This is a genomic window from Streptomyces sp. 1331.2 (assembly GCF_900199205.1).
In the GTDB taxonomy this organism is placed as follows: Bacteria; Actinomycetota; Actinomycetes; order Streptomycetales; family Streptomycetaceae; genus Kitasatospora.
The window spans coordinates 3547735-3663077 of sequence record NZ_OBMJ01000001.1 but is presented as its reverse complement, the minus strand read 5'-3'; the positions used below and the strand labels follow the sequence as shown (position 1 = coordinate 3663077).

At 72.4% G+C, this 115343-nt stretch carries 101 protein-coding genes and 4 tRNA genes (2 of these 105 only partly in view); 62 read left to right on the top strand and 43 right to left on the bottom strand.

The window, feature by feature from the left end; all coding sequences use genetic code 11:
- The 9 genes from CRP52_RS15485 to rpmH form a co-directional block, all read right to left on the bottom strand.
- Positions 1–514 carry the 5' portion of a GNAT family N-acetyltransferase gene (locus CRP52_RS15485; RefSeq protein WP_097236936.1) on the bottom strand. The gene continues 104 nt to the left of window position 1, outside the view, so the window shows 514 of its 618 coding nt (coding positions 1–514); it begins with the start codon at positions 512–514; the stop codon falls past the left edge of the window.
- Between the two features lie 116 nt (positions 515–630).
- Positions 631–1719 (bottom strand): ParB/RepB/Spo0J family partition protein, encoded by a 1089-nt coding sequence (locus CRP52_RS15480; RefSeq protein ID WP_097236935.1) that lies wholly within the window; start codon positions 1717–1719, stop codon positions 631–633.
- On the bottom strand, positions 1716–2687 hold the full coding sequence (locus tag CRP52_RS15475) for a ParA family protein (protein ID WP_257032507.1): 972 nt from the start codon (positions 2685–2687) through the stop codon (positions 1716–1718). Before CRP52_RS15475 ends, CRP52_RS15480 begins: the two co-directional genes overlap by 4 nt.
- 234 nt (positions 2688–2921) lie before the next feature.
- The gene (rsmG, locus tag CRP52_RS15470; RefSeq protein WP_097236934.1) at positions 2922–3761 is read right to left on the bottom strand and encodes a 16S rRNA (guanine(527)-N(7))-methyltransferase RsmG; all 840 of its coding nucleotides are present in this window, start codon (positions 3759–3761) and stop codon (positions 2922–2924) included.
- 178 nt (positions 3762–3939) lie between these two features.
- Positions 3940–4473, bottom strand: coding sequence for a Jag family protein (locus CRP52_RS15465; protein ID WP_097236933.1), 534 nt, complete (start codon positions 4471–4473; stop codon positions 3940–3942).
- Positions 4474–4555: 82 nt separating this feature from the next.
- A complete protein-coding gene (gene yidC / locus CRP52_RS15460) occupies positions 4556–5710 on the bottom strand; it encodes a membrane protein insertase YidC (protein WP_097236932.1) in 1155 nt (384 codons plus the stop codon).
- On the bottom strand, positions 5707–6078 hold the full coding sequence (yidD, locus tag CRP52_RS15455) for a membrane protein insertion efficiency factor YidD (RefSeq protein WP_257032506.1): 372 nt from the start codon (positions 6076–6078) through the stop codon (positions 5707–5709). Before yidD ends, yidC begins: the two co-directional genes overlap by 4 nt.
- Positions 6075–6503: a ribonuclease P protein component gene (gene rnpA / locus CRP52_RS15450; protein WP_097236931.1), complete on the bottom strand. Its 429-nt coding sequence runs from the start codon at positions 6501–6503 to the stop codon at positions 6075–6077. The genes yidD and rnpA overlap by 4 nt, the downstream gene beginning before the upstream one ends.
- 18 nt (positions 6504–6521) lie before the next feature.
- A complete protein-coding gene (gene rpmH / locus CRP52_RS15445; protein ID WP_030059672.1) occupies positions 6522–6659 on the bottom strand; it encodes a 50S ribosomal protein L34 in 138 nt (45 codons plus the stop codon).
- Positions 6660–7012: 353 nt separating this feature from the next.
- Between rpmH and dnaA the strand changes: the two genes are divergently transcribed.
- From dnaA to CRP52_RS15385, 13 genes are all read left to right on the top strand, one after another.
- Positions 7013–8866 carry a chromosomal replication initiator protein DnaA gene (dnaA, locus tag CRP52_RS15440; protein WP_097236930.1) on the top strand — a complete coding sequence of 618 codons (1854 nt, stop codon included), beginning with the start codon at positions 7013–7015 and terminating at the stop codon, positions 8864–8866.
- A gap of 973 nt (positions 8867–9839) precedes the next feature.
- On the top strand, positions 9840–10970 hold the full coding sequence (gene dnaN, locus CRP52_RS15435; RefSeq protein WP_097236929.1) for a DNA polymerase III subunit beta: 1131 nt from the start codon (positions 9840–9842) through the stop codon (positions 10968–10970).
- Positions 10971–11155: 185 nt separating this feature from the next.
- Positions 11156–12031 (top strand): phosphogluconate dehydrogenase (NAD(+)-dependent, decarboxylating), encoded by an 876-nt coding sequence (gene gnd / locus CRP52_RS15430; protein WP_097236928.1) that lies wholly within the window; start codon positions 11156–11158, stop codon positions 12029–12031.
- 39 nt (positions 12032–12070) lie between these two features.
- Positions 12071–13204 carry a DNA replication/repair protein RecF gene (gene recF / locus CRP52_RS15425; RefSeq protein WP_097236927.1) on the top strand — a complete coding sequence of 378 codons (1134 nt, stop codon included), beginning with the start codon at positions 12071–12073 and terminating at the stop codon, positions 13202–13204.
- Positions 13205–13322: 118 nt separating this feature from the next.
- Positions 13323–13862 carry a DUF721 domain-containing protein gene (locus CRP52_RS15420; RefSeq protein ID WP_097236926.1) on the top strand — a complete coding sequence of 180 codons (540 nt, stop codon included), beginning with the start codon at positions 13323–13325 and terminating at the stop codon, positions 13860–13862.
- A gap of 257 nt (positions 13863–14119) precedes the next feature.
- Entirely contained in the window at positions 14120–16135 is a 2016-nt protein-coding gene (gene gyrB / locus CRP52_RS15415) for a DNA topoisomerase (ATP-hydrolyzing) subunit B (protein WP_097236925.1), read from the top strand.
- Positions 16136–16266: 131 nt separating this feature from the next.
- Positions 16267–18804 (top strand): DNA gyrase subunit A, encoded by a 2538-nt coding sequence (gyrA, locus tag CRP52_RS15410; RefSeq protein WP_097240108.1) that lies wholly within the window; start codon positions 16267–16269, stop codon positions 18802–18804.
- A gap of 150 nt (positions 18805–18954) precedes the next feature.
- Positions 18955–19692: a DUF3566 domain-containing protein gene (locus CRP52_RS15405; RefSeq protein WP_257032503.1), complete on the top strand. Its 738-nt coding sequence runs from the start codon at positions 18955–18957 to the stop codon at positions 19690–19692.
- Between the two features lie 259 nt (positions 19693–19951).
- On the top strand, positions 19952–21346 hold the full coding sequence (locus tag CRP52_RS15400) for an SAM-dependent methyltransferase (protein WP_097236924.1): 1395 nt from the start codon (positions 19952–19954) through the stop codon (positions 21344–21346).
- 16 nt (positions 21347–21362) lie between these two features.
- A tRNA-Ile gene (locus CRP52_RS15395) sits at positions 21363–21439 on the top strand.
- Positions 21440–21524: 85 nt separating this feature from the next.
- Positions 21525–21598: transfer RNA gene (locus tag CRP52_RS15390), tRNA-Ile, on the top strand.
- Between the two features lie 339 nt (positions 21599–21937).
- Complete coding sequence (locus CRP52_RS38905) at positions 21938–22066, top strand: DLW-39 family protein (RefSeq protein WP_014137031.1); 129 nt, start codon at positions 21938–21940, stop codon at positions 22064–22066.
- 188 nt (positions 22067–22254) lie between these two features.
- Positions 22255–22327: transfer RNA gene (locus tag CRP52_RS15385), tRNA-Ala, on the top strand.
- A gap of 90 nt (positions 22328–22417) precedes the next feature.
- On the opposite strand, the gene CRP52_RS15380 is transcribed toward CRP52_RS15385, so the two are convergent.
- Positions 22418–23140 carry a DUF5324 family protein gene (locus tag CRP52_RS15380; RefSeq protein WP_097236923.1) on the bottom strand — a complete coding sequence of 241 codons (723 nt, stop codon included), beginning with the start codon at positions 23138–23140 and terminating at the stop codon, positions 22418–22420.
- Between the two features lie 228 nt (positions 23141–23368).
- Here CRP52_RS15380 and CRP52_RS15375 point away from each other — a divergent pair, with 228 nt between their 5' ends.
- On the top strand, positions 23369–24262 hold the full coding sequence (locus CRP52_RS15375; protein WP_097236922.1) for a rhomboid family intramembrane serine protease: 894 nt from the start codon (positions 23369–23371) through the stop codon (positions 24260–24262).
- A gap of 355 nt (positions 24263–24617) precedes the next feature.
- On the opposite strand, the gene crgA is transcribed toward CRP52_RS15375, so the two are convergent.
- Entirely contained in the window at positions 24618–24866 is a 249-nt protein-coding gene (crgA, locus tag CRP52_RS15370) for a cell division protein CrgA (RefSeq protein ID WP_097236921.1), read from the bottom strand.
- Positions 24867–25036: 170 nt separating this feature from the next.
- Here crgA and CRP52_RS15365 point away from each other — a divergent pair, with 170 nt between their 5' ends.
- The 5 genes from CRP52_RS15365 (at position 25037) to CRP52_RS15345 (ending at position 28771) form a co-directional block, all read left to right on the top strand.
- Positions 25037–25801, top strand: coding sequence for a DUF881 domain-containing protein (locus tag CRP52_RS15365; RefSeq protein WP_373560496.1), 765 nt, complete (start codon positions 25037–25039; stop codon positions 25799–25801).
- A gap of 69 nt (positions 25802–25870) precedes the next feature.
- The gene (locus CRP52_RS15360) at positions 25871–26050 is read left to right on the top strand and encodes a hypothetical protein (RefSeq protein ID WP_097236919.1); all 180 of its coding nucleotides are present in this window, start codon (positions 25871–25873) and stop codon (positions 26048–26050) included.
- Between the two features lie 57 nt (positions 26051–26107).
- A complete protein-coding gene (locus CRP52_RS15355) occupies positions 26108–26770 on the top strand; it encodes an aminodeoxychorismate/anthranilate synthase component II (protein WP_097236918.1) in 663 nt (220 codons plus the stop codon).
- A 5-nt stretch (positions 26771–26775) separates the two neighbouring features.
- Entirely contained in the window at positions 26776–27921 is a 1146-nt protein-coding gene (locus CRP52_RS37630) for a class E sortase (RefSeq protein WP_143685750.1), read from the top strand.
- Positions 27922–27958: 37 nt separating this feature from the next.
- Positions 27959–28771 carry a class E sortase gene (locus tag CRP52_RS15345; RefSeq protein WP_097236917.1) on the top strand — a complete coding sequence of 271 codons (813 nt, stop codon included), beginning with the start codon at positions 27959–27961 and terminating at the stop codon, positions 28769–28771.
- Between the two features lie 134 nt (positions 28772–28905).
- Here the strand turns inward: CRP52_RS15345 and pknB are convergent, their stop codons facing one another.
- From pknB to CRP52_RS15315, 6 genes are all read right to left on the bottom strand, one after another.
- A complete protein-coding gene (gene pknB, locus CRP52_RS15340; protein WP_097236916.1) occupies positions 28906–31014 on the bottom strand; it encodes a Stk1 family PASTA domain-containing Ser/Thr kinase in 2109 nt (702 codons plus the stop codon).
- A gap of 259 nt (positions 31015–31273) precedes the next feature.
- Entirely contained in the window at positions 31274–32731 is a 1458-nt protein-coding gene (locus CRP52_RS15335; protein WP_097236915.1) for a peptidoglycan D,D-transpeptidase FtsI family protein, read from the bottom strand.
- Positions 32728–34131, bottom strand: coding sequence for an FtsW/RodA/SpoVE family cell cycle protein (locus CRP52_RS15330; protein ID WP_097240105.1), 1404 nt, complete (start codon positions 34129–34131; stop codon positions 32728–32730). The genes CRP52_RS15335 and CRP52_RS15330 overlap by 4 nt, the downstream gene beginning before the upstream one ends.
- 133 nt (positions 34132–34264) lie before the next feature.
- On the bottom strand, positions 34265–35902 hold the full coding sequence (locus CRP52_RS39560) for a PP2C family protein-serine/threonine phosphatase (protein WP_097236914.1): 1638 nt from the start codon (positions 35900–35902) through the stop codon (positions 34265–34267).
- 52 nt (positions 35903–35954) lie between these two features.
- Positions 35955–36500 (bottom strand): FHA domain-containing protein FhaB/FipA, encoded by a 546-nt coding sequence (locus CRP52_RS15320; protein ID WP_097236913.1) that lies wholly within the window; start codon positions 36498–36500, stop codon positions 35955–35957.
- Between the two features lie 46 nt (positions 36501–36546).
- Entirely contained in the window at positions 36547–37425 is an 879-nt protein-coding gene (locus CRP52_RS15315) for an FhaA domain-containing protein (RefSeq protein WP_097236912.1), read from the bottom strand.
- Between the two features lie 418 nt (positions 37426–37843).
- Between CRP52_RS15315 and CRP52_RS15310 the strand changes: the two genes are divergently transcribed.
- A tRNA-Leu gene (locus CRP52_RS15310) sits at positions 37844–37927 on the top strand.
- 84 nt (positions 37928–38011) lie between these two features.
- Here CRP52_RS15310 and CRP52_RS15305 read toward each other — a convergent pair.
- Complete coding sequence (locus CRP52_RS15305) at positions 38012–39157, bottom strand: sensor histidine kinase (RefSeq protein ID WP_097236911.1); 1146 nt, start codon at positions 39155–39157, stop codon at positions 38012–38014.
- A complete protein-coding gene (locus tag CRP52_RS15300) occupies positions 39154–39804 on the bottom strand; it encodes a response regulator (protein ID WP_229928260.1) in 651 nt (216 codons plus the stop codon). Before CRP52_RS15300 ends, CRP52_RS15305 begins: the two co-directional genes overlap by 4 nt.
- A 401-nt stretch (positions 39805–40205) precedes the next feature.
- Here CRP52_RS15300 and CRP52_RS15295 point away from each other — a divergent pair, with 401 nt between their 5' ends.
- On the top strand, positions 40206–41975 hold the full coding sequence (locus tag CRP52_RS15295) for a phosphatidylglycerol lysyltransferase domain-containing protein (RefSeq protein WP_257033070.1): 1770 nt from the start codon (positions 40206–40208) through the stop codon (positions 41973–41975).
- Between the two features lie 315 nt (positions 41976–42290).
- Complete coding sequence (locus CRP52_RS38205; RefSeq protein WP_179852802.1) at positions 42291–42947, top strand: hypothetical protein; 657 nt, start codon at positions 42291–42293, stop codon at positions 42945–42947.
- Between the two features lie 67 nt (positions 42948–43014).
- Here CRP52_RS38205 and CRP52_RS15285 read toward each other — a convergent pair whose 3' ends face one another.
- A complete protein-coding gene (locus CRP52_RS15285; protein WP_257032502.1) occupies positions 43015–45954 on the bottom strand; it encodes an ATP-binding SpoIIE family protein phosphatase in 2940 nt (979 codons plus the stop codon).
- A 247-nt stretch (positions 45955–46201) separates the two neighbouring features.
- Here CRP52_RS15285 and CRP52_RS15280 point away from each other — a divergent pair, with 247 nt between their 5' ends.
- From CRP52_RS15280 to CRP52_RS15260, 5 genes are all read left to right on the top strand, one after another.
- Positions 46202–47491: a rhodanese-like domain-containing protein gene (locus CRP52_RS15280; RefSeq protein WP_097236907.1), complete on the top strand. Its 1290-nt coding sequence runs from the start codon at positions 46202–46204 to the stop codon at positions 47489–47491.
- Positions 47492–47568: 77 nt separating this feature from the next.
- Positions 47569–48231, top strand: a complete 663-nt coding sequence (locus CRP52_RS15275) for a DUF5819 family protein (protein ID WP_097236906.1) — start codon at positions 47569–47571, stop codon at positions 48229–48231.
- Positions 48228–49526, top strand: coding sequence for an HTTM domain-containing protein (locus CRP52_RS38200; RefSeq protein WP_097236905.1), 1299 nt, complete (start codon positions 48228–48230; stop codon positions 49524–49526). The genes CRP52_RS15275 and CRP52_RS38200 overlap by 4 nt, the downstream gene beginning before the upstream one ends.
- 9 nt (positions 49527–49535) lie before the next feature.
- Positions 49536–51734: an FUSC family protein gene (locus CRP52_RS15265; protein ID WP_097236904.1), complete on the top strand. Its 2199-nt coding sequence runs from the start codon at positions 49536–49538 to the stop codon at positions 51732–51734.
- Entirely contained in the window at positions 51727–52479 is a 753-nt protein-coding gene (locus tag CRP52_RS15260; RefSeq protein WP_097236903.1) for a TrmH family RNA methyltransferase, read from the top strand. The genes CRP52_RS15265 and CRP52_RS15260 overlap by 8 nt, the downstream gene beginning before the upstream one ends.
- A gap of 7 nt (positions 52480–52486) precedes the next feature.
- Here the strand turns inward: CRP52_RS15260 and CRP52_RS15255 are convergent, their stop codons facing one another.
- From CRP52_RS15255 to CRP52_RS15240, 4 genes are all read right to left on the bottom strand, one after another.
- On the bottom strand, positions 52487–53398 hold the full coding sequence (locus CRP52_RS15255) for a pyridoxamine 5'-phosphate oxidase family protein (protein ID WP_097236902.1): 912 nt from the start codon (positions 53396–53398) through the stop codon (positions 52487–52489).
- A gap of 38 nt (positions 53399–53436) precedes the next feature.
- Positions 53437–53907 carry a VOC family protein gene (locus tag CRP52_RS15250; RefSeq protein ID WP_097236901.1) on the bottom strand — a complete coding sequence of 157 codons (471 nt, stop codon included), beginning with the start codon at positions 53905–53907 and terminating at the stop codon, positions 53437–53439.
- A gap of 188 nt (positions 53908–54095) precedes the next feature.
- Positions 54096–55118: a hypothetical protein gene (locus CRP52_RS15245; protein WP_097236900.1), complete on the bottom strand. Its 1023-nt coding sequence runs from the start codon at positions 55116–55118 to the stop codon at positions 54096–54098.
- Positions 55119–55405: 287 nt separating this feature from the next.
- The gene (locus tag CRP52_RS15240) at positions 55406–57562 is read right to left on the bottom strand and encodes a protease pro-enzyme activation domain-containing protein (protein ID WP_218893090.1); all 2157 of its coding nucleotides are present in this window, start codon (positions 57560–57562) and stop codon (positions 55406–55408) included.
- A 257-nt stretch (positions 57563–57819) separates the two neighbouring features.
- On the opposite strand from CRP52_RS15240, the gene CRP52_RS15235 reads away from it, so the two are divergent.
- Complete coding sequence (locus tag CRP52_RS15235) at positions 57820–58386, top strand: CGNR zinc finger domain-containing protein (protein ID WP_097236898.1); 567 nt, start codon at positions 57820–57822, stop codon at positions 58384–58386.
- Between the two features lie 59 nt (positions 58387–58445).
- Here CRP52_RS15235 and CRP52_RS15230 read toward each other — a convergent pair whose 3' ends face one another.
- The 3 genes from CRP52_RS15230 to CRP52_RS15220 all read right to left on the bottom strand — a co-directional run bounded on the left by CRP52_RS15230 (position 58446) and on the right by CRP52_RS15220 (position 63197).
- Positions 58446–59933, bottom strand: coding sequence for an FAD-dependent monooxygenase (locus tag CRP52_RS15230; protein WP_097236897.1), 1488 nt, complete (start codon positions 59931–59933; stop codon positions 58446–58448).
- A 146-nt stretch (positions 59934–60079) separates the two neighbouring features.
- Complete coding sequence (gene paaN / locus CRP52_RS15225; RefSeq protein WP_097236896.1) at positions 60080–61780, bottom strand: phenylacetic acid degradation protein PaaN; 1701 nt, start codon at positions 61778–61780, stop codon at positions 60080–60082.
- Between the two features lie 151 nt (positions 61781–61931).
- Positions 61932–63197: a glycosyltransferase family 39 protein gene (locus CRP52_RS15220; RefSeq protein ID WP_097236895.1), complete on the bottom strand. Its 1266-nt coding sequence runs from the start codon at positions 63195–63197 to the stop codon at positions 61932–61934.
- Between the two features lie 129 nt (positions 63198–63326).
- Here CRP52_RS15220 and CRP52_RS15215 point away from each other — a divergent pair, with 129 nt between their 5' ends.
- Positions 63327–63911, top strand: a complete 585-nt coding sequence (locus tag CRP52_RS15215; protein ID WP_097236894.1) for a TetR/AcrR family transcriptional regulator — start codon at positions 63327–63329, stop codon at positions 63909–63911.
- A 168-nt stretch (positions 63912–64079) separates the two neighbouring features.
- On the opposite strand, the gene CRP52_RS15210 is transcribed toward CRP52_RS15215, so the two are convergent.
- Positions 64080–64553 (bottom strand): Lrp/AsnC family transcriptional regulator, encoded by a 474-nt coding sequence (locus tag CRP52_RS15210; RefSeq protein WP_257032501.1) that lies wholly within the window; start codon positions 64551–64553, stop codon positions 64080–64082.
- Positions 64554–64702: 149 nt separating this feature from the next.
- On the opposite strand from CRP52_RS15210, the gene pdhA reads away from it, so the two are divergent.
- The 4 genes from pdhA to CRP52_RS15190 all read left to right on the top strand — a co-directional run bounded on the left by pdhA (position 64703) and on the right by CRP52_RS15190 (position 70042).
- Complete coding sequence (gene pdhA / locus CRP52_RS15205) at positions 64703–65842, top strand: pyruvate dehydrogenase (acetyl-transferring) E1 component subunit alpha (RefSeq protein WP_097236892.1); 1140 nt, start codon at positions 64703–64705, stop codon at positions 65840–65842.
- Positions 65843–65925: 83 nt separating this feature from the next.
- Positions 65926–66888 carry an alpha-ketoacid dehydrogenase subunit beta gene (locus tag CRP52_RS15200; RefSeq protein ID WP_257033069.1) on the top strand — a complete coding sequence of 321 codons (963 nt, stop codon included), beginning with the start codon at positions 65926–65928 and terminating at the stop codon, positions 66886–66888.
- Positions 66889–66893: 5 nt separating this feature from the next.
- Positions 66894–68219, top strand: a complete 1326-nt coding sequence (locus tag CRP52_RS15195; RefSeq protein WP_097240104.1) for a dihydrolipoamide acetyltransferase family protein — start codon at positions 66894–66896, stop codon at positions 68217–68219.
- Between the two features lie 356 nt (positions 68220–68575).
- Positions 68576–70042 (top strand): globin domain-containing protein, encoded by a 1467-nt coding sequence (locus CRP52_RS15190; RefSeq protein ID WP_257032500.1) that lies wholly within the window; start codon positions 68576–68578, stop codon positions 70040–70042.
- Between the two features lie 96 nt (positions 70043–70138).
- On the opposite strand, the gene CRP52_RS15185 is transcribed toward CRP52_RS15190, so the two are convergent.
- Positions 70139–70681, bottom strand: a complete 543-nt coding sequence (locus CRP52_RS15185; RefSeq protein WP_097236890.1) for an NUDIX domain-containing protein — start codon at positions 70679–70681, stop codon at positions 70139–70141.
- 108 nt (positions 70682–70789) lie between these two features.
- On the opposite strand from CRP52_RS15185, the gene CRP52_RS15180 reads away from it, so the two are divergent.
- Positions 70790–71251, top strand: coding sequence for an SsgA family sporulation/cell division regulator (locus tag CRP52_RS15180; protein WP_373560495.1), 462 nt, complete (start codon positions 70790–70792; stop codon positions 71249–71251).
- 83 nt (positions 71252–71334) lie between these two features.
- Here CRP52_RS15180 and CRP52_RS15175 read toward each other — a convergent pair whose 3' ends face one another.
- The gene (locus tag CRP52_RS15175; RefSeq protein ID WP_097236889.1) at positions 71335–71715 is read right to left on the bottom strand and encodes a phage holin family protein; all 381 of its coding nucleotides are present in this window, start codon (positions 71713–71715) and stop codon (positions 71335–71337) included.
- A gap of 146 nt (positions 71716–71861) precedes the next feature.
- On the opposite strand from CRP52_RS15175, the gene tenA reads away from it, so the two are divergent.
- A complete protein-coding gene (gene tenA / locus CRP52_RS15170; protein ID WP_097236888.1) occupies positions 71862–72554 on the top strand; it encodes a thiaminase II in 693 nt (230 codons plus the stop codon).
- Positions 72555–72608: 54 nt separating this feature from the next.
- Here tenA and CRP52_RS39555 read toward each other — a convergent pair whose 3' ends face one another.
- Positions 72609–73922 (bottom strand): hypothetical protein, encoded by a 1314-nt coding sequence (locus tag CRP52_RS39555; RefSeq protein WP_143685749.1) that lies wholly within the window; start codon positions 73920–73922, stop codon positions 72609–72611.
- 268 nt (positions 73923–74190) lie between these two features.
- Here CRP52_RS39555 and CRP52_RS15160 point away from each other — a divergent pair, with 268 nt between their 5' ends.
- The 6 genes from CRP52_RS15160 to CRP52_RS15135 all read left to right on the top strand — a co-directional run bounded on the left by CRP52_RS15160 (position 74191) and on the right by CRP52_RS15135 (position 78433).
- Positions 74191–74391, top strand: a complete 201-nt coding sequence (locus CRP52_RS15160; RefSeq protein ID WP_030055535.1) for a DUF5326 family protein — start codon at positions 74191–74193, stop codon at positions 74389–74391.
- Positions 74392–74699: 308 nt separating this feature from the next.
- Positions 74700–76514 carry a phosphomethylpyrimidine synthase ThiC gene (thiC, locus tag CRP52_RS15155; protein ID WP_097236886.1) on the top strand — a complete coding sequence of 605 codons (1815 nt, stop codon included), beginning with the start codon at positions 74700–74702 and terminating at the stop codon, positions 76512–76514.
- Positions 76515–76662: 148 nt separating this feature from the next.
- The gene (locus tag CRP52_RS15150; RefSeq protein ID WP_097236885.1) at positions 76663–77418 is read left to right on the top strand and encodes a 2-phosphosulfolactate phosphatase; all 756 of its coding nucleotides are present in this window, start codon (positions 76663–76665) and stop codon (positions 77416–77418) included.
- A gap of 182 nt (positions 77419–77600) precedes the next feature.
- Positions 77601–77831, top strand: coding sequence for a FitA-like ribbon-helix-helix domain-containing protein (locus CRP52_RS15145; RefSeq protein ID WP_097236884.1), 231 nt, complete (start codon positions 77601–77603; stop codon positions 77829–77831).
- The gene (locus tag CRP52_RS15140) at positions 77828–78235 is read left to right on the top strand and encodes a type II toxin-antitoxin system VapC family toxin (RefSeq protein ID WP_097236883.1); all 408 of its coding nucleotides are present in this window, start codon (positions 77828–77830) and stop codon (positions 78233–78235) included. Before CRP52_RS15145 ends, CRP52_RS15140 begins: the two co-directional genes overlap by 4 nt.
- Positions 78236–78280: 45 nt before the next feature.
- A complete protein-coding gene (locus tag CRP52_RS15135; RefSeq protein ID WP_097240101.1) occupies positions 78281–78433 on the top strand; it encodes a thiamine biosynthesis protein ThiC in 153 nt (50 codons plus the stop codon).
- Between the two features lie 109 nt (positions 78434–78542).
- On the opposite strand, the gene CRP52_RS15130 is transcribed toward CRP52_RS15135, so the two are convergent.
- Positions 78543–78974 (bottom strand): hypothetical protein, encoded by a 432-nt coding sequence (locus tag CRP52_RS15130; protein ID WP_097236882.1) that lies wholly within the window; start codon positions 78972–78974, stop codon positions 78543–78545.
- Between the two features lie 367 nt (positions 78975–79341).
- Between CRP52_RS15130 and CRP52_RS41040 the strand changes: the two genes are divergently transcribed.
- Complete coding sequence (locus tag CRP52_RS41040; protein ID WP_441349057.1) at positions 79342–81297, top strand: ice-binding family protein; 1956 nt, start codon at positions 79342–79344, stop codon at positions 81295–81297.
- A gap of 296 nt (positions 81298–81593) precedes the next feature.
- On the opposite strand, the gene CRP52_RS15120 is transcribed toward CRP52_RS41040, so the two are convergent.
- A complete protein-coding gene (locus CRP52_RS15120) occupies positions 81594–81980 on the bottom strand; it encodes a VOC family protein (protein WP_097236881.1) in 387 nt (128 codons plus the stop codon).
- A gap of 128 nt (positions 81981–82108) precedes the next feature.
- On the opposite strand from CRP52_RS15120, the gene CRP52_RS15115 reads away from it, so the two are divergent.
- Positions 82109–83014 carry a LysR family transcriptional regulator gene (locus CRP52_RS15115; RefSeq protein WP_097236880.1) on the top strand — a complete coding sequence of 302 codons (906 nt, stop codon included), beginning with the start codon at positions 82109–82111 and terminating at the stop codon, positions 83012–83014.
- Between the two features lie 36 nt (positions 83015–83050).
- On the opposite strand, the gene CRP52_RS15110 is transcribed toward CRP52_RS15115, so the two are convergent.
- The 4 genes from CRP52_RS15110 to CRP52_RS15095 form a co-directional block, all read right to left on the bottom strand.
- A complete protein-coding gene (locus CRP52_RS15110; RefSeq protein WP_097236879.1) occupies positions 83051–83887 on the bottom strand; it encodes a helix-turn-helix domain-containing protein in 837 nt (278 codons plus the stop codon).
- Between the two features lie 164 nt (positions 83888–84051).
- Positions 84052–84927 carry a hypothetical protein gene (locus CRP52_RS15105; protein WP_097236878.1) on the bottom strand — a complete coding sequence of 292 codons (876 nt, stop codon included), beginning with the start codon at positions 84925–84927 and terminating at the stop codon, positions 84052–84054.
- A 243-nt stretch (positions 84928–85170) separates the two neighbouring features.
- Positions 85171–86604 carry a metallophosphoesterase gene (locus CRP52_RS40490; RefSeq protein ID WP_306458863.1) on the bottom strand — a complete coding sequence of 478 codons (1434 nt, stop codon included), beginning with the start codon at positions 86602–86604 and terminating at the stop codon, positions 85171–85173.
- A 196-nt stretch (positions 86605–86800) separates the two neighbouring features.
- On the bottom strand, positions 86801–87958 hold the full coding sequence (locus tag CRP52_RS15095) for a LacI family DNA-binding transcriptional regulator (RefSeq protein WP_097236877.1): 1158 nt from the start codon (positions 87956–87958) through the stop codon (positions 86801–86803).
- 347 nt (positions 87959–88305) lie between these two features.
- On the opposite strand from CRP52_RS15095, the gene hisC reads away from it, so the two are divergent.
- From hisC to CRP52_RS15070, 5 genes are all read left to right on the top strand, one after another.
- Positions 88306–89385, top strand: coding sequence for a histidinol-phosphate transaminase (gene hisC / locus CRP52_RS15090; protein WP_097236876.1), 1080 nt, complete (start codon positions 88306–88308; stop codon positions 89383–89385).
- A 303-nt stretch (positions 89386–89688) separates the two neighbouring features.
- Positions 89689–91152, top strand: a complete 1464-nt coding sequence (locus CRP52_RS15085) for an efflux RND transporter periplasmic adaptor subunit (RefSeq protein ID WP_179852801.1) — start codon at positions 89689–89691, stop codon at positions 91150–91152.
- 2 nt (positions 91153–91154) lie between these two features.
- Complete coding sequence (locus CRP52_RS15080; RefSeq protein ID WP_097236874.1) at positions 91155–91958, top strand: ABC transporter ATP-binding protein; 804 nt, start codon at positions 91155–91157, stop codon at positions 91956–91958.
- Positions 91955–93169, top strand: coding sequence for an ABC transporter permease (locus CRP52_RS15075; RefSeq protein WP_097236873.1), 1215 nt, complete (start codon positions 91955–91957; stop codon positions 93167–93169). The genes CRP52_RS15080 and CRP52_RS15075 overlap by 4 nt, the downstream gene beginning before the upstream one ends.
- Before the next feature lie 15 nt (positions 93170–93184).
- The gene (locus tag CRP52_RS15070; RefSeq protein ID WP_097236872.1) at positions 93185–93829 is read left to right on the top strand and encodes a DUF5666 domain-containing protein; all 645 of its coding nucleotides are present in this window, start codon (positions 93185–93187) and stop codon (positions 93827–93829) included.
- A gap of 57 nt (positions 93830–93886) precedes the next feature.
- Here the strand turns inward: CRP52_RS15070 and CRP52_RS15065 are convergent, their stop codons facing one another.
- The 4 genes from CRP52_RS15065 to CRP52_RS15050 all read right to left on the bottom strand — a co-directional run bounded on the left by CRP52_RS15065 (position 93887) and on the right by CRP52_RS15050 (position 96548).
- Entirely contained in the window at positions 93887–94891 is a 1005-nt protein-coding gene (locus tag CRP52_RS15065; RefSeq protein WP_097236871.1) for an NADPH:quinone oxidoreductase family protein, read from the bottom strand.
- A 29-nt stretch (positions 94892–94920) separates the two neighbouring features.
- The gene (locus CRP52_RS15060) at positions 94921–95280 is read right to left on the bottom strand and encodes a MerR family transcriptional regulator (protein WP_097236870.1); all 360 of its coding nucleotides are present in this window, start codon (positions 95278–95280) and stop codon (positions 94921–94923) included.
- 94 nt (positions 95281–95374) lie between these two features.
- Positions 95375–95944, bottom strand: a complete 570-nt coding sequence (locus CRP52_RS15055; RefSeq protein WP_097236869.1) for a DUF6529 family protein — start codon at positions 95942–95944, stop codon at positions 95375–95377.
- Between the two features lie 4 nt (positions 95945–95948).
- Positions 95949–96548 carry a COG4315 family predicted lipoprotein gene (locus tag CRP52_RS15050; RefSeq protein WP_097236868.1) on the bottom strand — a complete coding sequence of 200 codons (600 nt, stop codon included), beginning with the start codon at positions 96546–96548 and terminating at the stop codon, positions 95949–95951.
- Between the two features lie 139 nt (positions 96549–96687).
- On the opposite strand from CRP52_RS15050, the gene CRP52_RS15045 reads away from it, so the two are divergent.
- Positions 96688–97221, top strand: coding sequence for a hypothetical protein (locus CRP52_RS15045; RefSeq protein WP_257032499.1), 534 nt, complete (start codon positions 96688–96690; stop codon positions 97219–97221).
- Between the two features lie 102 nt (positions 97222–97323).
- Entirely contained in the window at positions 97324–97716 is a 393-nt protein-coding gene (locus CRP52_RS15040) for a hypothetical protein (protein WP_097236867.1), read from the top strand.
- Between the two features lie 90 nt (positions 97717–97806).
- On the opposite strand, the gene dmpI is transcribed toward CRP52_RS15040, so the two are convergent.
- Together dmpI and CRP52_RS15030 are read right to left on the bottom strand one after the other, a co-directional pair.
- The gene (gene dmpI / locus CRP52_RS15035; RefSeq protein ID WP_097236866.1) at positions 97807–97989 is read right to left on the bottom strand and encodes a 4-oxalocrotonate tautomerase DmpI; all 183 of its coding nucleotides are present in this window, start codon (positions 97987–97989) and stop codon (positions 97807–97809) included.
- A gap of 108 nt (positions 97990–98097) precedes the next feature.
- Positions 98098–98997: a LysR substrate-binding domain-containing protein gene (locus CRP52_RS15030; RefSeq protein ID WP_097236865.1), complete on the bottom strand. Its 900-nt coding sequence runs from the start codon at positions 98995–98997 to the stop codon at positions 98098–98100.
- Positions 98998–99228: 231 nt separating this feature from the next.
- On the opposite strand from CRP52_RS15030, the gene CRP52_RS15025 reads away from it, so the two are divergent.
- The 12 genes from CRP52_RS15025 to CRP52_RS14970 all read left to right on the top strand — a co-directional run.
- The gene (locus CRP52_RS15025; RefSeq protein WP_179852800.1) at positions 99229–100047 is read left to right on the top strand and encodes a hypothetical protein; all 819 of its coding nucleotides are present in this window, start codon (positions 99229–99231) and stop codon (positions 100045–100047) included.
- A 163-nt stretch (positions 100048–100210) separates the two neighbouring features.
- Positions 100211–101518, top strand: a complete 1308-nt coding sequence (gene aspS, locus CRP52_RS15020; RefSeq protein WP_097236863.1) for an aspartate--tRNA(Asn) ligase — start codon at positions 100211–100213, stop codon at positions 101516–101518.
- Between the two features lie 22 nt (positions 101519–101540).
- Positions 101541–101813, top strand: coding sequence for a hypothetical protein (locus CRP52_RS15015; RefSeq protein ID WP_097236862.1), 273 nt, complete (start codon positions 101541–101543; stop codon positions 101811–101813).
- A 312-nt stretch (positions 101814–102125) separates the two neighbouring features.
- Positions 102126–102914 (top strand): response regulator transcription factor, encoded by a 789-nt coding sequence (locus tag CRP52_RS15010; protein ID WP_257032498.1) that lies wholly within the window; start codon positions 102126–102128, stop codon positions 102912–102914.
- Positions 102915–102926: 12 nt separating this feature from the next.
- Positions 102927–104441, top strand: a complete 1515-nt coding sequence (locus CRP52_RS15005; protein ID WP_257032497.1) for a sensor histidine kinase — start codon at positions 102927–102929, stop codon at positions 104439–104441.
- 198 nt (positions 104442–104639) lie between these two features.
- On the top strand, positions 104640–105581 hold the full coding sequence (locus CRP52_RS15000; RefSeq protein WP_097236860.1) for an LAETG motif-containing sortase-dependent surface protein: 942 nt from the start codon (positions 104640–104642) through the stop codon (positions 105579–105581).
- A 238-nt stretch (positions 105582–105819) separates the two neighbouring features.
- Positions 105820–106209: a Uma2 family endonuclease gene (locus tag CRP52_RS14995; RefSeq protein ID WP_097236859.1), complete on the top strand. Its 390-nt coding sequence runs from the start codon at positions 105820–105822 to the stop codon at positions 106207–106209.
- Positions 106202–107566: an EF-hand domain-containing protein gene (locus tag CRP52_RS14990; protein WP_257032496.1), complete on the top strand. Its 1365-nt coding sequence runs from the start codon at positions 106202–106204 to the stop codon at positions 107564–107566. Before CRP52_RS14995 ends, CRP52_RS14990 begins: the two co-directional genes overlap by 8 nt.
- 443 nt (positions 107567–108009) lie before the next feature.
- A complete protein-coding gene (locus CRP52_RS14985) occupies positions 108010–109554 on the top strand; it encodes a cytochrome ubiquinol oxidase subunit I (RefSeq protein WP_097236858.1) in 1545 nt (514 codons plus the stop codon).
- 42 nt (positions 109555–109596) lie between these two features.
- Positions 109597–110640 (top strand): cytochrome d ubiquinol oxidase subunit II, encoded by a 1044-nt coding sequence (gene cydB / locus CRP52_RS14980; protein WP_097236857.1) that lies wholly within the window; start codon positions 109597–109599, stop codon positions 110638–110640.
- A 4-nt stretch (positions 110641–110644) separates the two neighbouring features.
- A complete protein-coding gene (gene cydD, locus CRP52_RS14975) occupies positions 110645–114163 on the top strand; it encodes a thiol reductant ABC exporter subunit CydD (RefSeq protein ID WP_097236856.1) in 3519 nt (1172 codons plus the stop codon).
- 105 nt (positions 114164–114268) lie between these two features.
- On the top strand, positions 114269–115343 hold the 5' portion of the coding sequence (locus tag CRP52_RS14970) for a sensor histidine kinase (RefSeq protein WP_097236855.1). 734 nt of this gene lie beyond the right edge of the window; 1075 of the gene's 1809 nt are visible here — the first part of the coding sequence; its start codon is at positions 114269–114271; the stop codon falls past the right edge of the window.

Sequence of the window (115343 nt, the reverse complement as noted above, 5' to 3'; positions counted from 1 at the left end):
GAAGCCGCGGGTAGCGGTGGTGCGGCCGGACGGTCTTGAAGCCGACCGCGAGCAGGTGGTCGGCCGGCAGCACGCAGCTGGTCGGCGGCCGCCCGACCGAGCCGAAGGCCTCGATCGCCCGCACCCCGCGCCCGATCAGGTCCTTGGCCACGGTCTGCACCAGCACCCGGCCGAGCCCCTGCCGCTGGTAGCCCGGCAGCACCCGGCTGACCATCAGCTGAACGGCGTCCGGCGAGACCGGGCTGGTCGGGAAGGACTGCGAGCGGGGCACGTACGCGGGCGGCGCGTAGAGCACGAACCCGGCGGGCCGGTCGTCCACGTAGACGATCCGGCCGCAGGAACCCCACTCCAGCAGCACCGTGGAGATCCACCCCTCCTTCTCCAGCTCCGGCTTCCCGGCCTCCACCGCCTCCTTGGCGCTGACCGGGTCCAGCTCCCAGAACACGCAGGAGCGGCAGCCGTCCGGCAGCTCACCGAGGTTGTCCAGCGTCAGCGGAGCGATCCGGCGTCCCATGCCCGTACCTCCTCCTCCACCTCACGGGCGAGCATTCCCCCACGAACACCGATGGGTGCATGTTCCACGTGAAACAGCGCTCACGTGAAGCATGCACCCATCGGTCGGTGCCCGGGTCAGCCCTGCGACAACCGCAGACCGTCCTCACCCGGGGCCATGCTGTCCAGGATCCGGTTGAGGTCCTCGACCGAACCGAACTCCAGCACCACCTTGCCCTTGCCCAGCTTGCCGCCGCGCTGCGACACCTCGACCTTGACCCGGGTGTCGAAGCGGTCCGACAGCCGGCTCGCCAGGTCGTTGAAGGCCGGGGAGATCAGCTTGCCCGCCTTCGGCGCCTGGCGCGCGGGCTTCTGCTCCAGCTTCATCACCTTCACGATCTCCTCGATGTTGCGCACCGTGAGACCCTCCGCGATGATCCGCTTGGCCAGCCGCTCCTGCTCCTCGGCGTCCGGCACGCCGAGCAGGGCCCGGGCGTGCCCGGCCATCAGCGTTCCGGCCACCAGCCGGCGCTGGACGGAGGGCGTGAGCTTCATCAGCCGCAGCGTGTTGGAGACGTGCTCGCGGGAGCGGCCGATCCGCTCGGCCAGCTCCTCGTGGGTGCAGGAGAAGTCCCGCAGCAGCTGGTCGTAGGCGGCGGCCTCCTCCAGCGGGTTCAGCTCGGCCCGGTGCAGGTTCTCCAGGAGGGCGTCCAGCAGCAGCTTGTCGTCCTCGGTGGCCCGGACGATCGCCGGGATCCGCTCCAGCCCGGCCTCCCGGGAGGCGCGCCAACGGCGCTCACCCATGATCAGCTCATAGCCGTCCGCCGCGGTCTGGCGCACCACGATCGGCTGGAGCAGGCCCACCTCCTTGATGGAGTTGACCAGCTCGACCAGCTTGTCCTCGTCGAAGACCTCACGCGGCTGGCGCGGGTTGGGGGTGATCGCGTCCAGCGGCAGCTCGGCGAAGCGCGCCCCGGCGACCTCGGCCGGCTCGAAGGCGCGGTCGGCCTTCTCCCGCAGGCTCCCCGCGCCGACGCGGGCGGCCACCGTCCCCCGGCCGGACGGCAGCACCGGCACGGCGGCCGGCGAGACCGCCCCGGCCGTCACCGTCGAGGCCGGTGCGGGCGCGGCCGTCCCGGGCTGCGCCGCCGCCCCGCCGACCTCCGGCGGAGCCGACGGGAGCAGTGCCCCGAGCCCCCTCCCCAGACCAACCCTGCGAGCGCTCACTGATGACCCTCCGTCGTGCCGTGCTGTACCACCGGGGCGCCGTGCCCCTGCTGGCCGTCCCGCTGCTGCCCCACCAGCGAACCGCCCCGGCCGGCGGCGCGCAGCGCGAGCTCACGGGCGGCCTCCAGGTACGACAGCGCCCCGGTCGAACCCGGGTCGTAGGTGAGCACCGTCTGCCCGTAGCTGGGCGCCTCCGAGATGCGCACCGAGCGAGGGATCGCCGTGCTCAGCACCTCTTGCTGGAAGTGGGTCCGGACCTCTTCGGCGACCTGGGCGGCCAGCCTGGTCCGGGCGTCGTACATGGTGAGCAGGATGGTCGACACGTGCAGCTCGGGGTTGAGGTGCGCGCGGACCAGCTCGACGTTGCGCAGCAGCTGACCGAGGCCCTCCAGCGCGTAGTACTCGCACTGGATCGGGATCAGCACCTCCCGGCCGGCGACCAGGGCGTTGACCGTCAGCAGGCCCAGCGAGGGCGGACAGTCGATCAGGATGTAGTCGAGCGGCTGCTCGTAGGCCGCGATGGCGCGCTGGAGGCGGCTCTCCCGGGCCACCAGCGAGACCAGCTCGATCTCGGCGCCGGCCAGGTCGATGGTGGCGGGGACGCAGAACAGCCCCTCGACGTCGTGCACCGGCTGCACCACGTCGGCCAGGGGCTTGCCCTCCACCAGGACGTCGTAGATGGACGGCACCTCGGCGTGGTGGTCGATGCCCAGCGCGGTGGAGGCGTTGCCCTGCGGGTCGAGGTCGACGACCAGCACCCGCAGACCGTGCATGGCCAGCGAGGCGGCCATGTTCACGGTGGTGGTGGTCTTGCCCACCCCGCCCTTCTGGTTGGCGACCACGATCACCCGGGTGGTGGCGGGGCGGGGAAGCCCCTCCCCCGCTCGGCCGATCGCCTGAACCGCAGCCTGGGCAGCCCGTGCGATGGGCGTGTCATCGATCTGGTCGATGGTCTCCGAGTCCTGCATGGGGGTCAGTGTTTCACGTGAAACCGGAGCGGCAACAGTCGCCGCCCGGTCACGGCGGAGGATGCCCGAGAGCAAGGAGCGACGTTTCACGTGAAACACCATGCCCGCTTTGCCGGAAATCTGACGTTGCGACACTCCGGCTTCCCGGGGGCGCTGCCCGCCACCCGGACGACGACGGGCGGACGGTTCCCCCGTTCAGGAGATCCGTCCGCCCGTGTCGGTCCTCGGCCGCGCTCAGCGGGTGCGGCGCCGCCCGCCCCGACCGCGCTCGCCGCCGTTGCGGGCGGTCGCGTTGCGGCCCGCCCGGGCCGCCTTGGCGCGCCGGGTCGCGGCCTTCACCCCGCCGGGGCTCTCCCCCGCCTTGACCTGGACCACCCGGGTGGAGGTCTCCAGGGTGCCCTCGCCGACCGAGATCACGCTCCACTCGACCGCGCCCAGCTTGGTCAGCCCGGCCCGCGAGTCGGCGAGCTCCTGCTCGGCGCTGTCGCCCTTGAGCGCCAGCATCTGGCCGTGCGGCCGCAGCAGCGGCATGCCCCAGCCGGCCAGCCGGTCCAGCGGCGCCACCGCCCGGGCGGTCACCACGTCCACCGCGAGCTTGCCGATCATCTCCTCGGCGCGGCCGCGCAGCACGGTGACGTTCTCCAGCCCCAGCTCCCGGACGACCTCCTCCAGGAAGGTGGTCCGGCGCAGCAGCGGCTCCAGCAGCGTCACCGAGACGTCCGGACGGGCCAGCGCCACCGGGATGCCGGGCAGGCCCGCGCCGGAGCCGACGTCGCACAGGGTGATGCCGCTCGGCAGCAGCTCGGCCAGCACCGCGCAGTTGAGGACGTGGCGGTCCCAGAGCCGGGGCACCTCACGCGGCCCGATCAGCCCGCGCTGGACGCCCGCGGTGGCCAGCAGCTCGGTGTACCGGACCGCGGCGTCGAAGCGGTCGCCGAACACCTCCCGGGCGGCGGCCGGCGCCTCACCCGGCCCGACCGCCTCGCCCGGCGCAGCCGCCTCGGCGGTCCGCCCCTCGGCGGCCGGATCCACGTCCGACCCCGGCCGGCCGACGGCCGCGTTCTCCGTGTCCATCTCGACCTCTCCGATTCCCCGGATCCACCGACCCGCTCAACGCACTGTTTCACGTGAAACGTCTCCGCCGGGCCGTTCCCCGCGGAAGGGACGACGACCCCGCCCGCACGAGGCGGACGGGGTCGCGTCCGGTGAAGCTCTCCGGCCGCCAGCGCGACCGGTCATCGATCTGTCGGCCTCAGGCCGGCAGCACGACCACGCACCGCTGGGGCTCCTCGCCCTCGGACTCGCTGCGCAGACCGGCCGCGGCGACCGCGTCGTGGACGACCTTGCGCTCGAAGGGCGTCATCGGCCGCAGCTTGACCTGCTCGCCGGTGCTCTTCGCCTGCTCGGCGGCCTCGGCGCCGAGCGTGGCCAGCTCGGTGCGCTTGCGGGCCCGGAAGCCGGCAATGTCCAGCATGAGGCGGCTGCGCTCGCCGGTCTCCCGGTGGACAGCCAACCGGGTCAGCTCCTGCAGGGCCTCCAGCACCTCGCCGTCCTGGCCGACCAGGCGCTGCAGCGCGCGGTCGTTGCCGTCGCTGACGATGGAGACCAGGGCGCGGTCGCCCTCGACGTCCATGTCGATGTCACCGTCGAGGTCCGCGATGTCGAGCAGACCCTCCAGGTAGTCCGCCGCGATGTCGCCCTCCTGCTCCAGGCGGGCGATGACGTTCTCGTCGGCGTCGGCGCCGGCGGCCTCGGCCTCGACGGCGGTGGTGGTGCCTTCCGTCACTGATGGACTCCTTCGGAGATGGGCCCGTCTGGCGGGCCGGGAACGACGCTCTTCGCGGCTGTCACAACAGGCTCGGGGCCGGTCAGGACTTCTTCTTCGGCCGTTGGCCACCACGCTTCGGCTGCTGCCGGGTGCCCTGCTTGGTGCCGGCGGGCTTCGCCGCGGCCTGCTTGGCAGCCGCCGGCTTGGTGCCCGAGTCGGCCGGGGCGGCGTCCGCGGGCTCCTCGGCCGAGGCGTCCTTGCTCAGGTCGGCGGTCGGCTGACCGGCGACGCCGTGCTGGCGCTGCGACTTGCTCTGCCGACGGGGCTGCTGGCGGCGGGCCTGCACCGACTCCTCGACCGCGGCCGACGCGGCGGTCGCGGCGCTGAGGGCGTCCTTGGACGGGGGCAGCATGCCCCAGAGCGCGCCCTTGATCTCCGTACCGTCCGGACGCAGCCGGCCGGCCTTCTTGAGCCGTGCCTGGCGCTCCTGGAAGGCCTTGCTGCCCGGGGTCGGGTTGTTGTGGATGACGATCAGCTGCTGGCCCATCGACCAGACGTTGGTGGTCAGCCAGTAGACCAGGACACCGACCGGGAAGTTGATGCCCATGACGGCGAACATCACCGGGAAGACGTACATCAGCATCTTCTGCTGCTGCATGAACGGCGTCTTGACGGTGAGGTCGACGTTCTTGGTCATCAGCTGGCGCTGGGTGACGAACTGCGACAGCGACATCAGGATGATCATCACCGCGGTGACGATCTTGACGTTGGTCTCGTCGCTGCCCAGGAAGGTGGCGGAGAGCGGGGCGCCGAAGATGTGCGCCTTGCCGGCACTGACCAGCAGGTCGCCGTGGATGACGCCGATGTCCTGGCCCTTGGCCACCTTGGCGAGCACGCCGTAGAGGGCGGTGAAGAACGGGGCCTGCACGATGATGGGAAGGCAGCTGGAGAACGGGTTGGTACCCGCCTCCTTGTACAGCTTCATCATCTCTTCGGACTGGCGCTGCCGGTCGTTCTTGTAGCGCTCCTGGATGGCCTTCATCTTCGGCTGGATCGCCTGCATGGCCCGGGTCGCCTTGATCTGCTTCACGAAGAGCGGGATCAGGCAGATCCGGATGACGACGACCATGGAGGCGATGGCGAGCCCCCAGGCCCAGCCGCCGTCCGGATCGAAGACGTGGCTGTACAGCGAGTGGAACTGGACGATGATCCAGGACACTGCCGTGTAGAGGGGGCTGAGAAAACCGAAGGTCACCGGTCAGACTCCTTGGACAGGTGGATTGGCCGCACGTGGCCAATGGTCGCCGGGCCCTCGGGGTCCGGACCGGCGGGGGTGGCGGTCACCGGGTCCGCGGTGGCGGACCGGCTCTTCAACCAGTCTCGCAACCGCCGGTGCCACACCGGATGCTTGCGCGGCGGGACGTGATCGACTCCGCCGGGCGTCCACGGATTGCAACGCAGGATGCGCCACGCGGTCAGCCCGCCGCCCTTGACCGCCCCGTGCACCTTCACGGCCTCGTAGCCGTAGTGCGAGCAGGAGGGGTAATAACGGCACACCGGACCGAGCAGTGGGCTGATGGTCCACTGGTAGACCCTGATCAGACCCATCAGCAGGTACTTCATCGCCCTGCTCCCGTCGGCGCCGTGGCGGCGGGCTCGGCCTTCAGCAACCGCTTCAGCGCCGCGTCCAGGTCACGTTCGAGATCCTGGTACGAGGCGGACGCGGCCTGGGGCAGCGCACGCACCACTATCAGGCTACCGGCGGGCAGCCTGGACAGACGATCACGGACGAGATGGCGCAGTCGGCGCTTCACGAGGTTGCGGACCACCGCCGGGCCGACGGCCTTGCTCACGACGAAACCCGCACGCGCCGAAGGAGTCCCCTCGGCGACGTGCGGGCGGGAGTCGCTGGTCCGGTCGGTCTGCCCCTGGGGGTCACCATCTCTGCTGAGATGGACGACCAGAAGGGGCCGGCCTGCCCGGCGACCGCGTTTCACCGCGGTCGCGAAGTCCTGGCGCCGCCGCAGCCGATTCTCGGAGGGCAGCACAACAGACTCTGGCGCGGATCAGGCGGACAGGCTGGCGCGGCCCTTGCCACGGCGGGCGGCCAGGATGGCGCGGCCGGCGCGGGTACGCATACGCAGCCGGAAGCCGTGGGTCTTCGCGCGACGACGGTTGTTCGGCTGGAAGGTGCGCTTGCTCACTCGGGGGCTCCTGAGGTGAATCGTAGGATGACGGGGGGTCGCTTGGCCGTCACCGTGCGTCCGCGTGATCTCCCCTGAATTCGGAAATCCGGCCCATCGCCCCAGTTCGGCTGGGGTTTGAGGCAATCCACGGCGCCCGTGCTGCGCGCCTTATGGAGCGGGTGGACCCGCGGACATGCGGCAGCGGCCATCGACAACTCGACCTGGTTACGGTACGCGGGACGGGGTGCGAGGGTCAAACCAGCCTCCCGGGAGCGGTTTACCCACAGCCTGTGGACAACGACTTGATCCCGCCCTGTTCGCTGACTACCGTTGCAGAACTTGTCTGGTTTGTTCTTGGAAAGCGTGCACCAGTGGCTGATGTCAACAGCGACCTCGTCCCGGTCTGGGCCAGGGTCGTCGAGCGGCTGGTCAGCGACCCCGATGTCGGGGAGATGGACAAACAGTGGGTGCAGCGCACCCAGCCGATGTGGATGATGCACGACACCGCCCTGCTGGCGACCCCGAACGAGCGGGCCAAGCAGGTGCTGGAGGGCCGGCTGCTGCCGCAGCTGACCGAGGCGCTCAGCCGCGAGCTCAGCCGCCCGGTCCGGATCGCCGTGATGGTCGACGCCAACGCCGTGCCGACCACCCCCGCCCCCCAGGCCCCCGCCGAGCCGTACCCCGGCCCGGCCGAGGAGGCCGGCGGCTACGGCGGCCAGGACTACCAGCAGTCGTACGAGCAGGACCAGCCGTACGAGCAGGGCCGGCCCTACGGCCAGGAGCAGCCGTACGGGCAGCAGGACTACGAGCGCCCCCGCTACGACACCGGCGGCTACGAGCAGCGCCCGGCCCCGTACGGCGCACCGGCCGCCGGCCCGCAGGGCTGGCAGGGGTACCAGGAGCAGCCGGCGGGCTACCACGAGTCCGAGGAGCCCGCGTCCCGCCCGGCGCCGCGTCCCGTCCCGGGCCCGCCCGCGACCACCCAGGGCGACCTGTTCGGCGGCGCCTACGGCCCCGGCCCGAACGAGCAGCCCCGCGCCGGCGTGGGCCGCCGCTCCTCCGGCTCCCGGCCCTCCGGCGGTCGTCCGGCGGAGAAGGCCGCCCCCGAGCGGTCCGGCGACCGCCCCGCCGTCCCCGGGGTGCCCGCCCCGCCCGGCGCTCCCCCGGCCGGCGGCTCGCGCAAGGACGAGCCGGCCGCCCGGCTGAACCCCAAGTACCTGTTCGACACCTTCGTCATCGGCGCCAGCAACCGCTTCGCGCACGCGGCGGCGGTGGCGGTCGCCGAGGCCCCGGCCAAGGCGTACAACCCGCTCTTCATCTACGGCGAGTCCGGGCTGGGCAAGACCCACCTGCTGCACGCCATCGGGCACTACTCGCGCAGTCTCTTCCCGGGCACCCGGGTGCGCTACGTGTCTTCGGAGGAGTTCACCAACGAGTTCATCAACTCGATCCGGGACGGCAAGGCGGACACCTTCCGCCGCCGCTACCGGGACATGGACATCCTGCTCGTGGACGACGTGCAGTTCCTGGCGAGCAAGGAGTCCACGCAGGAGGAGTTCTTCCACACCTTCAACACCCTGCACAACGCGAACAAGCAGATCGTCCTCTCGTCGGACCGGCCGCCCAAGCTGCTCACCACGCTGGAGGACCGGCTGCGCAACCGCTTCGAGTGGGGCCTGATCACCGACGTCACCCCGCCGGAGCTGGAGACCCGGATCGCGATCCTGCGCAAGAAGGCGATCCAGGAGCAACTCAACGCACCCGCCGACGTGTTGGAGTTCATCGCCTCCCGGATCACCCGCAACATCCGGGAGTTGGAGGGCGCCCTGATCCGGGTCACCGCCTTCGCCAACCTCAACCGGGCACCGGTGGACCTGGAGTTGGCCGGCATCGTCCTCAAGGACCTGATCCCGGGCGGGGACGAGGACGCAGGCCCGGAGATCACCGCGCAGGTCATCATGCAGCAGACCGCCGCGTACTTCGGCCTGGGTGTGGACGACCTCTGCGGATCCTCGCGCAGCCGCGTGCTGGTGACGGCCCGCCAGATCGCGATGTACCTGTGCCGGGAGCTCACCGACCTCTCGCTGCCGAAGATCGGCGCGCAGTTCGGCGGCCGCGACCACACCACGGTGATGCACGCGGACCGCAAGATCCGCTCGCTGATGGCCGAGCGCCGCTCGATCTACAACCAGGTCACCGAACTCACCAACCGCATCAAGAGCTAACGGCCGCCGCGGGGTGCGGTCCGGAGGGCGTCAGGAGCGATCCTGACGCCCTTTTCGGCTTCCGGCAGGACCGCATTCGGCGGCAGCCACATTCCGCACGTCCACAGGTGTGCATCGCGGGCCGGCTGGGCAGGTTTGCCGTCGACGGACGTTCCGCCAGTCCACAGCCCGCGCCGAACAACTGACCGGTGATTCGAAAACCGGGGGCGCGCACGGCAGTTGTCCACAGGACGGGCGTCTTCCCCACGGTCCACAGGCCGGGGAGCCCGGAGTTATCCAGAATTCGTCCACAGGCCGGTCACCGCTACGCTCTTCCGCGCAGGTCAGGTGCCTGGGGACTTGTGCACAACGGTTATCCACAGGGTGTGGACAATTGACGGCCCGCCAGTGGGCCGTTCGGGTTATCCACCGGTTGTCCCCAGGCCGGCGGGAGTTATCCCCAGGTTGTCCACAGCAGCGTCCACAGTTCGACAACCGTGAGCTGCTGTTCATGCCCTGGTGTGAAAGCCGTCACGAAAAGTTGACCGGCCCCCGTGGATAACCCGGCCCGGATCTGGGGACAGGGCTGGGGATAACCTGTGGATACCCAGCGTGGCCTGTGGGTAACGCTCGGCTGTCCACAGCGGGGCCTGTCCGTCCACAGCCGCCGTCCACACCCACTGTGGACAAAATTCGGGGTCTGACCTGCGGAAACGGGGTTATCCACGGTTTCCACAGCCCCTACTACTACCACTACACATTTAGACCGTGGACTTGCTTTCAAAGCAGGTGGGCGCCGAATCTGTGGACAACCGTGCCCCGACATCTGTTCGGGTTGCTTCCGCCCGTCTGCCCCGTCTGTCGGCGGAGTACGTCAGACTGTCCCTGGCGACTGGAAGCGGAGTGGCAGAGCTCGGCGGACAGCCGAACCGACGATCAAGATCAGACGAACCAGAGTGCGAGCGGGAGCGCTCGATCCAGGAGGCGGTTACCGGTGAAGTTCCGGGTGGAGCGTGACGTCCTCGCGGAGGCGGTGGCCTGGGCTGCCCGCAGCCTCCCGGCACGGCCGCCGGTGCCGGTGCTGGCCGGCCTGCTGCTGACGGCACAGGAGGGCAGCCTGGCGCTGTCCGGCTTCGACTACGAGGTCTCGGCCCGGGTCGAGCTGGAGGCGGACGTCGAGGAGGCCGGCACCGTGCTGGTCTCCGGCCGGCTGCTGAACGACATCTCCCGCAACCTCCCCAACAGGCCTGTGGAGATCTCCACCGACGGCCAGCGGGTCAGCGTGGTCTGCGGCAGCTCCCGGTTCACCCTCCCCACCCTCCCGGTGGACGAGTACCCGTCCCTGCCCCAGATGCCGACCGCCACCGGCACCGTCCCGGGCGACGTCTTCGCCGCCGCCGTCAGCCAGGCCGCGGTCGCTGCCGGCCGCGACGACACCCTCCCGGTGCTCACCGGTGTCCGGGTCGAGATCGAGGGCGACCGGATCACCCTGGCCGCCACCGACCGCTACCGCTTCGCCGTCCGCGAGCTGCTGTGGAAGCCCGAGCAGTCGGACATCTCCGCGGTCGCCCTGGTCCCGGCCAAGACGCTGCAGGACATCGCCAAGTCCCTGGGCAGCGGCGACAACGTCTCCATCGCGCTCTCCTCGGGCGGTGCGGGCGAGGGCCTGATCGGCTTCGAGGGCGCCGGCCGCCGCACCACCACCCGGCTGCTGGAGGGCGAGTTCCCCAAGTTCCGCAGCCTGTTCCCGACGGAGTTCAACGCCATCGCGGCGATCCAGACCCAGCCCTTCCTGGAGGCGCTCAAGCGCGTCTCGCTGGTCGCCGAGCGCAACACCCCGGTCCGGCTGAACTTCGAGGAGGGCGTGCTGACGCTGGAGGCCGGCTCCGGCGACGACGCCCAGGCCACCGAGCGGATCGACGCCTCCCTGGAGGGCGACGCCATCTCGATCGCCTTCAACCCGGGCTACCTGGAGGAGGGCCTCAAGGCCATCGACTCCGCCTACGCCCAGCTGAGCTTCACCACCCCGACCAAGCCCGCGCTGCTCAGCGGCAAGGCGGCGGTGGACACCGAGGCGGACGAGGCCTACCAGTACCTGATCATGCCGGTGCGCCTCTCCGGCTGAGCCGCCCCCGCGCGGACACCCGCGCGTGACCGTCCACAGGCTGTGCACACCCGCTGTGCACAGCCTGTGGACGTCTCCCCCGGTCGGCCCGACCGCAGCCGGCCCGCCCCGCTTCACCGCGTAGGCTCGGGGAGTGCGGCAACGGCGCCGCCGGCAGGCACGTCACCACAGGTAAGGACTTGGTCATGGAGCTCGGCCTCATCGGTCTCGGCAAGATGGGCGGCAACATGCGCGAGCGGATCCGCCGCGCCGGCCACACCGTCATCGGCTACGACCGCAACCCGGACATCTCCGACGTCGAGAGCCTGCAGGAACTCGTCACCAAGCTGCAGGGCCCGCGCGTGGTCTGGGTGATGGTCCCGGCCGGCGCCGCCACCCAGGCGACCGTCGACGAGCTCGCCGAGCTGCTCTCCCCCGGCGACGTGGTCGTCGACGGCGGCAACTCCCGCTGGACCGACGACATCAAGCACGCCGAGGCGCTGGCCGCCAAGGGCATCGGCTTCGTGGACTGCGGCGTCTCCGGCGGCGTCTGGGGCCTGGAGAACGGCTACGCCTTGATGTACGGCGGCGACGCCGAGCACGTCGCCCGCGTCCAGCCGGTCTTCGACGCGCTCAAGCCCGAGGGCGAGTTCGGCTCGGTGCACGCGGGCGCGGTGGGCGCCGGCCACTTCGCCAAGATGGTCCACAACGGCATCGAGTACGCGATGATGCAGGCCTTCGCCGAGGGCTGGGAGCTGCTGGAGGCCGCCCCCGAGGTCACCGACGTGCGCGAGGTCTTCCGCAGCTGGCAGGAGGGCACGGTCATCCGCTCCTGGCTGCTGGACCTGGCCGTCCGCGCCCTGGACGAGGACGAGCACCTGGCCAAGCTGCGCGGCTGGGCCGCCGACTCCGGCGAGGGCCGCTGGACCGTCGAGGCCGCGATCGACCACGCCGTGCCGCTGCCGGCGATCACCGCCTCGCTGTTCGCCCGCTTCGCCTCCCGGCAGGACGACTCGCCGCAGATGAAGATGATCGCCGCGCTGCGCAACCAGTTCGGCGGCCACGCGGTCGAGTCCAAGTAACCGCAGGTTCTCCACAGAAGGCGGGCGCAGTCCACAGCCATGCATGTCGCGCATCTGTCGCTCGCCGACTTCCGGTCGTACGCCCGGGCCGAGGTTCCCCTCGACCCGGGCGTGACGGCCTTCGTCGGGCCCAACGGCCAGGGCAAGACCAACCTGGTCGAGGCGATCGGCTACGTCGCCACCCTGGGCAGCCACCGGGTCGCCACCGACGCCCCGCTGATCCGGCTGGGCGCCGAGCGGGCGGTGATCCGCACCTCGGTGGTGGACCGCGGCCGCTCCACCCTGGTCGAGCTGGAGCTCACCCCGGGCAAGGCCAACCGGGCCCGGATCAACCGCTCCGACAACGTCCGCCCGCGCGACGTCCTGGGCCTGCTGCGCACCGTGCTGTTCGCCCCCGAGGACCTCAGCCTGGTCAAGGGCGACCCGGGCGAGCGGCGGCGCTTCCTGGACGAGCTGCTGACCGCCCGCGCACCCCGGCTGGCCGGCGTGCGGCAGGACTACGAGCGGGTGCTCAAGCAGCGCAACGCCCTGCTGAAGACCGCCGCGATGGCCCGCCGGGCCGGCGGCGGCAAGGGCGCCGACCTGTCCACCCTGGAGGTCTGGGACGGCCATCTGGCCCGGGCCGGCGCCGAGTTGACGGCCTTCCGGATCCAACTGGTGGCCGCCCTGCAGCCGCTGGTGACGGCCGCGTACGGGCAGCTGGCCCCCGGTGGCGGGGAGACCGCGCTGGAGTACCGCAGCTCCTTCGAGGGCGAGCTGCCGACCAGCCGTGAGCAGGCCGAGGAGCAGCTGCTGACGGCGCTGCAGTCGGTCCGCAAGCAGGAGGTCGACCGCGGGATCACGCTGGTCGGCCCGCACCGCGACGAGCTGGTGCTCAAGCTCGGCCCGCTGCCCGCCAAGGGCTACGCCAGCCACGGCGAGTCCTGGTCGTTCGCGCTCGCGCTGCGGCTGGCCTCGTACGAGCTGCTGCGCGCCGACGGCGGCGAGCCGGTGCTGATCCTGGACGACGTGTTCGCCGAGCTGGACGCCGCCCGCCGGGACCGGCTGGCCGAGCTGGTGGCCGACGGCGAGCAGGTACTGGTGACCGCGGCGGTCGCCGAGGACGTGCCGAAGGCGCTGGCCGGCGCCCGGTTCGCGGTCTGCGACGGCGACGTCAGCCGGATCGACGGCTGAACCGCACCCCCGTACCCCCACCGTTCCGCCGCCGGGCGCACCCGGCGGCCCGTCGTGCGTGCGCTCCCGTACGCTGGATCGCTCAGCGTTGTCCACAGGCTGGGGAAAGGAGATCGCCGTGAGCGAGCCGGCGGAGACCTCTCCCCGGTCCGGCGCCCCCGAGCCGACCGGCGCCGACCTCGCCCGCTCCGCACTGCGCGCGGCCCGCGCCCAGGCGAAGCAGCGCGGCGAACAGGTCCAGCAGAAGCGCGAGGCGAAGCGGCACGGCCTGCGCAGCGGCGCCCGCTCGGACGGCCGCGACCCGGTCCCGCTGGGCACCGCGCTGAACCGGCTGCTGACCGAGCGCGGCTGGGAGTCCTCGGCCGCAGTCGGCGGGGTGATGGGCCGCTGGCCGCAGATCGTCGGCCCGGACATCGCCGCGCACTGCCACCCCTCTTCCTACGACGAGGCCGCCGCAGTGCTCACCGTGCAGTGCGACTCCACCGCGTGGGCCACGCAACTCCGCTGGCTGGCACGCCAGTTGGTGGCCCGTCTGAACCACGAGCTGGGCCACGGGACGGTCAAGACCATCAAGGTGCTGGGCCCGGCCGCGCCCGCCCGCGGCTACGGCCGGCTGCGTGCGCCGGGGAGCAAGGGGCCGGGCGACACCTGGGGGTGACGGCCGCCGGCCCGGCGCGGATCGGATGGCGATCTTCCGGAACCCCTGGCAGCCCTCCCAGGCGCTCCCGGGGCCCCGGGCGAGTATCGGGACATGTGCAGAGGGGATTCAGGGCGGCATATCTGCCTTCAAGGGCTGCCAAACGCCCATCTCTGTCAGTCGTACCGGTAGACTGAAAGCCAAACACTGTTGCTAGTGGCAACCGAGTCGTAACGCCGTGGTCGCACGCTCGCCCGTACGGGGCGGGAATGCGGCCCGTGCTGTGCCAGAGAGGGCGCTTCGTGGCCGATTCCGGCAACCCCAGCCAGACCCCAGACCAGTCCGACCAGGCTTCCTACACCGGTAGCAACATCCAGGTGCTGGAAGGCCTCGACGCCGTCCGCAAGCGCCCCGGCATGTACATCGGTTCCACGGGCGAGCGCGGCCTGCACCACCTGGTGCAGGAGGTCGTGGACAACTCCGTCGACGAGGCGATGGCCGGGTACGCCGACACCATCGACGTGACGATCATGACCGACGGCGCGATCCGCGTCGTCGACAACGGCCGCGGCATCCCGGTGGACATCGTCCCCGGCCAGGACAAGCCGGCCGTCGAGGTCGTGCTCACCGTCCTGCACGCCGGCGGCAAGTTCGGCGGCGGCGGCTACGCCGTCTCCGGCGGTCTGCACGGCGTCGGCGTCTCCGTGGTGAACGCGCTGTCCACCAGACTGTCCGTGGAGATCCACAAGGACGGCCACATCTGGACCCAGGACTACAAGCTGGGTGCCCCGACCGCCCCCCTGGTCAAGGGCGAGCCGACCGAGCGCACCGGCACCACCGTCACCTTCTGGGCCGACCCGGACATCTTCGAGACGACCGTCTACTCCTTCGAGACGCTCTCCCGGCGCTTCCAGGAGATGGCCTTCCTCAACAAGGGCCTGTCGATCTCGCTGACCGACGAGCGCCCCGAGCACGTGGACGAGGAGGGCAAGCCGCTCACCGTCACGTACAAGTACGACGGCGGCATCGCCGACTTCGTCGCCCACCTCAACTCCCGCAAGGGCGAGGTGATCCACCCCTCGGTCATCGACTTCGAGGCGGAGGACAAGGACAAGTCGATCTCGGTGGAGATCGCGATGCAGTGGAACTCCTCCTACACCGAGGGGGTCTACAGCTTCGCCAACACCATCCACACCCACGGCGGCGGTACCCACGAGGAGGGTTTCCGCGCCGCGCTGACCGGCCTGGTCAACCGCTACGCGCGGGACAAGAAGCTGCTCCGCGAGAAGGACGACAACCTCTCCGGCGAGGACATCCGCGAGGGTCTGACCGCGATCATCTCGGTCAAGCTCGGCGAGCCGCAGTTCGAGGGCCAGACCAAGGACAAGCTCGGCAACACCGAGGCCAAGACCTTCGTCCAGAAGGTCGTCCACGAGCACCTCAACGACTGGCTGGACCGCAACCCCAACGAAGCCTCGGACATCATCCGCAAGTCCATCCAGGCCGCCACCGCGCGCGTCGCCGCCCGCAAGGCCCGCGACCTGACCCGCCGCAAGGGCCTGCTGGAGTCCGCCTCGCTGCCGGGCAAGCTCTCCGACTGCCAGTCCAAGGACCCGTCCGAGTGCGAGATCTTCATCGTCGAGGGTGACTCCGCCGGTGGCTCGGCCAAGCAGGGCCGCGACCCGCGCACCCAGGCCATCCTGCCGATCCGCGGCAAGATCCTGAACGTCGAGAAGGCCCGGATCGACAAGGTGCTGCAGAACACCGAGGTCCAGGCGTTGATCTCGGCCTTCGGCTGCGGCATCCAGGAGGACTACGACGAGTCCAAGCTGCGGTACCACAAGATCGTCCTGATGGCCGACGCCGACGTCGACGGTCAGCACATCCGCACCCTGTTGCTCACCCTGCTGTTCCGCTTCATGCGGCCGCTGGTCGAGTCCGGGTACGTCTACCTCGCCATGCCGCCGCTGTACAAGATCAAATGGGGCAAGGACGACTTCGAGTACGCCTACTCCGACCGCGAGCGCGACGCGCTGATCGCGGCCGGCGTCGAGGCCGGCCGCCGGCTGCCCAAGGACGACGCGATCCAGCGGTTCAAGGGTCTCGGCGAGATGAACGCCGAGGAGCTCCGGGTCACCACCATGGACGCCGAGCACCGCCTGCTGCTCCAGGTCACCCTGGAGGACGCCGCCCGCGCCGACGAGCTGTTCTCCGTGCTGATGGGCGAGGACGTCGAGGCCCGTCGCTCCTTCATCCAGCGCAACGCCAAGGACGTCCGCTTCCTGGACGTGTGACGCCTGCAGCCCAGGCCCCGCACGTACCAGTCCGCGTGAAAGGAAACTGACCACCAGTGGTCGACGACAACCGTCCCGACGGCGAACAGCCCGAGACTCCCGAGGCCGCCGAGGCCACCGCCCAGGTGACCATGCGGATCGAGCCCGTCGAGCTCGAGACCGAAATGCAGCGCTCGTACCTCGACTACGCGATGAGCGTGATCGTCAGCCGCGCGCTGCCCGAGGTCCGCGACGGCCTCAAGCCGGTGCACCGCCGCGTGCTCTACGCGATGTACGACGGCGGGTACCGGCCCGAGAAGGGCTACTACAAGTGCGCCCGCGTCGTCGGCGACGTCATGGGCAACTACCACCCGCACGGTGACACCTCGATCTACGACACCGTGGTCCGCCTGGCCCAGCCGTGGTCGATGCGGATGCCGCTGGTGGACGGCAACGGCAACTTCGGCTCCCCGGGCAACGACCCGGCCGCGGCCATGCGCTACACCGAGTGCAAGATGATGCCGCTGGCCATGGAGATGATGCGCGACATCGACGAGGAGACCGTCGACTTCGCCGCCAACTACGACGGCCGCTCCCAGGAGCCCACCGTCCTGCCCGCGCGCATCCCCAACCTGCTGGTCAACGGTGCCACCGGCATCGCGGTCGGCATGGCCACCAACATCCCGCCGCACAACCTGCGCGAGGTCGCCTCCGGCGCGCTCTGGTACCTGGAGAACCCGGAGGCCTCCGCCGAGGAGCTGCTTGAGGCCCTGATCGAGCGGATCAAGGGCCCCGACTTCCCCACCGGCGCGCTGATCGTCGGCCGCCGCGGGATCGACGACTACTACCGCACCGGCCGCGGCTCGGTCACCATGCGGGCCGTGGTCGAGGTCGAGGAGATCCAGGGCCGTCAGTGCCTGGTGATCACCGAGCTGCCGTACCAGGTCAACCCGGACAACCTCGCGCTGAAGATCGCCGACCTGGTCAAGGACGGCAAGATCGCCGGCATCGCCGACGTCCGGGACGAGTCCTCGTCCCGCACCGGCCAGCGCCTGGTGGTCGTGCTCAAGCGCGACGCCGTCGCCAAGGTCGTGCTCAACAACCTGTACAAGCACACCGAGCTGCAGACCAACTTCGGCGCCAACATGCTGGCCCTGGTCGACGGCGTGCCGCGCACGCTGTCGCTCGACGCCTTCATCCGGCACTGGGTCAACCACCAGGTCGAGGTCATCGTCCGGCGCACCCGCTTCCGGCTGCGCAAGGCCGAGGAGCGCGCCCACATCCTGCGCGCGCTGCTCAAGGCCCTGGACCTGATCGACGAGGTCATCGCGCTGATCCGGGCCTCGGCCAGCGCCGACGCCGCCCGCACCGGCCTGATGGGCCTGCTCGACATCGACGAGCTCCAGGCCAACGCGATCCTGGAGATGCAGCTGCGCCGGCTGGCCGCCCTGGAGCGCCAGCGGATCACCGACGAGCACGACGAGCTGCAGCGCAAGATCGACGAGTACAACGCGATCCTGGCCTCGCCGACCCGCCAGCGGGAGATCATCTCCGAGGAGCTCGCCGCGATCGTCGAGAAGTACGGCGACGAGCGGCGCTCCACCCTCATCCCCTCCGACGGCGACCTCTCCATCGAGGACCTCATCGCCGAGGAGGACATCGTCGTCACGATCACCCGCGGCGGCTACGTCAAGCGGACCCGCTCCGACCTCTACCGCTCGCAGAAGCGCGGCGGCAAGGGCGTCCGCGGTGCCCAGCTGAAGCAGGACGACATCGTCGACCACTTCTTCGTGACGACCACCCACAACTGGATCCTGTTCTTCACCAACAAGGGCCGGGTCTACCGTGCCAAGGGCTACGAGCTGCCGGACGCCGGCCGCGACGCCCGCGGCCAGCACGTGGCCAACCTGCTGGCCTTCCAGCCGGAGGAGCACATCACCCAGGTGATGGCCGTCCGCACTTACGAGGACAAGCCGTACCTGGTCCTCGCCACCCGGGCCGGCCTGGTGAAGAAGTCCGCCCTCAAGGACTACGACTCCCCGCGCTCCGGCGGCCTGATCGCGATCAACCTGCGCCAGGACGAGGCGGGCCGGGACGACGAGCTGATCGGCGCCGAGCTGGTCTCCGCCGAGGACGACCTGCTGCTGGTCTCGAAGAAGGCCCAGTCGATCCGCTTCACCGCGACCGACGACGCCCTGCGGCCCACCGGCCGCGCCACCTCCGGCGTCAAGGGCATGGCCTTCCGCGAGGACGACGAGCTGCTGTCGATGAACGTCGTCCGCCCGGGGACGTACGTCTTCACCGCCACGGACGGCGGCTACGCCAAGCGCACGGGTGTGGACGAGTACCGTGTCCAGGGACGCGGCGGCTACGGCACCAAGGCGGCGAAGATCGTCGAGGGCCGCGGCTCGCTCGTCGGCGCGCTCGTGGTCGACGAAACCGACGAAATCATGGCAATCACCCTCTCGGGTGGGGTGATCCGCACCAGGGTTTCCGAGGTTCGTGAAACCGGACGTGACACGATGGGCGTCCAACTGATCAACCTCGGAAAGCGCGACGCGGTCGTGGGCATGGCCCGCAACGCGGAGGCCGAGGACGACGAGACGGCGGAGGACGAGGTCGCGGGCACCGAGTCCACCGAGACGGCCGAAGGAACGGAGACGGTGGTCGGCGGAGACGCCGAGGCCTGATCCGAACCGCAGACGGTCTCCGCCGCGTCCACAGAGTGGGCGCGGCGGAGCCGGACGCCGACCAGTTCCGGGCAATCCCGCCGGGCGCTGGATGACGAGTGACGAAGCAGGGCGGCGCCGCCGTCCTGGTGGGAAGTGCGGGAGGACCAGGTGAGTGGAGCCACGGGTGCTGCGGGAGGCACCTCCGGCGGCCGTCCGGGCGCGCAGGGCGGGGGTTCCTACGGCGTGCCGCAGCCGCCGACCGAGCACTCGGCCGCGTCCACCTCGCTGATGCCGTCGGTCGGCGGCGCGGGCCAGAGCGGCGCGACCTACGGCGGCCAGACGCCCCCGCCGCCGGGCGCCCCGGCGTCCGGCTCGGGCGGCTTCTCGCAGCCGACCACGTACGCGAAGGGGCAGCCGACCCCGGCCCGGGGCACCCGGACCTCCGGCAACACCCCGCCGGGCGGCACCCCGGTGCCCGGGGCGCCGCGCCGCCCCGCCGCGCCCGCGGCCGCACCCGCGGGCCCCGGCCTCGGCCGGACCCGCAAGGCCCGGCTGCGGGTGACCAAGATCGACCCGTGGTCCGTGATGAAGGTCAGCTTCCTGCTGTCGCTGGCCGTCGGCATCATCCTCATCGTGGCCTCCGCGGTGCTGTGGATGACGCTGGACTCCCTCGGCGTCTTCGACTCGCTGACCAAGACCCTCAAGGACGTCACCGGCTCGGACAGCGCCGGCGGCGTCAACCTGATGGACTACATCGGCTTCGGCAAGGTCATGACCTTCAGCACGCTGATCTCCGTGGTCGACGTCGTGCTGCTGACCGCGCTGTCCACCCTGTCCGCGTTCATCTACAACGCGGCGGCCGGCTTCACCGGCGGGGTCGAGCTGACCCTGGCCGAGGAGGACTGATCCCGGCCGGATCCTGACCTTCCCTCAGTTCGCCCTCCGCGGGCGGAATGCGCGGGCCCCGCAGGCTGTTGCAGCCGGTGGGGCCCGTCGGCATTTCGGGTGACAGCCGGCACCCCGCGGCGTGCCGTCCGGAAGCGGGCCGGCCGCCGTGGGATTTGCTGGGTGCCGCCCGTTCCGCGCCTGGGAGTGCCACAGGCCGCCCCCGGTCCGCACGACCGGGTCAGGTGAGTTCGGCAGGACGACTGGACGGAGGCGCGCGGTGGCGAAGCTCGCAGGTCAACTGGTCGAGGCCCTGGACGGGCTGCTGGGGATCCCGGTACCGCTGCGGGTGCAGGCCTGGGACGGCAGCATCGCGGGGCCGCCGGGCGCGCCCACCGTGGTCCTGCGCAACCGCCGGGCACTGCGCCGCCTGCTCTGGCAGCCGGGCGAGCTCGGCCTGGCCCGGGCCTACGTCGCGGGGGACCTGGAGATCGCCCCCGGGACCGACCTCTACGAGGTGCTCTCGGTGGTCGGCCGGTTCGCCGAGCTCCCGGAGATCCGCACGCTGCACCTCGGGCCGCGCGACGTCCTCGGCGCACCGGGCCGCCGGGCCGTCGCGGCCGCCCTGCGGGCCGGGGCGATCGGCCCCGAGCCGACCCCGCCCCGGGAAGAGGTCCGCCCGGCCAAGGGGCGACTGCACAGCCGCGGCCGGGACCGCGCGGCGATCAGCCACCACTACGACGTCGGGAACGACTTCTACGGCCTCGTGCTCGGCTCCTCGATGGTCTACTCCTGCGCCTACTGGACGCCGGAGGCGAAGAGCCTGGAGGCCGCCCAGGAGGCCAAGCTCGACCTGATCTGCCGCAAGCTCGGCCTGCAGCCCGGAATGCGGCTGCTGGACGTCGGCTGCGGCTGGGGGTCGCTGCTGCTGCACGCGGCCGAGCACTACGGCGTCACCGCCGTCGGCGTCTCCATCTCCACGGAGCAGGTCGCGCTGGCCCGCGCCCGCCTGGAGGAGGCCGGCCTGGCCGACCGGGTCGAGGTCCGGCTCCAGGACTACCGGGAGATCACCGACGGGCCGTTCGACGCGATCTCCAGCGTCGGGATGGCCGAACACGTCGGTTCCGAGCAGTACCGGATCTACGCCGAGGGCCTGTACCGGCTGCTGGTGCCCGGCGGCCGGCTGCTCAACCACCAGATCGCCCGCCGCCCCGACCACCCCGGAGAGCCGCACCGCACCAGCCCCTTCATCGACCGCTACGTCTTCCCCGACGGCGAGCTCTCCCCGGTCGGTTCCACCGTGGCGCGGCTGGAGGAGGCCGGCTTCGAGGTCCGTGACGTCGAGTCGCTGCGGGAGCACTACGGGCTGACCCTGCGCGAGTGGGTGGCCAACCTGGAGGCGCACTGGACGGAGGCGGTCCGGCTGGTCGGCCGCGGCCGGGCCAGGGTCTGGCGGCTGTACATGGCCGCCTCCGCGCTGGCCTTCGAGCAGAACCGGATCGGGGTCAACCAGGTCCTCGCCGTGCGCAGCACCGAGCAGGGCGCGGCGGGCCTCCCGCCGACCCGGGCGGAGTGGCTGCTGCGCCCCGCCACCGGCACGCCGCAGCCGGTCACCGGGGTCGTTGCCGCCGCCCCGGCCGACGCGGATTTGGGAGATCGGCCGTCGGTCCGCTAATCTTTCAGTGCGGCAAGGGCCTATAGCTCAGACGGTTAGAGCGCTTCCCTGATAAGGAAGAGGCCACAGGTTCAAGTCCTGTTAGGCCCACCACCGCGAAGGCCCCGGAGTGATCCACTCCGGGGCCTTCGACGTTTTCGCGGATCGGCAGGATTCCGGTACGCTCTCTGTTCGGCGAGGGCCTATAGCTCAGACGGTTAGAGCGCTTCCCTGATAAGGAAGAGGCCACAGGTTCAAGTCCTGTTAGGCCCACCTCCCCGAAGGCCCCGGAGTGATCCACTCCGGGGCCTTCGACGTTTCCCGGTGCCGGACGGGTCCGGAGGAGGGGCCCAGCGGGGGTTTCCCGGGGCCGGTCGTGTGCGGGCGGACCATCCGGCAGGAGGTGCGGCGTCAATCCTCGGCCCGGACCGCCGGGTTGGCCGCACCGGTGGCTGGTCACGATTGGGATACCGGTGTGTATCATCGGCCGCAAGGGCAGTCTGGCACCCGGCCGCCCGTTCGCGCTCGAAACACAACTGGACTCGTCGGCCCGGTCAGTCCGGCCGGATCCGGCTCTTGAGTCCACCAACGCAAGAAGGACGAGGTCCCGCGGTGAAGAAGCTTCTCCTGGTCGCCCTGGTCGCCCTCGGCGGCTTCTTTGTCTACCGTCAGGTCCAGGCGGACCGCGCCGAGCAGGACCTGTGGACCGAGGCCACCGACCCGGTTCCGGCCGGCCGCTGAGCCTCCGGGCGATCTGACGATCGACGATCTTCGGAGGCGCCGACCCGCGCCTCCTGGGCCGGCCGGTCCGGTCGACCGACCGGACCGGCCGGTTCCCTCCGGGGAATGGCACTGTCCCGGGGGGAGGCGCTGGGAAAGGCGCCGGAACCCGGTACGCTAGTGCCCGTTGGCACGCGCGGTGCCGTCGAGGGGCATTAGCTCAGTTGGTAGAGCGCTGCCTTTGCAAGGCAGATGTCAGGAGTTCGAGTCTCCTATGCTCCACAGTTCGCAGCAGTCGACGATCGGCCGCTGACCAGGGTTCTGGTCGGCGGCCGATCGGCGTTTCCGGGCCCTTTCGGTGCCTCCGTACGGTCAGTCCGCGCTGCGGCCCTCGCCGTCGCCGGGCTTGCCGGGCTCGGCGCCCGGGGACTCCGCGGCGTCCTCGGCGGAGCCGTTCACCGGGGCGGTGGCGGCGGTGGCCCCGGACGGACGCGGCTCCTGCGCGGCCGGCGGCTCGACCAGCCATTCCGGGTTGCTGTGCCGGCGCCACCACTGCCAGGCCACGATGCCGCTGCCGACGGCCAGCAGGCCGGCCACGGCGAGGCCGGTGGCCCAGCCGTTGCACCGCTGCTTCCGGGCGTTGCGGGCGGCGAGCTCGCTGATCTCGGCCGAACTGACGTTGCCCTGCAGTGCGGTCAGCGCGGCGGCGCCCCGGGACTGGGCCTCGTGGGCGACCGGACCGACGACGGCGCGGGCGTCCCCGACGGCCTGGGCGACCCTGGGGCCGACCGTGCTGCGGGCCTGGTCGGCGGCTCGGGTCGCGGAGAGCCGGGCCGCCAGCGCGGCCTCCTGGGCCCGGTGGAGGGCCTTCAGGGTGTTCTGCTGGGCCTCGGGGGGCAGGCTGGCGAACGCGTGGCCGAACTGCGGGGCGAGATGCCGGTCGTACTGGACGCGGAGGTTGTGGGCGGCCTGGGTGGCCTTCGGCCCGACGGCGTCCCAGGCGGGCCCGAGGCGCTGCAAGGCGCCGTCCGCGAACTGCGCGGCGGTGTCCCGGGTCCTGGTGGCCGTCTCACGGGCTGAGTCCGAAAAGCTCACGAGTCTCTCCTCCTGGGTGGCGTCCGTCCTTTATGCACATATCCACCTGAATGCTGATCATGCATGGTGATTTGTCCGGCGGCACGCTGGGGTGGGCCGTACGCGGGGCGCGGCGGGGAGAGGCGCGATGGTGGGGCGGGAGCGGATCCGGGAGAGCGGGCCGTGCGCAGGGGGCGCGGCAGTAGGCTGACGGTTCCGGAGGACGCGTACGGGAAGGGGACAGCACTGATGCTCCCGGACGAGCCGAGGCCGTCGGCCGAGCGGTCCCCGGAGGCCGGGTCGCCCGGCTGCTACCGGCACCCGCAGACGCCCACCGGGATCTCCTGCACCCGGTGCGAGCGGCCGATCTGCCCGCAGTGCATGGTGGCCGCCTCGGTGGGCTTCCAGTGCCCCGAGTGCGTCGGCAACGGCCACGCCGGGACGCGGCGGGCGACCACCCGGTTCGGCGGGACGCCCACCGCCGACGGCGGGCTGGTCACCAGGGCGCTGATCGGGGTCAACGTGGTGGTCTGGCTGCTGGCCGCCTACGTGCTCTCGCCGCGGCTGGGCCAGACCTGGTCGCTGTTCAGCGCCGGGCGGGACATCCTCGGCGGACCGGCGGGCGTCGCGGACGGCCCGCACCAGTGGTACCGGCTGCTGACCGGCGCGTTCCTGCACCTGGAGTGGTGGCACATCGGGCTGAACATGCTGGTCCTGCTCCGGCTCGGCCCGGCGCTGGAGGAGTCGCTCGGCCGGCTGCGCTTCCTGGCCCTCTACCTGGTGTCCGCCCTGGGCGGCAGCACCTTCGCCTTCCTGGTGGCCGGGGACTGGATGAACTCGGTGGGGGCCTCCGGGGCGATCTTCGGGCTGATCGGCGCCACGATCGTCATGCAGCTGCGGAACAAGGGCCCGCTCGCCATGGTGATGGCGTTCCTGGTCTTCAACCTGATCGTCACGTTCTCCCGCCCGGGCATCGACTGGCGGGCGCACCTCGGCGGCCTGGTGCTGGGCGGGCTGACCGCGGCCGGCCTGATGTACGCCCCGCGCGGGCGCCGCGGGCTGGTCCAGGGGCTGGCGGTGGGCGGGGCGGTGGCCCTGGAGGCGGCGATGCTGTTGATCGGGATGTCCCTCTACGGCGCGTGACGCCTCGGGCGTTTGTCCACAGCGGGTGCGGGGGTGTGCACGGGCTGTGCGCCGCCACGGCTGTGGACTGTTGTTCTACGCGCGTCCTGCTGTGCGAGCGTCCTGCCGTCGGGCAGCTGTGCGCAGCTGGGGACGGTCTCCGCCCGGAAGGTTATCCACAGGCTGGGGAGACTTTTCCCCAGTGTGGATAACCATGTGGATAAGCGTGACCGTCGGATGGTGCGGATAACCGACCGGTTCCCGTGCGGGTCCGCACGTGTCCGTCCGTTTCCGGGCATGCCTGACCGCCGCCCCGGGACGAGCCGTCCGAAGCGGCGGGGGTCGGCCCGGACCGGGCCTCAGGACGAGCGGAGCGTCACTTCCACTGGGTGGAGACGCCGAACCCCGCGGCGATGAAGCCGAAGCCCACCAGGATGTTCCAGTTCCGCCAGCCCTCGACCGGGTAGGAGCCGCTGGTCACGTAATAGGTGACGATCCACACCAGGCCGATCAGGAACAGTGCCAGCATCAGCGGCGCGACCCAGCCGCGGCCCGAGCTGATCTTCACCGCGGCCGTGGTGGGCGGGGTGTAGTCGGACTTCTTGCGGAGTCGAGACTTCGGCACGAGGGGTTCTCCTGTCGATGCGCTGTGAGACCGCGCAGAGGTGCAGCGGGTGAAGTCGGCCGGCAGCTGCTGTGGGAGAACGCCCAGGGGGACCGCTCCGCACACGCCACCGGCGTCCGTTAGCGTAGTGGCTCGGCGGGTCTTGAGGAGATAAGGGTACGGTGACTAATTTGTCGATTCCCCCGGAGCCCACCCCTACCCGCCGGTCCGGCACCCGAATTGTCGGACGTGTCCTGACCTGCGCCGTCTTCGCCCTCGCCGGTCTGCTGTTCTACATCAGCGCACAGACCGCCCGCGGCACCGACCTGCGGACCGACAACTCGCTGCTGAGCCTCGGCGACGTGATCCGCCAGCGCAGCGCGCAGAACCAGCAGGCACAGTCCCAGCTCGCCGACCTCCAGGCCCGCGCCCAGGACCTCACCGAACAGCAGGGCAGCAACCCCGCCGACGTGGCACGGCTGGACGGCCTGCGGGTCGGCGCGGCCCTGGAGCCGCTGCAGGGCGGCGGTCTGTCCGTCACCCTCAACGACGCCCCGCCGAACGCCACCGCACGCATCCCCGGCGTCCCCGAGCCCGGCGTCAACGACCTGGTCATCCACCAGCAGGACATCCAGGCCGTGGTCAACGCGCTGTGGCGCGGCGGCGCCGAGGGCGTGCAGGTGATGGACCAGCGGCTGATCTCCACCAGCGCCGTCCGCTGCGTCGGCAACACCCTGCTGCTCCAGGGCCGGGTCTACTCCCCGCCGTACGTGGTCAAGGCGGTCGGGAAGACCGACGCGCTGCGCTCGGCCGTCGAGTCGGACCCGACGATCCGCACCTACCTGAAGTACGTCCAGGCGTACGGGCTGGGCTGGAAGGTCCAGGAGAGCGGGGACCTGACCCTGCCCGGCTACTCCGGCACCACCGAGCTGCGGTCGGCGGGCCAGCAGCAGTAGCGGACCGGCCTCACGCGCGTGGAGGGCGGGTCTACTCTTGACCCCAGTCCGCTACGTCGAGGGAGCACCATGTACGGGTTCATCTGGCGTCACCTTCCGGGGAACTTCCTGGTGAAGGCCGTCATCTCGGTGCTCCTCATCCTGGGGATCGTGTACCTCCTCTTCACCTACGTCTTCCCTTGGGCGGAACCGCTGCTCCCCTTCGGTGACGTCACAGTGGACGGCGGCGACGGCGCCGCTGCCGGCTGAACCGGCGGGTCCGTCACTTCCATCCAGCACCGCACCCCCCACGGAGACCACGCGCGCATGACCACGCAGCCGACCCCGCCCCGCATCCTGGTGGTGGACAACTACGACAGCTTCGTCTTCAACCTGGTCCAGTACCTGTACCAGCTCGGTGCCACCTGCGAGGTGGTGCGCAACGACGAGGTGACCGTCGAACACGCCGTCCGCCGCTCCGGGGAGGAGGGCTTCGACGGAGTGCTGCTCTCCCCCGGGCCGGGATCGCCGGAGGAGGCCGGGGTCTGCATCGAGATGGTGCACCACTGCGCGCGGATCGGGCTGCCGGTGTTCGGCGTCTGCCTGGGCCTGCAGTCGATCGCGGCCGCGTACGGCGCGGTGGTCGGCCGGGCGCCGGAGCTGCTGCACGGCAAGACCTCGCCGGTCGAGCACGAGGACGGCGGGGTGTTCGAGGGGCTGCCCTCGCCGCTGACGGCGACCCGCTACCACTCGCTCGCGGTCGAACCGTCCACCGTGCCCGAGGAGTTGGTGGTCACCGCGCGCACCGAGAGCGGGGTGATCATGGGCCTGAGGCACCGTGAACTCCTGGTCGAGGGCGTGCAGTTCCACCCCGAGTCGGTGCTCACCGAGGGCGGGCACCGGATGCTCGCCAACTGGCTCGCGGAGTGCGGCTTCCCGCAGGCCGTGGACAGGTCGGCCGGGCTCGCCCCGGTGATCGGCCGGGGCTGAGCGGCGTGACCACGCTGCGTCCGGAGGGGCGTTACCAGCCGGAGGCGGCCCCGTACGGCAGCGCGCAGCAGTACCAGGGCGTCGAGCCTTACGAAGGCCTCCAGCACGGCGCTCCCGGGCACGGGGCGCCGTACGGCGACGGGAGCGGCGGCGGCCACGGCGGTGCGCCGTACCGTCCGGAGCACCCGGGCCAGGGCGTGCCCGAGGACGCCTGGGGCGTGTACGAGCAGGCCGAGGAGCCGCCGGCGGGCGGGCCCGAGTACCCCTGGCTGCCCGACCAGACCCTCCAGCTGCGGCTGCCCGCCGCCGTCGGCGCGCAGGCCGCCGAGCCCGTCCCGCCCACCGGGGGCCGGGCCGAACGCCGGCGGGCCGCCCAGGGCCGTACCGCGATCCGCTCGGGCAGCGGACGGCGCCGGGCGAGCGGCCGGGCCGCCGGGCAGGTGCGCCCCAAGGAGTCCGTGGCCGTGGTGGCCGCGCGGCTCGTCGGCGAGCTGTGCATCACGCTCGGCGCGGTGATGCTGCTCTTCGTCGCGTACCAGCTCTGGTGGACCAACGTGCAGGCCGACGCGGCCGCCGACGGCGCCCGCAACCGGCTGGAGCAGCAGTTCGACGCGGCCCCGCCGCCCGGCCAGCCCGGGCAGCCGGCCCCGGACCCGAACAAGCCCGAGGTGTTCGAGCCGGGCAAGGGCTTCGCCATCGTCTACCTGCCCAAGCTGGGCCTGAAGTTCCCGATCGCCGAGGGCACCTCCAAGTCGGCGGTGCTCGACAAGGGTCTGGTCGGCCACTACACCGGCACCGCGATGCCGGGCGACAAGACCGGCAACTTCGCGCTGGCCGCCCACCGCAACACCCACGGCGAGCCGTTCCGGTACATCAACCAGCTCTCCAAGGGCGACAAGGTCGTGGTGGAGACCGCGGCCGGCTACTACACCTACGAGATCACCGGGGGCATCCCGGAGACCTCGCCCACCAACGTGAGCGTGATCAAGCCGGTGCCGAACGGCTCCGGGTACACCGGGCCGGGCCGGTACATCACGCTGACCACCTGCACCCCGGAGTTCACGTCGAAGTTCCGTCTCATCGTCTTTGGCAAGATGATCGAGGAGCGGCCGCGCAGCCAAGGCAAGCCGGCCGCGCTCGCGGGCGGGTAGCCGCCCGGACGCCGGGCCCGGAGGGGGAGCACCGCAGATGCAGGACGACGAGACCGCGCAGCCGGCCGAACCGGGGCAGGAGGCCTTCCCCCCGCCCGAGCAGGCCGGCGGCCGTCGTCGACGGAGCCGGGCGCTGGCCGCGCTCGGCGTCCTCGGCGAACTGCTGATCACCCTGGGCCTGGTGCTCGGCCTGTTCGTGGCCTACTCGCTGTGGTGGACCAACGTGCAGGCCGACCGCTCGGCCTCGGCCGCCGCCGACCGGCTGCGCGGCACCTGGGCGGCGGGCCCGAGCACCCCCTCGGCCGCGCCCGGCGGCACTGCCACCCCCGGTGTCCCGCCCGCGCCGAAGCAGTTCGCCGTCGGCGACGACGTCGGCTTCCTGCACGTCCCGGCGATGGGCGGGGACTACCAGGTGCTGATCCGGATGGGCACCTCCACCGAGGTCCTGGACGAGGGCGTGGCGGGGGTCTACGAGCAGCCGTACAAGGCCGCGATGCCCTGGGACGCGGCCGGGAACTTCGCGCTGGCCGCCCACCGGGACGGCCACGGCGCCAAGTTCCACGACCTGGACGCCGTGCACAAGGGCGACGCGGTCGTCGTCGAGACCAAGGACAAGTGGTACGTCTACCAGGTCGACAGCACCCTGGCGGAGACCTCCAAGTACGACACCGGCATCGTGGCGCCCGTCCCGGCGCGCTCCGGGTACGCGGGCCCCGGCCGGTACATCACCCTGACCACCTGCACGCCGGTCTACACCTCGCGCTACCGGATGGCGGTCTGGGGAAGCCTGGTGCGGGTGGACGACATGGACGCCAAGCGCACCCCGCCGCCGGAGCTGCGCCACTCCTGAGGCCGCCGGCCGGTTCGGTGCCGGAACTGCCCGAGGGCCCGCCGCATCCGCTGCGGCGGGCCCTCGGGCTACGTGCTCCGGTACGACCGGGCTCCCGGCCCCCGGTTCAGTTGAACCAGGGGAATATCGGGGGCTTAGTGGTCCCCTTTGGCGGGTGGGGTGGTGGGGTCGCCCCCTTTGGTCGGCTCGGCCGCCTTGGTGAAGAGCTGGACCTGGGTGTTCGGGTCCAGCTGGGTGCCGGCCCCGGGGTTGCTCATCATGACGATCGCGTTCGGGTCCTGCGGGCCGACCACGGTGTAGCCCAGGCCGGCCTTGGTCAGCTGGGAGATGGCGTCCGAGAGCTTGACGTTCTGCAGCGGCGGGACCGCGGGCTTGTCCGGCGCCTTGTAGATCGTCAGCGTGATCTTGCTGTTGACCGGGGCCTTGCTGCCGGCCGGGACGGACTGCTGGGCGACGGTGTTGACCTTGGTCGGGTCGTTGGTCTGCGTGGTCTTCGAGGCGTCGACCTGGAACCCGAGGCCCTGCAGCGTGTTCTGCGCGTCGTCCTTCTGGGTGCCGACCACGTTCGGGACGTCCTTCTTCGCCTTGCCCTGGGAGACCGTCAGCTTGATCGGGGCGGTCGGGTCGGTGGGCGTGTTCGGCGCCGGGTCCTGGGCGGTGACGGTGTCCTGCGCGGCGGTGTCGTCGTCCTTGTACTCGGTGGTGACGTTGCCGAAGCCGGCGTCGGCGAGCGCCTTGGTGGCCTGGTCCTTCGGCTTGCCGACCACGCCCGGCACCGGCGCCTTGGCCGGGCCGGAGGAGACCTGCACCGTGATGGTGCCGTTCTCGGCGACCTGGGTGCCGGGCGTCGGGGTCTGGGTGCAGACCTGGTCCTTCTTGATGTTCGTGTCCGGGCAGGCGAGCTTCTCGCCCTCGGTCACCACCAGCTTGGGTCCGGCCGCGGCGGCGGCCGTCTTGGCGTCGGCCAGGGTCTTGCCGACCAGGTTGGGCGCCGCGATCTTGGCGGCGTCCTTCTTGTCGTTGTTGCTGAACATCGCCTGGGCCACGAAGAAGGTGCCGACCAGGACCAGCACGGCGGCCACCGCCAGCACGATCCAGGAGGTGTTGCTCTTCTTCGGCTGGTCGTCGCCGCGCCGGCCGCCACGGCCGTAGCCGTCGTCGCTGCCGCCGTCCGCGGGTCCGGCGTAGGTCTGCCCGTAGCCGTCGTCCTGGTAGCCGCCCTGCTGCCCGTAGCCGGGCTGGGCGGAGGCCTGCGGCAGGACGGTGGTCGGGCCGCCGCCGGGCTGCTGCGGCAGCACGTTGGTCTGGCCGTACGGGTCGTGCTGCTGCGGGTAGCCGTTCTGGTCGTAGCCGTAGCCGGCCGCGCCCATGCCGTAGGCGGCCTGCTGGGCGGCGGCCACCGGCAGGCCGTCGAGGAAGCGCTCGATGTCGTCGCGCATCTCGTCGGCGCTCTGGTAGCGGTAGTCGCGTTCCTTGGCGAGCGCCTTCAGCACGATCGCGTCGATCTCGGGGCGCACCTCGGGATCGAAGACGGACGGCGGCTGCGGCTCCTCCCGGACGTGCTGGTAGGCCACCGCGACCGGCGAGTCGCCGACGAAGGGCGGGCGGACGGTCAGCAGCTCGAAGAGCAGGCAGCCGGTGGAGTAGAGGTCGGAGCGGGCGTCGACCTGCTCGCCCTTGGCCTGCTCGGGGGAGAGGTACTGGGCGGTGCCGATGACGGCCGAGGTCTGGGTCATGGTCATCCCGGCGTCACCCATCGCACGGGCGATACCGAAGTCCATCACCTTGACGTTGCCCTGCCGGGTCAGCATCACGTTGGCCGGCTTGATGTCGCGGTGCACGATCCCGGCCCGGTGCGAGTACTCCAGGGCCTGCAGGATGCCGATGGTCATCTCCAGCGCGCGCTCGGGCAGCAGCCGGCGGCCGGAGTGCAGCAGCTCGCGCAGCGTGGACCCCTCGACGTACTCCATCACGATGTACGGGATGGAGATGCCGTCGATGTAGTCCTCGCCGGTGTCGTACACGGCGACGATCGCGGGGTGGTTCAGGGATGCCGCCGACTGTGCCTCACGGCGGAACCGGGCCTGGAACGACGGATCCCGGGCCATGTCGGCCCGGAGCGTCTTCACGGCGACGGAACGGCCGAGCCGGGTGTCATGACCGAGGTACACCTCGGCCATGCCGCCGCGTCCGAGAACGCCGCCGAGCTCGTACCTGCCGCCGAGGCGACGAGGCTCTTCCATAGTTCCGACCCTCTCCCTCACCCGCCGGTGAGGTTGTGACGTAGGCGTCCCCGCACGCTCTGGACGACGCCGTGCGGTCCGCGACCGGTTCTCCGGCCGGGCCGTGCGGTGCCTCGCGGGCGGCAACGGGCACACCCGCTGCTGGCGGATACGCTACCGGTCGTACCGCATCGGACCGGAGTCAGCCGTCGGCCGATACCAGACCGGTATCCGGAGGGGGGTGCCGATCGTGACATTCCCCTCACCCGGACTCCGCTCCCTACTTGCCGAGTGCGGCCTGCATCACCGCCTTGGCGATCGGGGCCGCGAGCCGGCCGCCGCTGATGCCGTCGCGGTTCTGCGAGCCGTCCTCGACCACCACCGCGACCGCGACCGACTGGCCGTCCGAGGTCTTGGCCCAGGAGGTGAACCAGGCGAACGGCAGTCCGGCGTTGTCCTCGCCGTGCTGGGCGGTGCCGGTCTTGCCGCCGACCTGGAGGCCGGGGATCTTGGCGTTGGTGCCGGTGCCGTTCTCCACCACCGAGACCATCAGGTCCTGCATCTTCTGCGCGGTGGCCGGGCTCATCGCCTGGGAGAACTGCTTCTCGGTGTGCTTGGAGATGGTGGTCAGCGAGGCCGAGCGCTCCTGGTCGACCAGGTACGGCTGCATCAGGCTGCCGTTGTTGGCGATCGCGGCGGAGACCATGGCCATCTGGAGCGGGGTGGCGCGGGTGTCGTGCTGGCCGATCGAGTCCTGGGCGGTGCCGTCCCGGCTGACGCTGTCCGGGAAGATGCTCTTCTCGGAGCGGACCGGGGTGTCGATCGTGCTGTTGAAACCGAACTTCTCGGCCTGCGCCCGCATCTTCTCCTTGCCGAGGTCGTCGCCCATCTTGGCGAAGACCGTGTTGCAGGACTGGTCCATGCCGGACTTGACGGTGGCGTTCTCGCAGCGCTCGTTGGGGCTCTCGTTCTTCAGCTGCGTGGTGGTGTTCGGCAGGATGTACGGCTCGGGCGTCGTCGTGGGGTCGTCGATGCCCTGGTACAGGCCGTTCTCGAACGCCGCGGTCGCGGTGACCAGCTTGAAGGTCGAGCCGGGCGGATAGGTCTCCTTCAGCGCCCGGTTGAGCATCGGCTTGTTCGGGTCCGCGTTGAGGTCCGTCCAGGCCTTGGAGTCGGCGGACTCGCTGCCGGAGAAGGTGCCCGGGTCGTAGGACGGGGTGGAGACCAGCGCCAGGATCGCGCCGGTCTTCGGGTCGAGCGCGACCACCGCGCCCTTCTTGTTGCCCAGGCCGTCGTAGGCGGCCTTCTGGACCTTGGCGTTGATGGTGGTGAGGACGTCGCCGCCGCGCTTCTGCTCGCCGGTCAGCATGTCCAGGGTGTTGCGGAAGAACAGCCGGTCGTCGGTGCCGGAGAGGATGCCGTCCTCCAGGTTCTCCAGCTGGCTGGAGCCGAAGACCTGGGAGGAGTAGCCGGTGACCGGGGCGTACATCGGGCCGTCGACCCAGGAGCGCTTGTACTTGTAGCGCAGGCCGTTGACGAAGTCGGACTTCGTGACCGGCTGGCCGCCGACGACGATGTTGCCGCGCGGGTGGGCGTAGCGGTCGTACAGCTGGCGCTTGTTGTTCTTGTTGCTCGCCCAGGAGTCGGCCTGGACGCCCTGCACCCAGTTGGTGCGCACCATCAGGGCGAGTATCAGCACGAGGCAGAAGATCGAGACCCGGCGGATCGGCTTGTTCATCGGGCGGGTCCTCCCTGGCCCTCGGTGGCTGGGGCCGGTTCGACCCCCGGGCGCCGGGCGCTGTCGCTGATCTTCAGCAGGATCGCGACCAGCGCCCAGTTGGCGACCACGGACGAACCGCCCTGGGCCAGGAACGGCATGGTCATACCGGTCAGCGGGATCAGCCCGGTCACACCGCCGGCGACGACGAACACCTGCAGCGCCATCGCCGAGGCGAGGCCGACCGCGAACAGCTTGCCGAAGGGGTCACGGGCGGCGATCGCGGTGCGCAGGCCGCGCTGCACCAGCAGCGCGTACAGCAGGAAGATCGCCATCATGCCGGTCAGGCCGAGCTCCTCGCCGAAGGAGCCCAGGATGAAGTCGCTCTTGGCGGCGAAGGCGATCAGCCAGGACCGGCCCTGGCCCAGGCCGGAGCCGGTGACTCCGCCGGAGCCGAGCGCCATCAGCGACTGGCCGATCTGCTCGGTGGCGCCCTTCGGCGGGTTCGGGCCGAAGGCGGCCATCGGGTCGAGCCAGGCGTTGATGCGGATCTTCACGTGGCTGGCGGTCGAGGCGACCGCGACCGCGCCGCCGACCGACATCAGCAGGCCGAACAGGATCCAGCTGGTCCGCTCGGTGGCGACGTAGAGCATCACCACGAACAGGCCGAAGAACAGGAAGGACGTGCCCAGGTCGTTCTCGAAGATCAGGATCAGCAGGCTGAGCAGCCAGATCACGACGATCGGGCCGAGGTCACGGCCGCGCGGCAGGTACAGGCCCATGAACCGGCGGCTGGCCAGCGCCAGGGCGTCCCGCTTGACCATCAGGTAGCCGGCGAAGAACACCGTCAGGACGATCTTGGCGAACTCGCCGGGCTGGATGGAGAAGCTGCCCATCCGGATCCAGATCTTGGCGCCGAAGTCCTCCTCCCGGGACGGGAAGAAGGCCGGCGCGGCGAGCAGGACCAGGGCCACCACCATCGAGATGTAGGTGTAGCGCTGGAGCACCCGGTGGTCCTTCAGGAGGACCATCACCGCGATGAAGCCGGCGATCCCGAGCGCCGACCACATCAGCTGGTTCTCGGCCGCCGGGTAGTTGCCCCGGAGCAGCTTGCCCGCCTTGTCCAGCCGCCAGATCATCACCACCCCGAGCCCGTTCAGCAGGGTGGCGATCGGCAGCATCAGCGGGTCCGCGTACGGCGCGAAGCGGCGCACCAGCAGGTGCGCGACCAGCGCCAGGGCGCCCATGCCGAGCCCGTAGCCGAGCATCCCGGCGGGCAGCTTGGAGTCCATCGCGAGCCCGACGTTGGCGTACGCGAGGACCGGCAGCAGCACCGCGAAGACCAGCAGGGCCAACTCGGTGTTGCGCCGGTTGGGCGCCTCCTGCGGGGAGATCGTGGTGTTGCCCCGGCGGCGCGGCACGGCGCGGCCGGCCGGTGCCCGGCGCCGGGCGGACCGGCCGGTGTCTTCGCTCAGGTTGTAGCTGCTCACGTGGTGACCGCTCCCTGACGGCCGGCAAGACCGCCCGGGGCGGTCCCATGTCGGGGCACGGCCGTCACTGCTGCTTGGGGCAGGAGTTGGCCCGGCTGAGCTCGTCGTCACTCAGCGGGGGCTGGTCACCCTGCGCGCCGGCCGCCGGAGGGGTGGCGTTCGGCGTCGGGACGGACGTGCTCGGGGCGGTCGGGGTCGGGGTCGGCGTGGTGCTGGGCGTGCCGGTCGGGGCCGCCGCGGCCGGGCGGTTCCTCTCCTTGTCGCCCGGGGTGGGCGTGGAGGTCACGAACGCGGTGTGGGTGGCCTGCGTCGCCTGGGTGCCCTGCGCCGGGGCCGTCGCCTTCGCGGCCCGCTGGCAGAGCTGGACCCAGCCGTCGAGCTCCTGGATGGTCGAGTTGGCGTCGCCGATGCTGCCGACCGAGATGGTCTTGTTCACGTGCGCGCGCTGGTCCTGCGGCAGCCACTTGAGCTGGATCTTGCTGTACGAGTCGTGCACCGAGGACAGGCTCAGACCGGCCAGGTTCTGGTTGATGCCCTGGTAGACGGCGACGTGGTCGCCCTCCTCGCCGATGTAGTACTGGTCCTGCGTCCACTGGTAGCCGAAGTAGCCGGCGCCGCCGAGCAGGCCGAGCGCGACCAGGGCGGCCACCGAGATCGTCAGGCCCCTGCGCTTGCGCTTCGGGGGCTGCTCCTCGTCGAAGTCCTCGGTGCCGTAGACCGAGGGCTCGGCGGAGCCGTAGCCGTACTCGCCCTCGTAGCCCTCGGCGGGGCCGAAGCCGCCGGCTGCGGCGCCGTACTCGCCCTCGTAGCCCTCGGCCGGGCCGAAGGCGCCCTGCGGGCTGCGGCCGAGGCCGGCGGCGCGGCCGGCCGGGGTGTCCGCGATCGAGCGGTCGGCGGCGGCCGAGGACGGCGGGGCGTCGGCCACCGCGCCGACCACCACCGGGACGTCGTTGAACTGGCCGCTCATGGTGTCCGTGGCGCCGACGTCGATGACGTCCGCCACGATGCAGGTGATGTTGTCCGGACCGCCGCCGCGCAGCGCGAGCTGGATCAGCTCCTGCACGGTCTGCTCGGGCGAGTAGAAGCTGCCGAGGGTGTCCTGGAGGGTCTGGTGGCTGACCGGGCCGGAGAGGCCGTCGGAGCAGATCAGGTAGCGGTCGCCGGCCCGGACCTCGCGGATCGACAGGTCGGGCTCGACCTGGCCGCGGCCGTCCAGCGCCCGCATCAGCAGCGAGCGCTGCGGGTGGGTCTCGGCCTCCTCGGGCGTGATCCGGCCCTCGTCGACCAGGCGCTGCACCCAGGTGTGGTCCTGGGTGATCTGCACCAGCGAACCGTCCCGCAGCAGGTAGGCGCGGGAGTCGCCGACGTGCACCATGCCCATCCGCTGACCCGTCCACAGCATGGCGGTGAGCGTGCAGCCCATGCCCTCCAGCTGGGGGTCCTCCTCGACCATCTGCCGGAGCCGGTCGTTGGCGCCCTGGACGGCGTCGCCCAGCAGGGTCAGCAGGTCGGCGCCCGGCACGTCCTCGTCCAGCCGGACGATCGAGCCGAGCACCTCGGAGGAAGCGACCTCGCCGGCCGCGGCGCCGCCCATGCCGTCGGCCACGGCCAGCAGCCGCGGCCCGGCGTAGCCGGAGTCCTCGTTCCCCTCCCGGATCAGTCCCTTGTGGGAGCCGGCGGCGAAGCGCAGCACCAGGGTCATGCGACCTGTGCCCCCTCTGGGTCATGGACGGGATGCTGTCCCTCATGCGCTACTACTTCCGCAGTTCGATGACGGTCCTGCCGATACGGATCGGCATGCCCGGCTGGAGCGGGGTGGGCGCGGTCAGGCGCTGCCGGTCCAGATAGGTGCCGTTGGTGGAGCCTAGATCCTCGACCGTCCACTGCCCAGTCTGATCCGGATAGATCCTGGCATGCCGGGAGGATGCGTAGTCGTCGTCCAGCACGATGGTGGAGTCGTGCGCGCGGCCCAGCGTGATGGTCTGCCCCTGCAGCGCCACGGTGGTGCCGGCCAGCGAGCCCTGCACCACGACGAGCTGGGTCGGAGCGCCGCGACGGCGCCCGCCGCCGCCCTGGGTCTGGCCCGCCGCGGTGGCGGGGGCCGGGGCGGGCGCGGCGCGACCGGCGACCGCGGGGGCGGCGCCGCCGGCGGCCGGGGCGCTCGCGCCGCGACGGGAGGAGCGCGGGTTCACCTTGGTGCCGAAGAGGTCGCTGCGGATCACCTGGATCGCGACGATGACGAACAGCCACAGTACGGCGAGGAAGCCCAGCCGCATGACCGTGAGGGTCAGTTCTGACATGGCCGTCCCGCCAGTCGGTGAGCGAGGCGCGCGAACAATTCGGACACTACCCTTCGACCTGCCGGTAGACGATGGTGGTGGAGCCCACGACGATTCGCGAGCCGTCGCGGAGCGTAGCGCGCTGGGTGTGCTGTCCGTCCACCACGATGCCGTTGGTGGAGCCCAGGTCGAGCACCATCGAAGGGGTACCGGGCCGGATCTCCGCGTGCTTGCGGGAGACCCCGGGGTCGTCGATCCGCACGTCCGCCTCGGTCGAGCGGCCGAGCACGCAGGCCGAGCCGGTGATCTGGTGGCGGGCGCCGTTCACCTCGACCCAGCGGCGGACCGCGGCGCCGCCGTGGCCGGCGCCGGGGAAGTTGCGGACGTTGCCGGCGGCGGTCGCGGTCGCGGGCGGGCCGGGAGGCACCGCGGGGGGCGCGGCCGGCGGCGGGGGCGCGTTGTACTGGGCGGCGCCGGGCTGCTGCCACGGTGCGCCGGGGGCCGGAGCGGCCGGCGGGCGGTCGTACCCGGGCTGCTGCGGGGCGTACTGCTGGGGCTGGGGCTGGGGCTCCTCGGCCGCGAGGGTGCGGCTGCGCACCCGGTACAGGCCGGTGTCCAGGTCGTCGGCCTTCTCCAGGTTCACCTGGAGCGGGCCCATGAAGGTGTACCGCTGGGCCTCCGCGTACTCGCGGACCATGCCGGCCAGCTCGGTGCCGAGCTGCCCGGAGTAGGGGCTGAGGCGCTCGTGGTCGTGCGGGCTCAGCTCGACGATGAAGTCGTTCGGCACGACGGTGCGGTCGCGGTTCCAGATGCTCGCGTTGTTGTCGCACTCGCGCTGCAGCGCCCCGGCGATCTCCACGGGCTGGACCTCGGACTTGAACACCTTGGCGAAGGTGCCGTTGACGAGACCCTCAAGTCGCTGCTCGAACTTCTTCAGCACTCCCATGGGGCACCCCCTTCCAGGGTTCGTTCGCCTGCCTGCCGGCCGGATCCCGCCGGGAACCGGCCACGCCTACTTGCGGTACTTCCGTACTGATCGTATCCACGCCGGGCCCTTCCGTACGGTTCCCGGACCGTGTGGTGCCCGGGGGTGGGCTCGGACACACAGGGTGACGCATTTCGGGTACGGCACGCCAGGTGTGGCCGTCGGAGCGCCCGCCGGCCCTTCGCGCAGGCGTTCGTCGAGCAGCAGTTCGGGCGGGGTCGGTCCGGTCGGACAACGGATTCGGAGCCGCCCCCCAGGTCGTGCTACTGTTTTCCACGTCGGAAGGGCCGCCCGGAAGGGAGGCCGGTCCAAGGAAACGCGAAGTCCTCATGGTACCGAGCGGTTCGGAAGATCGGTCGGCAACGAGGACAACACCCATGCGCGGGTGGCGGAATAGGCAGACGCGCTGGATTCAGGTTCCAGTGCCCGAAAGGGCGTGGGGGTTCAACTCCCCCCTCGCGCACAGCGAAGCCCCGCAGATCTACGGATCTGCGGGGCTTTTTTGTTCCCTCTTGTTCCCCGTTGTTCTTCCGAGGGCCCCTTCGGCTCAGGTCGCCCGGGCCGGGAGGTCGGCGCGGACCTCGAAGCCGCCGTCCTGGGTCGGGCCGGCGGTGAGGGTGCCGCCGAGCAGCTGGGCGCGCTCGCGCAGGCCGACCAGGCCGTGGCCGCCGCCCGGGAGGGTTTCGGCCGGGCGGACCGGCGGGGCGTCGTTGCGCACCTCGACCCGCAGCCGGCGGCCCTTCGCCCGGACCCGGACGTGCACCGCCGCCTCCGGGGCGTACTTGGTGATGTTGGTGAGCGCCTCCTGCACGGTGCGGTAGGCGGCCCGTTCCACGGCCTCCGGCCACGGGCGGTCACCGGGGTGCAGTTCGGCGTCGGCGGCCAGCCCGCTCTCCTCGATCAGCCGGGGCAGGTCGGCCAGCCGGGGCTGCGGGGCGAGCGGGGCGTCCGGCAGCCCGCCGGTGCCGCGCAGCACCCCGACCATCTGGCGCAGCTCCTCCAGGGTCCGGACGGCCAGCTCGCGGATGGTGCGGGCGGTGCCGACCGCGCCCGGGTCGGCGCTGCTGACCTGGAGCGCACCGGCCTGGATGCTGATCAGGCTGACCTGGTGCGAGACCACGTCGTGCATCTCCCGGGCCAGCCGGCCGCGCTCGCTGATCAGCACCCGCTCGGCCAGCAGCCGGCTCTCCCGCTCCTGGCCGCGGGTCAGCTCGTCCAGGCGGGCGGCCAGCTCCCGGCGGGTGCGGGCGAGCAGTCCGGTGGCGGCCGGGCCGGCGGCCAGCATCATGGCCTGGATGGCGTCCAGCGCGGTGGCCCGGCTCACGTCGAGGAGGTCCGGGGGCAGTGGCCAGTGGAAGAACTCGACCAGGGTGAAGAGGACGCCGCAGGGGACCACGATCCGCGGGTTGGGGCGTTCGGCGGCCACCGTGTAGACGGCCGTTATCGGGGCCAGCCAGATCTCGTCCACCCAGCTGCCGGGCATGGTGAGCAGCAGCACCGCGACCGGGAAGCGGCGGCGCCAGAACAGGGCGACGGCGGCCAGCGTGGAGAGGGCCACCTGCCACCAGGCGGCGTCCCGGGCCACCAGGGCGGCGTCCAGCAGGGAGTACAGGACGGGCAGCAGCAGCATCAGCCAGGGGGCGGTGCACCAGGCCGGGAGCCGTCCGGACGGCAGCTGGTCGGCGGTCGTCATGCCCCGTCGCCGGGCTTGGGCCGGACCAGGCCGGCCCGGTGGGCGAGGACGGCTGCCTGGACCCGGTTGGCGGCGCCGAGCTTGCCGAGGATCGCGCTGATGTGGTCCTTGACGGTGCCGGTGCCGAGGAAGAGGCGGTCGGCGATCTCCGCGTTGGACAGGCCCTCGCCGAGCAGTGCGAGCACGTCCAGCTCCCGGCCGGTGAGGGTGCGGGCGAGCGCGGTGGCCTCGGCGTCCGGGCCGCCGCCGTCCACGTAGCCGCCGATCACGGTGCGGGTGACGGTCGGGGAGAGGATGTTTCCGCCCGCCGCGAGCACCCGGACGGCGTGCACCAGCTGCTCAGGGGCGGTGTCCTTGAGCAGGAAGCCGGTCGCCCCGGCGCGCAGCGCGGTGCCGATGTACTCGTCGGTGTCGAAGGTGGTGAGCATCGCCACGGCGGGCGGGTCGGGCAGCGCGCGCAGCCGGCGCAGCACGGAGATGCCGTCGAGGTCCGGCATCCGGATGTCGAGCAGCACCACGTGCGGGCGCAGGCGCTGGACGTGTTCCTCGGCCTGCCCGCCGGAGCAGTCGCCGACCACTTCCAGGTCGGGGGCGGAGCCGACGATCAGACCGAGGCCGGAGCGGACCAGGATCTCGTCGTCGACGATCAGCACGCGGGTCGTGGTGATGGTGCCTCCTCGGTTCTGGCGGCCGGGTGGGGGCGGTCCGCGTGGGTCGTTTCGAGGGTAGGGGTAGCCGGGTCGGCATGCCGAACGTCCGGTGGGGTCCCACCCCCGCCGTTCGGCGGGGGTGGGAATCCGCTACCCGGTTCACGTAATTCTCAGGCTCGGTGCGGAACCATGGAGTTGGCTGACTCTTTCCGGCCCGCTTCGCCACCAGGGCGGACGTCCCGGCGGGTGTCGCCGGTCAGTCCGTCGGGCCCGTGCGGGCGCCCGGCGCCGGGCCGTTCACGGATGCGCCCCACCATCTGATCGTTTGGAATTGAGCTGTGTCGTCCACTGTGAAGTCGGAGCCGTCCGCCACGTCCCCAGGGCCCCGGCCCGTCGGCGTGCTCGACCGCTGGCGCCCGAGGGCCGCCGTGGCGTCCGTCTGGTACCTGCGGCTGATCGCCTTGCTGAACGTGACCACGGTGCTGCTGGTGCCCTTCCGCGACCAGGTCAGCGAGCACAACGAGGGTGAGTACTTCACCCCGTACCTGATGACCTCGGGCCTGGCCAGTGCGGTGCTCTCGGTGTTCCTCGCGGTCGCGATGCGGCGGCGCAAGCGGGCCGCGTGGATCTTCAACGTGGCGCTCGGCGGCCTCTTCGCGCTGCTCTACCTGCTGGCCATGGCGCTGCCGGACGAGCGCTTCAACAAGCACTGGTTCAACTACGTCTCCACCGTGCTGACCTGCCTGTTCGTGCTGGCGCTGCTGGTCGGGCGCAAGGAGTTCACGTCCAAGGGCGACCGCTCCAACCCGAAGACCGCCGTGGCCACCTTCTTCGGCGGGCTGGTGTTCGGCGGCGGGGTCGGCGCGCTGCTGGTCTGGGCGACCAACGACCTGAAGGGCGCGGGCTTCTGGGACCTCTTCTGGTACTCGGTAGGCCGGATGATCACCATCACCCCGTCCGAGCACCTGCGCTCCGTGATCGCCGCCCCGACCTGGGTGAACGCCGTGATCAACGCGACGGGCGCGGTGCTCTTCCTGCTCGTGCTGTACGTGGCCTTCCGCAGCCCGCGCGGTCAGGAGCTGCTGAGCGACGAGGACGAGGCGAAGCTGCGCGTACTGCTGGACAAGCAGGGCGAGCGGGACTCGCTGGGCTACTTCGCGCTGCGCCGGGACAAGGCGGTGATCTTCTCGCCGAGCGGCAAGGCCGCGGTCACCTACCGGGTGATCGGCGGGGTCTCGCTGGCCTCGGGTGACCCGATCGGCGACCCGGAGGCGTGGCCGGGCGCGATCGACGCGTGGCTGGCGGAGGCCCGCGAGCACGCCTGGGCGCCGGCCGTGATGGGCGCCTCCGAGGAGGCCGGGGTGATCTACGCCCGGCACGGGCTGGACGCGCTGGAGCTGGGCGACGAGGCGATCGTCGAGCTGGACGAGTTCTCGCTGGACGGCCGCGCGATGCGGGTGGTCCGGCAGGCCTACAACCGGGTCAAGCGGGCCGGGTACACGGTGCGGATCCGCCGTCACGAGGAGATCTCCGAGGCGGAGATGGCCGAGCTGGTGGCCAAGGCCGACGAGTGGCGCGACGGGGCGACCGAGCGCGGCTTCTCGATGGCGCTGGGCCGGCTCGGGGACCCGGGCGACGGGCGCTGCGTGATGTTGGAGTGCCACGACGGGGACGGCGAGCTCGCGGCGCTGCTGAGTTTCGTCCCCTGGGGCCCGGACGGGCTCTCGCTGGACCTGATGCGCCGGGCCCGGGACACCGAGAACGGCCTGGTGGAGTTCATGGTGATCGAGCTCCTGCAGCGCGCCGAGGACGTGGGGCTGAAGCGCGTTTCGTTGAACTTCGCGATGTTCCGTTCCGTTTTCGAGCGCGGTTCGCGCCTGGGCGCCGGACCGGTGCTGCGGCTGTGGCGTTCCGTCCTCGGATTCTTCTCGCGCTGGTGGCAGATCGAGTCGCTGTACCGCGCGAATGCCAAGTACCGGCCGATTTGGGAGCCGCGCTACCTGCTCTTCGAGAAGAGCAGCGAGATTCCGCGGATCGGCATCGCGAGCGCGCGCGCCGAGGGCTTCATCGTCGCGCCGAGCCTGCCCGCCCTGTTCCGCCGCCGGCACGCGCGGGCCGCCGTGGTGGCGCCCCGGGTGCCGGTCGCGGCCCGGGACGGGAAGGGGTAGCCCTCCGCCGGGGGGCGGAGGGGGCCGATCGGCCGGACGGGGGGTCCGGCGGGGGGATCGCTCTCCCCCCTGAGGATGACCCTTATCCCCATCCATGCCGATGTGGCTTTGTTAAGAGGCTTCTAATGTTGAAGTAGTCGAGAGTTCGGGGATTCGGGAGAAACGGTTGTGATTCACAGGACCCACGCGGGGGGCGTGCGAAAGAGGCCGCTGGCGCTAGCCAGAACGGCCGCTGTCGCCGAGTGGGGGACGTTGTTCGCGACGGTCCGGGACACGGTGGTGCGGAAGAAGTTCGCCGCCGTTCCGCTGGCCACGGTGGCGACGTCTCTGATCCTGCTGTTCAGCATCGTCCAGCACCTGCCGGGCGGTGAGCGTTTCGTCAATCACATCGGGGTGGTGCGGGCGGCGCTTCCGCTGGACGTCTCGCTGCTGCGGACGCCGCTGTCGCTGTACGTTCCGGCGCTGGACCTGCCGGTCTGGGGGGCGCTGGCCCAGGTGTTCGTGGTCTTCGCGATCGCCGAGATCGTGCTCGGCCGGCGGATGACCCTGGTGGTGGCCTACGCCTGCACCCTGGCGGGCACGCTGTTCGCCCGGGTCGGCGTGGCGATCGGGCCGGGCCACCTGTTCGGCTTCCCGAAGTGGGTCGCCTACGTGCGGGACACCGGGCCGTCGGCCGCGGTGGTGGCGCTGGCGATCTGCATCGCGTTCCGCTGCCGGGCCTGGTTCACCGCCGGCCTGGTGGTGGCCCTGATGGTCGGCGAGGCGGTCGTGCTGCCGAACCTGGCCGGCCTGGAGCACGTGGTCGCGGTGATCACCGCGCTGCTGATCGCCGTCTCGGTCGAGGTCTTCGGGGACTTCTGGCCGCGGGTGCTGGCCGGGGTCGGCGCCGCCACCTCGGTGGCCGCGGCCGCCTCCCGGGAGGTCGCGGTGGAGGCCCGGCGGCGCCGGTCGGCGGGGGCCGTCATCCCCTGAGGGAGTTTGTCCGCCGCCTGCCGGCCGGGTGGCGGCCGGCCCCGGGACCGCTGCCCGCACCCCGCCGTCAGGGGCGCGGGAGGGGGAGCTCGAACCAGACGACCTTCCCCACCGCCTTGCGGGCGGTGCCCCAGCGTTCGGCGAGCTTGGTGACCAACGTGAGGCCGCGGCCGGTCTCGCCGAGCTGTTCGGCGGGCTCCAGCGAGGGCAGGTTGTGGTTGTCGTCGCTGACCTCGACCAGCAGCTTGTCCACCCGGATCAGCTGGAGCTTGACCTGATCCCGGGCGACCCGGACGGCGTTCGTCACCAGCTCGCTCACCAGTAGCTCGGTGGTGTCGCTGAGCGCCTCCAGGTGCCAGCCGGCCAGCTGCTCGCGGACCAGCGAACGGGCCCGGCGGACCTCGCGGTGGTCCACGGTGAGGTCCCAGGTGGCCACCTCGGACGGGGCGACCCCGTCGAAGCGGGCCACCAGCAGGGCGACGTCGTCCTTGCGGTCGTCCGTGTGCAGCCGTCGCAGCACCTCGTCGCAGGCCTGCTCGGGGCTCTGCTGCGGGTCGATCAGGTTCCCGCAGAGCGCGGCCAGGCCCGCTCCTATGTCCCCGCCCCGGACCTCGACCAGGCCGTCGGTGCACAGCACCAGCATCGAGCCGTCCGAGACGTCGATGGTCTTCGCGACGAAGGGCACCCCGCCGACGCCGATCGGGGCGCCGGCCGGGATCTCCAGCAGCTCCCCGGTGCCGTCCGGGTGCACCAGGACGGGCGGGACGTGGCCGGCGCTGGCCAGCTCGCAGGTCCGGTTGATCGGGTCGTACACCGCGTACAGGCAGGTCGCGAGGTGGTCGTCGCCGAGCTTGTGGGCCAGGTTGTCCAGGTGGCGCAGCAGCTGGCCGGGCGGGAGGTCCAGGGCGGCGAGGGTCTGCATCGCGGTGCGGAAGCGGCCCATCGCGGCGGCGGAGTGGATGCCGTGGCCCATCACGTCCCCGACCACCAGGGCGACCCGGCTGCCGGGCAGCTGGATGGCGTCGAACCAGTCGCCGCCGACCTCGGCCTTGGGATCGCCGGGCAGGTAGCGGTGGGCGATCTGGACACCGGGGATCTGCGGCGGGCGGGTCGGGATCATCGAGCGCTGCAGGGTGGTGGCGACCCTGGCCTCGGCGCGGTGCAGCCGGGCGTTGTCCAGCGACAGCGCGGCCCGGACCGCCAGCTCCTTGAGGGTGGCGGCGTCGCTCTCGTCGAAGGGGGCGCGGTCGGGCAGCCGGAGCAGCTTGAGGATGCCCAGCACGGTGCCGCGGGCCGAGAGCGGGACGACCAGCATCGAGCGGCCGGAGACCACCGGGGCCAGCTGGGCGCCGCCGAGGGCGATCGCGTAGTCGACCGCGACGTCCGCGCTGACCACCGGGACCAGCACCGGCTGGTTCAGCTGCAGGGCCATCCCCGGCGGGGTGCGGCGGGGCATGGAGACCAGTGAGCCCTCGGAGAGCACGTGGTCCCAGGCGCCGCCGGTCTCGTTGTAGACCAGGGCGACCCGGCGCAGCATGGTGTCGTCGTCCGGGCGGGCGACCGGCAGCTCGGAGTCCGAGATCAGCCCGTCCACAAGGTCCACGCAGGCGAAGTCGGCGACCCGGGGGACCAGCACCTGGCAGAGCTCGCGCGCGGTGAAGCCGAGGTCCAGGGTGGTGCCGACCTTGCCGCCGACCTCGTTCAGCAGGGCGAGCTGCTCGCCGGCCTGGCCGTTGGTGAGGAACGGGCTGAGCCGTCCGGAGGCCGGGGGCGGGCTCTGGGTCCGGGTCTGGGCCTGCTGCTGGGCCTGGTTCTGGGCCTGGTTCTGGGCCTCGGGGTTCGCCGGGGCCGGGACGGGCACGGCGGCGGGCAGGGCGGTGGGCGCCGGGGCCGGGCCGGTGGTGGGCCCGGTGATGGCCGGGGCCTGGTCGGCGGGGGGCGTCGGGTGGCCGTTGGCGGACGACTCGACGGCGGCTCGGTCGATGGCCGTTCCTCCTCCGGTGGGTGCGGGTACCTCCCGGCCGGAGGCCGGGGGAGGGACGGCCGGGCCGCCGCCCGCGGTGGCGCCGCTGACGGCGGCGACGGACTGGGCGACGGGTTGGGGTACGGGCTGGACGGCCGGGCGGTCGATCGCCTCGCGCGGGGTGGTGTCGCGCTGGGCGGGTACGGGCACCGGGACGGCCGGGCGGCGGACGGGGGTGGCCGGCTCGGGCTGCGGCGGCGGGCCGACCCGGGCTGCTCGCTGCTGGGCCGTCGGATAGCGGCGGCCGAGGCCGGCGGCCGCGTGCGCCGTCCCGCCCTGGGCGTCGGCGGGCAGCACCGGCAGCACGGTCGTCGCGTCCAGCCGCAGGGCGGGCAGACCGCCGTGCTCGACCGCCGCCAGCAGCGGTGCGCGCAGCGCGGCGGGCAGCAGCCGGGCCAGCGGCTCGGGGACCCGGTCGGCGGGCCGGGTGAGCGCCGCGGTCAGCCCGTGGAAGCCTCCGCGGGCGGCGGGGGTGGCCGCGAACGGCAGCAGCCGCTCGCCGAGCGCGAGCCGCGGACCGGTGGTGCGCAGCGGGCGGGCGTCGGCGGCCAGCGTGAGCAGCCCGCCGGACGGGCCGGCCAGCGGGTAGGCCCACCAGAGCACGTCGCGCTGGTGCTCCTCGCGGTCGGTGACGGTCAGCCGCCCGGCCCAGGGGCGGCCGGCCGAGGTCAGCTCGGCGAGGGTGTCGAAGGCGTCGCAGGGGCGGCGGACGGCGCAGCGGCCGAGCACCCGGGACTCCAGGGCGGGCAGCAGGCCGGAGGCGGGGCGGTCGTGGGCGACCTCGGCGCGGTGGCCGAACAGCTCCTCGGCGGCCCGGCTCCACTGCGCGATCCGGCCGGACCGGTCCACCAGGACGGGGGCGAGCCGGAGCAGGGCGGCCACGCCCGTGGGCTGGTCGCCCGGTGCGGTCCCGTCGCCCGCCGGACGCGGTGTGGAGTTGGACTCGGCCACCATGGATTCGGTCTGCTCCCGCCTGGCCGCCACGCCTGGAGGCGGCCGTCTCTCCGGAGGAAGGCGCGCTGTGCGGATACCAGCGAATCACGGACCGGGCCGGGCTTGATACCGAAACGGGGAGATTCATCAGGATCGGTTGCGTGTCACGCGGCGCGCGCCGTCCGGTACCTCCGGTTCACCCGGACGGGGCCTTGGCGTACGGCGGTAGGGTGGCAGGCCGGGCCGCCCGCACGGCGGCCCGCAGGACGCAGCCGGCCGGACGAGACAGAGGCGAGAAGTGAGCGCGCAGAGCCCCGCCCGCTGGACGGACCCGGAGCAGCAGGAGCTGGAGGAGCGGGTCGCCGCCGCCGAGCTCGCCTGGCTCAGCATGGACGTGGACGTGCAGACGCTGCGGGTCGAGATCGACAACTTCGCCCTGATCCACCATCAGCTGCTCGGCCCGCTCTACGCCCGGCTGGACGAGCTGGACGCCCTGGTCGCCGAGGCCGTCGCGGCCCGCACGGGGCTGCCCGAGGACCGGCGCCGGGCCGCCGAGGCGCGGCAGCAGGTCGAGGAACTGCCGGACCTGGACGCGCTGTTCGACTCGGTGCAGGAGAAGCGGGAGCAGTCGGGACGGGAGCAGGCCGGGCAGGGGGAGGCCGGGCAGGGGCCCGAGGCGGCCCCGCCGCCGCCCGCCGTGCCCGCCGCGCCGGCCCGGGTGCGGCCGGGCAAGGAGGCCCAGCGGATCTACCGCGAGCTGGTCCGCCGTGCCCACCCCGACCTCACCACCGACCCGGCCGAGCAACAGCGCCGGGCCGACTTCCTCGCCCGGGTCAACCAGGCCTACGCGTACGGGGACGCCGCCGCGCTGGAGGGCCTGGCCGCCGAGTGGTCCACCGCGCCGGAGGCCGCACCCGGCGTCGACTCCCCCGACCGGCTGGACTGGCTGCGCCGCCGGCTGGACTGGCTGACCGCCAAGATCGCCGAGACCGCCGCGGAGCAGGTCCGGCTGGAACAGACCCCGATGGGCGAACTGCTCGCCCTCGCCCCGCAGGACCCGGACCGGCTGCTGGAGCAGCTGGCCGAGGAGCTGCTGGCCAAGGCCGCCGACCGGCAGGCCGAGCTGGAGCGGCTGCTCGACGGGCACCGGCCCGTGGACGGCCACCGGCCCGCGGGCGGGCATGGCCACGATCACGGCCACGGGCAGGCCCCGGTGGGCGACAATGGCACGGACCCGAACCGACCCCAGGAGAGCCACACGATGTTCGCGCAGATCCCCACCGCCGACGCCGCCGCCGTACCCGCCGATGCCGCCCTGCTGGACGTGCGCGAGCAGGACGAGTGGGACGCCGGGCACGTGGACGGCGCGCTGCACATCCCGCTGGGCCAGGTGATCGCCCGGCTCGGCGAGCTGCCCGACGAGAAGCTGTACGTGCTCTGCCGGGTCGGCGGCCGCTCCGCGCAGGTCGTCCAGTACCTGGTGCAGCAGGGCCGGGACGCGGTGAACGTCGACGGCGGGATGTACGCCTGGCAGGACGCCGGCCGTCCGATGGTGAGCAGCACCGGCCAGGAGGCCTTCGTCCTCTAGGGCCCCGGGGATTCTGCTCCGGGCCGCTCCGAGGCAGGATGGGCGCGCGAGCGTGCCGGTACCGGGCTGGAGAGACCATGGCGGAGACGACGGAGCGGCCGGGCCCCGGGCGGGCCTGGTCGAGGCCGGCGACGGCCGTGCTGGGCCTCGCCGGGGTGGTGCTGCTCGGCGGCACCGCACTGTTCCTTGCCGCGGTGTTCCTGCACGTCGCGCCCGCCAACTCGCTGTCCCGGCAGTACCGGGACGAGGTCGACGGCATCGTCTACCCGGAGTTCGAGCAGAACTGGAAGCTGTTCGCGCCCAACCCGCTGCAGCAGAACGTCAGCGTGGACGCCCGGGTGCGGACCGTCGCGCCCGGCGGGGCGACCCGCACCCACGACTGGATCGGCCTGACCGCGCAGGACCTCGCCGCGATACGGGGCAACCCGGCGCCCAGCCACGTCGACCAGAACCTGCTGCGCCGGGCCTGGGACTTCTACGACGGCACGCACAACCCGCAGGACGAGACGTCCACCGGGACGCGCGGCAAGCTCGCCGAGCAGTACCTCAAACGGATCGCGCTGCAGCGGATCGGTCGGGACCTGGACGGCGAGCGGATCCTGGAGATCGACTTCCGGGTGACCACGGCCACCGTCCCGCCGCCGACCTGGAACGGTGAGGCCGCGCCGCCCGAGCCCAAGGTGCGGGAGCTGCCGTGGTGGCCGGTCGCGGACGAGGACTACCGGGGGCTGCGCGGATGAACGAGGTGTCGGCGCAGAACCCGCGGTCGGCGGAGGAGCTGACGGCGGGCGGCGTTCCGCGGCAGGCGGGGGCGGGGGCGGAGGCTTCGGCGCCGTCGCGGCCTCGGGCAGCCGGGCCGGCCGGGCGGGCCGTGGCGGCGTTCACCGGGCGGGTGCTCGGGCGGCACCAGGCCGCCGTGGTGCGGATCGGGTTCGGGCTGGTCTGGTGCGTGTACCTGCTGCGCGAGTGGCCCAACCGGCGGGTGTTGTACGGCGACCGCTCCCCGCTGTCGCTGGACCTCGCCGAGCGGCTGCTCGGCGATGACGGGGCGTTCACCGTGCTGCCCTGGTTCGGCGGGCGGCTCTGGTTCGAACTGGTCTACCACCTGGCGGTGCTGGCGGCCCTCGGCGTGCTGCTGGGCTGGCGGACCAGGGCGAGCACGGTGCTGTTCCTGGTCACCGTGCTGTCGCTGCAGAACCGCGACGTCTTCCTCGGGGACGGCGGCGACAACGTCGTCCACCTGATGGCGGTCTACCTGGTCTTCACCCGCTGCGCCGAGGTCTGGTCGCTGGACGCCCGGCGGGGGCGGCTCGGGCGGTCCGGGTTCGGGCGGTCCGGGGCGGCGGAGGGGGCGGGGGTGGTGCTCTGGGTCCTGCTCGGGGCTGCCCTGGCGGTCTGTCAGCTCGGGGACTTCTCCGGGCAGAGCCTGACCTGGACCGGCCGGACCTTCCCGTACCTCGGCTGGGCACCGCTGTTCTGGGGGCTCTGGGGCGTGGCCGGGCTCTGGTGGGTGCTCGGCCGGCTGCGGCCGGACGGCGAGGCGCGGGCGGTGCTCGACGCGCTGGCCACCATGGTGCACAACTGCGCGATGCTGGTGATCGCCGTCGAGGTGGTGCTGATCTACGCCACGGCCGGCTGGTACAAGGTGCAGGGCTCGCGCTGGCAGGACGGCACCGCGCTGTACTACCCGCTGCACCTGGACTACTTCACGCCCTGGCCCGGGCTGTCCGCACTGGTCGGCTCGGCGCTGCTGCCGGTGTTCCTGATCTCCTACGGGACGGTGATCGTGCAGGTGGCCTTCCCGTTCACGCTGCTCAACCGGCGGGTCAAGAACGTACTGCTGGCCGTCATGATGCTGGAGCACGTGGGGATCGCGGTGCTGCTCGGGCTGCCGGTGTTCTCGCTCGCGATGATCGCGGCGGATGCGGTGTTCCTGCCGACCGGGGCACTGGTGTGGCTGGCGGGGCGGCTCGGCCGGGGCGGGCCGGTCGGGCGGCTCGGGCCGGGCGGTGGTGGGGTTCGGGGTACGCCCTAGGATGTCGGTATGTCCTGGTTCGCTGCGCTTCGTGACACCGCGCGGACCGGACTCACCCTCGACCGGGCCCTCACCGACCCCAAGCGGGCCGTCCGCGGGGCGGTCGCCGTCGCCCTGGTGCTCTTCCCGACGCTCGCGCTCGGCGGGGTCTCGCTCGCCACCTCGGCCGCGATGGGGGCGTTCATCGCCGGCTCGGCCACCTTCCAGCGCAGCTTCCGGCCCCGGGCCAGCCTCGCCGTCGCCGCCGGGGCGGGACTCGGCATCAGCACCTTCCTCGGCTACCTGGCCGCCGGCGTCCCCGGGCTGTTCCCGGTGCTGCTCGCGGTGTGGGCCTTCGGCGCCGGGCTCGCCTGGGCGATCGGGCCCACCGCCGGGGTCGTCGCGACCAACACCGTCTCGGTGATGCTGATCGTCGTCCAACTGCCGGTCAGCGTCACCGCCGCGCTCGGTCACGGGCTGGTCGCCGCCCTCGGCGGAGTCGTCCAAGCTGTCGTCATCACCCTCTGGCCGATCGGGAGCTGGAGCGCCCAGCGGGACGCCCTCGCCGACACCTACGCCGAACTCGCCGACTACGCCCGCCGGTTGCGCCAGGACCCGACCGCGCACGTGGACCCGGCGCCGTTCATGACCGCCCGGCACGCCGCCGCCCTCACCCCCTGGCAGGACCGGCACCGGCCGCCCGAGCTGCGCGGCCTGCGCGGCATTGCCGAACGGATCCGGCCCACCCTCGCCGCGCTCGCCGACCCCAGGATCGGCGCCCCCGAGGAAGGACCGGAACGGGACCGGGCCCGGGAGGTACTGGCCGCAGCCGCCGAAGTCATGGACGCCCTCGCCCGGGCCGTCCGCACCGGCGACCCCCTCCGGTTCCCCCGGTCCGCGCCCGCGCTCACCCTGGTACGGCCCGACGACGAAGGACCCCGGTTGCAGGGCGCCGCCCGGCGCTCCGCCCGACGGCTCGGCGGGCTGCTGCGCAAGGCCGCCGACACCCTGGACCGCAACGACGAGGAGACCATCACCACACCCGTCGTCGGGGCCGGCGGGGCACTGCACAAGCCGTCGATCGTCCGGATGCTGCCGGTGGCGCTGCGGGCCGTACGGCGGCAGCTGCGGCCGCGGTCGGCGATCTTCCAGCACGCCGTCCGGCTCGCCGCGGTGGTCACCGTCTCCTACCTGCTGGCCCGGCTCGCCGGCTTCCACCACGGGTACTGGGCGCCGATGACCGCCGCGATGGTGATGCGGCCGGACTTCGCCCAGACCTACAGCCGGGGTGTCGCCCGGCTGGCCGGGACGGTCGTCGGGGTCGCCGTCTCCACGCTGGTGGTGCAGCTCGCCCACCCCGGGGAATGGGTGCTGGCCGCGCTCGCGGTGGTCTGCATCGGCGGGGCGTACCTCGCGTTCCGCACCGGGTACGCGCTGACCACGGTCGGGATCTCCACGTACGTGGTGTTCCTGCTCGGGCTGCAGGCGGGGAACCCGCTGGTGACGGCCTTCGAACGGGTCGGGCTCACGCTGCTCGGCGGGACCGTCGCGCTCGTCACGTACGCGCTGTTCCCGACCTGGCAGACGGCCCGGCTAGGGGAACGGCTCGCCGAATGGCTGGCGGCGGCCGGGCGGTACGCGGGGGCCGTCGTCGCCTGCTACGAGGAGCCGGGGGCGCCGCGGGGGCGGGTGGTACGGAGCGCTCTGCTGGACTCGCGGGAGGCGCGGTCCGAGCTCCTGCAGGCGATGCAGCGGGCCGACGCCGAGCCGGGGCGGCACGAGTCGGGGCTGGCGGGGGTGAGCCGGCGGCAGATCGACCGGGCTCGGGCGGCGGTGGGGGCCCTTGGACGGGCGGCGGTGCTGTTGGAGGCGCATCTGCCGGGGGGCGATGCGGAGCCCGTGCCGGGGGCTCGGGAGTACGGGGAGGAGCTGCGGCTGGCGACGGCGGTGGCGGCGGGGGCTCTGTTGACGGGGCGGGGGGTGGAGTTCGGGGCTGTGCGGGGGGCGCAGGCGCGGTTGGAGGAGGGGTTGGCGGCGGCTGGGGGTGGGGCCGGGGCCGGGGTGCAGGGGGAGGTGGTGAGGGCGGGGACTCGGTTGGTGGGGCTGGCTTTGCGGGATCTGGAGCGGGCTTTGCGCGGGTCTTCGGGGGGTGGTTCTCGGGACGGCGGGGGTGTTCGGGGGGAGGGCAGGGGGTCGGGGATTCGGTGGGAGAGTGAGCGGTATGGGTGACGAGGAGCTGGTGAGGGCGTGGCGGGCGGCTGAGCGGGAGCCGGGGGCGGTGTTGCTGGACGGGTTTCATGCGGTGAAGCACGCGCTGCGGTTCGAGGGGGACGTTCGGTGGGTGTTGACCTCGGACCGGGGTGCGTTGTTGGCGTTGGCCGCGGAGTTGGCGGGGGACGTGGTGCCGGCTCTGGAGGGGTTGGCGGTGGAGCTGCCGGAGGCGGTGCTGCGGACCTTGGTGCCCCGGTTGCATCCGACCGGGGTGATGGCGTTGGGGGTGCGGCCTTCGGTGGGGGCGAATCTGGCGGTGCTGGGTGGGCGGGCTCGGCGGGCGCCGGTGGTGGTGTTGGAGAATCCGCGGAATCTGGGGAATGTCGGCGCGGTGATCCGGTTGGCGGCGGGGTTCGGGGCGACCGGGGTGGTGACCACCGGCGATCTGGATCCGTGGCACCCGAACGTGCTGCGGGGTAGTGCGGGTCTGCACTTCGCCACGGCGGTGGAGCGGTTGAGCCTGTCGGAGCTGCCTTCCGGGCCGCTGTACGTGTTGGACCCGGAGGGTACGGACATCCGGGACCTGGCTTTTCCGGACGATGCGCTGCTCGCCTTCGGGACCGAGCGGCACGGGGTCTCGGCGGAGCTCAAGGCGCGGGCCGACCGGTTGGTCGCGGTGCCGATGCAGTCGGGGGTGTCCAGTTTCAACCTGGCGACGAGTGTGGCGATGGGGCTCTTCCACTGGATGTCCGGGAAGCGCTGAGGCCGGGTCAGTGCGGGATGGCGGGCGAGTACTCGGGGTCGGTCCAGGTCAGCGGGGTGGCGTCGGCGAGTTCGAGGACGCCGGTGACGGTCAGTTCGACCATCCGTTCGGCGCCCGGGACGGCCTGGCGGGCCTGCTCGGACCAGTCGATGCGGGCCTCGCCGGTGACCAGCAGGGCCCCGCCGGTCTCCCAGTCGGGCAGCAGCAGGCCGGCCCGCGGGTCCAGTTCCAGGTTGCCAAGGGTCAGGAACATGCTGTTGCCCGGGTACTCCGGCCAGCGCAGCCGGTCGGGCGCGACGGCCTCCAGGAAGCCGGGGAAGCCGCCGCGGTGGGAGGCGTCCACGCTGCCGTCCGGGCCGGTGGTGGCGATGAAGAAGGTGTCCGCGGTGGCGGCGGCCAGGCGCTGTGCGGTGGTCAGCTGCGAGCCGGCGGTGACGGTGCGGGGCGGGCCGGCGGCCGGTCGGTCCAGCGGGGTGCGGCGCTGGATGTACTTCGGGCAGTTGGAGACCACTTCGGCGGCGTCGATCAGCAGCCCGCCCCGGCCGTCCGGGACGGAGCTGCCGTTGAGCCGCATCCGGCGCCGGCCGGCCGGGTCCAGGGCGATGGTGCCGACCCGGGCCGGGCGGGCCAGCGCCTCGGCCAGCGGGTCGGCGCCGATCGGGCGGGCGGCGACCGCCATGGTCCGCTCGTCCGGCGCCTGGAGGAAGCCGGCCGGGCCGGCCAGCTGGGTGGCCCAGACCCGGCCGTCCGGGTCGGCGGCGCCGACGACCAGCATCCGGCGCTCGGTCAGGAAGCGGGCGGCGACGGCGGGAATGGTGGTGCGGATCGACCGGCCGGCGTGGTCGGCGCGCTCGGTGCGGCCGGCCCGGGCCTGGGCGGTCCGTTCGCCGGCGTGGTACGGCGTGCTGATGGTGGTCATGGTCGGCTCCCCCGTGGTCGATCGGACTCGGCTGGGATTTAGAAGAAGCCGCAGGTCGGGGCGCCGGTGGTGGGGGCGGTGGCCGCGGTCTCGTGCACGCCGGTGCGGGTGTAGATCTCCAGCCGGATGCCGTCCGGGTCGGTGAAGAAGATGCCGCCGGAGGCGGAGCCCTCGCCGTGCGGGACGACGCCGTCGTAGGCGAACTCGGCGCCCAGCTCTCGCAGCAGCTGCTCGGTGGCGCGGACCTCGTCGAGGCTCTCGACCTCGAAGGAGAGGTGGTGCAGGCCGGGGTGGTCGGTGGCGAAGGTGCCGGTGCTCTGCTGCCAGAGGGTGACCACCAGGCGGCCGTCGCGGCCGAGCAGGGCGTAGCGGCGCTCGGGGTCGGTGCCCTCGTGGGTGACCTGGAGGCCGAGGACGGCGCGGTAGAAGTCGATCGAGCGGGTCAGGTCGGTGACGTTGAGGCCGACGTGGCCGGTCTGCAGGGTGCGGAGCAGGGTGGTGCTGGACATGGGTCACTCCCGGAGGGCTGGGCTTCCGGCGGCTGCCGCCTAACCGGTACTCATGAGAGTAGGAGTTAGGTGATGTGGCGTCAACCGATATGGGGAGTTGAAGGGGTTAGGTGCGGGGGTGGACGTGAAGGAGCCCCGTCGGACCTGGGGTCTGACGGGGCTCATGGGGGTGGGGTGGGGGGTGGGGGCTAGGACCACTCCCACCGGATGCCGATGTGGCCCGGCTGCTGGTCCGGGGCCAGGACGTGGGCGCTCGCCGAGGCGCCGATCCACAGCTGCTCGCGGCGGTGGTCGACGTCGGCGCCCGGCTCGCGGTCGTAGCGCTCGCAGTGCGCGGGGACGGCGGCCGGGTCGAAGTGGACCTGGAGCACGTACTCGCGCACCGGGGTGGCGAAGCGGCGGCTGTACTCCAGGGTCGGGCCGCCCGGCGGGATCTCCACCTCGTACTCGAAGACGGTGCTGTCGCCGAGGCCGAGCGGGCGGTCCAGCATCAGCTCGGCGACGGTGAGGCCGACCTCCGGGCGGCGGCGCACCCGGCCCAGCCGGCCGTGCCGCACCGAGGTGATCTCCGGGCAGCCGGTGGCCTCCTCGTCGGCCTTGTGCACGACCAGGCAGCGGCCGACGCCGCCGACGGTGGCGCGCACCACCTGGCGCATCCGCAGCAGGTTGGCGCGCCGCTCGTCGTCCACGTAGTAGGAGTCGTGGATGCTCAGGCGCTCCAGCTCGCCGGCCGGCGGGGCGTCCAGCTCGGCGAAGATCGAGGCGATCTCCTGCTCGCCGGGCCAGACGTCCTCCAGGCCGAGGTGCAGGGTGTTGGCGGCGGCGGCCCAGCGGCCGCGCGGGCGGGGCGGGCCGAGCAGCGAGGAGAGCGCGCTGTGCGGCAGGCCGAGCAGTTCCTCCAGCAGGTGGACGGCGCGCAGCGAGCTGGCCCGTTCGGGCTGGCTGCGGCCGCGGCGCCAGTAACTCAGCGTCGTGACACTGACCCTGACGCCCCGTTGGGCTAGGGCGGCGCGGATCCGGTCCAGGCTGAGGCCGCTGGCCTCGATGGCCAGGTGCAGGGTGTCCGCGAAGCCGCCGACCGGAGCGAGCCGGGTGGCGGGCGGCACCGGCGCCGGCGCAGGGGCGGAGCCGGGCGCGGGCGGCGCGGGTCGGTCCGTATGCGATCCGACCAGCCGCAGCCGCGCGGCGTCCTGAGGTTGCTGTGCGGCCATGCGGTAACCCTCCCCACCAGGTGAGTTCGGTGGGACCGGGCCGACGCCGGGGCGCGCCGCCAGCGGCTTCACCGAGCTTTGGGGAACCCTATGCACGGTCGAGAGGCTACGTCATCAGTCGTGCGTATGACAGTGGTCACGGCAGGTCTACCGGATGGTTATCGATCTTGAAACAGTCCGGAAACACGGGGCTTACCCGGGGCCCCGCAACCGGGACGCGACACCGCCGGGGCGGGCCCTGTCGGCGCCGCCCCGGCGGGGGTATCGGTGGAGCTACCTGCCGGTGATCAGCTGACGTTCAGCGCGACGTCGTCGATCACGAAGCTGGTCTGCTGGGACGAGTCCTCGGTGCCGGTGAACTTGATGGTCACGGTCTGGCCGGCGAAGGAGGTCAGGTCCAGGGTGCGCTGCACGTAGCCGGCGGCGGCGTTCACGTTGGAGTAGGTCGCCAGCGTGGTGCTGTTCGCCTGGACGGTCAGCTTGTCGTACGCGGTGGAGCCGGTCTCCGCGGTGTCGATGTGCAGCCAGAAGGTCAGCTTGGCGGAGGCGCAGCCGGCCGGGATGGAGACGGTCTGCGACAGGGTGTCGGTGTGGGCCGAGCCGTAGCCGTTCAGCCAGGCCTTCCAGCTGCCCGAGTGGGCGGCCTGGGAGGAGCTGTTGTCGACGACGCCGGTGGAGGAGGTCCACGGGGCGGCGGTGCCGGTCTCGAAGCCGCCGTTGCCGACCAGCTGGGCGGCGGTGCAGCCGCCGGACGGCGGGGTGGTGCTGCCGCCGAGCAGGGCGGTGTTCAGCGCGTCGGCGACCGGGGAGCCCCAGCCGGTGACCTGGTCGTAGCCGGCCTTCGCGGAGAAGTCCTGGTTGGCGCCGGTGCTCACGTCGTGGAAGGTGCTGCCGTAGCTGCTGCTGTTGGCGACCGAGTACAGCCGGGGGCTGGCCTCACCAAGGGCCGGCTGCCCGGCGGCCTTGGCCTTCTGGTTGAACTGGGCCGCGTAGCCGGACCAGAGCGGGGCGGCCGCGCTGGTGCCGCCGTAGACCTGCCAGCCGCCGGCCGTGTAGATCGCGAAGCCGCTCTGCGGGTCGGCGTTGGAGGAGACGTCCGGGACGGTGCGCATGGTGCCGCTGACGCCGGTGCCGGTCTGCCAGCTCGGCTTGGCGAACACGGTGGAGACGCCGCCGCCGGCGGTGCTCCAGGCGCTCTCCGAGGAGTAGGTGTTGCTGCTGGTCACCTTGAGGTTGGTGCCGCCGACGCCGGTCTGGTGCGGGCTGGAGGCCGGGAAGTCGACGGCCTTGACGGTGGAGCCGCTGGTGGAGCGGGTGCAGTCGCGGGAGCCGTCGTCGCCGGAGGCGGAGAAGATCGAGATGCCCTGGGCGGCGGCCTGCTTGAAGGCGTTGTCGACCGCGGTCATCGAGGCGGCGGTGGTGTCGGGCTCGCAGGAGCCCCAGGAGATCGAGATGACCGAGGCCCGGTTGTCGGCCACGATCTTGTTGGCCATGTCGATCTCGCCCTGGTCGCTGTTGGGGGCCTCGTAGACCAGCTGAGTGGCCTTGGGCGCCGCGCCGCGGACGATCTCGCTGTCCAGCTCGACCTCGCCCTGGCCCTGGCCGGGGGCGGAGTCGTAGTTCGCGCCGTCCACCGAGACGGTGGAGACGGCCGGGCCGGTCAGGCCGAACTGCGAGTCGTAGGTGGTCAGGTTCGAGGACTTGTAGCCGTCGAACTCCCAGAGGGCGACCGTCACGCCGGTGCCGTCCGCGCCGGTCTTGTTCAGGTTGTAGGCGCCGGTGTACTGGGCCGGGGTCGTCCCGCTCGGGCTCGCGGTGGCGGCGTTCGGGGTGATCGAGTTCGGCGTGGCCAGGCGGTTCTTGCGCACCGCGTGGTTGTCCAGGCCGCTCACGCCCTGGACCACGGAGGCCAGGTCGGACGGGATCGAGGCGGCGGCGTCGTTGGCGAAGAACGCGCGCTGCAGCTGCGGGTCGACGTACGCGCTCTCGTGGGTGCCGAAGGCCTGCGAGACCTGGGCGGAGGTGCCGTGGGCGTTGACCACCTGGCGGTTGGCACTCACCTCGGTGACGGTCAGGCCCTGGGCGGCCAGGTAGGTCTTGACCTGCTCGACGTCGGCCTGGGTCGGGCCGAACTGGGCGGTGAACTGCTCCGGCGTCAGGTACTTTCCGAACTCCGGCGTGCCGGGGGTGGCCACCGCGGTGAGGAAGCGGTCCAGGGCGTCGGTGTTGCGCAGCTTCAGGCTGACGGCCACCGAGATCTGCTGCTCGGACGGGACGTCGCCCTTCTTCTCCGAGTGGGCCACCGCGGGGTTCACGGTGTTCGGGAGGGAGACGCGCGGTGCGGCGTTAGGGGTGGCGGCCTGCGCGGCGGAGACGCCGAGCGAGACGGCGGTCAGCGGCAGCACGGCTATCGCCGCGGCGAGAGCAAGGGAACGGGGGCGCAACGGATCCTCCTCTGGCCGGCTGTGGGGGGCCGGCAAGGGGCCAGGCGTTCCGGGGTCGAGAACGCTGGCTCGAACATGACAGAACCCGTGTGCGAGTTGGCTCATGATCAAGCAATTCGTTGCTAAAAAACAGTCAAGTGTGGAGAGCGGGAAACTCCCGGATTCCATACAGTGAATGACCGGAATTCCGGAATCGGTCCATACCAATTCGCACCGCCGGGCGCGGACGTAGAATCGGCTGGAGCCGAGGGAGAACGATGACTGACGTGAAGGCGGACCCGAGGGACCCGCGACCGCTGATCGGCGAGCCGCTCGCGCTCGATCTGCTCAACACGCGGTGGGCCGGGACGCCCGTCAACGACCTGCTCGCCGGGGTCGAAGAGTACGGGATCTGGCTCTCCTCGGCCGGGCTGGCCGGCCGCTGCGAAGCCGACGACGCCGGGCTGGCGGCCATCCGGCAGGCCCGCGAGGCGATCCGGGCTGCCTCACAAGACGCGGGCGATCAGGGGGAGTTGAGCGCGCAGGCGCGGGACGGACTGGACGCGGTGCTGGCGCACGGGCGGATCCGGCGGACGGCCGGACCGGGCGGCGCCGAGGACCTGGTCGAGGCCGACCGGCCGGAGTGGCTGGCGCCCTGGCTTGCCGTGGACGACTTCCTCACGCTGCTCGGGCAGGGCGGCCGGCGGATCAAGCAGTGCGCGCACGAGGCCTGCATCCTGTATTTCTTCGACACCTCGCAGAACGGGCGCCGACGGTGGTGCCGGATGGCGGTCTGCGGGAATCGGGCAAAGGCCGCGCGGCACTACGAGAAGGCCCGGGGTTAACGGACGACCGAACGAAAGGTCGGCGGGCGCGGGTTGTCGCCGCGCCCGCCGGCGGCCGGTCAGACCGCGCCGAGCCAGCTGGTGAGGGCGGTGCGCAGCTCGCCCTGGCCGGGGTCGACGCCGGCCCAGGCGACGTAGCCGTCCGGGCGGATCAGCAGGACGGTGTCGCGCAGCTTGCCGTGCGGGTCGGCCGGCGCGGCGGAGACCATGCGGTCCGCCCACGGCTCGGCGGCGACCAGCTCGTCGTTGCTGACGAGGACGAAGGTGCCGGCGCGCAGCGCCTCGTAGAGCCGCTCGGGGGCGGCCGGGGCGCCCTCGGCAGGCTTGCTGAGGGCGGTCAGCCGCAGGTCCGGGACGCGCTTGCCGACCTGCGGGTGGGCGCCCTTGGGGGCCGGGTAGGAGAACTCGATGCCGGAGACCAGCCGGGCGCCGCGCTCGGTGACCAGGTCGAGGTGGCCGCCCAGCGCGGTGAGCGCCCCGCGCAGGGCGCGGGTGGGGGCGGACTCGGCGAGGGCGAGCCGGATCAGGGCGCCGGAGGTGCGCAGGACGGTCTTCCCGACCGGATGCCGCTCCGTCTGGTAGGTGTCCAGAAGGGCGTCGGTGGCCCGGCCCCGGACGGCGGCGGCGAGCTTCCAGGAGAGGTTGGCCGCGTCCTGCAGGCCGGTGTTCATGCCCTGGCCGCCGGCCGGGGAGTGGCAGTGGGCGGCGTCGCCGGCCAGGAAGACCCGGCCGGAGCGGTAGTTGGGGACCTGGCGCTCGTCGCTGTGGAAGGTGGAGCTCCAGCGCACGTCGTGCAGGCCGTAGTCCTCGTCGAGGATGCCGCCGAGGAGGGCGGTGAGCTGTTCCGGCGAGGGGGAGGCGCCGTCCTCGAAGCGCTCGTTGCGGTCCCAGGCGATCACCCGGTACCAGCCGTCGCCGAACGGGGCGACGAAGGCGAAGCCGGCCTCGTTGGCGCCGACGGTGATCGCCCCGGCGGGCTCGCGCTCCAGCCGGACGTCGGCCAGCACCACGGAGTCGACCACGGACTCGCCGGGGAAGGGGATGCCGAGCAGGTCGCGGACGGCGGAGTGGACGCCGTCGGTGCCCACCGCGTAGCCGGCGCGGAAGGCCCGTCCGTCGGCGGTCTCCAGGGTCACGCCTTCGGCGTCCTGGCGCAGCCCGGTCACCTCGGCGCCGCGCACGAGGGTCGCGCCGGCCTTCTCGGCGCGCTCCAGCAGCAGCCGTTCGACGTTGTACTGCGGGGTGATCAGGACGAACGGGAAGCGGGTGGGCAGCGAGCCGAGGTCGATGCCGAGGCGGTCGAACAGCTTCAGCGCGCCGAGCGGCCGGCCGGTGGCGATCAGCTCGTCGGCCAGGCCCCGGGCGTCCAGCAGCTCCAGGCTGCGGGCGTGCACGGCGAAGGCCCGGGTGAGGTTGGACTCGGCGGCCCGCTTCTCCAGCACGGTGACGCCGACCCCGGCGGCGGCGAGGTCGCCGGCCAGCAGCAGTCCGGTCGGTCCGGCGCCGACGATCAGGACGTCGGTTTCGGTCGTCGGCTTCACGGCCATGTATCAGCTCCCGTTGCTCTGAGGTCGGTTGGACGCCGTTCCCGGCGTTCTCCCAGCCTCCATCATCCCCGGCGGGCGGCGGCCGCGAACCGCCGGGCCCCGGCGGTGGGTGACCGCCGGGGCCCGGAGCGGGAAGTGCGCAGTGCTCAGCTGTGCCGGCGGATCTCCACCGTACGGAAACGGTTGGCCACGAAGGCGCCGTCGCAGTAGGCCGAGTTGGCGGCCGGGTTGGCGCCGGTGCCGTGCAGGTCGGAGAAGGCGGCGGTCTGGTTGGGGTAGACGCCGCCGGTGAGGTTGAGCGAGAGCGAGACGCCGGAGTCCAGCGCGGCCTCGACCAGCAGCGCCTCCACCTCGGGCGAGGTGGTGTAGCCGGAGGCCGTCATGGCGCCCTTCTCGCGGACCGTGGTGCGCAGCAACTCGACGCCGGCGGCGGTGGATTCGACGGCGACGGCGAAGGAGACCGGGCCGAAGCACTCGCTGCGGAAGACCGAGCGGTCGTCCGGCTTGTCGGCGTCCAGCTTGACCAGGGCGGGGGTGCGGACGGTCGCGCCGGGGAAGTCGGGGGCGGTCACCGTGCGCGGGGCGAGGACGAGTTCGCCGTACTCGCCGCCGGCCGCGGCGGCCGAGCGCTGCAGCACGCCCGGGTTGACCACGGCGCCGAGGATGGCGGCGGCGCGGGCGTCGTCGGAGAGCAGGCCCTCGATGGCGCCGGCGAGGTCGGCGACCACCTGGTCGAAGGACTTGTCGCCCTGGTCGGTGGTGATGCCGCCGCGCGGGATCAGCACGTTCTGCGGGGTGGTGCACATCTGGCCGCTGTAGAGCGAGAGCGCGAAGGCCAGGTTGCCCAGCATGCCCTTGTAGTCGTCGGTGGAGTCGATGACGACCGCGTTGACGCCGGCCTTCTCGGTGTACACCTGCGCCTGCTTGGCGTTCTCCTCCAGCCAGTCGCCGAAGGAGGTGGAGCCGGTGTAGTCGATCATCTTGATCTCGGGGCGGACGGCGAGGGTCGCGGCGACGGTGCCGCCCTCGTGCTCGGCGGCCAGGCAGACCAGGTTGGGGTCGAAGCCGGCCTCGGCGAGCACCTCGCGGGCGATCCGGACGGTCAGTGCGAGCGGCAGTACGGCCCGCGGGTGCGGCTTGACCAGCACCGGGTTGCCGGTGGCCAGCGAGGCGAACAGGCCCGGGTAGCCGTTCCAGGTGGGGAAGGTGTTGCAGCCGATCAGCAGCGCGAGGCCGCGCGGGACGACGGTGAACTCCTTGGTCATCACCAGCGGCTCGCGCTTGCCCTGGGGCTTCGTCCAGCCGGCCTGCTTCGGCAGCCGGGTCTGCTCGGCGTACGCGTAGGCGACGGCCTCCAGGCCGCGGTCCTGGGCGTGCGGGCCGCCGGCCTGGAAGGCCATGCCGTAGGCCTGGCCGGTGGTGTGCATGACGGCCTGGGCGAACTCGTGGGAGCGGACGTTGATCCGGTGCAGGATCTCCAGGCAGACGGCGGCGCGCTCCAGCGGGGAGGCGGCGGCCCAGCCGGGGCGGGCGGCGGAGAGCGCGGCGATCAGCGCGTCCGGGCCGGCGTGCGGGTAGGTGATGCCCAGCTCGATGCCGTACGGGGAGGCCTCGCCGCCGACCTGGTCGCCGTCGGTGGGGTGGCCCTCCAGAGCGAAGGGGGCGCCGAGCAGGGCGTCGAAGGCGGCCTTGCCGTCCGCCGGGCCGCTCTCGCCGTAGGCCTTCGGGAACTCGGGGTAGGGCGACCAGTAGTCGCGCTTGGCGGCGGCGTCGAGCGCGGCGTCCAGGGTGGCCTGGTGGCGCTCGACCAGCTCGCTGACGAGGGGGTGGGTGACCGCTGCGGACATCTGTGCGCTCCTCAAGGGGGAGGACGGGACACGTCACAGAGTAACCGAACGATCGGTCGGCTCAAGAGGGTGCGGTGGCGGGATCGCGCCGGAACGCGCGGAGGGCGCGTCCGTGGCGGACGCGCCCTCCGGTGCTGCTGCTGTGCGGGGTCTACGGCACGCCCAGTTCGAAGATCACGTACCCGGCGTACCAGCCGGAGGCGACCGCACCGGTGCCCAGCACCGCGGCCAGCACCGGCCAGCTCAGCTTGCGCATCCCGATCGCCAGCGCGATGAACAGCGGGAACGCCGGCAGCAGGTAGCGCGAGACGTTGCCGAAGATGCCGAGGCTGCCGAGCACCGAGACGATCGTGGCCAGCGTGTAGGCGGTCAGCACCAGCGGCGGGCGCAGCCGTACGAGCAGCACGATCAGCACCGGCAGGGTGAACACGATCAGGGTCGCCAGGAGGTCCGGCACCGGGAAGGCGAACGGGTAGTCGCTGCGGCCCAGCAGCACCCCGCGGATCGCGTGCCAGGTGCCCTGCCCCCAGTCGAAGTAGTGCAGCCAGGCGTCGTGCTGCAGCCGGAAGTAGCCGCCCCACTCGCCGGTCTTCCAGCCCACCCAGCCGACGTAGCCGAGCAGGCCGATCGGGGCCAGCAGGATCGCGGCCAGCGGGCGCAGCACCCCGCTCTCCCGCCGGTACAGCTCGACCAGCGCGGCCAGGCCCACCGCGCCGATCAGCGCCGCCGCCGTCGGCCGGTTGAGCCCGGCGACCAGGGTGATCACCCCGGCCGCGACCCACTGCCTGGTCATCACGCAGTAGCAGGCCCAGGCGGCCAGCGCGACGAAGGTCGAGTCCGAGTACACCGCCCACTCGGCGCCCGAGCCCGGGGCGATCGCCCAGATCCCGGCCGCGATCACCCCGGCCCGGACGTCCCCGGACAGCTTCTCCACCACGGCGTAGATCCCGGCGGCGGCGAACAGCGAGGCCACCACCGACACCAGCATCCCGGCGCCGTACAGACCGAGGCCGGTGACGTCCGAGGTCAGCCGCATCAGGCCCGGGTACAGCGGGAAGAAGGCGGCCGAGTTCTGTTCGATGTTGAAGCCCTCCGGCCCCGCGATCGGGACCAGCGCCGGGTGGTAGCCGAACTGGGCGACCTGCTGGTACCACCAGCCGTCCCAGCTGGCCGGCACGTCCCACGGGTTGGCGCCGCCGCCGAACCGGGCCGGCTTCCTGGCGTAGTCGCCGGCGAAGGAGAGCAGCTTCATGAAGATCGTGAAGCCGATCAGCTTGAGCAGGGCGTAGCACCAGACGGCCGGGCCGAAGCGGACCGCCAGCGCGCGGGCGCGGTCCAGCCGACCGCGTGAGGCGTCCCCCGGCTCCTCGCTGCGCTGCTCGGGCACATCGGAGGCGACTGCCGGTATTGCGTTCATCAGCCGTGGACCCCAGCCTGCTGGACGTGGACGGATCGTCCGCAGATTCTAGGGCTTCCCTTCCACGGCGGGTGTGGACCAAGCGGACCCGATCGCGTACCGCACGGGGCGGCCGGGGATACTCGGAGGATGGCCGATCACACCACGCGCACCGCCTACACCGTGGAGTCACTGCTCGCGGTGACCGTCGACGTGTTCAACGAGCGCGGTTACGACGGCACCTCGATGGAGGACCTGTCCCGGGCCGCCAGGATCTCCAAGTCCTCGATCTACCACCACGTCCGCGGCAAGGAGGAGCTGCTGCGGCTGGCCGTGGGGCGGGCGCTGGACGGGCTGTTCGCGATCCTGGCCGAGCCGGCCGCGGTCGACGGCCCGGCGGTGGAGCGGCTGGAGCACGTGGTGCGGCGCACCGCGGAGGTGCTGCTGGCGGAGCTGCCGTACGTGACGCTGCTGCTGCGGGTGCGCGGCAACACGGCCACCGAGCTGTGGGCGCTGGAGCGCCGCCGGGACTTCGACCACCAGGTCGCCGAGCTGGTGCGGGCGGCGGTCGCGGACGGCGCGCTGCGCGCGGACGTGGAGCCGCGGCTGGCCACCCGGCTGCTGTTCGGGATGATCAACTCGATCGTGGAGTGGTACCGGCCGGGGCTCAAGGGCGCCGACGGGGTCGCGGACGCGGTGGTGCACCTGGCCTTCGACGGGCTGCGGGCGCGGTAGGTCCGTCGCCCCGCCTCGTCCCCGCCTCGCCCCCCCCGCGTCGGCCCGCGAGCCGAAGGGGCGCGCCGGTGCCGAAAGGGAGAAGCGAGGAGGCCCGAGGAACGAGGGCCTTGGAGCGACGACCGTCGGCACCGGGTCCGAGCGCCCCGGAGGCGAGTGGGCGCCGATCTAAGGAGTCTGTGGGTCCGGGGGGACCTGGTCGGTCTCCTCGAAGACCAGCATGGTGCGGGTGCCGAGCACCTGGGGGATGGACTGGATGCGGTTGAGCACGAGCTCCCGCAGGGTCCGGTTGTCGGCGGTGTGCACCAGCAGCAGGACGTCGAAGTCCCCGCCGACCAGTGCGATGTGCGCGACCCCCGGCAGCTCCAGAAGTTGCTCGCGGACCGTGCGCCAGGAGTTCTGGACGATCTTCAGGGTGATGTACGCGGACGCGGCCTGACCGGCCCGTTCGTGGTCCACCCTGGCGGTGAAGCCGCGGATGACGCCGTCCTCGACCATTCTGGAGATCCGGGCGTACGCGTTGGCCCGGGACACGTGCACCCGCTCGGCCACCGAGCGGATGGAGGCGCGACCGTCCTGCTGCAGCAGCCGCAGGATCGCCCGGTCGACCCGGTCGAGTCTGGACATCTGTTCAGCCGACATGACCCCCCACCCTCACCGATTGGACGCACTGCCACCAGTCGACCGCCGATCAGGCCGAATGTCCACCACCTTGTCACGCTTCTGGTCAAGATGAACAGACGACCGAACAATCGGTAGGGAGCCCCCGCGACCCCTGGAGGTGCCCCGAGATGACCGTTCTCGACCACAGACACCACACCGGTGTGCCCGGTTGGCTGCCCGGGGCCACCGCCCCGCGCACCGATCCGGCGCCCCTCCTGCCGGACCCCTCCCCCGTCCGGGTGCTCGGCACCCCCGGGCTGGAGAAGTACGACCCGGCGCTGCTGCGCGAGCTCTACCGGCGCCTGGTCGTCGGCCGCCGGTACAACCAGCAGGCCACCACCCTGACCAAGCAGGGCCGCCTCGCCGTCTACCCGGCGTCCACCGGGCAGGAGGCCTGCCAGATCGCCGCCGCGCTGGTGCTCGACGAGCGCGACTGGCTCTTCCCCAGCTACCGCGACACCCTCGCCGTGGTCTCCCGGGGCGTGGACCCGCTGGAGTCCCTGACCCTGCTGCGCGGCAACGCCCACACCGGCTACGACCCGCGCGCCACCCGCACCGCCCCGCTCTGCACCCCGCTCGCCACCCAGGCCCCGCACGCCGTCGGTCTGGCCCACGCCGCCCGGCTGAGCGGCGAGCCCGCCGTCGCGCTGGCGATGCTCGGCGACGGCGGCACCAGCGAGGGCGACTTCCACGAGGCACTGAACTTCGCGGCCGTGCTCAACGCGCCGGTGGTCTTCCTGGTGCAGAACAACGGCTACGCGATCTCCGTCCCGCTCAGCGCTCAGTCCGCCGCGCCCAGCCTGGCCCACAAGGCCGTCGGCTACGGCATGCCGGGACGGCTGGTGGACGGCAACGACGCGCCCGCCGTGCACTCGGTGCTGGCCGAGGCGGTCGAGCGGGCCCGCAGCGGCGGCGGCCCGACCCTGGTCGAGGCGCTGACCTACCGGATCGAGGCGCACACCAACGCCGACGACGCCACCCGCTACCGCACCGAGCCCGAGGTGGCCGCCTGGCGGGAGCACGACCCGATCCTGCTGATGGACCGCGCGCTGCGCGAACTCGGCGTCCTGGACGACGCGTTGGTACAGGAGGCGGCGGAGGAGGCGGAGGCGCTGGCGGCCCGGATGCGGGCCGAGTTCCACGCCGAGCCGGAGCTCGACCCGATGTCGCTGTTCGCCCACGTCTACGCCGAGCCGACCCCGCAACTGCTGGAGCAGGCCGCCCAGTTGTCCGCCGAGCTGGCCGCCGAGGCCGAGGTGCAGCACTGATGTCGACAGCATCCCACCCGTCGCCCACCCCCACCCTTGGCGGAGCTGCTGCGCGACACACCTCCGGTACCCGCACCGCCTCGATGGCGCAGGCGCTCAACTCCGCGCTGCGGGACGCCATGCGCGAGGACCCGGCGGTGCACGTGCTCGGCGAGGACGTCGGCGCGCTCGGCGGCGTCTTCCGGATCACCGACGGGCTGACCGCCGAGTTCGGCCCGGACCGCTGCCTGGACACCCCGCTGGCCGAGGCCGGCATCCTCGGCACCGCCATCGGCATGGCCATGTACGGGCTGCGCCCGGTGGTCGAGATGCAGTTCGACGCCTTCGCCTACCCGGCGCTGGAGCAGCTGTTCTCGCACGTCGCCAAGATGCGCAACCGCACCGCCGGACGGCTCCCGCTGCCGATCACCGTCCGCGTCCCGTACGGCGGCGGCATCGGCGGGGTCGAGCACCACAGCGACGCCTCCGAGGCGTACTACACCAGCACCCCCGGCCTGCACGTGGTCACCCCGGGAACGGTCGGGGACGCGTACGGGCTGCTGCGGGCCTCGATCGCCTCCGACGACCCGGTGGTCTTCCTGGAGCCCAAGCGGCTCTACTGGGGCAAGGACGGGTTCGACCCGGCGGCGCCGGTCGAGCCGATCGGCAAGGCCGTGCTGCGGCGCACCGGGACGTCCGCCGTGCTGATCACCTACGGCCCCTCGCTGCCGGTCTGCCTGGAGGCGGCCGAGACGGCGAAGGCCGAGGGCTGGGACCTCGCGGTGCTGGACCTGCGCACCCTGGTGCCCTTCGACGACGAGACCGTCACCCGGGTGGTGCGCTCCGTCGGCCGGGCCGTGGTGGTGCACGAGTCGACCGGCTTCGGCGGCACCGGCGCGGAGATCGCCGCACGGGTCACCGAACGCTGCTTCCACCACCTCGCCGCGCCCGTGCTGCGGGTGACCGGCTTCGACATCCCGTACCCGCCGCCGATGCTGGAGCACCACCACCTGCCCGGGGTGGACCGGATCCTGGACGCGGTCGCCCGGCTGCAGTGGGAGGACTGAGGATGATGCCCGTCGTGCGGGAGTTCCGGCTGCCCGACCTCGGTGAGGGACTCACCGGGGCCGAGGTGGTGCGCTGGATGGTCGAGGTCGGCGAGGTCATCGCGGTCGACCAGCCGGTGGTGGAGGTGGAGACCGCCAAGGCCGTGGTGGAGGTGCCCTGCCCGTACGGCGGGGTGGTCACCGCGCGTTACGGGGAGGAGGGCGAGGAGATCGCTGTGGGCGCCCCGCTGGTGACGGTCGCGGTGGCTTCGGCCTCGGGGGGAGGGGCTGCGCCCGAGGAGCCGGCCGAGCGGGCTGCCCTGCGGGCTGCGGAGCACTCCGCCGAGGTGGAGCGACCGCTCGTCGGGTACGGCGTCGCGGAGCCGGGGAAGGGTGGGCGGCGGCGCCGGGTCGGTGCGGCTGCTGCGGTGGCTGCTCCGGCTGCTCCGGTGGCGGTGGCGGCGGTTGTCGCCGGGCCCGCCGTGGTGCCGGTGATCTCGCCGTTGGTGCGGCGGCTGGCCCGGGAGCAGGGGGTCGACCTGACCGCCCTGACCGGGAGCGGGCCGGACGGGCTGATCATGCGGGCGGACGTCGAGCGGGCGGTCGCGGCCAAGGTTTCGGCGCCGGTCGCCGTGCCCGCTGCGGCGGCTCCGGCGGCCGTCCAGGAGGGTGTCGTCCCGCTGCGCGGGCTGCGCAAGGCGGTGGCCGAGAAGCTCAGCCGCAGCCATCGGGAGATCCCGGCCGCGACCTGCTGGGTGGACGCCGACGCCACCGAACTGATGGCGCTGCGGCGGCAGTTGAACGCCACGCCGGGCCCGAAGGTGAGCGTGCTGGCGCTGCTGGCGCGGATCTGCACGGTCGCACTGGCGCGCTTCCCCGAGCTCAACTCCTCGGTGACCGAGGACGGTTCGGGCATCCTCCGGCACTCGGCGGTGCACCTGGGCTTCGCCGCGCAGGGCGAGCGCGGCCTGGTCGTTCCGGTGGTGCGGGACGCGCAGGCCCGCAGCACCGAGCAACTCGGCGAGGAGCTGGTCCGGTTGACCGAGGCGGCGCGCAGCGGCTCGCTCACCCCCGCCGAACTGACCGGCGGCACCTTCACGTTGAACAACTACGGCGTGTTCGGTGTGGACGGCTCCACCCCGATCCTCAACCACCCCGAGGCGGCGATGCTCGGGGTCGGCCGGATCGTCGCCAAACCGTGGGTGCACGGTGGGGAGTTGGCGGTGCGCGAGGTGACGCAGCTGTCGTTCACCTTCGACCACCGGGTCTGCGACGGCGGGACGGCGGGCGGTTTCCTGCGCTTCGTCGCGGACTGCGTGGAGCAGCCGGGCATGCTGCTGCGGCAGCTCTGAGCAGGACGCGGTTGCCCTGGGTGGACGGGGGGCCACTCAGGGCAACCGCGGTCGAGTGAGAGTAGCGCGTTCCCGGCCCGGCTGTCCGGGCTTCGCGCGATTTGTCGGATGAGCAGTTCGGGCGTGCCACGCTGCCTAGGCGTCAGCAGAGACAAGCCAGGTGGTGGCGCAGGCCGGCCGGAGGCGAAACGATTCTCTTGGGTACTCGAAACGTGGCGGTGAAGTCCCGCCGAACACTTCTGGTCCGTACCGGGCACGGCTCGGCGGGCGCCGCCTCCGTGCCGGGCCTGCCGGAGCTCCTGCCCGAGGCGGCGCCGGGGCCTGCGGCGGCGCCGGAGGCGGAAGTACGACCGCCGATGCCCCTGGACCCGCCGGACCTGCCGCCGATGGCTGCGGCGATCGCTCCGCCGACGGTGGCGGCGGAGGCACCGACGCAGGTGCTGCCGCCGGTCGTCCCGGCGATGCCGTCCGAGCCGCCGGCCGTGCCCGCGCCGAGCTACCCCGAGCCGGCCTCCGGCACCGGCACCTCGCCCGCCTTCCGGCCGCTGTTCACCGAAGCTCCGGGCCTCAACTGGGCCGGCCCCGGCGACAGTTGGAGCGACGCCTGGGCGATGCAGCCATCGGCCGGGAACCACCCGGCGGCAGGCGCTGCGCAGGACCCCGCCGCCGGACCCGAGGCCGAACTGCCGCTCACCGCACGGGACATCGATCTGATCCGGGCCAGCCTCGCCGTCGTCGAGCCGGTCGCCGACCGGGCCACCGCCCACTTCTACGCCCTGCTCTTCCTGCACCACCCCGAGGTCCGTTCGCTCTTCCCGGCCGCCATGGACGTCCAGCGCGACCGGCTGTTCCGCGCCCTGCTGGGGGCCGCGCGCGGCGCCGAGGACCCGGTCGCCCTGCGCGCCGGGCTGAGCGCGCTCGGCTGCGGTCACCGCCGGTACGGCACGCTGACCGGTCACTACGCCCCGGTCGGGGAGTGCCTGGTGCAGGCGCTGGCCCGGTACGCGGGCAGCCGCTGGGACGCCGACACCGAACTGGCCTGGCGCCGCGCCTACCGGCTGATCTCCTCGATCATGATCGAGGCCGCGGAGGAGGCCGCCCGCACCTCGCCGCCCTGGTGGCAGGGCGAGATCGTCCGCCACGAGCGCCGCACCCGGGACGTCGCGGTGCTCACCGTCCGGCCGGACCAGGCCTACCCGTTCCGCGCCGGGCAGTACACCAGCCTGGAAACGCCCTGGTGGCCGCGGGTGTGGCGGCACTACTCCTTCGCCTCCGCGCCCCGCCCCGACGGGCTGCTGACCTTCCACGTCAAGGCCGTCCAGGCGGGCTGGGTGAGCAACGCGCTGGTCCACCGGGCCGCGCCCGGGGACGTGCTGCGGCTGGGGCCCGCGGCCGGCGCGATGACCGTCGACCACACGGCCGGCCCGGACCTGCTCTGCCTCGGCGGCGGCACCGGCATCGCGCCGATCCGCGCGCTGGTCGAGGAGGCCGCCGCGTGCGGCACGCCCGGCCGCCGGGTCGAGGTGTTCTACGGCGCCCGCCGCGCCGCCGAGCTGTACGAGCTGGACGGGCTGCGCGAGCTGGCCCGGGCACACCCCTGGCTGACGGTGCGCCCGGTGCTGTCCGGCAGTGGCCCGGTCGAGGACGCGCTGACCGGCGAACTGCCCGAGGTGGTGAGCCGGTTCGGCCCCTGGTCGGGGTGCGAGGCGGTGCTCAGCGGGCCGCCCGCGATGGTGCGCCGGGGTGTCGGGGTGCTGCTGCGGTCGGGGGTGCCGGCCGAGCGGATCCGGCACGACCTGGTCGGCGACCTGGCAGCCGGGTGACCACGTGGGATCCGTCCCACGCGGTCACAGGAGAGGGGTGGGCCGCCCGGGGGCGGTCGGCCGGGCGAGGCCGGTCGGTCACCCGAGAGCGGTCGGTCACCCGAGGTCGGGTGCGAGCAGTGCGCGGATGCCCTCGATGTTGGCCGCCAGGTACGCCCGCAGCCGGGGCGGCACCACGTTGACCGAGGTGACCCCCTCCCGGGTGAACGGCAGCCGCACCACCTCGTACTCGCCGTTGGGCTCCGTCACCTCCGGCCCGTGCCGTCGGCTGAGGTCCATCGAGGCCAGCCGGCAGACGAAGAAGTGCTGCACCTTGACCCCGTGCGGGTGCAGGAGCGTTCCGTCGTCGTGGTGCGTGTGGCTGATGGTGTCGACGAAGGCGGGCACCACGTCCACGACCTTGGCGCCGAGCTCCTCGTCCACCTCGCGGTGCAGTGCCTCGACCACCGTCCGGTCGCTCCGCTCCACGCCGCCGCCTGGCGTGATCCAGTACGGGTGCGGCGCGCCCGGCCGGACCCGCCGGATCAGCACGATCGAGGCCGGGCCGTACGGGTCGTCCGGGTCCAGCTCCAGCAGGATCGCCCGCGCGGTGCGCTTGACCACCGGACGCGGGGGCGGGGTTCGGTTCTCGGGGCCCATGGACACCTCCGGGGCTGGAGCGTTGTGCGGGAGTCTCCCGCGCGGGGAATGGGTCGAAACACGGGGAATGCACCGAAACGCGGACCCGGAACGAGAGGGACTGGCGCCATGCAGCACAGCACTGTCCAGGGCCACCTGGAGATGAGCCTCGTGGTCTCGCACGAGCTCTCCTTCCGCATCCTGGCGGACCTGGCGTACGAGACCGCCGACCCGTACGCCGTCCGGTTCACCTTCCACCTGCCCGGCGACGCGCCCGTCACCTGGTTCTTCGCGCGGGAGCTGCTGCTCGACGGGCTCAGCGGGCCGGCCGGGGACGGGGACGTGCACATCCACCCGTACGCGGGGGAGCGGGAGGGGGCGTCGGAGTGGGAGGAGCCGTCGGAGCGGGAGGAGGTCCGCATCCTGCTGCGCTCCCCCGCCGGCGAGGCCCTGCTGCGGGCGCCGTCCGCGCCGCTGGCCGCCTTCCTGGCGCGCATCGACCGGCTGGTGCGGCCGGCGCGGGAGTTCGCAGCTCAGGAGCTGGAAGCCCGGCTCGCCGAGATCCTCCGGGGGCGCGAGAACGCGGGGTGAGGCCCGCGCACGGACGACGAAGGGGCCCGTACCCGGCTGTTCCAGCGGGTACGGGCCCCTTGTGCGGGCGGGCACGAGGGCCGTCAGTCGTCGTCCAGGGCCAGGTGCAGGCCCCAGGCAACCAGGCTGATGATCAGCGAACCGACCAGTGCGGCGCCGAAGTTGGTCACGTGGAAGTCCAGTGACAGCCTCCCGGACGCCCACGAGGTCAGCAGCAGCATCAGGGCGTTGATCACGAAGGTGATCAGCCCCAGTGTGAGGATGAACAGCGGGAACGAGAACAGCTTGACCACCGGCTTGATCAGCCAGTTGACGAGGCCGAAGACGACGGCGACGCCGAGCACGGTCAGCGCCTTGTGCTGCCAGTCGGCCTTGCCCTGGGCGAGTTGGATGCCGGTGACGATCCAGGCGGCGACCCAGATGGCCGCCGCGTTGATCAGTGTCTTGATGACGAAACCCTTCATGCCGCCCAAGCCTGGCAGGCGGCACGGCCCAGGGGAACCACCCCACGGCGGATTGGTGGCGAACGCCGCTGGTCCCGGAGGTGGATCCGGCCCGAGGACCGGTCGCCCGACCCGGGCGTCCGGGGTGCTCGCTTAGGGTCGTCCGCATGACCAGCAGCCCCGGCTCCAGCCCCACTCCCAGCCTGACCGAAGAACTCTGGGCCTCGATCGAGTCGATCCACGCCGCGATCCTCGCCCACCCGTTCATCCACGGCCTCACCGATGGCACCCTGCCCCGCGAGGCCTTCCGCCACTTCGTCGTCCAGGACTCGCACTACCTGCGCGACTACGCCCGCGCCCTCGCCGTCTGCGCCGCCAAGGCGCCCACCGAGGCGGACGTCCGGGCCTTCGCCGACGACGCGATCGGCGCGCTGGCCGCCGAGCAGGGCATGCACGCCGAGTTCATGACCGCCTTCGGCGGCACCGCCGAGCAGGCCGCCGCCGAGCCGGTGCTGCCCACCACCCGGGCCTACACCAGCTACCTGCTGGCCACCGTCCACGGCGGTTCCTTCGCCGAGGCGGTCGGCGCGGTGCTGCCCTGCTACTGGATCTACGCCCGGGTCGGCGAGGCGCTGCTCGCCCAGGGCTCGCCCGACCCGCTGTACGCCAAGTGGATCGCCACCTACGGCGACGAGGCCTTCCAGTCGGTGGTGCGCCGGGTGTTGGCGCTCACCGACCGGATCGGCGAGGAGATCTCCCCGGCCGAGCGCCGCAAGGTGGTCGAGCACTTCGTGACCACCTCGCGGTACGAGTGGATGTTCTGGGACGCCGCCTGGCGTGGCGAGCGCTGGCCGGTCTGAGCCGGCCGGCCGGTCCCGCCGTCCGGGAGGTTCGGACGGCGGGGCCCAGCCCGGTCAGCCGGTGGTGAAGTAGCCGGTCAGGTCGGCGATCAGGTCCACCGGGGCGCCGTGGTTGTAGACCGAGTAGGTGCCGTCGCCGGCCACCCCGGTGCTCACCGAGTTGGCGACGGTCTGCCCGGGCGCCACGTTGACGGTGGAGGTGTTCGGCGGCAGGCCCGGGCCCGGGAAGGCCGTGAGGTGGCCGTACTCGGTGACGTCGGTGACCGTGACGTTGGCTTCGACGCCCATGATGTTCGGGACCGAGCCGTCCGGCGGGACGACCGCCACCTGCCTGGTCGCCCACTGCTGGAGCTGCGGGCCGGTGACCCGGGTGTCGAGGTTGCGGACGGGCGTCCGGAGCGCGCTGAACAGCCCCTTGCCGGAGGGGCCGTAGGAGCCGACGACGTCGACGATGACGTGCACCCAGCCGGCGTGGTTGTAGAGGTCGATCCGGCCGTCGACGCCGACCGGCACCACGACCTGGTTCGCGACGGTCGACCCCACCGGGAAGTTGACGTTCGACCCGGCGGCGGGCAGCGGCGACCCGCTCGGGTACGCCGTCAGGAAGCTGTCCCAAGTTCCTTCGGTGGCAGTGACGTTGAGGACGACCGAGGTGGCGTCCGCGGTCCCCAGCTCGGGGCGGGCGACCTGGTACGAGCGCACGGCGTCGCCGCCGAGCCGGCCGGTGCCGTCGACCCGGCTGTCGGCGATCCGGGTCGGGGTCAGCGGGCCGTACTTGTCGGTCGCCGTGGGCTGGTAGTAGCCGACCAGGTCGAGGACGACGTGGGTGGTGCCCCAGTTGTTGTAGACGCTGATCCACGGGGCGCCCCGCACGACCGGGCCGACCGCGACGGTGACCAGGTTGGAGACGGTCTGGCCGGCCGTGAAGTTGATGCTGGAGGTGGCGGGTGCGGTGCCGGGCGTGCCGTTGGCGGCACCGAGCGAGACGTAGCCGTCGGCGGTCGGGTCGGTCACGGTGACGTTGACCACCACCGCCGTGACGTCGGTCGGCACCACGGCCTCGCAGGAGGACGGCGGGTGGTTGCCGCAGCGGGACGCCAGCGGGGTGCTGTAGTACTCGCCGGCCGTGAGCGGGCCGAACTGGTCGTGCGCCGGCACCTGGTTGTAGTCCCGGGTGTCCAGGACCCGGAGCGGGGAGATCCCGACGAAGCCGGCCGGCGCGGTGACGTCCGCGGCAGCGCTCGCCGCCGCGGTCGCGGTCGCGGTCGTGGTTGCGGTGGTGGCCGCGGTCGCCGGTGCGGCGAGGGCGGGGACGGTGAGGGTGAGGGCCGCCAGGGCGGCTAGGGATACGGCGGTTCTGGCTCGCACGGATCGCATGATCGCGTTCCCCCGGGGTCGGTGGTGCCGAACGGACTTTCCTCCGGCAGTAGTTGGACTCCCGGGAGGTCCGAGGGTTGCACCCCGCCGGACGAAATCTCGGGGGTCACCCCGGGGTGCCGGCTCCGGGTGATCTCGGGGTTCTCTCCGGGCCGTCGGCCCTCGTTCCGGCACTCGCGCCACCGTACGATCGAAGTACGAAAGCAAGCGGGATGCGGCACCGGACGGCGGCCGACCCTTGGGGAGAAGAGGAACGGACATGGCTGAGCTCTGGAAGTCGCTGCCCTCGTGGGTGCGCAACATCGTCATCCCGGTGCTGGTCCTGGTACTGGCCTGGAACATCGTCGCCTTCGTCTTCGGCGTCGTCGGCGCGCTGCTGGGCATCGTGCTCAAGCTCCTGGTCGTGGTCGGCATCGCCGCCGCCGTGGTGATCCTGGTGAAGAAGGCCGCCCGGAGCTGACCCTCGTCCCCGCACCGCCGCCCTGAGGCCCGGCCCCCACCACGGGGAGCCGGGCCTCGGCCGTTCCCGGGTGCGGCTCCGTGGGCGGGGGTCCGTGGGCAAGGGTCCGGTGCCGGACACGGTCTGGACCTGCGGCTATCGGCTCGCTACGGTGTTGGGCGTCATGTGCAGGCAACACCGCCTGCGACGCGGGAGCTCGGAGCACCGGGCTGAGAGGGCGCTGACCGGGACGTCGACGGACGGACCGACGGCTGCGTCGACCGCAGGAACCTGGACCGGGTAATGCCGGCGTAGGGAGTAGAGGTCAGATGACCACGTTCGAAGCACAACCGCAGTCTGCCCAGAGCGCCCCCAGCAGCGAGCGCACCGGGTACCCGACCCCGGCGTGGCGCAAGGCCTACCGCGAGGGATCCCGCCCCGACCTGCGCGTGCCGTACCGCGAGGTGCAGCTCACCAACGGTAGGACCGTCCCGCTGTACGACACCTCCGGCCCGTACACCGACCCGTCGTACGAGCCCGACGTGCGCCGCGGCCTGCCCCCGCTGCGCGACTCCTGGATTCGGCAGCGCGGCGACGTCGAGGAGTACGACGGCCGTGAGCCGCGCCCCGAGGACGACGGGATCAAGCACACCTCGCCGCGCGGCGGCAACCTGCGCAACCTGGACGCCGTCTTCCCCGGCCGCCCGCGCCGCCCGCTGCGTGGCCGCGGTGGTGCCGCAGTCACCCAACTCGCCTACGCCAAGCGGGGCGTGGTGACGCCGGAGATGGAGTACGTGGCCCTGCGCGAGGGCCTGGCGCCGGAGTTCGTGCGCGCCGAGGTGGCCCGCGGCCGGGCCGTGATCCCGGTCAACGTGAACCACCCGGAGGTGGAGCCGGCGATCATCGGCACCAACTTCCTGGTGAAGATCAACGCCAACATCGGCAACTCCGCCGTCACCTCCTCGATCGAGGAGGAGGTGGAGAAGATGACCTGGGCCACCCGCTGGGGCGCCGACACCGTCATGGACCTCTCCACCGGCCGCAACATCCACACCACCCGCGAGTGGATCCTGCGCAACTCCCCCGTGCCGATCGGCACCGTGCCGCTCTACCAGGCGCTGGAGAAGGTCGACGGCAAGGCGGAGGAGCTGAGCTGGGAGGTCTACCGGGACACCATCATCGAGCAGTGCGAGCAGGGCGTCGACTACATGACCGTCCACGCCGGCGTGTTGCTGCGGTACGTCCCGCTCACCGCCCGCCGCAAGACCGGCATCGTGTCCCGCGGCGGCTCGATCATGGCCGCCTGGTGCCTCGCGCACCACCGGGAGAACTTCCTCTACACCAACTTCGAGGAGCTGTGCGACATCCTCGCCGCCTACGACGTCACCTTCTCCCTCGGTGACGGCCTGCGGCCGGGCTCGATCGCGGACGCCAACGACGAGGCGCAGTTCGCCGAGCTGCAGACCCTCGGCGAACTCGGCCGGATCGCCCGTGAGCGCGACGTCCAGGTGATGATCGAGGGCCCGGGCCACGTCCCGATGCACAAGATCAAGGAGAACATGGATCTCCAGAAGGAGATCTGCGACGAGGCGCCGTTCTACACCCTCGGCCCGCTCACCACCGACGTCGCCCCCGGCTACGACCACATCACCTCGGGCATCGGCGCCGCGATGATCGCCTGGTGGGGCACGGCGATGCTCTGCTACGTCACGCCCAAGGAGCACCTGGGCCTGCCCAACCGCGACGACGTCAAGACCGGCGTGATCACCTACAAGATCGCCGCCCACGCCGCCGACCTCGCCAAGGGCCACCCCGGCGCCCAGGAATGGGACGACGCGCTCTCCGACGCCCGCTTCGAGTTCCGCTGGGAGGACCAGTTCAACCTGGCCCTCGACCCGGAGACCGCCCGCGACTTCCACGACGAGACGCTCCCCGCCGAACCCGCGAAGACCGCGCACTTCTGCTCCATGTGCGGGCCCAAGTTCTGCTCGATGAAGATCTCCCAGAAGATCCGCGACGAGCACGGCGACGGTTCGACCGCGGTGGACACCGAGTTCGACGCCGAGGCGCTGGCCGGCATGGCGGAGAAGTCCGCCGAGTTCGCCGCCCAGGGCAACCGGGTCTACCTCCCGCTGGCCGACTGACCTGCGGGTCCGGTCCGAGGCGCCGTGCTGTGAAGGGCGTTCCCAGCACGGCGCCTCGGCGATGCCGTGTCCTGCTGTCACCAGTACCCGGCCCACGACACCGGGTGTTCCTCCCCGGTGATCCGCGGCGATGCCAGTATCGATCACCATGAGCGATTGGTTTGTGCAGCAGGACCACGGCGTCCGGTTCGAGTGGGGTCCCACCGGTGCGCAGCAGTTGGCGCCGGACGTGGCCTGCCTGGTGGTGGTCGACGTGTTGTCGTTCACGACGTCGGTCAGTGTCGCCGTCGAGGCGGGAACCGAGGTCTTTCCCTACGCCTGGCGTGATGGGACGGCGGCCGCGTTCGCCCGGGAGAAGGCGGCGGCGCTGGCAGTGGGGCGGCGTGCGGCGACATCGGCCGTACCGTGGTCGCTCTCCCCGGCCGCCCTCCGGCAGGCCCCGTTCGTCCCGCGGCTCGTCCTGCCCTCGCCCAACGGATCTGCGATAGCCGCAGCGGCAGGCGATTCGACGGTGGTGGCGGGCTGTCTGCGCAATGCCACTGCGGTGGGGCGTTGGCTGGCCGAGCGTGGTTACGGGACCGCGCAGCGCCCCGTGCTGGTGATCGCCGCCGGTGAGCGCTGGCCGGACGGGAGCCTGCGACCGGCGTTGGAGGACCTGCTGGGTGCCGGTGCGATCATCGCCGAGTTGGAGTCGCAAGGCGCCGGCCCCCTGTCCCCCGAGGCAGTTGCCGCACGGGTGTGCTCCACTTCGACCACCGACGTCGCCGGTGTCGTTGCCGCCTGTTCCTCGGGCCTTGAACTGGTCCGCAGCGGGTTCGCCGAGGACGTCGCCGTCGCGACGGAGCTCGATGCCGGCGTGGTCGTGCCCGTACTCACGGACGGAGCCTTCACCCACCAGCCGTGAACCACGCGACCGCACCCGGAGGTGGGTGTGCCGGTTTCGGGCTGCCTGCCGCCGGCCGACTGACGCCCGCGCCCGAAGCTCCGCCCCGAGAGCTCCCGCTTCTCGGGGCGGAGCTTCGTCGTTCCCGCTCCGGACGAGCTCCGGTATCTGCATTTTGCAGACACTGGAGCTAGAATGCAGGCATGACTGCCCTCACGATCCGGGACGTCCCGGACGACCAGATCCAGACCCTGAAGGTCCGCGCAGCTCAGGCCGGCAAGTCGCTGCAGGCGTTCATGCAGGACCTGATCGCCAGGGAGGCATCCAAGCCCACGATGGCGGAGATGATGGAAAGGCTGAACCGGGAAACCACTGCCGACGTCAGCGCCGCCGACGTTCTCGCTGCCATCGACGAAGGGCGAGCCGGGCGTTGATCGTCATTGACTGCTCCGCCCTCGTCCTGGTTCTCACGGCCCACGGCTCCGACGGAGAGCTCATTCGCAACCGCGTAGCCGAGGGTGGGGACGTCTACGCTCCTACCCTCCTCGACTACGAGATCCAGTCGGCCCTCCTCGGCATGCAACGTGGCGGCAAGCTGACCGAGAAGGAAGTGGAGAGGGCGGTCGCCGCATACCGACTGCTTCCCATCGCCAAACGGGAGACGCTGCCCTTCTGGGAGCGGGTGAGGAAGCTGCACGCCAACCTCAGCGCCTACGACTCCCAGTACGTCGCCCTGGCGGAAGCCCTGGGCGTACCGCTGATCACCAGTGACGCGAGGATCAAACGCAGCGGTGCCGCGAAGTGTGAGATCGAGGTCTTCGCCTCGATCCACCCCTGACTGACACAACCCTGTGCGGTGGCGCCTTTGTTGACCTTCTGCTCGATGAAGATCTCGCAGAAGATTCGCGACGAGCACGGCGACGGCTCCACGGCCGTCGGCACCGGGTTCGACGCCGAGGCGCCGGCCGGCATGCAGGCCGTGTCCGAGGAGTTCAAGGCCCACGGCAACAAGGTCTACCTGCCGATGGCGGACTGAGCGCAGGTGCCGAGGCGCTGCGCTGGGATCCCGGAAGGGGTGTCCGGCGCAGCGCCGCGAACGTTCGGGTGCGCGGGCGGAATCAGGTCGGCGGATTCTCGGGCGTGGCTCAGAGTCCGACGATTTCGCGAATGAGGCCGAGCTTGCGCTCCGGGGAGAGATTCTGGGGACGGCCGGTGAGCAGGCCGTTCAGGACTGTGGGGACGTCGGAGCCGTCGGGAGCCTGGACAGCATCGATGACCTGGCAGCGCAAGCCGTCGTCCCGGATGAACACCCACAGGTCGTGGTCCTTCCGCGGCTCGCCGTTCTCCCTCGGGGAGAGCCGCCACGCCGGGAACCAGCCGAGCCCCTCCTCCGTGAGTCGCTCGGCGAGTTCCTCCAGGACGTACTTGCCGAGTCTTCGGTAGCCGACTTCCGCGCGCAGCTCGCCGAGGGTGACCCTGAGCAGGCCACCTGCGGCGCGGCAGCGCTCGGCCACCGTGTCGGCGTCACCGGCGGCGGCAGTGAGCGCCTCTTCCTGCAGATTCGTAAGGTCGTTCATGATCAGGCCAACGATTGGGATCGCGGGGCGATGCGGGATTCACCGGCCCGGACGCGGCCAAGAGGAAAAACGGTACTGCTATGGCGCCGGTGGCGACCTGGGCAGCGGACCCGGAGTATGGCCCCCGCTAGGTCGTAGGCGAACGACATGCCGGGGACGGGCTGGGGTGGGAGGGATCACCCCGATCGGCGCTGGTGTGTCACTCCGTTGCATCTTTATCAGTCTCTTCCTTTCATGTTCTTGTTGCACGGTGTAGCTAGTTGGTGACTCTTCATCACCTGTCCCGGCCGGCTTTCGCTCCTCGAAAGCCCTCCGGCGCGAGTGCGAGGGCCGGAGGCCTGACGGGAAGCCACCAGCAGCTCTCCGAATGCCCTCTTCGGGTGACGGAGTTCAACGGCGACAAGAAAGGTCCTGTCCTATGGCAGTCGATGCCATGTTGTCCGCTCCACCGGGACGAGGGCGTAGACGCGCTCGACTCGCGGGGGCGTCCGTCCTGCTGTCCGGACTGACGTTGCTCGCGTCGGCCGGCCTGGTCCCCAGCCCCGCGCACGCCGCAACGGCACCGGTGGGGCTGGGGACTGACACCAGCTATGCGATCCTGGCCGGCTCAACCGTCACCAACACCGGCCCCAGCGTCATCAACGGCGACCTGGGGCTCTTCCCGGGCACCAGCGTGACGGGCTTCCCCCCTGGAATCGTGAACGGGGTTCAGCACGTCAACGACGCGCAGGCGGCGCAGGCCCAGTCCGACCTCGTCATCGCCTACAACGACGCCGCCGGCCGGGCCCCCACGGCCATCCTGACGTCGCCCGGCGACATCGGAGGGCTGACGCTGACGCCCGGCGTCTACCAGGCGAGTTCGTCGCTGAACCTCACCGGGACCGTCACCCTCGACGCGATGGGCGACCCGAACGCCGTCTTCATCTTCCAGATCGGCTCCACCCTCATCACGGCTCCGTCGAGCGTCGTCAGCCTGGTCAACGGAGCACAGCCCTGCAATGTGTTCTGGCAGGTCGGTAGCTCCGCCACCATCGACGTCAACTCCTTCTTCAAGGGCAACATCCTGGCCCTCACGTCCATCAGCGTGAACCACGCCTCGGTGATCGAAGGCCGCGCCCTGGCGCGCAACGGCGCCGTCACTCTGGACGACAACACCATCACGAGGGCGGCCTGCACCGTCGGCCCCCCCGGTCCGAGTGGGCCCCCCGGTCCGAGTGGGCCTGCCGGTCCGAGTGGGCCTGCCGGTCCGAGCGGCCCCCCCGGTCCGAGTGGGCCTGCCGGTCCGAGTGGGCCTGCCGGTCCGGGTGGGCCTGCCGGTTCCCCGGGTGCACCTGGACCTAACGGTGCTCCGGGCCCCAACGGTTCGCCCGGTGCTCCGGGTGCTCCTGGCCCCAACGGCGCTCCCGGCCCCAACGGTTCGCCCGGTGCTCCGGGTGCTCCTGGCCCCAATGGCGCTCCCGGTGCCCCCGGTGCTCCGGGTGCTCCTGGCCCCAATGGTGCTCCCGGCCCCAACGGTTCGCCCGGTGCTCCGGGTGCTCCTGGCCCCAACGGCGCTCCGGGTGCTCCTGGCCCCAATGGTGCTCCCGGCCCCAACGGTTCGCCCGGTGCCAACGGTTCGCCTGGTGCTCCCGGCCCCAATGGCGCTCCCGGGCCCAACGGTTCGCCCGGTGCTCCTGGCCCCAATGGTGCTCCCGGGCCCAACGGTTCGCCCGGTGCTCCTGGCCCCAATGGCGCTCCCGGGCCCAACGGTTCGCCCGGTGCCCCGGGTGCTCCTGGCCCCAATGGCGCTCCCGGCGCTCCCGGTGCCAACGGTTCGCCCGGTGCTCCGGGCGCTCCTGGCCCCAACGGTGCTCCTGGCCCCAACGGTTCGCCCGGCGCCAACGGTTCGCCCGGCGCCAATGGATCGCCCGGTGCTAACGGATCGCCCGGTGCTAACGGTTCGCCGGGTGCTAACGGTTCGCCCGGCCCTGCCGGGCCTCCTGGTCCGGCCGGCCCAGCAGGGCCTGCCGGTCCGGCTGGTCCTGCCGGACCGCCCCAGTCTCCGGGTGGTCACGGCGGTCAGGGTCACGGCGGTCAGGGTCACGGCGGCCATGAACAAGGTGATCACGGCAACGTTCCGGCCGACCACGGCAACGGCAAGGGCGGTCACGAACAGGGTGTGTCGGCCGTGCGTCCGCACGAGTCGGGGCAAGCACTCGCTGCCACCGGCTCCGGCAAGTCGATCGTCATGGCGGTCGGCTCGGCGGCCGCCGTCGTGCTGGGAGGCTCGATCCTCATCCTCGTGAGGCGCAGCGGACGGCTCGCAGCTCGCCGTCGGCACTAGCCCTCGCCGTGATGGGCGGTGAGCGTCCGGAGCGGGTCCACTTCCCGCCGACTGGCTGACGCGGGACGCCTGACACCTGAGCGCCGCCCCGAGAGCTTCCGCTTCTCGGGGCGGCGCTTCGTTGCCGAGGCGGAGTATTGCGTAGTGGCGGTAGTACGGGATACAGGAGGAGCCCCGAGATGCGACTCAACAGCAAAGGTCAGGTCACGATCCCTGCAGAACTTCGGCTAGGCGTCGGCTCGACGTGGGTGCCGCCCCGGTCCTCCCCTGTGGGACCGGGGCGGCGGTGTGGGGGGTCAGGCGGTGGCGTCCTGGGGGTACCAGCGGAGTTCGACGGTGTTGCCGTCCGGGTCGCGGACGTAGACGGAGGTGGCGGTGCCGCGGGCGCCGTAGCGGGGGACGGGGCCTTCGAGGACGGTGAAGGTGCCGGCGTCGATGACCTCCTGCCAGTCGAGGGGTTCGACGGTGAGGCAGATGTGGTCGACGTTGGACTCGTGGCGGGGGCCGCGGGTGAGGTCGATGATGGTCTCGGGGGTGATGCGGACGGAGGGGAAGGAGACCTTGCCGGCGCGCCACTCGTCGACGCGGACGGGCTCCAGGCCGAGCAGGCCGGTGTAGAAGGCCAGGGAACGCTCGACGTCCGCGACGTTGAGGACCAGGTGGTCGAAGGCTACTACGCGCATGGGGATCGGCTCCGCTCCGGTGCGACCGCTGGGGACGGGATCAACGATCCACCCTGCGGCGGCTGCCATCAACGGGTGATCGCTCTACGATCGTTGAGCGGGATTCAACGATCGAGGGGTGGGGCGGGATGCTGGAGCGGCTTGAGGTCGAGGTCTTCCTCGCGCTGGCGGAGGAGTTGCACTTCGGCCGGACCGCCGAGCGGCTGCACCTGACCACCGGCCGGGTCAGCCAGGTGGTGAGGAAGCTGGAGCGCCGGATCGGCGGCCCGCTGTTCGAGCGGACCAGCCGGTCGGTCCGACTGACCACGGTGGGGCGGCAGTTGGCGGAGGACCTGGTCCCGGTGGTGGCGGCGATGGCGGCGGCCCTGCAGCGGGCGGAGGACGCCGTGCGGGGTGTCACCGGGGAGTTGCGGGTGGCGTTCCTCGGCGAGTGGACGGCCCCGGTGCTGCTGCGGGCGGTCGCGCTGTTCGGTGAGCGGCACCCGGACTGCCGGGTCGACGTCCGGGAGGTGCAGTTGTCCAACTCCCGGTCGAGTCTGGTGGACGGTTCGATCGACGTCCTGGTCGCCTCCTACCCGTTCGACGGGATGTCCCGTGGGCCGGTCCTGTCACGCGAGCAGCGGGTGTTGGCGGTGGCGGCCGGGCATCCGCTGGCCGCGGAGCGGTCGGTGTCGCTGGAGGTGCTCGGGGACCATCCGGTGGTGCAGTACCCGGAGCAGACCTCGGTGGGCTTCAAGCGCGACCGCACCCCCGACCGCACCCCGTCCGGCCGTCCGGTGCCGAAGGGGCCTTCCGGCCGGACCTTCTCCGAGATGCTGAGCCTGGTCGCCCTGGGCCGCGGCGTGCTGCCGGTCGGGGAGCACTCCCGCCGCTACTACCCCCGCCCGGACGTCGCCTACGTGCCGATCCACGACGCGCCGCCGATCGAGCGCGGCCCGATCTGGCGGGAGGGCGACGGGTCGGAACGGGTTCTGGAGTTCGTGCGGGCGGCGGTGGATGCCGCGGGCGCCGTGGCGGGGGACGGGGTGGTCTGATCCGCCGGAGGGCGGTCGGATCCGCCGGGAGGGCGGTCAGGAGATGGCGCGGAGGCGGGGCCGGGAGGGGGCGAGGAGCCGGCCGAGGTGGAAGGCGGTCTCCTCGTCGGTGGGGAGCAGGACGAGGAGTTGCTGGGCGTCGTCGGTGAGGTCCAGCGTCTCGCGGTGGAGCCGGAGTTCGGGGCCGTCGGGGTGGTGGATCCGGAGCGGGCCGCGGCGCGGGACGAGGTGGTTGCCGAGGCGGCGGGTGAAGTCGGGGCCGCCGAGCGGGGCGAGTTCGGTGCTGAACCATTCGGAGGCCTCGGCGGAGGGGGCGAGCCAGAGGTCGAAGGCCTGTTCGTCGGCGATGTCGTCCCAGTCGGGGAGGAAGGCGCGGGCGCGCGGGTCGGTGAAGACGTAGCGGGTGAGGTTGGGGGCGGCGTCGTCGAGGAGGCCGGCGGCGCCGAGCACGGTGGCGTAGCCGCTGGTGTGGGCGAGGATGTCGCCGAGCCGGTTGGTGACGGCAGCGAGGCCGGGTTCGAGCATCCGCAGGGTCTCGCGGACGGTGGGGCGGATCTCGCGGGAGGGCGGGGCCGGCCGGATGTGGCTGGGGCAGGCGCCGCCGGTGATCTTGGTGAGGTAGCGCAGGTGGTTGCGTTCGGCGGGGTCGAGGCTGAGGGCGTCGGCGAGCGCGTTGACCACGGCGATGGAGGGGTTGCGGTCGCGGCCCTGTTCGAGCCGGGTCAGGTACTCGACGCTGATCCCGGCGCGGACGGCGAGGTCGGAGCGCCGCAGCCCGGGTGAGCGACGGCGCCCGTGGGTGGGCAGGCCGAGCGTCTCGGGCTGGATGCTGTCGCGCTTGGCGCGGATGAAGTCCCCCAGTGGTGTGCCCATATGACGAGCGTACGACTGGTATCGGCGCGGAGGGTGGCCCTGCGGGGGCCAGCCTGGGCACGGCCTGGTCGGGCCTGCCGGGCGGGCAGGAGCCGGAGCCGTAGTACCGGGGTATGACGGCTGATCCGGCTCATCGGTGGGACGACCGGACGGCCGGCGGCGGGTCAGTTGACGTCGTCGGGGCTGGTGAACGCCGGCGGGGTGTAGCCGGGGCCGGTGAAGTCGGGGGTGGTGAAGGCGGCGGGGCGGTGGGTGCGGCCCTCGGGGTCGGTCAGGCCGTCGGGGCCGGGGCTGGTGAAGGAGGGGGAGCTGTAGCCCGGGCTGCTGAAGTCGGGGCTGCTGAAGTCGGGCCCCTCGGCGGTGTCGTTCCCCGCGGAGGGGGAGGCTGCGGGCTCGGCCACCGGCGGCAGCGCGTCGCGCAGGTACGGGAGCAGCCCGCGTTCGCGCAGGGCGGTGCGCCATTCGCTGCGGGCGTCGGCGAGTTCGGCGGCGAGTTCCGGGTCGGTGCCGGCCGGGGCGGCGGCGGTGCCGTCGCGTATGGCGGTGAGGAGCAGCCCGACGATGCCGATGGCCATGGCGGCGACCCCGGCGGCGAGGGCGACCCAGCCGGCGGTGACCAGGGAGCGGGCGAGGACCAGGTCCGGGGCGGCGGCGCGCAGCAGGTAGCCGATGAGCAGCAGGAACAGGGCGGCGGCCCAGGCCAGGATCGGGGTGAGCACGGTGAGGACGGGGAACAGCCCGGCGCCGCCGTTGGCGGAGCGCAGCTGGGTGAGCAGCCCGGGGGCGGTGGGTTCGGTGCCGGGCGGCGGCGGGGGTGTGGTGCGCAGGGCGTCGCGCAGCCGGGTGTAGTGCGCGTACTCGGTGGCGGCCGCGGCGTTGATGCCGTCGGCCTCGCGCAGGGCGCGGATGCGCAGCTGGTCGGTGGTGAGCGCGCCGCGGGCGCGCAGGGCGGTGAGGACGGTGCGGTCGCGCAGGGCTTCGGCGAGGAGGCGCTCGTACTCCGGGCGGTCCTCGGCGAGCAGTGGCGGGGGGTTGGACATGGGGACCCCGTTCGTGCGGACTCCGGTTCGCTCCGCCCCGGGGGCTCGCGGGCCCTCAGGGCGCCGAAACGGGCGCGGAGGCGGGCCGCCGGACGGGCGGCCGGGTGTGGTGTGCCTCATGGTAGGGGCGGGTGCACCCGGGCTGACAGTCGGTTTCCGGAATTTCGCGCCCCGGGCCGCGCGCGTGCGACGGCCCGGGCGCCGGGAACAACTGTTCGGTGACGGCTACTGGTTGGAGGTCCGTCAGGTGATGGGCAGTCGGGCGACCAGCAGCCGCCCCTCCATGGTGACGCCGCCGTCCATGGCCACCGCGAGGTCGTCCGCGTACACGTACGGTCCGGGGATGTGCGGGGGCTGGCCGTCGTCGGCGTGCACCGCGCCGGTGAGGTACGGGATGGGGCTGTGGCCGTGCACGATGCGGCTGCCGCCGTAGGTGCCCAGCAGCTCGTGGACGGCCGTCGGCCCGGCGTCGCCGCGGAAGGCGAAGCGCTTGGTGAAGCGGCGGAAGCAGTCCCACCACTCGTCGACGGTGCCGTCGGCGAGCAGGCCGTGCACGGCGTCGTTGACGTCGGGGATGGAGTCGCCGTACTCCAGGTAGGCGGTGGTGTCGGAGTGCAGCAGCAGGTGGCCGTCCTCCAGCGCGATGGCGGGCAGGCGGGAGAGCCAGCTGATGTGGTGCGCCTCCAGGCGGTCCAGGTCGTTCTGCTGGCCGCCGTTGAGCCGCCAGGCGGCGAGGAAGGAGGCGGTGCCGGCGGTGGACTGGACCGGCTCGTCGCCGTAGCGGGCGGCGCCGAGGAAGAGCAGTTCGTGATTGCCCATCAGGGCGCGGCAGTAGCCGCCGGCGGCGGCGGCTTCGGCGGCGAGCTGCATGACCAGGTCGATGACGCCGATGCCGTCGGGGCCGCGGTCGGTGAAGTCGCCGAGGAACCAGATCCGGGCGCGGCCGGCCGACCAGTGGCCGTCGGCGTCGATCAGGCCCTGGTGGTGCAGTTCGGCGCGCAGTTCTTCGAGGTAGCCGTGCACGTCGCCGACGACGTAGACCGGGCCGGGCGGCTCGCCGGGGCCGGGGGCCGGGTACGGGTAGGTCGGGGCGGTGGGGTCGGGCAGCGGCGGGCCGAGTTCGATGGTCGGCGGGTCGTCCCGGTCGGTGGGGGCGGTGTGCGCGGCGTGGTCGCCCAGGTCCGCGGGGTCGCCGAGGTCGGCGAGCTGGAGGGCCGGGGAGGGCTGGTCGGGCAGGGTCGGTTCGTATCCGCCCTGTCCCCGGTTCTCGTACCCGCCCTGCTCCTGGTTCTCGTACCCGCCCTGCTCCTGGTTCTCGTACCCGCCCTGCTCCTGGCCTTCGTACCCGGCCCGGTTCTCGTACCCGGGGTGTTCCTGCCCGTCGTAGCCGCCCTGCCCCTGGTGCGAGAAGGCCGGGGTGTGGTCGGCGTTGATCCCCTGGGCGTGGACGGTGTGGCTCTGGCCGTCGGCGCTCCAGTGCTGTTCGAGGTAGCGGGCGCCGCCGTAGCCGCTGTAGGTCTCGGCGTCGTAGGAGTCGGGGTCGTACGGGGGGCCGGGATAGCCCGCGGCGGGCTCGGGTTCGTAATAGGTGCCGTACGGCAGCACATCGAGGTCCGGCTGGTGGCGGGGGCCTGAGTGGGGGTGCTCGGGCCCGGGGAAGCGGTCCTCGGGTGTCATTCGCCCATCATAGGAAGACCACTCTCCCGCCGTCGTCACCTGGTGGGCATCCAATCCTCCGGAGCGTCAGCCGGGCGTCCGCTCAAGGTCCGTTTTGTCCCGGCTCGGTAGGTTCTCGGCAGGTCTTGCCGGGTCTCGGCCTGCGTCGTCGGTCCTCAGCAGTCCTCGGCCCGCCTCCGCGGTGCGGCCGCGCGGTCTAGACCTCGCCCGGGGGTCGGGGCGGGCTGACGGTGGTGCGCGGGCTGCGGCGCTGGGAGGAGGCGCGGACGATCAGCTCGGTCGGCATCAGGGTGCCCGGCGGAGGCCCGTTGCCGGCGGTGCGGAAGCGGGGCGGGAAGAGCCGGGCGATGTCGACGCCGGTGCCGGAGTCCACGCCCTCGATCGCGTCGATCAGCAGGTTGACCACGGTGGTGCCGATCTTGCGCGGCTTGAGCGAGAGGGTGGTGATCGGCGGTTCGGTGGACGCGTAGACGTCGCTCTCGCTGCAGCAGACCAGCAGCAGGTCGTCGGGCACCCGCAGGCCGTACCGGCGGGCGGCGGCGAGCAGGTCGGTGCCGTTGGGGTCGAAGAGGCCGTAGACGGCGTCGGGCCGGTCGGGCCGGGCGAGCAGCCGGTCGGCGGCGACGGCGCCGGCGGCCGGGTCGTGCGCGGGGTAGGCCTCGTAGACCGGCTCCTGGCCGACCTTGGCGCACCAGCCGAGGTAGGCCTCGGTGGAGAGCCGGGTGTAGGTGTCGGTGCTGGTGCCGGTGAGCAGGCCGATCCGGCGGGCGCCGGCCTCGGAGAGGTGGTCGAGGATGCCGAGGACGGCGGCCTCGTGGTCGTTGTCGACCCAGGCGGTGACCGGGCAGTTGCCGGGCTTGCCGTCGCTGACGACCGGGACGCCGGACCGGTAGAGCTCGCTGACCAGCGGGTCCTGGTCGGGCGGGTCGATGACCACGGTGCCGTCGAGGGCGATGTTGCCCCAGACGTCGTGGCGGGAGGAGGCGGGCAGCACCACCAGCGCGTAGCCGCGGCCGAGGGCGGCGCTGGTGGCGGCCCGGGCCATCTCGGCGAAGTACGCGAACTCGGTGAAGGTGAAGGGCTCTTCGCCGTAGGTCGTGACGGTCAGCCCGATCAGGCCGGACCGTCCGGTGCGCAGGGTGCGGGCCGCGGCGGAGGGGCGGTAGCCGAGGCGTTCGGCGACCTCGCGCACCCGGCTGCGGGTCTCGTCGGGCAGGCGGCCCTTACCGTTCAGCGCGTCGGAGACGGTAGTGATCGACACTCCGGCGGCTGCCGCCACATCCCGGATGCCGGCCCGCTCCAGACGCCGTGAGGCGGTGGGTCGCCGACCGCTCTGGTTGGCTGCTGCTGTCATGGCGGACCGATCGTATGGCTCCTGACAAGGGTCTGTGACCGGCGCATCGGGAGCCTTCGGAGATACGTTTCTCCAAGAGTGAGCCGGGGTGCGCCCCTTCGATACCCGTCCGAAACCTGGCCTCTTACCTCTGACATGTGCCAAAGGAACCGGGCAGAATGGCTGATCTGCGCCTGTAACCCGACCGGGCATCTCACTCCTACGGGTGAGGGCGGTCGGTATCGTGCAAGGCACCCGACCGGGGTGGTCCGGGGCGAGTCAGGAGGTCCCGGACACGGAGGGCGAACCCGTCCGTGGCGGGCGAGCGCTCCGGACAGCAGTGCAACTTCTGGAAACGGAGTACGACCGTGAGCAGTGGTACGTCAGCGCAGGGACCGCGGCTGCGGCCGACCCTGGACGGCATCCCCACCTACAAGCCCGGCAAGCCGGCCGGCGCCGACGCCTACAAGCTGTCCTCGAACGAGAACCCGAACGACCCGCTGCCCGGCGTGCTGGAGGCGGCGGTCGCGGCGGCCGGCTCGTTCAACCGCTACCCCGACATGGGCGTCAGCGAGCTGACCGAGGTGCTGGCCGAGCGCTTCGGCGTGCCCGTCGAGCACATCGCCACCGGCACCGGCTCGGTCGGCGTCGCCCAGTCGCTGATCCTCGCCACGGCCGGCCCGGGCGACGAGGTGATCTTCGCCTGGCGCTCCTTCGAGGCGTACCCGATCATCACCCAGATCGCCGGCGCCACGCCCGTCCCGGTCCCGCTCACCCCGGCCGGCGACCACGACCTGGACGCGATGCTCGCCGCGATCACCCCGAACACCCGGCTGATCTTCGTCTGCAACCCCAACAACCCCACCGGCAACGTGATCCACCGCGCCGAGCTGGAGCGCTTCCTGGCGGCCGTCCCCGGCGACATCCTGGTGGTCGTCGACGAGGCCTACATCGAGTTCATCCGCGACCCCGAGGTCCCCAACGGCATCGACCTCTACCGCGACCGCCCGAACGTCTGCGTGCTGCGCACCTTCTCCAAGGCGTACGGCCTGGCGGGCCTGCGGGTCGGCTTCGCGATCGCGCACGAGCCGGTCGCGTCCGCGCTGCGCAAGACCGCCGTCCCGTTCGGCGTCAACCAGCTCGCCCAGAACGCCGCCGTCGCCTCGCTGCGCGCCGAGGAGGCGCTGCTGGAGCGGGTGGACGCGCTGGTCGAGGAGCGCAACCGGGTCGTCGCCGGGCTGCGCGCCCAGGGCTGGGAAATCCCGGACTCGCAGGCCAACTTCGTCTGGCTGGGGCTCGGCGAGCGTTCGGCGGAGTTCGCGGCGGCCTGCGCCGAGGCGGGCGTGATCGTCCGGCCGTTCCCGGAGGGCGTGCGGGTGTCGATCGGGGAGGCCGAGGGCAACTCGATCTTCCTGTCGGTGGCGGAGGCGTTCCGCAAGGCGCTCTGAGGTTCATCGCGCAGTCGGTTGCAGGGGCGTGCCGTCGGACGGTGCGCCCCTGTGGCGTTCGTCGGGAAGGCGCGGGCGCTCCCCGGGCCCCGGGCGCTCCCGGGCCTGGGCGCTCCCCGGGAGCTCCCGGATGGCTGTGGATCGCTGGGAGTGCGCTGGGAGTTCGGCCAACGGCCGGCCACGGAGCGGCCAAGCAGGCCGCGCAGGGCGGCTGTTCTGCCCGGAATGCCCGGATCCGGCCGTCCAGTCTCCTCCCAGCCCGCGCCCAGGACTCCGCAAGAGCTCCCCGCGAAGCTGTCCGCCATGAAGGTGCTCCCACGGCGGCGCGGTGCCGTCCTCGTCAACTCCGCGCTCGGTGTGGCCCTGCTGGGCGGCGTGGCCCTGGTGTACACCACGGTCAGCGGAAGCTCCGGTCCGGCGTCGGCCAAGCCCACGACCCGTACCGCGACGGTCGCCAAGGGCACTGTCCTGGCCACCGTGTCCGGGACGGGCACCCTGGTGTCGCCCACCGACGCGGCCCAGGACTTCGCGACGGGTGGCAGGCTCACCGCGGTCAAGGTCGCGGTCGGGGACGCCGTCAAGAAGGGCCAGGTGCTCGCCACCGTCGACACCACGGCGGCCCAGCAGCAGGTGGACGCGGCCCAGGCGGCCCTCACCACGGCCAACGCCAACCTCGCCAAGGCGCAGGCCGGAGTCACCACCACGACCACCGAGCTGCTGCCCGTCCCGGCCTCCGGCGGGACCGGCAGCAGCGGCGCGGCCGGCAGCGGCTCCGGAAGCGGCTCCGGAAGCAGCGCGGCCGGCAGCGGTGGGTCCGCCGGCGGTGGCGGACGCGGGGCGGGTGGGAGCAGTACGCCCGCCCCGCAGACCACCACCATCACCACCACCAAGGTCGACGACGCGGCCGTGGCCCAGGCCCAGCAGCAGGTCGCCACCGCGCAGACCAACCTCTCCAACGCCCAGGCGGCGCTGGCCGGGACCACCCTGACCGCCTCGGTGGACGGCACGGTCGCCTCCGTCTCCGGCAAGGTCGGCGACACCGTCGGGGCGGGCGCCTCGGGCTCCTCCTCGTCCTCCTCGTCCTCCGCGGGCAAGTCGAGCGGCACGAGCGCGGGTTCGGGCGCCCCCAGCGGCTTCATCGTGCTGACCAACCCGACCGGGATGCAGGTCACCGCGAACTTCTCCGAGCTCGACTCGCTCAAGCTGAAGAAGGGCGAGGCGGCCACCGTCACCCTGAACGCGCAGTCCGACACCAAGCTCAACGCCACCGTCCTGTCGGTCAGTTCGCTGCCCAGCAGCAGCGGCTCCGGTGGCGCGGCCGGCTCCTCCGCCGTCCAGTACGCGGCCGTGCTGCAGCTGAGCGGCGACACCAGCACCCTGCGCACCGGCCTCAGTGCCACCGTCCAGGTGATCACCGGCGAGGCCGACAACGCGCTCTCGCTGCCCACCGCCGCCCTGTCCGGCACCGGCACCTCCCGCACCGCGACCGTGGTGCACGAGGACGGCAGCTCCGAGCGGATCACCGTCGGCGTCGGCGTCGAGGGCGACAGCACGGTGCAGGTGGTCTCCGGGCTGAAGGAGGGCGACAAGGTCGAACTCCCCACCACCAGTGGCACCAACGGCTTCCCGAACGGCTCCTTCCCGGGCGCGGGCGGCAACCGCGGCGGCGCGGGCGGCGGTGCGGGCGGCGGGGTCTTCCCGGGCGGCACCGGTGGCGGCGGTGGCGGTGCGGGTGGCGCCGGCGGCGGCCGGGGCGGTCGGGGCTGAGCATGCGTCACGTCATCGACAAGCGCGTCCCCGCGACGCCCGTGCCGGTGATCCGGATCCGCCGGCTCACCAAGTCGTACGGGCACGGCGACGCCACCGTGCACGCGCTGCGCGGCCCGGACGACCCGGAGACCGGCGAACCGCAGGGCGTCAGCCTGGACATCGAACAGGGCGACTACGTCGCCGTGATGGGCAGTTCGGGCTCCGGCAAGTCCACCCTGATGAACATCCTCGGCTGCCTGGACGTCCCGACCTCCGGCCGCTACCTGCTGGACGGCGTCGACGTCGGCCACCTGGACGAGCAGCAGCTCTCCCTGGTCCGCAACCGCAAGATCGGCTTCGTCTTCCAGTCCTTCAACCTGATCCCGCGCACCACCGCCCTCGCCCAGGTCGAGCTGCCGCTCGCCTACGCGGGCGTGCGGGCCGCCGAGCGGCGGCGCCGGGCGCTGGCCGCGCTCTCGCTGGTCGGGCTCGGCGAGCGCTCCGGCCACAAGCCCAACCAGCTCTCCGGCGGCCAGCAGCAGCGCGTCGCGGTGGCGCGGGCCCTGGTCACCGCCCCCGCGATGCTGCTCGCCGACGAGCCGACCGGCAACCTCGACAGCCGCTCCACGGAGGAAGTGCTGGCCCTGATCGACGGGCTCAACACCACCGGTCGCACCGTCGTGCTGATCACCCACGAGGACGAGGTCGCCCGGCACGCCAAGCGGGTGCTGCGCCTGGTCGACGGGCAGATCGTGAGCGACGTCCGGCAGGCCCCGGTGGAGGGGCCGCCCCCCGCCCTTCGTGACCTGGGAGTGTCCGCGTGATCCTCTGGCAGACACTCCGCTTCGCGGTCGGCGGCCTGGCCGCCAACAAGGTGCGCTCCGCGCTCACCATGCTCGGCGTGCTGATCGGCGTCGCCTCGGTGATCCTGCTGCTGGCCGTCGGCAACGGCTCGTCCGTCGCGGTCAAGGACTCGATCACCTCGCTCGGAACCAACTCGCTGACCGTCAGCGCCGGTTCGGCGGCCGGCGGTTCCCGGGCGGCCTCCTCGGTGAAGAAGCTCACGGTGGCGGACGCCAAGGCGCTGGCGAACGACGCCGAGGCCGCCTCCGCGATCAAGTCGGTGGCGCCGGTCGTCACCACCAGCGGCACGGCGCTGTACGGGAACATCTCGTACAGTCCCGGCTCGATCGTCGGCACCTACCCGGCGTACTTCGAGACCGCCAACCAGAAGGTCGCCCACGGCGAGTACTTCACCAACGACGACGTGCTCGGCTCGCGCAAGGTCGCGGTGCTCGGCGCCACCACGGCCAAGCAGCTCTTCGACACCGCGGACCCGGTCGGCAGGACCGTCGTGCTCGGCGGCACGCCGTTCACCGTGGTCGGCGTGCTGCAGGCCAAGGGCGGCAGCGGTTTCACCGACCCGGACGACGTGGTGATCGCCCCGCTGCCGACGGTGCAGAACGCCTTCACCGGCTTCGGCCCGGTCAACCAGATCCTGGTGCAGGCGGCCTCCGCCGACACCACCACGGCCGCCCAGGCGGAGATCACCCGGGTGCTGCTCGGCACCCACGCGATCGCCGACCCGAGCAAGGCCGATTTCCGGATCACCAACCAGGCCTCCCTGCTCACGGCGCGGGAGAGCACCACCAAGACCTTCACCGTGCTGCTCGGCGCAGTAGCCGCGATCTCGCTGCTGGTCGGCGGGATCGGGATCACCAACATCATGCTGGTGACGGTCACCGAGCGGACCCGCGAGATCGGCATCCGCAAGGCGCTCGGCGCGCCGCGCGCGGTGATCCTCGGGCAGTTCCTCACCGAGTCGACGCTGCTGTCGGTGATCGGCGCGGGGCTGGGAGTCGCGGCCGGGATGATCGGCTCGCACTTCAGCATCGTCGGCATCAAGCCGGTGGTGATCCCCGAGTCGGTGCTCGGCGCGTTCGGCATCGCCGTCGCCATCGGGCTCTTCTTCGGCAGCTACCCCGCCAACCGGGCCGCCTCGCTGCGGCCGATCGACGCCCTCCGGCACGAGTAGGACACACACCACGCCATGAGCAGCAACGAGATCGCCACGGTCAGCAGCACTCACGCCGAGCAGGTCGCCCTGCTCGCCACCCCGCCGGACGCCCGCGACGTCAGCGCCGAACTGGCCGCGCCGCCCCGGCGCAAGCTCCCCTGGATCAGCCTGGTGCTGGCGGGCGGGGTGATCGCCACGGGGGCGTTCGCGGGCGGGGTCTGGTACGAGCAGAACAACGGGTCGGGCGGGAAGTCCTCCCGGCCGGCGGCTGCTGCGGCCGGTGGCCAGCGGCAGGGTGCGGGCGGCGGCGGGTACGGGCAGGGCGCGGGTGCTCAGGGCGGGCAGGGCGGCCGCCGTGGGGGCCAGGGTGCCGGGCAGGGCGGCCAGGGCTCGGGTCAGGGCGGGCAGCCCGGGTTCGCCCGGGGGACGGTCAAGGCCGTCGACGGGAACACCGTCTACCTGACCGACGCCAACGGCAACACCGTCAAGGTCACCACCGGCGACGCGACGAAGGTCCAGCTCAACAAGGAGGGCAAGGTCGCCGACCTGCAGCCCGGCCAGAGCGTGACCGTCGTCGGCACCCCCGACGCCAACGGTGGCTACACCGCGAGCCAGTTGGTCGAAGGCAACGCGGCCGGCGGCTTCGGCGGCGGCAACCGGAACCCGAACGGCGGCTGACGGACGAACCGCGAGGGCGGCCCCTTGTTCTTTCGCAAGGGGGCCGCCCTCGTGTGCTCAACGCCAGGGGTCGAGGGCGAGCTTGCCCTGGGTCCGGCCGGCTTCCAGTTGTTCCAGCACCTTCGCTCCCTCGGCCAGTGCGTGCACCCGGGGCGTTCCGGGTGGGTACACGCCGTGGGCGATGAGGGCTTCGATCTCTCCGATCAGCGACCGGTACACGGCCGGGGCTGCGACCGCCAGTGCTCCGATGTGCAGGCCCTTGACCTGGACCGGGTGGGTGAAGACCAGGTCGTGCGTGGTCAGGGTGGCATCGCCGGACGCGGCACCGAACACGACGATGCGGCCGATGATCGGCTTGGTGACCGACAGGCTCGTCGTGAACGTGGCCCGCCCCACCGACTCCAGGACGAGGTCCACGCCCCCGGTCAGGCGGGTGATCTCCGCTGCCAGATCGGGTCGCCGGCTGTCCAGGACCTCGTCGGCGCCGAGCGCCCTGATGGTGTCGTGCTTCGCCGGCGAGGCCGTGGCGATCACGCGGGCACCGTAGTGGCGGGCGAGGCGGACGGCGGCCTGCCCGACACCTCCGGCCGACGCATGCACCAGGACGGTCTCACCGGCCTTGATCTCGCCCAGCGGCTTCAATGCCGCCAACGCGGTGGCCCAGTTGAGCACCAGACCGAGGGCTTCGGCGTCGCTCCAGCCGGACGGCACGGGCAGCACGCCTGCCGCCGGCATCGTCATGTACTGCGCGAAGGCCCCCGGGCCGGCTCCGACCACACGGGTGCCGAGCGGCAGCGGAACCTCCACCCCGGCGCCGACCCCCACGATCTCGCCGGCCGCCTCGAAGCCCGCCACGTAGGGCGCCTGCGGGCCGCCACCGTACGTGCCACGGGTCTGCATGACGTCCGCGAAGTTGACCCCGGCGGCGCCCACCCGGATCAGGTACTCGCCGGGCCCCGGAGCGGGGCGGGGGCGATCGGTGGAGAGGGCCAGGTCCTGCGGTCCCCCGTGCGATCGCTGGACCAGTGCTCGTACGGTCTGCTGCTGCTCGTCGGTCTCCATGGACCGAACGTACGAACCTGACACTTGCGTCAAGGGCAAGCGGCCGCTCGCAAGTAGGCGTCGAGGGCCGCCTGCTGGTCGCTGAGGACGGCGATGCGGGCGGCGAGCCGATCGCGGAAGCTCTCCACCTCGTGCAGGAACTCCGTGCACACCGCATCGCTGCCGGTCTCGGACCCGTCGGTGAGGCTGGGCAGGATCTCCCTGATCAACCGCACGGGCAGTCCGGACTCCAGCAGCGAGCGGATGACGAGCACCCGGTCGATCGTGGACCGGCAGTAGTCGCGGAACCCGTTGTCGAAACGGCCGGGGACGATCAGGCCCTCGTCCTCGTAGTGCCGTAACGACCTCGCGCTCACGCCGCTGACTCTGGAGGCTTCACTGATCTTCACGCCAGGAGGCAACGCCCGCGCAGACGCCGATCTTCCGGCGCGGAAAGGCCCCCTTGCGAGGAGCAAGGGGGCCTTTTCCCGGCATCGGGGCCGCTCAAAGACCGGGCACGGCATAGCCGTTGAGGCGCCAGAGGGCGGCGCTGTACCAGAGCAGGGCGATCAGCACGATGAGCGCTCCGCCCGCCGTGGGCAGGGCCCAGCCGGGGAGCCTGCGGTGGCGGACCACGATGACCTTGGTGATGAACGCGCCGTAGAGGAAACATCCGGCGAACGAGTGCAGGGCGATCCGGCTGTCCGTCACCTGCACGCCGTAGGCGTTGATGCAGTGGTAGGCGATCGGGAGGGAGAGCAGGAACGCCACCACCCCGACCACCCGGTGCCCGGTCCGGACCGGCCGGCGTGCGGCGCGCACGCCGGGCAGCCGGCCGTACATCCAGAGCCCCAGCAGGAGTTGGACCAGGGCCAGGCCCAGCAGGGCGGTGCCGAGCTGGGCCTTGAGCAGGTTGGCGTCGTCGAAGCGGCGGCCGAAGAGGCTGCTCGTGTAGTCGGGGGTGTGCGCCCGGCCGTACCAGAAGAGACCGGCCGTCACCGCCACCGGCAGGAGCATCCACAGGACGCCGCGGGCCCGTCGCCGGGAACGGAGCGGCCGTTCGACACCGTGCATCGGGTCAGTCGCCCTCGACCTTGTCGCCCGCGACGTTGACCACGTACCACTTGGCACCGAAGGCGCTGGACTCCTCGCCGTTGGTGTCGCCCTTCGCGGTGTCGCCCTCGAAGTAGTAGAGCGGGTGGCCGTTGTAGACGACCTGGGACTTGCCGTCCTTGCGGGCCGTGGTGGAGAGCTTGGTCTGGTCGGCGCCGTTGGCGGCGGTGGGGGTGCCGTTGGTCAGCAGCGGCGGCCAGGCGGTGGCGCAGGCGTCGTAGCAGGTGGAGGTGGGCGAGGTGTCGGCCTCGAACAGGTAGAGCGTCTTGCCCTGGGAGTCGACCAGGATGTTCTGGAACTTGCCGGCGGTTGCCGCCCCGATGGTGGCCCCTCCGCCGGGAGCCCCTGCGGTCGGGCTCGGGCTGGTGCTCTCGGTCGGGCTCGCGCTTTCCGTCGGGCTCGCGCTTTCCGTCGGGCTCGCCGCGGCGGACGGGCTGGCGGAGGTGGCCGCGGGGGACGGGCTCGTCGTGGCCGTCGTCTTCTTGCTGCTGGAGCAGCCACCGCAGGCCGTGGCGATCAGGGCGACGGCGGCGACCGCGGTGGTCAGCGTGCGGGCAGTTCTCATGGCTTCTCTCCAGCGGGGGTGGGGATGGTGTGCCACCACTTCAGCCTGTACGGGCTCGGCCGCTTCACGAGGCACGCCAGTCGGGTGGCCAAGTACACCCGTTTTGCTGGGTGATCGTCATGCTGTAGATCTGACGATCATGACAAAAGATCAGGTCAGTAGGCTCATCGGCGGCGGCTTCGGCCTCGCCTTCATCCAGATGAACGCAGCGACCTTGCCGACGGCCGTCGCCGTTCCGCTGCGCATGCTCGCCATCCTGGCGTTCCTCCGGATCGTGTTCGCCGGCCGGCGGGCCGCCGTACCCGCGGCCGATGCCGACAGACCGCCGAGCGGCACGGGCTTCGGGCGCGGCTACTGGTACGTGGTGGCGGTCGAAGCGCTCGCGCTCGGGGCCGGCCTGTTCGTGATCAGCAAGGTGCTGCACACCCCGTCCGCGAGCGTGGCCTGGATCGCCCTCGTGGTCGGCGTGCACTTCTTCGGCCTCGCTGCGGTCTGGAAGCGGCCGGCGCTGCACGTCCTCGGCGCGTCGATGGCGGTCTGCGGCGTGGCCGGCCTGGTGCTGGCCGCCTGCGGCGTCGCCGCGCCCGTCATCGCGGTGGCCTCCGGGATCGTTCCCGGGGTGCTGCTGCTCGGCTCGGTCCTGTGGTCCGGCCGCCCGGCAGCTGCTCGCTAGCCGAGTGTGCCTGGACCCACCCCCGCGTACGGCTGGACCCGTACCGGGCGCGCCGTGCGCTCCGTAACGTCGTAGCCACAACGACACGGAGGGAAGCGAACCATGGCTACCACGACGACCACCCGGGACGGCTTCACCACGGTGAAGAAGTGCATCCTGCTCTTCGGCGCCGCCGGCGCCGTCGTCCTCGGCACGGTCGCCGTGATGGCGGCCACCGGGCACGAGGCGAGCTCGTTCATGTGGTTCCGCGGGGCGATCCTGCTCGCGCTGACTCCGCTGCTCCACCGGATGGCCGGCCGCGCTGCCGGGGGCTCCTACCGGGACTTCGACCGGCTGCGGACCGTCTCCACGATCATGCCGATCGCCCTCATCGGGGTCGATCTGATCCCCGGCCTCTGCCCGCCCTGGTACGCGGTCCTGCAGGGTCTCTCCGCCCTGGCCCTCGTCGCGGTCGCGGTCCTCACCCGGACGTCGGCCTTCCCCCGGCAGCCCTGAGGAGAGCCCCCGGCCCGCGCGGGAAGTCGGACCGACCGACTTCCCGCGCTGCGGCGGTGCGGTACTGCGCTACTGCGGTACTGCGGGCGGTCAGCGGTCGGCGGTGAGCTTGCCGGCCGCGCCCCAGCTCTCCGGCTGGTACTCCTGGATCCACACGAACACGCTCTCGGCGGGGACCTCCAGGGCCTCCACGAAGGCGTCGGTGACCTTCTTGACCAGCTCGCGCTTCTGCTCGACGTTGCGCGGGCCCTGCTGGATGGTGACGATCGGCATCTTCGGCTCCTCGACTCGGTTCCTCTGGTCGTTCCGCCGGTTTTCCGGCTGGGACCAGTCCACTCGATCGGGGCCCTCCGACCCAGACCCGATTCGCTCTCACAGCGATCACGAATCCTGATCGTCGCAGGTCAGGTGGGATGTTTGGCGGCAGGCCTCGACCAGCAGCCGGGGGAGCGGGGCGGAGCGCCGGACGGCGAGCGAGGTCGGCAGGGCCAGCGGGGTGCGGCAGGGGCGGAAGGCGACCCGGCGGGCGTTGATCATGCGGGCGTTCGCGGCGTACACCACCGTCCACATCGGGGTTCCGGTGCCGATCGCGGCCAGGGTGTCCTGCAGGGTGCTGTGCGCCGGGCCGAGGACCGGCCGGAAGCCGGCCTGCCGGCAGGCGTCCGTGACCAGGTCCACCAGGGCGGGGTGGTTGCGGCGCTCGGTCAAGCGCAGCGGGAGGTCCGCGAGCTCCGCGAGATCGACCTCCGGCCGCTCGGCGAGCGGGTGCCGGGCGGGCAGGGCGAGCAACAACTCGTCCTGCCAGATGGGCAGGAAGCGCAGCTCCGGGCTGCTCTCGGCGATGGCGCCGCGGACGAAGGCGGCGTCGAGACGGCCGTCCGCGAGCCGGGCCAGCCGCTCCCGCACCGGGGCGGCGTGCAGTTCGACGTGCACGCCGGGGGCCCGGCGCTGGTAGGTGTCGAGGATCAGGTCGAGCCGTTCCCCGAGCCCGGTGATGGTGCCGAGCCGGAGCACGGCGGGGGCGGCCAGATCGGCGGCCAGGGCGCGGGCGGCGTCCTCGGCGGTGAGGACGTTCCTGGCGGCGGGCAGGAAGCGCTCCCCGGCCGGGGTCAGCCGGACGTACCGCGGCGACCGGTCGAACAGCTCGACCTTCAACTCCCGTTCCAGGGACTTGACCTGCTGACTGACGGCGGGCTGGCCGAGCAGCAGCCGCTCGGCCGCCCGGCCGAAGTGCAACTCCTCGGCGACGGCGACGAAGCAGCGCAACTGCCGTAGCTCCATGCGGTCCCCCTGCTCCTGTGCCGATGCCCCATGGTCTCGCAGGCCCGGGGGCCCGTCGTCCCAGGGGCCGCTTCCCTTCCGCCCCCCTCCGGCCTCCCTCCCGCCTCCCGATTTTCCTCTCGATTCACAAGCCTTGTCCCTCCCTTCCCGTCTTGGCGACGATCGGCTCGCCGGCAGCCGACCGCTGCGCACCTCGACGTGCTGCGACCACTCAGGAAGGACCGACCGGGCATGGTGACCGTTCTCCACAGTGACGACCAACTCCTGCGTGCCGAAGTCGACTTGGCCACGACCGTCGAACGGTCGCCCGCGGCCCCGCTGCCGGGCCTGCCGACCGACCTGCCGTCCGACCTGGTCGACGCGCTCGACGTCCGGCCCGGCGACCGGGTGTTGGAGATCGGCCCCGGCGACCTCACCGCCCTGCTCCGCGACGCCGCCGACCGCGAACCGACCGTCGTCGGGGCCGCCGCGGCCGAAGGTCACACGGCCGGAGCGCCGTACGACCGGATCATCGCCACCTGCGCCGTCCCCCGCCTCCCCCTGGCCTGGCTCGACCAGTGCGCCCCCGGCGGCCTCATCGTCGCCCCGGTCGGCGGCGCCGTCGCCCGGCTGACCAAGCGCCACGACGGCCGGGCCGCCGGCCGCTTCCTCCACCACCAGGCCGCCTTCCCGCCCCTGCACCGGGACCCGGCCCCCGCGCCCGCCGCCCCCGATCCGCAGGCCCGCCGCCGCACCACGGAACTCGACGCCCGCGCCCTGGACCACCCCGGCTTCGCCTTCTGGGCCGGCCTGCGCCTCGCCCCCACGATCACCCGCAGCGGTCACACCCTCCACGACCCCACGAGCGGCTCCACCGCCCGCCCCGACGGCCCCGCCGCCGTCGCCCTCAGCGGCCCGCGCGACGTCTGGTGTCTCGTCGAGGCCGCCCACCGCAACTGGCTCGCCCACAACCGCCCCCGCCCCGAGTGGTTCGCCGTCGAAGCCGGCCCCGAAGCCCAGTACGCCGCCTACACCGCCCCCAACGGCACCACCACCCGCTGGGTCCTCTGAAGACCCGTATGCGCAGGAAGTCGGGCCGGCCGACTTCCTGCGCGGGGAAAACCGGACGACCGGGTGGAGCTTGATCGCCTAGGGTGGGCGCTGTCCCCCGGGCGGCCGTTTACCGCTCGTCGTCGGCGCGACCAACGCGCCCGCAACCCAGGGAGTTGCCGCCATGACGCGCACCCTTGTCGCAGACCTCCACGCACGCGTCGGCGAGACGGTCACCGTCTACGGCTGGGTGGACACGCTCCGGCGGCAGCGTCGCCTCCAGTTCGTGCTGGTCCGGGACCACACCGGGATCGTGCAGGTCACCCACGTGCGCGGTGGAGAGCAGGACCCCATCGAGGCGGCGTTCGAGCGGGTGACGGTCGAGTCGGCCGTGAAGATCACCGGTGAGGTGGTCGCCAGCCCGCAGGTGAAGCTCGGCGGCCTGGAGATCGTCCCGTCCCGGGTCGAGATCGTCTCGCTCGCCGAGCCGAAGCTGCCGATCGACGAGAAGACCGGCATCGACCAGCGCCTGGACTGGCGGTTCCTCGACATCCGGCGCCCCTCCCAGCACCTGGTCTTCGACGTCCAGACGACCGTCGAGCGGGCGATGCGGGAGCTCGCCGCCGAGGAGCGGTTCACCGAGCTGCACACGCCCAAGCTGATGGGCACCGCCTCCGAGTCCGGGGCGGAGGTGTTCGAGGTCGGGTACTTCGGGCGCACCGCCTACCTCGCCCAGTCGCCGCAGTTCTACAAGCAGATGGCCATCGCGGGCGGCATCGACCGGGTCTTCGAGATCGGGCCGGTGTTCCGGGCCGAGCCGTCGTTCACCTCCCGGCACGCCACCGAGTTCACCGGCGTCGACGTCGAGATCGCCTGGATCGACGGCGTCGAGGACGTGATGGCCTTCGAGGAGCGGATGCTGCACCGCGTCCTCACCGCGGTCGCTGAGCAGCACGGGGAGGCGATCGCCGAGCACTTCGGCACCCGGGTCGTGGTCCCGGAACTGCCGTTCCCGCGGATCACCATGGCCGACGCGCTGGCCCGGCTCCGTGCCACCGGCTGGGACCGGGAGGGCGTCAAGGACGACCTGGACCCGGAGGGCGAGCGGACGCTGTGCGCGCTGATCGCCGCGGAGACCGGGCACGAGTTCGTGTTCGTCACCCGTTTCCCGGCCGCCGTGCGGCCGTTCTACCACCTGCGGCCGGAGGACGACCCGACCGTCACCGAGTCCTTCGACCTGCTGTGGAAGGGCGTGGAGATCACCACCGGCGCCCAGCGCGAGCACCGCCACGACCGGCTGGTCGCCCAGGCCCGGGAGAAGGGCATGGACACCGGGCCGCTCTCCGGCTACCTGGACTGCTTCCGCTACGGAACCCCGCCGCACGGCGGCCTCGGGCTCGGGCTCGGCCGGCTGCTGATGCTGGCGCTCGGCCTGCCGTCGATCCGGGAGGCGACGTTCCTGTTCCGGGGGCCGCACCGGCTGGAGCCGTAGGGTCTCGGTCCAGTCCACCGACATGCCCGAAACGTGGGCGTCCGAGAACGGCGGCTACGTCCAGATCAACTGGACCCCGCCCTTCAACGTCGGGGAGACGCAGCACCTGATCAAGCTCGGCCGGATGTGGTCCGCCCCCGGTGACAGCGGGGGCGCGGTCATCTACGGGACCAAGGCCGTCGGCACGCTGGTCTGCGGCAGCCTCACCTCGCCCTTCAGCTACGTCCAGCCGCTCTCCACGGTTGCCCAGGACTTGCACGGCGACATCTCCACGGTCTCCTGGGCCCAGTGGTGATCACTTCGAACCGCGGGTGAGTGACGCGTAGCACCAGCAAGGCGCAGGAAGTCGGCCCGGCCGACTTCCTGCGCCTTCGCATTCCCGGGCAGTGACGCACCTCATACCGGGCGCGGCGCAGGGCGGGCAAGGTCTCCAGGGGGCGCGTTGGGCGTGTTCACGCCCGTGCGCACACCACCGAGCGCCCGTCCAAGGGCTTGTCGCGGCAAAACCGACCGATAAGGTGTTAATCCAACATTCATCCATGCCGCATAGCCTCCGAGGGCTAGCCTCATGCTCAACGTCCCCGTCCGACCAGGAGGCGAAAGCCCCGTGCAAGGCACTGTCACCACACCAGGCGGCTCCACGGTGGCCGGGGGCCAGGGCGAGGCGTTCCTGCTCGTCGTGGACGACGAGCCCAACATCCGCGAACTGCTCGCGGCCTCGCTGCGCTTCTCCGGCTTCCGCGTCGCCTCCGCCGCCAGCGGCACCGAGGCGCTGGAACTGATCGCCGCCGAGCGCCCCGACCTGGTCGTGCTCGACGTGATGCTCCCCGACCTCGACGGCTTCACCGTGGTCGAGAAGCTGCGCGAGCGCACCAACCGCGGCCAGATAGCCGGGCCGGCCCACGGGCACCCCGGCGACCACCTGCCGGTGCTCTTCCTCACCGCCAAGGACGGCGTCGGCGACAAGGTGCAGGGCCTCGCCGCCGGCGCGGACGACTACGTCACCAAGCCGTTCAGCCTGGAAGAGCTCATCGCCCGGATCCGCGCCATCCTGCGCCGGGCCGGCGGCCCCGCCGAGGACGGCCGACTGGTCGTCGCCGACCTCAGCCTGGACCCGATCGCCCACGAGGTCACCCGCGCCGGCACCCCGGTCGCGCTCTCCCCGACCGAGTTCAAGCTGCTGCACTACCTGATGGCCAACGTCGGCCGGGTCGTCTCCAAGGCGCAGATCCTCGATCACGTCTGGGCCTACGACTTCGGCGGCGACCTCTCCATCGTCGAGTCGTACATCTCCTACCTGCGCCGCAAGCTCGACTCCGGCCCCGCGCACGGCCCCAAGCTGATCCACACCGTGCGCGGCATCGGCTACGCGCTGCGCCGCCCCCCGCAGGGCTGACCGGTCCCGCACGTGTTCGCCCGGTTCACCTCACGGCTGTCCCTGCGCGCCCGGCTGCTGGTGCTCGCGCTCGCGCTGGTCACCACCGGACTCGTGGTCAGCGACACCTTCGTGCTCGGCACCGTCCGCGCCCAGCTGGTCGAGCAGCTGGACGAACAGCTCCAGCGGTACGGGCTGCCGCTGTCCCGCAAGCCCCCGGTCCAGGTCGCCCCGCCGAGCGCCGGCAAGCCCGCCGTCAGCACCGGCCGGCGGGTCAGCCTGCCCAGCCAGTACCTGGTGCAGTACCTGTCCGCGGACGGCAAGGTGCAGACCGTCATGCGCCAGCCCGTCTCCGACAGCGACCCGGCCCCCCAGCTGGCCGGCCTCGACCCGACCCGCACCGCCCCCGACGTCCCCTTCGACCTGCCCGACCAGCGCGGCCACCACCGCTGGCGGGTGCTCGTCCTGCCGCTCCAGGCCCCCCGCGGACAGGCCACCGGCCCCAGCGCGTACGCCGCGCCCGCGGTCACCCCGGCCTACGTCATGGTCGCCGTGTCCCGCGAGGACATCGACGCCACCCTCGGCAAGCTGAACAACTCCTTCCTCGCCATCGGCGGCGCCGTCCTGGTGCTGAGCGCCGCCCTCGGCTTCTTCGCCGTACGGGCCGGGCTGCGGCCGCTGCGGCGGATCGAGGCGGGCGCCGCCCGGATCGCGGACGGTGAACTCTCCCACCGGATGCCGGAACTCTCCCGGGGCACCGAGGTCGGGCGGCTGTCCATCGCCCTCAACGGGATGCTCACCCAGATCGAGGCGGCCTTCGCGGCCCGCGCCGAGTCCGAGGCCCGGATGCGGCGCTTCGTCGCCGACGCCTCGCACGAACTGCGCACCCCGCTGGCCGGGATCCGCGGCTTCGCCGAGCTGTACCGGATGGGCGCGCTGCCCACCGAGGCGGACGTCAAGCGGACCATGACCCGGATCGAGAGCGAGGCCGACCGGATGGGCGCCCTGGTCGAGGACCTGCTGGTGCTCGCCCGGCTCGACGAGGAACGCCCGCTCGACCTCGCCCCCATGGACCTGCGCACCCTCGCCGCCGACGCCCTGCACGACCTCACCGCGCTCGACCCGAGCCGCCCCGTCGCGCTCACCGGCCCCTCCGGCACGGGCGCGCCCGGCGCGGCGCCCGTCCTCGGCGACGAGGCCCGGCTGCGGCAGGTGGTGACCAACCTGGTCGGCAACGCGGTCAAGCACACCCCGTCCGGCACCCCGGTGCGGATCGGGGTCGGCGCCGGGGCCGACGGCATCTGCCTGCTGGAGGTCGCCGACACCGGCCCGGGCCTCACCGAGGAACAGGCCCAGCAGGTCTTCGACCGCTTCTACCGCGTCGACGCCTCCCGCAGCCGTGACAACGGCGGTGGCGCCGGCCTCGGCCTCGCCATCGCCACCGCCCTCACCCGCGCCCACGGCGGCACCCTCACCCTGCACACCGCACCGGGCGAGGGCGCGACCTTCCGGGTCGAACTGCCCAACAACGGCGAACGAGCCTCCTGAGGGCCGGCGCTCGCAGGTTTTCCGGGGAATTGTCGACTCGTCAATTCTGCTGACCGACCCGGCAATTCCGGGGCCCGCACTTTGCCGGAATCCGGCATGGAGCGTCAAGAATGCGTGTGCCTATGATCGGCAGTGCCCGGACGTCAAGATCCTTACGAGCCGCGGCTTTTGCATTCTTCGGACCCGAAAGGGGTCATCGTGAAATTCCGCCGTTCGCTGGTCTCGGCCGCCGTCATCGCCGCCGTGATCTCGCCCGCAGCCGTACTCTCCGCGGCACCCGCCTTCGCGGAGTCGGCCCCGACGGCGCAGACCCGCAACGACAGCGGCTCGATCGCCGAACTGGAGCAGGCCGCCGCCGACGCCGCCAAGGCCTACGAAACCGCCAAGGCCCACGCGGCCGAGCTCAACACCGCGTTCAGCCACTACACCGACCCGCAGCCGCTGCGTGCCGCGTTCACCCAGGCCCAGGCCGCCGCCAAGAAGGCCGCCGAGACCAGGGCGGCCCTGGACAAGGCCGCCGGGGAGGCCGCCGAGGCGTACGGCCGGGCCAAGGACGAGGACCTGGAGAAGGCCAGGCAGCAGATGCTCAAGGCGTTCGACGCCGCCAACGCCTCCCACGACGCGGAGACCCAGGCCAAGGCCGCCGTCGAGGCAGCCGAACGCGCCCTGGACGACGCCCGGATCGCCGCGCTCCTCAAGGTCACCCAGGCCCACCAGGCCGCCGACGCCGCGGCCGCCAAGAAGGCCGCCGCGGACAAGGCGCTCGCCGACGCCCGGGCCGAGGCCGCGAAGCCGGTGGAGAAGCCGGTGGAGAAGCCGGCCGAGCAGTCGGTGGAGCAGCCCGCCGCCGTCACCCCGGCCACGGACACCACCAAGGCCACCGGCGCGACCACCGCGACGACTGCCACCACCGCGACGACCGCGGCGAAGAAGTCGACCACCTCGACCACCACGCAGGCCACCACCACGCAGGCCACCGCCGCGGGCTCGGCCACCACCGGCTCGGCCACCGAGCTCGCCGAGACCGGCTCCAACCCGGCCACCCCGTACCTCGCCCTCGGCTCCGGCCTCGCCCTCAGCCTCGGCGCCGCCGCCCTCTACGTCTCCCGCCGCAAGCCGGCCACCCGCTCCACTTCCTGACCCACCCCGGTTCGCGCCCGCTCGGGAGGAGGCCGCGAACCCCCACACCGCACCCGAACCGCAGGGCAGGCACTCCCGGCCGCCCTGCGGTTTCGGCATTTCCGGCCCCGAAACCCCCAGATCGAGTGAACCTACTGCCGATCACCCGGTCGGCCCCTCGGTCGTGTGCGACCGTGCAGCCATTGCTTGTGCGGACTCGCACTGGCTGATCACACTGGACGGGAAGAGGGGTGTCCCCATGAGCGCGGTCGTTGCTGAGGTGGCCGTCGTGAACCTGGACCAGTTGCCATGGCAGGCGTGGAAGTCCATGGATGTGCCCGAGGGCTTCCGCGCGGAGATCATCGAGGGGGCGATCACGTTGTCACCCACCGACGGAGTTCGTCACTTCACTGTCAACAGGCGGCTGGGGCAGGATCTGTACGACTATCTGAAGGGCACTGGCTATGCGCCGGGGCAGGACGGCAATGTCATCGCCGGTCTCAAGGTGCTCATTCCGGATGTCTTCGTGGCGCCGAACGATGTCGATGAGATCGAGCACCCCGAGGGCGTAGGGGTGCTGGCGATCCCCGAGGGCCCCGCCAAGGGCTTCGTGATCGGTCCGGAGATCACCGGGGAGCGTCGTGGCTGACCCCGCCGTGTCGTTCAAACGGGATCTGTCCGAATGGCGGATCGTCATGGTGGCGTGGCGGTTGTTGGCGCTGCAGGCGGCGGATCCGGTGGTGGGGGCCGGGATGGCGGAGCACTCCACGTACCGGGCGCATCCGTGGCGGAGGGTGGAGCACACGTTGGGGAGCGGGCGGCGGCTGTTCTACCAGGACGCGGAGACGCTGCGGCGGGAGGTCGCGCGGCTGGAGCGGGCGCACAAGCGGATCCGGGGCACGACGCCGGACGGGCGGCCGTACGACGCGCGGGATGCCGGGACCAGGGCGTGGGTGCTGCTGACGCTCTTCGAGTGCGTGGTGGCGATGCGCCGGCTGGGCGGCGACGGCTATGACGCTGTCCAACTAGAGGATGCCTACGCGGAGTTCAAAGAGGCGGTCGCCGCATTCGACCTACCGGAGGGCGAACTGCCGCCCACCGCCAAGGACTTGCCGGCCTACTTCGCCCGATATGCCCGCGAGCGGCTGGAGTTCACCGAGGCGGCGCGGTACCTGATGGGGGACCTGCTGCGGGAGGCGCCTCGGCCGAGGCGGCTGTGGTTCCTCGGGGACGCCGGGTGGCGGGTGGTGCGGGGCCTCGCGGCCCGGGTGGTCACCGAGCTGACGGTGGCGGACCTGCCGGCGGTGGTGCGGGAGCGGTTCGGGCTGGTCCGGACCCGGCGGGGCGCGCTGCTGTCCTTCCTGCTGCACCGCGGCGCGGGCGCGCTCGTCCGGCTGCTGCCGGACCGGCTGCGCTACCGCTCCCCGGAGGAGCGGCGCCCGACCGGCCGCTACCGTCCGCACCGACGCGACACCCGGGGTTCCCGGCTGGACCGCTTCTTCCGTGAGGTGCTGGACCAGACCGGCGACGGTTTCATCACCGTGCACGACCTGCGGGCGATGGCGCACAACGTGTGCTGGCAGCTGGAACTGGACGAGGCTGCCGAGGCCCGGGTGTACGCCGCCTTCGACGGCTGGTGGGAGCAGCTGCGCACGGTGATGGACGCCAACGGGGACGGGAAGGTCAGCCGGGAGGAATTCGTGGCGGCCACCGTGGCGGGGTGCGACCGGGACGGGGCGTACCTGGAGCAGGGGCTGCTGCCGGCGTTGGGCGCGGTGTTCACCGCGGCCGACGCCGACGGCAGCGGGTTCCTGGAGTTCGACGAGTACCGCACGGTGTTCGGCGGTCCGCGGGTGCACCCGGTCGAGCTCTCGCACGGTTTCCGCCAGTTGGACACCGACGGGGACGGGCGGATCACCCGGGAGGAGTTCCTGTGCGGCTTCACCGAGTTCTTCACCGCCCGCACCGACTCCGCCTCGGGCACCCAGCTCCTCGGTCGCGCGTAGGACGGCCGCGCGTAGCACAGCCGGGCACGGGACGCCCCCGAAGCACCCCTGCCCAGCACGTCCCGCTCGCCGGTGCGAGCGGGACGTCGGTCTGTCAAGCGCCGGTTCGGCCAAGAAGCGCGCCCCGTCCGCCCGGTCGTTCGTTGCCCCGGCCGGGGCGGTTCCGCAGACTGTGCGCACCGCACCGCACCGCACTGCACCTGCGCCGCACCGCACCCGCACCCCGTGACGCAGCGCTCCGCATCCTGTGACGCACCGCACAGGGCTGTCCATCCCACCCCACCTGCTGTTCCTCCGTAAGGATGGTGGATACTGGCCCTTGTGAACGTGTTCACGTTCACAAGCGGGCAAGCGTGCGCGGCTTGGCGGCGCTCCACGGCTAGAGAAGAAGTTTGTCCGGAAGGTGCCCGTCGTCACACGGGCAGGTTGGGAGAGAGGGCGACGTGGAACTGGCAATCGCTCACGAGACCATCGCGCGATGGCAATTCGGCATCACCACCGTCTATCACTTCCTCTTCGTTCCGCTCACGATCAGCCTGGCCGCCGTCGTGGCCGGCCTGGAGACCGCTTGGGTGCGGACGAACAAGGAGAAGTACTTCCACGCGACGAAGTTCTGGGGAAAGCTCTTCCTCATCAACATCGCGATGGGCGTCGTCACCGGAATCGTCCAGGAATTCCAGTTCGGCATGAACTGGTCCGACTACTCCCGCTTCGTCGGCGACGTCTTCGGCGCGCCGCTCGCGATGGAGGCGCTGATCGCCTTCTTCTTCGAGTCCACCTTCATCGGCCTGTGGATCTTCGGCTGGGACAAGCTGCCGAGGAAGATCCACTGCGCCTGCATCTGGATGGTCGCGCTGGGCACCGTGCTCTCCGCCTACTTCATCCTGGCCGCCAACTCCTGGATGCAGCACCCGGTCGGCTACTCGATCGACCCGGTCACCGGCAAGGCCCAGCTGACCGACATCGCCAAGGTGCTGTTCCAGAACACCACCCTCACCGTCGTCGCCCACACCCTGACCGCCGCCTTCCTCACCGGCGCCGCCTTCATGGTCGGCATCTCCTCCTTCCACCTCTGGAAGGCCAAGCGCAAGCCGGAGGGCGCCGACGCCAAGAAGACCGCCTCGATGCGGACCTCGCTGCGGCTCGGCCTGGTGCTCGCCGTCGTCTTCGGCGCCGGCACCGCGCTCAGCGGCGACGAGCTCGGCAAGGTCATGTTCGAGCAGCAGCCGATGAAGATGGCCGCCGCCGAGGCCCTGTGGGACACCCAGGCGCCCGCGCCGTTCTCGATCTTCGCGGTCGGCGACGTCAGCAAGGGCCACAACTCGGTCGAGCTGGAGGTCCCCGGGATACTCTCCTTCCTCGCCCACAGCGACTTCAGCTCCTCCGTCCCCGGCATCAACGACACCGCGGCCGCCGAGGCCGCCCAGCACGGCGGCAACCCCAAGGACTACATCCCGAGCATCTTCGTCACCTACTGGGGCTTCCGCCTCATGATCGGCTTCGGGATGACCTCCTTCGTGGCCGGCCTGATCGGGCTCTGGACCACCCGCAGGAAGCTCTTCCTGCGCCCCGAGTTCCGCACCGGCGACACCGAGGTGCCCCGGCTGATGCTCACCCCCAAGCGCGAACTCGGCCCGCTGCTGACCAAGTGGAGCTGGCGGATCGGCATCCTGACCATGGGCTTCCCGCTGATCGCCAACAGCTTCGGCTGGATCTTCACCGAGATGGGCCGCCAGCCCTGGGCCGTCTTCGGCCTGATGACCACGGCCAGTGCCGTCTCCCCCAACGTCGGCGTCGGCACCCAGATCGGGGCGCTGGCCACCTTCACCACGCTGTACGCGATCCTCGCGGTCGTCGAGGTCCGACTGCTGGTCAAGTACGCCAAGGCCGGCCCGGTGGTGACCGAGCAGCCGCCCGCCAAGGACCCCTCACTGCGCGGCCCGTCCTCGGACGAGGACGCCGACAAGCCGCTCGCCTTCGCGTACTGACCACCGCCGAACCGGGGATCACTGGGGAACTGAGGATCTGACATGCAACTCCACGACGTCTGGTTCGTGCTGATCGCGGTCCTGTGGATCGGCTACTTCTTCCTGGAGGGCTTCGACTTCGGGATCGGCATCCTGACCAAGCCGCTGGCCCGCGACACCGCCGAGCGGCGGGTGCTGATCAACACCATCGGCCCGGTCTGGGACGGCAACGAGGTCTGGCTGCTGACCGCCGGCGGCGCCACCTTCGCCGCCTTCCCGGACTGGTACGCGACGCTCTTCAGCGGCTTCTACGTCCCGCTGCTGGTGATCCTGGTCTGCCTGATCGTCCGCGGCGTGGCCTTCGAGTACCGGGCCAAGCGCGACGGCGCCCGCTGGCAGCGGAACTGGGAGGAGGCCATCTTCTGGACCTCCCTCCTCCCGGCCTTCCTCTGGGGCGTCGCCTTCGCCAACATCGTGCGCGGCGTGGACATCGACGCGCAGAAGAACTACGTCGGCACCCTCGGGGACCTGCTGAACCCGTACGCGCTGCTCGGCGGCCTGGTCACGCTCGCTCTGTTCACCTTCCACGGCGCGGTGTTCGCCGCGCTCAAGACGGTCGGCGAGATCCGCGAGCGGGCCCGCAGGGCCGCCCTGCGGGCCGGGCTGGCGGCCGCCGTGCTGGCCGCAGCCTTCCTGGTCTGGACCCAGGCCGACAGCGGCAACGGCCGCAGCCTGGCCGCGCTGGTGATCGCCGTCCTGGCCCTGCTCGGCGCCCTGGTCGCCAACCAACGCGGCCGCGAGGGCTGGGCGTTCGTGCTCTCCGGGGCGACCATCGTGGCCGCCGTCGCGATGCTCTTCCTGGCGCTCTTCCCGAACGTCATGCCGTCCACCCTGAACGACGGCTGGAGCCTGACCGTCAGCAACGCGGCCTCCTCGCCGTACACGCTGAAGCTGATGACCATCGTGGCGGCGGTGTTCACTCCGCTGGTGCTGCTCTACCAGGGCTGGACGTACTGGGTGTTCCGCAAGCGGATCGGCGTCCAGCACATCCCGGCGGCCGCCCACGGCTCCGCCGCCACCCCCGCCACCCCGCTCGACCAGGACTGACGCCGTGCAGCCCGTCGACCCCCGACTCCTCGGGTACGCCCGCGCCACCAGGGCCTTCCTCGCCGGATCCGTGCTGCTCGGCGCGGCGGGCGCGGCCCTGGTGGTCGCCCAGGCGAGTCTCATCGCCGAGATCGTCGTCCGCGCCTTCCAGCGCGGCGCGACCCTCGGCGAACTGACCACGCCACTGCTGCTGCTCGCCCTGACGGCCGTCGGGCGCGGGCTGGTCGGCTGGCTCACCGAACTCACCGCGCACCGCTCCGTCGCCCGGGTGAAGTCCACCCTGCGGCGCCGGCTGCTCGACCACGCCACCGCGCTCGGACCGTCCTACCTGGCGGGCCGGCGCACCGGCGAACTCACCACCCTCGCCACCCGCGGCATCGACGCGCTGGACGACTACTTCGCCCGCTACCTGCCGCAGTTGGCGCTGGCCGTGGTCGTCCCGGTCATCGTGCTGCTGCGGATCGTCGGCGCCGACTTCACCTCGGCCGCGATCATCGCCGGGACGCTGCCGCTGATCCCGCTGTTCATGGTGCTGATCGGGATGGCCACCCAGGCCCGGATGGACCGGCAGTGGGACACCCTGGCCCGGCTCTCGCACCACTTCCTCGACGTGGTCGCCGGGCTCCCCACCCTCAAGGTGTTCAACCGGGCCCGCACCCAGGCCGCCACCATCGCCCGGATCACCGCCGACTACCGCCGGGCCACCCTGCGCACCCTGCGGATCGCCTTCATCTCCTCCTTCACCCTGGAACTGCTCTCCACCCTCTCCGTCGCGCTGGTCGCCGTCACCGTCGGCTTCCGGCTGGTGGACGGAACCCTCGACCTGGAGACCGGGCTGCTGATCCTGGTCCTCGCCCCCGAGGTGTACGTCCCGATCCGCCAGGTCGGCGCGCTCTACCACTCCAGCGTCGAGGGGCTGACCGCCGCCGACGAGCTGTTCCGGGTGCTGGAGACCCCGCTGCCCGCCGCCGGGACGGTGCCGGCCCCGGCCCTGACCGGGGCCGGGATCCGCGCCGAGGGGTTGGTCGTCCGGCACCCGGGGCGGACCGAGCCGGCCCTGGACTGCACCACCGTGGAGGGCACCGCGCCGGACGGCGCCGCGCTGACCCTGAAGCCGGGCTCCACCACGGCCCTCACCGGCCCGAGCGGCGCCGGCAAGTCCACCCTGCTGGCCGTGCTGCTCGGCCTCACCGCCCCCGAGGCCGGCACCGTCCGGATCACCGCCGCCGACGGGCGGACGTACGACCTCGCCGAGCTCGAACCGGAGAGCTGGCGCCGGCAGATCGCCTGGCTGCCGCAGCACCCGCACCTGTTCGCCGGCACCATCGCCGAGAACCTGCGGCTCTACCGGCCCGAGGCCGACGACCGGCAGCTGTGGACGGCGCTGCGGGCCGCGCACGCACTCGACTTCGTCACCGACCTGGCCGCCGAGCTCGGCGAGGACGGCAGCGGGCTCTCCGCCGGGCAGCGCCAGCGCCTCGCCCTCGCCCGGGTGCTGCTCGCCGACGACCGGCCGCTGGTCCTGCTGGACGAGCCCACCGCCAACCTGGACGGCGCCTCCGAGGCGGCCGTCGTGGACGCCGTCCGGGCGCTCGCCGAGGACCCGGCGCGCACCGTCCTGGTCGTGGCGCACCGGCCCGCACTGCTGGCCGCCGCGGACGAGCGGGTACGGCTGGCGGGGCCCGTCGTCACGGAACCCGCACCGGCTGTCGCTCCGCTCGCCCACACGGGACGGCCGACGTCCGCGCCCGTGGTGCCCGAGGAGCCCGAGGCCGAGACCGGCGCCGCGCCCCGGCTGGCGCTGTCCGTCCTGCTCGGCGCCCTCGCCCTGGGCTGCGCCGTCGCGCTGATGGCCACCTCCGGCTACCTCATCTCCCGGGCCTCCGAGATGCCGCCGGTGCTCTACCTGATGATGGCCGTCACCTCGGTGCGGGCCTTCGGGATCGGCCGCAGCGTCTTCCGCTACGCCGAGCGGCTGGTCTCGCACGACGCGGTGCTGCGCGCCCTCGGCCCCCTGCGGGCCGCCGTCTACCGGCGGCTGAGCGCGCTCGCCCCCGCCGGACTGCCCGCCTTCCGGCGCGGCGACCTGCTCTCCCGGCTGGTCGCCGACGTGGACGCGGTCCAGGACCACTACCTGCGCTGGCGGCTGCCCGCCGCCGTGGCGGGCGTGGTCGCGCTGGCCTCCACGGCGGTGCTGGCCGCCTTCCTGCCCGCCGCCGGGGCGGTGCTCGGCCTCGGGCTGCTGCTCGCCGGCGTGCTGGTGCCCGCCCTGGCCGCCCGCTGGTCGGCCGGCGCCGAGCGGCGCCAGGCCCCGGCGCGCGGGCGGCTGGCCACCGCCGTGGTGGACAGCCTCACCGGCACCGCCGAACTCACCGTGGCCGGCGCGTTGCCCGGCCGGCTGGCCGCCGTCCGCGCCGCCGACACCGCGCTGACCCGGCTGGCCGCCCGCTCGGCCGCCACCACGGCGCTCGGAACCGGGCTGATCGCGCTGCTCACCGGGCTGACCGTGACCGCCGCGGCGGCCGTCGGCGTCCAGGGCGTGCGGGACGGCGCGCTGGCGCCGGTCTGCCTGGCCCTGGTGGTGCTGACCCCGCTGGCCGCCTTCGAGGCGGTCACCGGGATGCCGCTCGCCGTCCAGGCCCGCCAGCGCAGCCGCGCCGCCCGGGCCCGGCTGGACGAGGTCCTTGACGCACCTTCGCCGGTGACCGAACCGTCGGAGCCGGCGGCGCTCCCCGAGCAGCCGCTGCCGGTCGCGGTGCGCGGGCTGACCGTACGCCACCCCGGGCAGACGGTGGACGCGCTCGTCGGGGTCGACCTCGACCTCGCCGCGGGGCGTCGGATCGCCGTGGTCGGCCCGTCCGGCTCCGGCAAGACCAGCCTCGCCCGGGCGCTGCTGCGCTTCGTGGAGCCCACCTCCGGCGCCGTCACCTTCGCCGCCGGTCGTCCACAGGCTGTGGACAGCCGCGCGCTCGACGGCGAGTCCGTCCGCCGGGTGATCGGGCTCTGTGCGCAGGACGCGCACGTCTTCGACAGCTCGCTGCGGGAGAACCTGCGGCTGGCCCGGCCGGGCGCGACGGAGGAGGAGCTGCGTGCCGCGCTCGCCGCCGCCCGGCTGCTCGACTGGACCGAGGGCCTGCCGGACGGCCTGGACACCATGGTCGGCGAGCACGGCGCCCGGCTCTCCGGCGGCCAGCGGCAGCGCCTCGCGCTCGCCCGGGCGCTGCTCGCGGACTTCCCGGTGCTCGTCCTGGACGAGCCCGCCGAACACCTCGACCTGCCCACCGCCGACGCGCTCACCGCCGACCTGCTGGCCGCCACCGAGGGCCGCACCACCGTGCTGATCACCCACCGGCTGGCCGGGCTGGACGACGCGACCGTGGACGAGGTGCTGGTGCTGGAAGACGGCCGGGTGGCCGAGCAGGGCTGCTGGTCGGAGCTGGTCGCCGACCCGGACGGGCGGCTGCACGCGATGTGGCGGCGGGAGCGGGAGGCGGACGGGCTGCTGGGGGCCGTACCGGCATAGCCGCCGGCATGCGGCCGCCGCCGGTCGCGCCCTCCGAGCCGGTCGCGCCCGCCGAGCCGGTCGCGCCGCTCTTCGGCTGAAAAGCGTACAAACTAGGCTTTCTCCATGGACCCCACGCCGGACCTCCCCGAGACCACCCCCGAGCCGACGCCCCACCGGGTGCCCGAGATCGCCTCGCTCGGGCTGGACACCCTGGTCACCGAGGTCGCCGAGCGCCTGCAGTCCGCCGCCGCCGTCACCGACCGGATGCAGCGGCTGCTGGAGGCGGTGGTCTCCATCGGCGCCGGGCTGGACCTGCACGCCACCCTCCACCGGATCGCCACCGGCGCCGCCGAACTGGTCGACGCCCGGTACGCGGCGCTCGGCGTGATCGCCCCCGGCGGCACCGGCCTGGCCGACTTCATCCACGTCGGCGTGGACGACGAGACCGCCGCCGCGATCGGCGAACTCCCCGCCGGCCGCGGCATCCTCGGCGCGCTCATCGACCGCCCCGAGCCGCTGCGGCTGACCGACCTGGGCGCCGACCCGCGCTCCTCCGGGTTCCCGCCGCACCACCCGCAGATGAGGACCTTCCTGGGCGTGCCGATCCGGGTTCGCGAGGAGGTGTTCGGCAACCTCTACCTCACCGAGAAGAAGGGCGGCGGCGCCTTCACCCCCGAGGACGAGCAGGTGGTGCACGCCCTCGCCGCCGCGGCCGGCGTGGCGATCGAGAACTCCCGGCTGTACGAGGAGGGCCGCCGCCGCGAGCGCTGGATCGCCGGCGCCGCCGCCGTCACCACCGCGCTGCTCTCCGCCGAGCAGGCCGAGGCGGCCCTGACCGTCGCGGCCGAGCAGGTAAGGGAGTTGGCGGACGCCGCGCTCGGCATGATCCTGCTGCCGACCGGCCCGGAGGGGGAGGGCGACGGCCAGATGCGGGTCGCCCACGCCTCCGGTGAGGTGGCCGAGTTCGTCCGCGGCGAACTGCTGCCCAAGGACAGCTTCGCGGCCCGGCTGCTGGCGGGGGAGAGCGTCTACCTGGACGACATGTCCAGCGACCCGACCGTGGTGATGCGCCTGGCCCGCCGCTTCGGCCCGTCCATGGCCGTGCCGATGGTCGCCGCCGGGCGGGTGCTCGGCGGGCTCTGCGTCTGGCGCCCGTGCGGGGCACTGCCGTTCACCGACAGCGAGAAGCAGCTCGCCG

Bases quoted from the DNA above. Each gene is read 5' to 3' on its own strand.
- CRP52_RS15475 (WP_257032507.1), bottom strand. From the start codon at position 2,687: ATGCAGGACTCGGAGACCATCGACCAGATCGATGACACGCCCATCGCA.
- rsmG (WP_097236934.1), bottom strand. From the start codon at position 3,761: ATGGACACGGAGAACGCGGCCGTCGGCCGGCCGGGGTCGGACGTGGAT.
- yidD (WP_257032506.1), bottom strand. From the start codon at position 6,078: ATGAAGTACCTGCTGATGGGTCTGATCAGGGTCTACCAGTGGACCATC.
- gnd (WP_097236928.1), top strand. From the start codon at position 11,156: ATGGAGCTCGGCCTCATCGGTCTCGGCAAGATGGGCGGCAACATGCGC.
- recF (WP_097236927.1), top strand. From the start codon at position 12,071: ATGCATGTCGCGCATCTGTCGCTCGCCGACTTCCGGTCGTACGCCCGG.
- gyrA (WP_097240108.1), top strand. From the start codon at position 16,267: ATGCGGATCGAGCCCGTCGAGCTCGAGACCGAAATGCAGCGCTCGTAC.
- CRP52_RS15375 (WP_097236922.1), top strand. From the start codon at position 23,369: ATGCTCCCGGACGAGCCGAGGCCGTCGGCCGAGCGGTCCCCGGAGGCC.
- CRP52_RS15360 (WP_097236919.1), top strand. From the start codon at position 25,871: ATGTACGGGTTCATCTGGCGTCACCTTCCGGGGAACTTCCTGGTGAAG.
- CRP52_RS15355 (WP_097236918.1), top strand. From the start codon at position 26,108: ATGACCACGCAGCCGACCCCGCCCCGCATCCTGGTGGTGGACAACTAC.
- CRP52_RS15345 (WP_097236917.1), top strand. From the start codon at position 27,959: ATGCAGGACGACGAGACCGCGCAGCCGGCCGAACCGGGGCAGGAGGCC.
- pknB (WP_097236916.1), bottom strand. From the start codon at position 31,014: ATGGAAGAGCCTCGTCGCCTCGGCGGCAGGTACGAGCTCGGCGGCGTT.
- CRP52_RS15335 (WP_097236915.1), bottom strand. From the start codon at position 32,731: ATGAACAAGCCGATCCGCCGGGTCTCGATCTTCTGCCTCGTGCTGATA.
- CRP52_RS39560 (WP_097236914.1), bottom strand. From the start codon at position 35,902: ATGACCCTGGTGCTGCGCTTCGCCGCCGGCTCCCACAAGGGACTGATC.
- CRP52_RS15320 (WP_097236913.1), bottom strand. From the start codon at position 36,500: ATGTCAGAACTGACCCTCACGGTCATGCGGCTGGGCTTCCTCGCCGTA.
- CRP52_RS15315 (WP_097236912.1), bottom strand. From the start codon at position 37,425: ATGGGAGTGCTGAAGAAGTTCGAGCAGCGACTTGAGGGTCTCGTCAAC.
- CRP52_RS15305 (WP_097236911.1), bottom strand. From the start codon at position 39,157: ATGACGACCGCCGACCAGCTGCCGTCCGGACGGCTCCCGGCCTGGTGC.
- CRP52_RS15275 (WP_097236906.1), top strand. From the start codon at position 47,569: ATGGCGGAGACGACGGAGCGGCCGGGCCCCGGGCGGGCCTGGTCGAGG.
- CRP52_RS38200 (WP_097236905.1), top strand. From the start codon at position 48,228: ATGAACGAGGTGTCGGCGCAGAACCCGCGGTCGGCGGAGGAGCTGACG.
- CRP52_RS15265 (WP_097236904.1), top strand. From the start codon at position 49,536: ATGTCCTGGTTCGCTGCGCTTCGTGACACCGCGCGGACCGGACTCACC.
- CRP52_RS15260 (WP_097236903.1), top strand. From the start codon at position 51,727: ATGGGTGACGAGGAGCTGGTGAGGGCGTGGCGGGCGGCTGAGCGGGAG.
- CRP52_RS15255 (WP_097236902.1), bottom strand. From the start codon at position 53,398: ATGACCACCATCAGCACGCCGTACCACGCCGGCGAACGGACCGCCCAG.
- CRP52_RS15250 (WP_097236901.1), bottom strand. From the start codon at position 53,907: ATGTCCAGCACCACCCTGCTCCGCACCCTGCAGACCGGCCACGTCGGC.
- CRP52_RS15245 (WP_097236900.1), bottom strand. From the start codon at position 55,118: ATGGCCGCACAGCAACCTCAGGACGCCGCGCGGCTGCGGCTGGTCGGA.
- CRP52_RS15235 (WP_097236898.1), top strand. From the start codon at position 57,820: ATGACTGACGTGAAGGCGGACCCGAGGGACCCGCGACCGCTGATCGGC.
- CRP52_RS15230 (WP_097236897.1), bottom strand. From the start codon at position 59,933: ATGGCCGTGAAGCCGACGACCGAAACCGACGTCCTGATCGTCGGCGCC.
- paaN (WP_097236896.1), bottom strand. From the start codon at position 61,780: ATGTCCGCAGCGGTCACCCACCCCCTCGTCAGCGAGCTGGTCGAGCGC.
- CRP52_RS15220 (WP_097236895.1), bottom strand. From the start codon at position 63,197: ATGAACGCAATACCGGCAGTCGCCTCCGATGTGCCCGAGCAGCGCAGC.
- CRP52_RS15215 (WP_097236894.1), top strand. From the start codon at position 63,327: ATGGCCGATCACACCACGCGCACCGCCTACACCGTGGAGTCACTGCTC.
- CRP52_RS15210 (WP_257032501.1), bottom strand. From the start codon at position 64,553: ATGTCGGCTGAACAGATGTCCAGACTCGACCGGGTCGACCGGGCGATC.
- pdhA (WP_097236892.1), top strand. From the start codon at position 64,703: ATGACCGTTCTCGACCACAGACACCACACCGGTGTGCCCGGTTGGCTG.
- CRP52_RS15200 (WP_257033069.1), top strand. From the start codon at position 65,926: ATGGCGCAGGCGCTCAACTCCGCGCTGCGGGACGCCATGCGCGAGGAC.
- CRP52_RS15195 (WP_097240104.1), top strand. From the start codon at position 66,894: ATGCCCGTCGTGCGGGAGTTCCGGCTGCCCGACCTCGGTGAGGGACTC.
- CRP52_RS15190 (WP_257032500.1), top strand. From the start codon at position 68,576: ATGCCCCTGGACCCGCCGGACCTGCCGCCGATGGCTGCGGCGATCGCT.
- CRP52_RS15185 (WP_097236890.1), bottom strand. From the start codon at position 70,681: ATGGGCCCCGAGAACCGAACCCCGCCCCCGCGTCCGGTGGTCAAGCGC.
- CRP52_RS15180 (WP_373560495.1), top strand. From the start codon at position 70,790: ATGCAGCACAGCACTGTCCAGGGCCACCTGGAGATGAGCCTCGTGGTC.
- CRP52_RS15175 (WP_097236889.1), bottom strand. From the start codon at position 71,715: ATGAAGGGTTTCGTCATCAAGACACTGATCAACGCGGCGGCCATCTGG.
- tenA (WP_097236888.1), top strand. From the start codon at position 71,862: ATGACCAGCAGCCCCGGCTCCAGCCCCACTCCCAGCCTGACCGAAGAA.
- CRP52_RS15160 (WP_030055535.1), top strand. From the start codon at position 74,191: ATGGCTGAGCTCTGGAAGTCGCTGCCCTCGTGGGTGCGCAACATCGTC.
- thiC (WP_097236886.1), top strand. From the start codon at position 74,700: ATGACCACGTTCGAAGCACAACCGCAGTCTGCCCAGAGCGCCCCCAGC.
- CRP52_RS15150 (WP_097236885.1), top strand. From the start codon at position 76,663: ATGAGCGATTGGTTTGTGCAGCAGGACCACGGCGTCCGGTTCGAGTGG.
- CRP52_RS15145 (WP_097236884.1), top strand. From the start codon at position 77,601: ATGACTGCCCTCACGATCCGGGACGTCCCGGACGACCAGATCCAGACC.
- CRP52_RS15135 (WP_097240101.1), top strand. From the start codon at position 78,281: ATGAAGATCTCGCAGAAGATTCGCGACGAGCACGGCGACGGCTCCACG.
- CRP52_RS15130 (WP_097236882.1), bottom strand. From the start codon at position 78,974: ATGAACGACCTTACGAATCTGCAGGAAGAGGCGCTCACTGCCGCCGCC.
- CRP52_RS41040 (WP_441349057.1), top strand. From the start codon at position 79,342: ATGCCCTCTTCGGGTGACGGAGTTCAACGGCGACAAGAAAGGTCCTGT.
- CRP52_RS15120 (WP_097236881.1), bottom strand. From the start codon at position 81,980: ATGCGCGTAGTAGCCTTCGACCACCTGGTCCTCAACGTCGCGGACGTC.
- CRP52_RS15115 (WP_097236880.1), top strand. From the start codon at position 82,109: ATGCTGGAGCGGCTTGAGGTCGAGGTCTTCCTCGCGCTGGCGGAGGAG.
- CRP52_RS15110 (WP_097236879.1), bottom strand. From the start codon at position 83,887: ATGGGCACACCACTGGGGGACTTCATCCGCGCCAAGCGCGACAGCATC.
- CRP52_RS15105 (WP_097236878.1), bottom strand. From the start codon at position 84,927: ATGTCCAACCCCCCGCCACTGCTCGCCGAGGACCGCCCGGAGTACGAG.
- CRP52_RS40490 (WP_306458863.1), bottom strand. From the start codon at position 86,604: ATGACACCCGAGGACCGCTTCCCCGGGCCCGAGCACCCCCACTCAGGC.
- CRP52_RS15095 (WP_097236877.1), bottom strand. From the start codon at position 87,958: ATGACAGCAGCAGCCAACCAGAGCGGTCGGCGACCCACCGCCTCACGG.
- CRP52_RS15085 (WP_179852801.1), top strand. From the start codon at position 89,689: ATGAAGGTGCTCCCACGGCGGCGCGGTGCCGTCCTCGTCAACTCCGCG.
- CRP52_RS15080 (WP_097236874.1), top strand. From the start codon at position 91,155: ATGCGTCACGTCATCGACAAGCGCGTCCCCGCGACGCCCGTGCCGGTG.
- CRP52_RS15070 (WP_097236872.1), top strand. From the start codon at position 93,185: ATGAGCAGCAACGAGATCGCCACGGTCAGCAGCACTCACGCCGAGCAG.
- CRP52_RS15065 (WP_097236871.1), bottom strand. From the start codon at position 94,891: ATGGAGACCGACGAGCAGCAGCAGACCGTACGAGCACTGGTCCAGCGA.
- CRP52_RS15055 (WP_097236869.1), bottom strand. From the start codon at position 95,944: ATGCACGGTGTCGAACGGCCGCTCCGTTCCCGGCGACGGGCCCGCGGC.
- CRP52_RS15050 (WP_097236868.1), bottom strand. From the start codon at position 96,548: ATGAGAACTGCCCGCACGCTGACCACCGCGGTCGCCGCCGTCGCCCTG.
- CRP52_RS15045 (WP_257032499.1), top strand. From the start codon at position 96,688: ATGACAAAAGATCAGGTCAGTAGGCTCATCGGCGGCGGCTTCGGCCTC.
- CRP52_RS15040 (WP_097236867.1), top strand. From the start codon at position 97,324: ATGGCTACCACGACGACCACCCGGGACGGCTTCACCACGGTGAAGAAG.
- dmpI (WP_097236866.1), bottom strand. From the start codon at position 97,989: ATGCCGATCGTCACCATCCAGCAGGGCCCGCGCAACGTCGAGCAGAAG.
- CRP52_RS15030 (WP_097236865.1), bottom strand. From the start codon at position 98,997: ATGGAGCTACGGCAGTTGCGCTGCTTCGTCGCCGTCGCCGAGGAGTTG.
- CRP52_RS15025 (WP_179852800.1), top strand. From the start codon at position 99,229: ATGGTGACCGTTCTCCACAGTGACGACCAACTCCTGCGTGCCGAAGTC.
- aspS (WP_097236863.1), top strand. From the start codon at position 100,211: ATGACGCGCACCCTTGTCGCAGACCTCCACGCACGCGTCGGCGAGACG.
- CRP52_RS15015 (WP_097236862.1), top strand. From the start codon at position 101,541: ATGCCCGAAACGTGGGCGTCCGAGAACGGCGGCTACGTCCAGATCAAC.
- CRP52_RS14995 (WP_097236859.1), top strand. From the start codon at position 105,820: ATGAGCGCGGTCGTTGCTGAGGTGGCCGTCGTGAACCTGGACCAGTTG.
- cydB (WP_097236857.1), top strand. From the start codon at position 109,597: ATGCAACTCCACGACGTCTGGTTCGTGCTGATCGCGGTCCTGTGGATC.